This is a genomic window from Vibrio sp. 1F255 (genome assembly GCF_041439145.1).
Lineage (GTDB): Bacteria > Pseudomonadota > Gammaproteobacteria > Enterobacterales > Vibrionaceae > Vibrio > Vibrio crassostreae_C.
On sequence record NZ_JBGONQ010000022.1, the window covers coordinates 1 to 88,884 of the forward strand.

General features: G+C 45.0%; 75 protein-coding genes and 3 tRNA genes. 49 read left to right on the top strand and 29 right to left on the bottom strand.

Annotated features, from left to right (window positions below; genetic code table 11):
• Positions 1-57: 57 nt before the first annotated feature.
• Complete coding sequence (argS, locus tag ACED41_RS13095) at positions 58-1,791, bottom strand: arginine--tRNA ligase (protein ID WP_017070297.1); 1,734 nt, start codon at positions 1,789-1,791, stop codon at positions 58-60.
• 347 nt (positions 1,792-2,138) lie between these two features.
• Between argS and ACED41_RS13100 the strand changes: the two genes are divergently transcribed.
• On the top strand, positions 2,139-2,735 hold the full coding sequence (locus tag ACED41_RS13100; protein WP_017070298.1) for a VOC family protein: 597 nt from the start codon (positions 2,139-2,141) through the stop codon (positions 2,733-2,735).
• A 315-nt stretch (positions 2,736-3,050) separates the two neighbouring features.
• On the opposite strand, the gene purU is transcribed toward ACED41_RS13100, so the two are convergent.
• Positions 3,051-3,884 (bottom strand): formyltetrahydrofolate deformylase, encoded by an 834-nt coding sequence (gene purU, locus ACED41_RS13105; RefSeq protein WP_029235356.1) that lies wholly within the window; start codon positions 3,882-3,884, stop codon positions 3,051-3,053.
• Between the two features lie 301 nt (positions 3,885-4,185).
• On the opposite strand from purU, the gene ACED41_RS13110 reads away from it, so the two are divergent.
• The 8 genes from ACED41_RS13110 to rnd all read left to right on the top strand — a co-directional run bounded on the left by ACED41_RS13110 (position 4,186) and on the right by rnd (position 12,172).
• A complete protein-coding gene (locus tag ACED41_RS13110) occupies positions 4,186-4,386 on the top strand; it encodes a hypothetical protein (RefSeq protein ID WP_017062381.1) in 201 nt (66 codons plus the stop codon).
• A gap of 160 nt (positions 4,387-4,546) precedes the next feature.
• Positions 4,547-6,475 (top strand): ATP-dependent DNA helicase, encoded by a 1,929-nt coding sequence (locus tag ACED41_RS13115; RefSeq protein WP_017063417.1) that lies wholly within the window; start codon positions 4,547-4,549, stop codon positions 6,473-6,475.
• A 59-nt stretch (positions 6,476-6,534) separates the two neighbouring features.
• The gene (gene tsaB, locus ACED41_RS13120; RefSeq protein WP_371725106.1) at positions 6,535-7,236 is read left to right on the top strand and encodes a tRNA (adenosine(37)-N6)-threonylcarbamoyltransferase complex dimerization subunit type 1 TsaB; all 702 of its coding nucleotides are present in this window, start codon (positions 6,535-6,537) and stop codon (positions 7,234-7,236) included.
• A 72-nt stretch (positions 7,237-7,308) separates the two neighbouring features.
• On the top strand, positions 7,309-7,614 hold the full coding sequence (locus tag ACED41_RS13125; RefSeq protein WP_371725107.1) for a chromosome partitioning protein ParA: 306 nt from the start codon (positions 7,309-7,311) through the stop codon (positions 7,612-7,614).
• A gap of 35 nt (positions 7,615-7,649) precedes the next feature.
• Positions 7,650-8,210 (top strand): Slp family lipoprotein, encoded by a 561-nt coding sequence (locus ACED41_RS13130; RefSeq protein ID WP_017067373.1) that lies wholly within the window; start codon positions 7,650-7,652, stop codon positions 8,208-8,210.
• 48 nt (positions 8,211-8,258) lie between these two features.
• Complete coding sequence (locus ACED41_RS13135; RefSeq protein ID WP_371725119.1) at positions 8,259-9,110, top strand: alpha/beta fold hydrolase; 852 nt, start codon at positions 8,259-8,261, stop codon at positions 9,108-9,110.
• A 106-nt stretch (positions 9,111-9,216) separates the two neighbouring features.
• The gene (gene fadD / locus ACED41_RS13140; protein ID WP_017062375.1) at positions 9,217-10,911 is read left to right on the top strand and encodes a long-chain-fatty-acid--CoA ligase FadD; all 1,695 of its coding nucleotides are present in this window, start codon (positions 9,217-9,219) and stop codon (positions 10,909-10,911) included.
• A gap of 142 nt (positions 10,912-11,053) precedes the next feature.
• Positions 11,054-12,172 carry a ribonuclease D gene (rnd, locus tag ACED41_RS13145; protein WP_371725120.1) on the top strand — a complete coding sequence of 373 codons (1,119 nt, stop codon included), beginning with the start codon at positions 11,054-11,056 and terminating at the stop codon, positions 12,170-12,172.
• A 129-nt stretch (positions 12,173-12,301) separates the two neighbouring features.
• On the opposite strand, the gene minE is transcribed toward rnd, so the two are convergent.
• The 3 genes from minE to minC are packed head-to-tail and all read right to left on the bottom strand — an operon-like array spanning position 12,302 to position 14,068.
• Entirely contained in the window at positions 12,302-12,565 is a 264-nt protein-coding gene (minE, locus tag ACED41_RS13150) for a cell division topological specificity factor MinE (RefSeq protein ID WP_010436847.1), read from the bottom strand.
• A gap of 6 nt (positions 12,566-12,571) precedes the next feature.
• The gene (gene minD / locus ACED41_RS13155) at positions 12,572-13,384 is read right to left on the bottom strand and encodes a septum site-determining protein MinD (RefSeq protein WP_009848498.1); all 813 of its coding nucleotides are present in this window, start codon (positions 13,382-13,384) and stop codon (positions 12,572-12,574) included.
• Between the two features lie 21 nt (positions 13,385-13,405).
• Positions 13,406-14,068: a septum site-determining protein MinC gene (minC, locus tag ACED41_RS13160; RefSeq protein ID WP_017063419.1), complete on the bottom strand. Its 663-nt coding sequence runs from the start codon at positions 14,066-14,068 to the stop codon at positions 13,406-13,408.
• Positions 14,069-14,287: 219 nt separating this feature from the next.
• On the opposite strand from minC, the gene ACED41_RS13165 reads away from it, so the two are divergent.
• The 5 genes from ACED41_RS13165 (at position 14,288) to ACED41_RS13185 (ending at position 20,047) form a co-directional block, all read left to right on the top strand.
• Positions 14,288-14,578 carry a YcgL domain-containing protein gene (locus ACED41_RS13165; RefSeq protein ID WP_017062372.1) on the top strand — a complete coding sequence of 97 codons (291 nt, stop codon included), beginning with the start codon at positions 14,288-14,290 and terminating at the stop codon, positions 14,576-14,578.
• A gap of 30 nt (positions 14,579-14,608) precedes the next feature.
• The gene (locus tag ACED41_RS13170; protein ID WP_017062371.1) at positions 14,609-15,607 is read left to right on the top strand and encodes a lytic transglycosylase domain-containing protein; all 999 of its coding nucleotides are present in this window, start codon (positions 14,609-14,611) and stop codon (positions 15,605-15,607) included.
• A 135-nt stretch (positions 15,608-15,742) separates the two neighbouring features.
• Positions 15,743-16,663 (top strand): LysR family transcriptional regulator, encoded by a 921-nt coding sequence (locus tag ACED41_RS13175; protein ID WP_017063421.1) that lies wholly within the window; start codon positions 15,743-15,745, stop codon positions 16,661-16,663.
• Positions 16,664-16,868: 205 nt separating this feature from the next.
• Positions 16,869-18,068 carry a NupC/NupG family nucleoside CNT transporter gene (locus ACED41_RS13180; protein WP_017070302.1) on the top strand — a complete coding sequence of 400 codons (1,200 nt, stop codon included), beginning with the start codon at positions 16,869-16,871 and terminating at the stop codon, positions 18,066-18,068.
• A 164-nt stretch (positions 18,069-18,232) separates the two neighbouring features.
• Positions 18,233-20,047, top strand: a complete 1,815-nt coding sequence (locus tag ACED41_RS13185) for a cation:proton antiporter (RefSeq protein WP_371725108.1) — start codon at positions 18,233-18,235, stop codon at positions 20,045-20,047.
• Between the two features lie 126 nt (positions 20,048-20,173).
• Here ACED41_RS13185 and folD read toward each other — a convergent pair whose 3' ends face one another.
• Positions 20,174-21,031 carry a bifunctional methylenetetrahydrofolate dehydrogenase/methenyltetrahydrofolate cyclohydrolase FolD gene (gene folD / locus ACED41_RS13190; RefSeq protein ID WP_017062367.1) on the bottom strand — a complete coding sequence of 286 codons (858 nt, stop codon included), beginning with the start codon at positions 21,029-21,031 and terminating at the stop codon, positions 20,174-20,176.
• A gap of 211 nt (positions 21,032-21,242) precedes the next feature.
• Here folD and ACED41_RS13195 point away from each other — a divergent pair.
• Both ACED41_RS13195 and aroC read left to right on the top strand, forming a co-directional pair.
• Positions 21,243-21,319: transfer RNA gene (locus tag ACED41_RS13195), tRNA-Arg, on the top strand.
• Positions 21,320-21,588: 269 nt separating this feature from the next.
• Entirely contained in the window at positions 21,589-22,674 is a 1,086-nt protein-coding gene (gene aroC, locus ACED41_RS13200) for a chorismate synthase (protein WP_017062360.1), read from the top strand.
• 150 nt (positions 22,675-22,824) lie between these two features.
• Here the strand turns inward: aroC and ACED41_RS13205 are convergent, their stop codons facing one another.
• Positions 22,825-23,448 (bottom strand): trimeric intracellular cation channel family protein, encoded by a 624-nt coding sequence (locus ACED41_RS13205; RefSeq protein WP_017062358.1) that lies wholly within the window; start codon positions 23,446-23,448, stop codon positions 22,825-22,827.
• A 299-nt stretch (positions 23,449-23,747) separates the two neighbouring features.
• Between ACED41_RS13205 and ACED41_RS13210 the strand changes: the two genes are divergently transcribed.
• From ACED41_RS13210 to ACED41_RS13220, 3 genes are all read left to right on the top strand, one after another.
• On the top strand, positions 23,748-24,278 hold the full coding sequence (locus ACED41_RS13210; RefSeq protein ID WP_017063424.1) for an elongation factor P hydroxylase: 531 nt from the start codon (positions 23,748-23,750) through the stop codon (positions 24,276-24,278).
• A 9-nt stretch (positions 24,279-24,287) separates the two neighbouring features.
• Positions 24,288-24,551, top strand: a complete 264-nt coding sequence (locus tag ACED41_RS13215) for a YfcL family protein (RefSeq protein WP_017063425.1) — start codon at positions 24,288-24,290, stop codon at positions 24,549-24,551.
• A 176-nt stretch (positions 24,552-24,727) separates the two neighbouring features.
• Complete coding sequence (locus ACED41_RS13220) at positions 24,728-25,249, top strand: NADPH-dependent FMN reductase (protein WP_017062355.1); 522 nt, start codon at positions 24,728-24,730, stop codon at positions 25,247-25,249.
• 116 nt (positions 25,250-25,365) lie between these two features.
• Here ACED41_RS13220 and mnmC read toward each other — a convergent pair whose 3' ends face one another.
• On the bottom strand, positions 25,366-27,444 hold the full coding sequence (gene mnmC, locus ACED41_RS13225) for a bifunctional tRNA (5-methylaminomethyl-2-thiouridine)(34)-methyltransferase MnmD/FAD-dependent 5-carboxymethylaminomethyl-2-thiouridine(34) oxidoreductase MnmC (RefSeq protein ID WP_206360671.1): 2,079 nt from the start codon (positions 27,442-27,444) through the stop codon (positions 25,366-25,368).
• A gap of 128 nt (positions 27,445-27,572) precedes the next feature.
• Between mnmC and fabB the strand changes: the two genes are divergently transcribed.
• The 10 genes from fabB to purF all read left to right on the top strand — a co-directional run bounded on the left by fabB (position 27,573) and on the right by purF (position 42,400).
• Positions 27,573-28,784 carry a beta-ketoacyl-ACP synthase I gene (fabB, locus tag ACED41_RS13230; protein ID WP_017062353.1) on the top strand — a complete coding sequence of 404 codons (1,212 nt, stop codon included), beginning with the start codon at positions 27,573-27,575 and terminating at the stop codon, positions 28,782-28,784.
• A gap of 485 nt (positions 28,785-29,269) precedes the next feature.
• A complete protein-coding gene (locus ACED41_RS13235) occupies positions 29,270-30,403 on the top strand; it encodes a 4-phosphoerythronate dehydrogenase (protein WP_017062351.1) in 1,134 nt (377 codons plus the stop codon).
• A gap of 12 nt (positions 30,404-30,415) precedes the next feature.
• Positions 30,416-31,429: an aspartate-semialdehyde dehydrogenase gene (locus ACED41_RS13240; RefSeq protein WP_017062350.1), complete on the top strand. Its 1,014-nt coding sequence runs from the start codon at positions 30,416-30,418 to the stop codon at positions 31,427-31,429.
• Positions 31,430-31,636: 207 nt separating this feature from the next.
• The gene (locus ACED41_RS13245; protein WP_371725109.1) at positions 31,637-36,325 is read left to right on the top strand and encodes a FimV/HubP family polar landmark protein; all 4,689 of its coding nucleotides are present in this window, start codon (positions 31,637-31,639) and stop codon (positions 36,323-36,325) included.
• A 194-nt stretch (positions 36,326-36,519) separates the two neighbouring features.
• Positions 36,520-37,314 carry a tRNA pseudouridine(38-40) synthase TruA gene (gene truA, locus ACED41_RS13250; RefSeq protein WP_004734161.1) on the top strand — a complete coding sequence of 265 codons (795 nt, stop codon included), beginning with the start codon at positions 36,520-36,522 and terminating at the stop codon, positions 37,312-37,314.
• A gap of 176 nt (positions 37,315-37,490) precedes the next feature.
• On the top strand, positions 37,491-38,417 hold the full coding sequence (gene accD, locus ACED41_RS13255) for an acetyl-CoA carboxylase, carboxyltransferase subunit beta (protein ID WP_017062348.1): 927 nt from the start codon (positions 37,491-37,493) through the stop codon (positions 38,415-38,417).
• 42 nt (positions 38,418-38,459) lie between these two features.
• On the top strand, positions 38,460-39,722 hold the full coding sequence (gene folC, locus ACED41_RS13260) for a bifunctional tetrahydrofolate synthase/dihydrofolate synthase (protein ID WP_017062347.1): 1,263 nt from the start codon (positions 38,460-38,462) through the stop codon (positions 39,720-39,722).
• Positions 39,723-40,298 carry an SPOR domain-containing protein gene (locus ACED41_RS13265; protein ID WP_017063432.1) on the top strand — a complete coding sequence of 192 codons (576 nt, stop codon included), beginning with the start codon at positions 39,723-39,725 and terminating at the stop codon, positions 40,296-40,298.
• Between the two features lie 61 nt (positions 40,299-40,359).
• Positions 40,360-40,851 (top strand): CvpA family protein, encoded by a 492-nt coding sequence (locus ACED41_RS13270; RefSeq protein ID WP_009848678.1) that lies wholly within the window; start codon positions 40,360-40,362, stop codon positions 40,849-40,851.
• Positions 40,852-40,885: 34 nt separating this feature from the next.
• On the top strand, positions 40,886-42,400 hold the full coding sequence (gene purF, locus ACED41_RS13275; RefSeq protein WP_017062345.1) for an amidophosphoribosyltransferase: 1,515 nt from the start codon (positions 40,886-40,888) through the stop codon (positions 42,398-42,400).
• A gap of 100 nt (positions 42,401-42,500) precedes the next feature.
• On the opposite strand, the gene ACED41_RS13280 is transcribed toward purF, so the two are convergent.
• Positions 42,501-43,376 carry a LysR family transcriptional regulator gene (locus tag ACED41_RS13280; protein ID WP_371725110.1) on the bottom strand — a complete coding sequence of 292 codons (876 nt, stop codon included), beginning with the start codon at positions 43,374-43,376 and terminating at the stop codon, positions 42,501-42,503.
• Positions 43,377-43,604: 228 nt separating this feature from the next.
• Between ACED41_RS13280 and ACED41_RS13285 the strand changes: the two genes are divergently transcribed.
• From ACED41_RS13285 to recR, 7 genes are all read left to right on the top strand, one after another.
• Positions 43,605-44,708, top strand: coding sequence for a response regulator (locus ACED41_RS13285; RefSeq protein ID WP_102428821.1), 1,104 nt, complete (start codon positions 43,605-43,607; stop codon positions 44,706-44,708).
• 148 nt (positions 44,709-44,856) lie between these two features.
• Positions 44,857-44,994, top strand: a complete 138-nt coding sequence (locus ACED41_RS13290) for a hypothetical protein (RefSeq protein WP_017067606.1) — start codon at positions 44,857-44,859, stop codon at positions 44,992-44,994.
• 74 nt (positions 44,995-45,068) lie between these two features.
• Positions 45,069-45,440 carry a YbaN family protein gene (locus tag ACED41_RS13295; protein ID WP_029223120.1) on the top strand — a complete coding sequence of 124 codons (372 nt, stop codon included), beginning with the start codon at positions 45,069-45,071 and terminating at the stop codon, positions 45,438-45,440.
• Between the two features lie 161 nt (positions 45,441-45,601).
• Positions 45,602-46,147 carry an adenine phosphoribosyltransferase gene (apt, locus tag ACED41_RS13300; RefSeq protein WP_017062340.1) on the top strand — a complete coding sequence of 182 codons (546 nt, stop codon included), beginning with the start codon at positions 45,602-45,604 and terminating at the stop codon, positions 46,145-46,147.
• An 18-nt stretch (positions 46,148-46,165) separates the two neighbouring features.
• Positions 46,166-48,394 (top strand): DNA polymerase III subunit gamma/tau, encoded by a 2,229-nt coding sequence (gene dnaX, locus ACED41_RS13305; protein WP_371725111.1) that lies wholly within the window; start codon positions 46,166-46,168, stop codon positions 48,392-48,394.
• Between the two features lie 152 nt (positions 48,395-48,546).
• The gene (locus ACED41_RS13310; protein WP_017062338.1) at positions 48,547-48,876 is read left to right on the top strand and encodes a YbaB/EbfC family nucleoid-associated protein; all 330 of its coding nucleotides are present in this window, start codon (positions 48,547-48,549) and stop codon (positions 48,874-48,876) included.
• Between the two features lie 78 nt (positions 48,877-48,954).
• Positions 48,955-49,554 (top strand): recombination mediator RecR, encoded by a 600-nt coding sequence (gene recR, locus ACED41_RS13315; RefSeq protein WP_019823189.1) that lies wholly within the window; start codon positions 48,955-48,957, stop codon positions 49,552-49,554.
• 66 nt (positions 49,555-49,620) lie between these two features.
• On the opposite strand, the gene aqpZ is transcribed toward recR, so the two are convergent.
• Both aqpZ and ACED41_RS13325 read right to left on the bottom strand, forming a co-directional pair.
• Positions 49,621-50,310, bottom strand: coding sequence for an aquaporin Z (gene aqpZ, locus ACED41_RS13320; protein ID WP_017099207.1), 690 nt, complete (start codon positions 50,308-50,310; stop codon positions 49,621-49,623).
• 100 nt (positions 50,311-50,410) lie between these two features.
• Positions 50,411-50,659 (bottom strand): YkgJ family cysteine cluster protein, encoded by a 249-nt coding sequence (locus ACED41_RS13325; RefSeq protein WP_017059389.1) that lies wholly within the window; start codon positions 50,657-50,659, stop codon positions 50,411-50,413.
• A gap of 159 nt (positions 50,660-50,818) precedes the next feature.
• On the opposite strand from ACED41_RS13325, the gene ACED41_RS13330 reads away from it, so the two are divergent.
• Entirely contained in the window at positions 50,819-51,256 is a 438-nt protein-coding gene (locus ACED41_RS13330) for a YcgN family cysteine cluster protein (protein ID WP_017059388.1), read from the top strand.
• A gap of 105 nt (positions 51,257-51,361) precedes the next feature.
• On the opposite strand, the gene ACED41_RS13335 is transcribed toward ACED41_RS13330, so the two are convergent.
• From ACED41_RS13335 to gap, 6 genes are all read right to left on the bottom strand, one after another.
• Positions 51,362-53,248 carry a BCCT family transporter gene (locus tag ACED41_RS13335; protein WP_017063436.1) on the bottom strand — a complete coding sequence of 629 codons (1,887 nt, stop codon included), beginning with the start codon at positions 53,246-53,248 and terminating at the stop codon, positions 51,362-51,364.
• 122 nt (positions 53,249-53,370) lie between these two features.
• Positions 53,371-53,724: a hypothetical protein gene (locus tag ACED41_RS13340; RefSeq protein WP_017070749.1), complete on the bottom strand. Its 354-nt coding sequence runs from the start codon at positions 53,722-53,724 to the stop codon at positions 53,371-53,373.
• A 276-nt stretch (positions 53,725-54,000) separates the two neighbouring features.
• Positions 54,001-54,954: a ChaN family lipoprotein gene (locus ACED41_RS13345; protein WP_017059385.1), complete on the bottom strand. Its 954-nt coding sequence runs from the start codon at positions 54,952-54,954 to the stop codon at positions 54,001-54,003.
• Between the two features lie 75 nt (positions 54,955-55,029).
• Positions 55,030-55,845 (bottom strand): 23S rRNA (guanine(745)-N(1))-methyltransferase, encoded by an 816-nt coding sequence (gene rlmA, locus ACED41_RS13350; RefSeq protein WP_017059384.1) that lies wholly within the window; start codon positions 55,843-55,845, stop codon positions 55,030-55,032.
• Between the two features lie 111 nt (positions 55,846-55,956).
• Positions 55,957-56,841: a D-hexose-6-phosphate mutarotase gene (locus ACED41_RS13355; RefSeq protein ID WP_371725112.1), complete on the bottom strand. Its 885-nt coding sequence runs from the start codon at positions 56,839-56,841 to the stop codon at positions 55,957-55,959.
• A 242-nt stretch (positions 56,842-57,083) separates the two neighbouring features.
• On the bottom strand, positions 57,084-58,079 hold the full coding sequence (gene gap / locus ACED41_RS13360; protein WP_017059382.1) for a type I glyceraldehyde-3-phosphate dehydrogenase: 996 nt from the start codon (positions 58,077-58,079) through the stop codon (positions 57,084-57,086).
• Between the two features lie 319 nt (positions 58,080-58,398).
• Between gap and msrB the strand changes: the two genes are divergently transcribed.
• Positions 58,399-58,836 carry a peptide-methionine (R)-S-oxide reductase MsrB gene (gene msrB, locus ACED41_RS13365; protein ID WP_080582205.1) on the top strand — a complete coding sequence of 146 codons (438 nt, stop codon included), beginning with the start codon at positions 58,399-58,401 and terminating at the stop codon, positions 58,834-58,836.
• A gap of 175 nt (positions 58,837-59,011) precedes the next feature.
• Here the strand turns inward: msrB and ACED41_RS13370 are convergent, their stop codons facing one another.
• Complete coding sequence (locus ACED41_RS13370) at positions 59,012-59,818, bottom strand: DUF2989 domain-containing protein (RefSeq protein WP_017059380.1); 807 nt, start codon at positions 59,816-59,818, stop codon at positions 59,012-59,014.
• Between the two features lie 113 nt (positions 59,819-59,931).
• On the opposite strand from ACED41_RS13370, the gene ACED41_RS13375 reads away from it, so the two are divergent.
• Entirely contained in the window at positions 59,932-60,213 is a 282-nt protein-coding gene (locus tag ACED41_RS13375) for a YeaC family protein (RefSeq protein WP_010437067.1), read from the top strand.
• Between the two features lie 143 nt (positions 60,214-60,356).
• Here the strand turns inward: ACED41_RS13375 and ansA are convergent, their stop codons facing one another.
• Together ansA and sppA are read right to left on the bottom strand one after the other, a co-directional pair.
• Positions 60,357-61,373: an asparaginase gene (gene ansA, locus ACED41_RS13380; RefSeq protein ID WP_019823767.1), complete on the bottom strand. Its 1,017-nt coding sequence runs from the start codon at positions 61,371-61,373 to the stop codon at positions 60,357-60,359.
• 118 nt (positions 61,374-61,491) lie between these two features.
• Positions 61,492-63,342, bottom strand: a complete 1,851-nt coding sequence (gene sppA, locus ACED41_RS13385) for a signal peptide peptidase SppA (protein WP_102320043.1) — start codon at positions 63,340-63,342, stop codon at positions 61,492-61,494.
• A 279-nt stretch (positions 63,343-63,621) separates the two neighbouring features.
• On the opposite strand from sppA, the gene ACED41_RS13390 reads away from it, so the two are divergent.
• The 3 genes from ACED41_RS13390 (at position 63,622) to ACED41_RS13400 (ending at position 68,497) form a co-directional block, all read left to right on the top strand.
• Positions 63,622-65,631, top strand: a complete 2,010-nt coding sequence (locus ACED41_RS13390; protein WP_017070327.1) for an NADPH-dependent 2,4-dienoyl-CoA reductase — start codon at positions 63,622-63,624, stop codon at positions 65,629-65,631.
• A gap of 207 nt (positions 65,632-65,838) precedes the next feature.
• Positions 65,839-66,387 carry an NAD(P)H nitroreductase gene (locus tag ACED41_RS13395; protein ID WP_017059376.1) on the top strand — a complete coding sequence of 183 codons (549 nt, stop codon included), beginning with the start codon at positions 65,839-65,841 and terminating at the stop codon, positions 66,385-66,387.
• A 115-nt stretch (positions 66,388-66,502) separates the two neighbouring features.
• Positions 66,503-68,497, top strand: a complete 1,995-nt coding sequence (locus ACED41_RS13400; RefSeq protein WP_371725113.1) for a DNA topoisomerase III — start codon at positions 66,503-66,505, stop codon at positions 68,495-68,497.
• A gap of 18 nt (positions 68,498-68,515) precedes the next feature.
• Here ACED41_RS13400 and ACED41_RS13405 read toward each other — a convergent pair whose 3' ends face one another.
• Both ACED41_RS13405 and ACED41_RS13410 read right to left on the bottom strand, forming a co-directional pair.
• Entirely contained in the window at positions 68,516-69,517 is a 1,002-nt protein-coding gene (locus ACED41_RS13405) for a DUF3080 domain-containing protein (RefSeq protein ID WP_371725114.1), read from the bottom strand.
• 7 nt (positions 69,518-69,524) lie between these two features.
• Positions 69,525-70,211, bottom strand: coding sequence for an SDR family oxidoreductase (locus ACED41_RS13410; protein ID WP_371725115.1), 687 nt, complete (start codon positions 70,209-70,211; stop codon positions 69,525-69,527).
• A gap of 262 nt (positions 70,212-70,473) precedes the next feature.
• On the opposite strand from ACED41_RS13410, the gene ACED41_RS13415 reads away from it, so the two are divergent.
• On the top strand, positions 70,474-71,394 hold the full coding sequence (locus tag ACED41_RS13415) for a histone deacetylase (protein ID WP_136973525.1): 921 nt from the start codon (positions 70,474-70,476) through the stop codon (positions 71,392-71,394).
• Between the two features lie 193 nt (positions 71,395-71,587).
• Positions 71,588-73,714, top strand: a complete 2,127-nt coding sequence (locus ACED41_RS13420) for a methyl-accepting chemotaxis protein (RefSeq protein WP_371725116.1) — start codon at positions 71,588-71,590, stop codon at positions 73,712-73,714.
• A 75-nt stretch (positions 73,715-73,789) separates the two neighbouring features.
• Here ACED41_RS13420 and ACED41_RS13425 read toward each other — a convergent pair.
• From ACED41_RS13425 to ACED41_RS13440, 4 genes are all read right to left on the bottom strand, one after another.
• Positions 73,790-73,880, bottom strand: a tRNA-Ser gene (locus tag ACED41_RS13425).
• A 418-nt stretch (positions 73,881-74,298) separates the two neighbouring features.
• Positions 74,299-74,389: transfer RNA gene (locus ACED41_RS13430), tRNA-Ser, on the bottom strand.
• A gap of 138 nt (positions 74,390-74,527) precedes the next feature.
• Complete coding sequence (locus tag ACED41_RS13435) at positions 74,528-76,336, bottom strand: DUF3413 domain-containing protein (protein WP_017063450.1); 1,809 nt, start codon at positions 76,334-76,336, stop codon at positions 74,528-74,530.
• Between the two features lie 28 nt (positions 76,337-76,364).
• Positions 76,365-76,592, bottom strand: a complete 228-nt coding sequence (locus ACED41_RS13440) for a YejL family protein (protein ID WP_004734063.1) — start codon at positions 76,590-76,592, stop codon at positions 76,365-76,367.
• 84 nt (positions 76,593-76,676) lie between these two features.
• On the opposite strand from ACED41_RS13440, the gene yejK reads away from it, so the two are divergent.
• The 3 genes from yejK (at position 76,677) to ACED41_RS13455 (ending at position 80,445) form a co-directional block, all read left to right on the top strand.
• Positions 76,677-77,681, top strand: a complete 1,005-nt coding sequence (gene yejK / locus ACED41_RS13445; protein WP_017061190.1) for a nucleoid-associated protein YejK — start codon at positions 76,677-76,679, stop codon at positions 77,679-77,681.
• A gap of 105 nt (positions 77,682-77,786) precedes the next feature.
• Positions 77,787-79,190, top strand: coding sequence for an Hpt domain-containing protein (locus ACED41_RS13450; protein WP_371725117.1), 1,404 nt, complete (start codon positions 77,787-77,789; stop codon positions 79,188-79,190).
• A 76-nt stretch (positions 79,191-79,266) separates the two neighbouring features.
• Positions 79,267-80,445, top strand: a complete 1,179-nt coding sequence (locus tag ACED41_RS13455) for a chemotaxis protein (protein WP_371725118.1) — start codon at positions 79,267-79,269, stop codon at positions 80,443-80,445.
• Between the two features lie 104 nt (positions 80,446-80,549).
• Here the strand turns inward: ACED41_RS13455 and nhaC are convergent, their stop codons facing one another.
• A complete protein-coding gene (gene nhaC, locus ACED41_RS13460) occupies positions 80,550-81,986 on the bottom strand; it encodes a Na+/H+ antiporter NhaC (protein ID WP_017063453.1) in 1,437 nt (478 codons plus the stop codon).
• A 500-nt stretch (positions 81,987-82,486) separates the two neighbouring features.
• Between nhaC and asd the strand changes: the two genes are divergently transcribed.
• Complete coding sequence (gene asd / locus ACED41_RS13465; RefSeq protein WP_012603520.1) at positions 82,487-83,605, top strand: aspartate-semialdehyde dehydrogenase; 1,119 nt, start codon at positions 82,487-82,489, stop codon at positions 83,603-83,605.
• A gap of 152 nt (positions 83,606-83,757) precedes the next feature.
• Here asd and ACED41_RS13470 read toward each other — a convergent pair whose 3' ends face one another.
• On the bottom strand, positions 83,758-84,600 hold the full coding sequence (locus ACED41_RS13470; protein WP_029235134.1) for an ion transporter: 843 nt from the start codon (positions 84,598-84,600) through the stop codon (positions 83,758-83,760).
• Positions 84,601-84,749: 149 nt separating this feature from the next.
• A complete protein-coding gene (locus ACED41_RS13475; protein WP_017061184.1) occupies positions 84,750-85,388 on the bottom strand; it encodes a YchE family NAAT transporter in 639 nt (212 codons plus the stop codon).
• Positions 85,389-86,026: 638 nt separating this feature from the next.
• Here ACED41_RS13475 and adhE point away from each other — a divergent pair.
• On the top strand, positions 86,027-88,732 hold the full coding sequence (adhE, locus tag ACED41_RS13480) for a bifunctional acetaldehyde-CoA/alcohol dehydrogenase (protein ID WP_017061183.1): 2,706 nt from the start codon (positions 86,027-86,029) through the stop codon (positions 88,730-88,732).
• Positions 88,733-88,884 lie beyond the last annotated feature (152 nt).

Consider the following 88,884-nt stretch of genomic DNA (forward strand, 5'->3'; position numbering starts at 1 on the left):
CGAATCTCGAATCTCGAATCTCGAATCTCGAATCTCGAATCTCGAATCTCGAATCGCTTACATGCGCTCTAGAGTGTCGATACCTAAAAGCGACAGACCTTGCTTGATCGTCTTCGCTGTTAGTGCAGCAAGCTTCAGACGGCTCTGCTTAACAGCTTTGTCTTCAGCAACTAGGATAGGGCAAGCTTCGTAGAAGCTAGAGAATTGACCAGCTAGTTCGAATAGGTAGCTACACATGATGTGTGGTTGACCTTCACGAGCAACAGACTGTACTGCTTCTTCAAACTGTAGAAGTTTCGCGATAAGCGCTTTCTCTTTCTCTTCAGTGATTTTGATTTCACCTTCAAGCGAGTCCATAGAAATGCCAGCTTTAGCAAATACAGAAGCAACACGAGTGTATGCGTACTGCATGTATGGTGCTGTGTTGCCTTCGAATGCAAGCATGTTGTCCCAATCGAACACGTAGTCAGTAGTACGGTGCTTAGAAAGGTCTGCGTACTTAACCGCTGCCATAGCAACAGTGTTCGCGATCGCTTTCTTCTCGTCTTCTGCTAGTTCTGGGTTCTTAGATTCGATTAGCTGCGCTGCACGAACTTCGGCTTCATCAAGAAGATCAGCAAGACGAACAGTACCGCCTGCACGAGTCTTGAATGGTTTACCGTCTTTACCTAGCATCATGCCGAATGCGTGGTGCTCAAGAGAAACAGATTCTGGGATGTAACCTGCTTTACGAACGATAGTCCAAGCTTGCATTAGGTGCTGGTGTTGACGTGAGTCGATGAAGTAAAGAACGCGGTCTGCGCCTAGTTCTTCAAAACGGTATTTTGCACAAGCAATGTCGGTTGTTGTGTAAAGGAAGCCGCCGTCGCGTTTCTGGATGATAACGCCCATTGGGTCACCATCTTTGTTTTTGTATTCGTCTAGGAATACAACTTGTGCGCCGTCATCTTCTTTAGCAAGACCTTGCTCTTTCAGATCCGCAACAATAGTTGGAAGCATGTGGTTGTACATGCTTTCGCCCATTACGTCATCACGTGTTAGAGACACGTTTAGACGATCGTAGTTGCGTTGGTTTTGAATCATTGTTACGTCAACAAGCTTCTTCCACATCTCTGCGCAGAACTCGTCGCCGCTTTGCAGTTTAACAACGTAGCCACGTGCTTTAACTGCGAACTCTTCGTCTTCATCGTAGAGCTTTTTAGATTCACGGTAGAAGCCTTCAAGGTCAGCAAGTTCCATTGAAACTTCACCAGACTCAGCCTGAACGCGCTCAAGGTTTGCGATAAGCATACCGAATTGAGTACCCCAGTCACCGATGTGGTTAGCGCGGATAACGTTGTGGCCTAGAAATTCTAGAGTACGAACTACTGCATCACCGATGATAGTTGAACGTAGGTGACCAACGTGCATTTCTTTAGCAACGTTTGGCGCAGAGTAATCCGCAACAATAGTTTGCGTTTCAGCAACGGCAACACCAAGGCGAGAGTCAGCCAATGCTGCGTCTGCTTGTTTGGCTAGGAAAGCTTCATCTAGGAAGATGTTTAGGAAACCCGGACCTGCGATTTCAACTTTAGACGCGATACCGTCTAGGTTTAGAACGTCCAATACTTTTTGAGCAAATTCTCGTGGGTTAGTGCCTAGTCGTTTAGCAACGCCCATAACGCCGTTTGCTTGGTAGTCACCAAACTGTGGTTTTGCAGATTGACGAACAGCCGCAGGAGAGCCTGCAGGTGCGCCAGCGGCTTCTAGAGCCTGAGATACTTTGTCATTAATAAGTGCTTGGATATTCACACGCGTTTCCTTCAATTCAAGGATGATAAGAGTGGCCGTTAATTCTTGGTCATTAAATTGGTTAATTATGCTTCTAGTTAACGATTTAATGCCAAAATCAGCAGCAGACTCTGTTTAAGTTCACAGAAATGGCGGTAATCATACCAATTTTGTGCGGTTTCTTATAGGTCGAATTGATAGAAAATTAACATTTCCTGAGTGGTTTTTGACAATCGACTTTTAGCAAGACGCGTTTGCATGTTTAAGGAGCGAAAAGAACATAGTTATTGAGTGTTTTTTGTAAAAGCAACGCTTGTTGCAAAAGGCAAAACTGATAACATGCAGCCATTATTTGGAGAACACAGACAATGATGATGAGCCTGAAGCAAGCTGAACTAGAACCACAACAAATGATCGCCCGCCTTGATACTTTTATGGCAAAAATCGAGAGCCTAGGAAATACATTAGGTTTGGATTTAAGCTTTGCTCAAGCGGATCATATTGCGCTGCGAATCAATGACACTGAGCTAGCGAAATCTGCCCATCAAGCGTGGTCTGAGTACGGCTCTATGATTTCTGAGGCGATGATTAATGGTCGTCCAATTGTGGTGTTGGCTTTCGATGAACCCTTGCAAAGCCTTGGCTGGAAAATTGAATGTTTGGAGCTGCCATATCCAGCAGAAGGTAAGATTTACCCAAGCCAAGATTGGGAACATGTAGAGTTTGTGATTCCTTCTCATGCCCAAACAGCTGATGAGTATCTAGCGGATCTTAAAGAAACTTACCCGCAGTTCGCTGCTAACTTTGAAACGCTGGGTGAGCAAGGCGTTAAGATCAAACTCTCTAGCCCGAAAGGCGAGGGTGAACGCTTGAATAACCCAACAGTGGCTTTTAAACATCAAGGGATTTGCATCAAGCTGCATCCACACTCTTTGAAGAAGATTGTGGAATCAGAACAGGCTTAATTTGAATAGAGAGTTGCTAGGAAAGAGATTCCTGATCTCGCCTTGGCTCGTCGGAATGACGGGGTGTTCGATGAAATTTTCCAGAGTCTATCTTTGGATAGTGACAGACTGAGCGTTCGAGAGCGTATGTTAGAGCCTATAGCTCGAAGGTTCATCACCGAGTTCGTCATTCCCGATAGCGACGAAGGAGCGTAGTCGGGAATCTCTCAAAGCGAGTCTGATCATCAGATACAAAAAACGCGCGATGGGCTTTCCCTATTGCGCGTTTTTTATTGGGTTCTAACTGGAAGTCTTACCGGAAATCGAATATCCGATTTACAGAATTACAGTCTTGTTGCCGTAAACAAACACATGATCATTGATCACCTTGTTTAACGCCTTACTTAATACATTCTTCTCTACGTCACGACCGGCTTGTGCCATGTCTTTCGCGCTGAAGTTGTGATCCACAGGGATAACATCTTGCTTGATGATTGGACCTTCATCCAAATCATTCGTCACAAAGTGTGCCGTTGCGCCAATGATCTTCACGCCGCGCTCATACGCTTGTTGGTATGGCTTCGCGCCAATAAATGCTGGCAAGAAGCTGTGGTGGATATTGATGATCTTGTGGTGGTATTTTTCAACAAAACCTGGTGTCAGCACTCGCATGTACTTAGCCAAAACAAGGTAATCCGCCTCGTACTGGTCAATCACTTCTAGCATCTTCTTCTCATGTTCTTCACGGTTTAGCCCTTCGTGAGAAACATGGTGGTAAGGGATGTCAAAACGCTCGGTTAGGCTTTGTAGAATGTCGTAGTTACCGACAACGGCCGCAATTTCAACGTCTAAGCTGCCATCGAAGTTCTTCATTAGAATGTCGCCAAGGCAGTGTGCTTCCTTGGTCACGAGTATCACAACACGCTTGCGAGACGAATCAACAAGCTTACGTTTCGTATTTGGTGGCAGGGCTTGGTCTAAATCGGCAAGCAAGGTTTCGTCATTGAAATACCCTTCAAGCTCGGTGCGCATAAAGAAGTGGCCACTTGTGTTATCTACGAACTCATTGTTGTGCACAATATTGAGTTGGTGTTTGTAACAAATGTTGGTGATCTTCGAGATGAGGCCTGGGGCATCAGTACAATGTGTTAGTAAAGTTTTTCTTTCCATTTGCATCTTACTTCCATGAAATGTTGCACTTATTATATGAAATCGGGATTCTTCAAATTTAATGCAGGCCGTCGAACGGTGAACTGAGCCGCAATATCACCGTTATAATTAATCTATTATCAAGTTGGTTTCAACAAATTCTGCTGCTCATTTATCGCTTTGATAAATTGTTTGATATAGAAATATCAGTTTTTAGATAGAAAAACAGGCAGAAGCTTCATTTTTAAAAGTTTTGACCGTAGTACGCATTTGAACTTCAACCGAGGCATTTACGCCTTGGCCAAAAATAGAGGTGATACTTATGGATAAAGAGTTACTAGCCAAAAAACTGTACTGCAAGCGAGTGAATTCATTGGCGAGAGGTACCGAATTAGATGGTCATGTTCTAGATGAAATGTGGGAAAGTAAGACCTCACCAACCGATGCAGCGAAAGCCATACAGCCTGGTGATAACCATTTTGAAGGTGCTCCTTGGCTATCACGTTATCTCAGTCGAAAATAAAAACGATTCTCTAATTCCTACTTCTTCAATTCTTACCTTCAAGGTAACTTAAGCCACGTCAAGCCAAACCAAACACCTCCGGTGCGAAGTCATTCTTGATTCGCGCCGGCTCACTAAACCTGCCATAATTCTCCTTCTCTTTTTCTAAACTTCGTACTCTATGATATCTAAAACGTTTTCTGCTGATGGCGCTCTGGGCAAAGCTATCCCTGGGTTTCAACCAAGACAAGCTCAGTTAGACATGGCTGAAGCGGTTTCACAAGCTATTGAAAATCAAAGCCAGTTGGTTGTTGAGGCTGGAACAGGTACTGGTAAGACGTTTGCTTACCTAGTGCCTGCGCTGCTTAGTGGCAAGAAAACCATCATTAGTACGGGGTCTAAAAACCTTCAAGAACAGCTGTTTCACCGAGATTTACCCTTGATGGTCGATGCGCTTGGCTTTTATGGTCAAGTTGCGTTGCTCAAAGGACGTTCAAACTATTTGTGTTTGGACAGACTCAGCCGCCAAATGATCGAGAGTCATGGTGCTCATACCGATCCAACGCTGCTGGCTCAGTTAGTCAAAGTTCGTAGTTGGTCGTCATCCACTCAAACGGGTGATTTAGGCGATTGTGATGATATCGCTGAAGACAGCCCGGTTATTCCAACCATTACCTCGACCAATGATAATTGCTTGGGTAAAGAGTGCCCAAGCTATACCGATTGCTTTGTGCTTAAAGCGCGTAAAAAAGCGATGGATTCCGATGTGGTGGTCGTAAACCACCACCTTTTCCTAGCTGATTTGGCGATCAAAGAAACCGGATTTGGCGAATTGATACCTGAAGCTGACGTGTTTATTTTCGATGAAGCACATCAACTTCCTGACATCGCCAGCCAGTACTTCGGACAATCGGTTTCCAGTCGACAGATCCAAGAGTTAGCCAAAGACATTGAAATTGCTTACCGAACTGAAGCCAAAGACATGCGTCAGCTACAGAAAGTAGGGGATAGGCTCGTTCAATCGTCAGCCGATCTGCGTATTGTGCTTGGTGATACCGGCTTTCGTGGTAACTGGCGCGAAGCTTTGAAATCCGAGTCGATTGCACGCGAGTTAGTTCGTTTGCAAGATGCTCTGCAACTTGCTGTTGATGTATTGAAGTTAGCACTTGGGCGAAGCCAGCTGTTAGATACCGCTTTCGAACGCGCAAATATGATTAAGTCGCGTATCGAACGTGTGTGCGATGTGTCGATCACTGGCTATTCGTATTGGTATGACACTACACCGCGCCACTTTGCTCTGCATATCACACCGCTTTCTGTCGCCGATAAATTCCACGAACAGATTGAGCTGAAGCCGGGCGCATGGGTGTTTACCTCAGCAACCTTGGCGGTGTCGGATGATTTCGAACACTTTACTTCTCGATTAGGGTTAAAACCGTCGGCACAGTTTTCACTGCCGAGCCCGTTTGATTATCCGAATCAAGCGCGCTTGTGTGTGCCTCGTTATCTTCCAGAACCGAATAGCCCCGGTCTCGCGGATAAGCTAGTAAGAATGCTGACTCCTGTGATTGAGCAAAACCAAGGCCGCTGTTTCTTCTTGTGTACTTCACACAGCATGATGAAAGAGTTGGGGGAGCGATTCCGTGAAACCCTCTCGGTTCCCGTTCTATTGCAAGGTGAGACAAGTAAGCAAAAAACCTTAGCCGAATTCATGGAATTAGGTAACGCATTGCTGGTGGCTACAGGTGCTTTCTGGGAGGGGATAGATGTTAGGGGCGACGCATTAAGCTGTGTTATCATCGATAAATTGCCCTTTACAGCCCCTGATGACCCTTTACTTAAGGCTCGAATCGAGGACTGTAAGCTAAAAGGGGGTGATCCTTTTGCACAAGTACAGTTGCCAGACGCTGTGATTACCTTGAAACAAGGTGTCGGCCGATTGATACGTGACAAGCGCGATAATGGTGCTTTGATTATTTGCGATAACCGATTGGTGACTCGCGATTACGGTGGCATATTTTTGGCGAGTTTACCGCCTATCCCTCGTACACGTGACTTAGGGGTCATTAAAGAATTCTTAGCTAAAGACCATTCAACCGCTGCTGAGTAATTGGCATTGTTGAGTTTAGCCATTATTTTTAGATTAGATAACGAATATTTGAGACACAAATGAGCGCGAAAATTCTTGCAGTAGATACCGCAACTGAAAACTGTTCAGTTGCATTAGTAATTGGTGACCAGGTGTTCGCACGTAGCGAAGAGGCTCCTCGAGACCATACGAAGAAAATTCTACCTATGGTGGATGAAGTACTGAAAGAAGCGAATGTCGCTTTAACCGATATCGATGCTATCGCGTTTGGCCAAGGCCCAGGCAGTTTCACGGGTGTGCGTATTGGTATTGGTATTGCTCAGGGCTTGGCTTTTGGTGCGAATTTACCAATGATTGGTGTCTCTACACTGGCAGCGATGGCGCAAGGCAGCTACCGTAAATTTGGTGAAACTCATGTAGCAACAGCGATTGATGCGCGTATGAGCGAAGTGTACTGGGCTCGTTACAGCCGCGAACAAGATGGTCGTTGGACTGCGGTTGATGCCGAATGTGTAACGCCACCAAGTGAACTGGTTGCGCAGTTAGAAGCAGATTCTGAAATATGGGCGAAAGTCGGTACCGGCTGGGAAGCTTATGCCGAGCATATGGATACACTTGCGATCAACACCAAAGCGTGTGAAGTGCTATTCCCAGAAGCTCAAGATATGGCGTTCCTTGCTCAATTTGCTTACGCAGAAGGTAAAGCGGTTGCAGCAGAAGAATCTGAGCCAGTTTATCTTCGTGACAAAGTGACTTGGAAGAAACTGCCAGGTCGCGAATAATTTTTACAAGGTTCTGATGCAAATTAGGTCTAAATGCGTATTATTTAGATTTGAGAGGGCAGATATTTAGTCATGGTATCAATTAACAACTTACCTCCTTCTTCGATAGGCAGCACGTCTAGGCCGAATCGAATTAAAAAGAAGGAGCAGGCAAAAAAATCTGATGCTAGCACTGCGGTTGGGCAACCGACTAAGGTCGCTAATGCTGTTTCTCACTCTATTCGTCAAGTTAAAGAGTCTGAACTACACAAGGCTCAAATCCAGTATGATCTTCCAGAAGGCCGAGGACGTAAGGCTATGGAAGAGTATATGGATGTAATGAATCAGGCGAAGAAAGAAGAACTTGCAAAGCTTATCGGTGTCGATATCTACATCTAGAGCTTCTTATTAATGCCTGTTTAAGGACCAGAACCATGTCAAATTATCTCTCTAAATTACGCTTAATAGCCCTTTCTCTTGGTGTCTTGGTACTTGCCGGGTGTTCATCACTTCCTAGCGAACTTGAAGCAAAATCAGAGCCTGTAATTAGTGATTACCAACAGTGGGTCGACCAACTACCGGAGGCGAAAAGTGTTCGATTGGGTGGCGTTATCTCTAAAGTAACCAACTTGAAAGATAAGACTCGAATCGAAGTTGCTAATATGCCGATTTCGAGTAGCGGTAAGCCAGACCTAGACGCAGAGCCAAGCGGACGTTTTGTTGGTTATATTGAAGGGTATGTTGAGCCTCTAAGTTTTGCAGAAGGCCGTCTGATTACACTGGTTGGTCAGTCAAGCGGAAGTGAAGATGGAAAAATAGGGGAATACCCTTACATCTTCCCTGTGATGAAAGTGGACAACCAACGACTGTGGAACATCACTGAGCGTGTTGTTGTTAACGATTTTGCACCAACCTACTACTCGTGCAGAAGTTTACATTGTCGCAGTTTTCAAACGATGCCAAGACAAGGTCGAGTGATACAGGACGTAGAGTAATTAACTTTTTAGACGTTGATTGCGCAAACAGATGGAACTAAGTGTTTGATGATTGAAAAGTCATACTCCCTTGCGAGCGGGACGCTTGCAACACAACAGATTGGCAACCCACAAACGACCGCAACGACGGTCGTTTTTATTCATGGGTGGTTGGATAATTCGTCCAGCTTTAATCCGGTTATGCAGCAAGTCGCCAAGTTTGCGCCCAATGCTCACCTTGTTGCTATCGATCTCTTCGGACACGGCTTCTCGTCGCACAAATCGGGAAGTTACTACCCATTTCATGATTATATTGATGACTTGCATCAGTTGGTGACTAAATTATCGCCAAACAGACTGGTACTGGTAGGACATTCACTTGGTGCATTGATCGCAAGTTGCTATAGTGCCGCCTTTCCTGAAAAGGTGTCAGGATTAATTCAAATTGAAGGTCGCGGACCTCTTTCTGAAGCTCCCCACGAAACAGTCTCTCGCTTGAGAGATGGGGTACTCAGTCGTCTTCGACAGCGAAGAAAGCCTTCACGTCCTCTGGCAAGCCTTGAGGATGCTATTAAGCTGAGAGCTCACGCCAACCAAATTAATGCTGAATTAATCGCTCCTATTGTTGAGCGAGGTATTGTCGAGTTCGAGAACTCTTGGCAGTGGCGATGTGACCCTAATCTAAAATGTGACTCGTTATATCGAATGTCACAGGCGCACGCTGAAGCGATTATGGCGGCTATTGAATGCCCTCAATTAATAATCCTAGGGAATGATGGATTCCGACATTTGCAGCATAATCGCTACAAATCAGTGCATAGTCCTCTAAATATAGAGACTGTTCCTGGTGGACATCATTGTCATTTAGAGAGCCCAGAGCTAGTTTCAGAGCTAATTCTTGGTGTAGTTAACAAAATTTAAACAAGTGTTTGAGCCTTTTAGTGCTCATGCACTAAAGCTGTGCTGTAATACCGCAATGATAAAAAGCGGCGAAGCAGTCGTCAGCTGATAAACGAGGAGTAACATCGTGGATAAACCTTGGCTTTCACGTTATCCAAGTGACGTACCAGAAACGATCAACCCAGATCAGTACCCATCTCTTGTAGAAATGTTTGAACAGTCGGTACAGAAGTACGCGGACCAACCTGCATTCGAGAACATGGGCTCGATTATGACATTCCGTAAGCTTGAAGAGCGCAGCCGTGCTTTTGCCGCTTACCTGCAGAATGACTTGAAACTGAAGAAGGGCGATCGCGTCGCGCTAATGATGCCAAACCTACTGCAATACCCAATTGCACTGTTTGGTGTATTGCGTGCAGGTATGATTGCAGTGAACGTCAACCCACTGTACACACCTCGTGAGCTTGAACATCAACTGAACGATTCTGGTGCAAAGGCGATTGTTATCGTATCTAACTTTGCGAGCACGCTAGAGAAAGTCGTTGATAACACGCCGGTTAAACACGTTGTTCTAACTAGCCTAGGGCAAATGCTGCCACGCGCGAAAGGGACAATTGTCGACTTTGTAGTGAAATACGTAAAAGGCATGGTGCCTAAGTATGATCTGCCGGGTGCTATCTCATTCAGAAAAGCGCTGCACAAAGGTCGTCGTCTTCAATATGTGAAACCGTTCATGGCGGGTGATGACATCGCGTTCCTACAGTACACTGGTGGTACAACAGGTGTAGCGAAGGGCGCAATCCTAACGCACCGCAATATGATTGCGAACGTACTTCAAGCGAAAGGGGCTTACGGTCCTGTTCTGCAAGAAGGCCGCGAGTTGGTTGTAACGGCATTACCGCTTTACCACGTATTTGCACTGACGGTGAACTGCTTACTGTTTGTTGAGATGGGTGGTCGTAACCTTCTAATTACTAATCCTCGTGACATTCCTGGCTTTATTAAAGAGCTGCAAAAGGTTCCGTTTACCGCAATTACCGGCGTAAACACCTTGTTTAATGCGCTAGTTAATAACGAAGATTTCCACGAGTTGGATTTCAGTAACCTACGCCTATCTGTTGGCGGCGGCATGGCGGTTCAACGCGCTGTTGCTGAGCAATGGAAGAAAGCGACAGGCATTCACCTATTGGAAGGCTATGGCTTAACTGAGTGTTCACCACTGGTAACGGGTAACCCATACGACCTGAAAGACTACACAGGTGCTATCGGCCTACCAGTACCATCGACAGAAGTTCGTATTGTTGATGATGAAGGTAAGGTTATTGCTAATGACCAAGTAGGCGAGCTACAAGTTCGTGGCCCTCAAGTGATGCAAGGTTACTGGCAGCGCCCTGAAGCGACCAAAGAAGTGATCGATCAAGACGGTTGGTTATCGACAGGTGACATCGTTAAGTTTGATGACGAAGGCTTGTTGTACATCGTTGACCGTAAGAAGGACATGATTCTTGTATCAGGCTTCAACGTCTACCCGAACGAGATTGAAGACGTTGTGGCTCTGCATGGTAAAGTGCTTGAAGTAGCAGCTATCGGTCAACCTCATGAAGTGTCTGGTGAATTGGTTAAGATCTACGTTGTGAAGCGTGACCCTAGCCTGACCAAAGAAGACATTATCGCGCACTGTCGTGAGCACTTAACGGGTTACAAAATCCCTAAATTAGTCGAGTTCAGAGATGATCTTCCAAAGACTAACGTAGGTAAGATCTTACGCCGCGTACTGCGTGAAGAAAACGATGCAGAACTTGCGAAACGCGCTAGCGAATAATTAGCCCGTTTGCGCGAAAGTACTGCACCAAAACCATTGAGGCGCTTAATCTAAGCGAGCGCTGAAAAATGGTGTTAGAATGCCGACAGTTAATGTCGGCATTTTTGTATCCGGCGATCAAAGTAAAATCAGTGAGAGTTTTGTGGATTATCAAATCATTACCCAAGTTAAAGACCTTGAGCGAGTTTGCCAACAAGCACGTGAAGCCGATGTTGTTATGCTTGATACAGAGTTCGTTCGTACAAGAACCTATTACCCTCAATTAGGCTTAATTCAGTTATTTGATGGTGAAACGCTGTCACTGATTGATCCTATTGCTCTTGATGAAATGACCCCGTTTGTTGGGCTGTTGAAAGACACGTCAGTACTGAAAGTGTTACATGCGTGTGGCGAAGATCTAGAAGTATTCCAGAACGCATTTGGCTGTACGCCAACACCAATGGTTGATACGCAGATCATGGCAGCCTTCTTAGGTCATGGTCTTTCAACTGGCTTTGCGGCTCTAGTTTCTGAGTTTGTAGGTGTTGACCTAGATAAGAGTGAATCTCGTACTGACTGGCTAGCGCGTCCGCTTTCTCAAAAACAATTGGACTACGCAGCAGCAGACGTGCATTACCTAATGCCAATGTACAACAAGCTTCTAGAAAAAGTGATGGAAGCTGGCTGGTGGGAAGCGGCTCAGCAAGAGTCTGATTTACAAGTTGCCAAGCGCATTCGTAAAGTAAACCCAGATACAGCCTACCTTGATATTAAAGGGGCGTGGCAGCTTAAACCTAAGCAATTAGCGATCTTACGACCTCTAGCAACTTGGCGTCTAAAAGAAGCAATCAAGCGCGATTTAGCGCTGAACTTTGTCTTCAAAGAACAAGACCTATGGGCTGTGGCGCGTTTTGCGATGAAAGATCCCAAGCACATGGAGCAAGAGGGTTTTGATTACCGCTCTGTGCGTCGCCATGGTGCGAAGATCAGCTCAATCGTAAAGTTAGCGGAACATACACCAGAAGAAGAGTACCCAGCACCAGTAGAACGTCTAATGGACTTCCCTGGCTACAAGCAACTCTTCAAAGTGCTGAAAGATGAAGTGAAAACAGCATCACAACACAGTGGTTTGGCGACGGAATTCTTGGCATCGAAGAAGCAACTTAACCAAATGTTAAGCTGGGTGTGGAAGCACGATCGTAACCCAGAAAAGCTGCCTGATGTTATGCAAGGCTGGCGTTTAGATGTGGTTGGCGAAAAGCTGAGTAAAGCGATCAAATAACCGCTTGCTGCTTTAAAGCCTAACTTAGTTACAGTTATAAACTGCACATACAAAAAAGAGAGCCTAGGCTCTCTTTTTTATTCAATCAATACAAGCAAGTGTATTACCTGCCAATCTTGTTCAGAAAGATTATCGATCTTCTTCTGGAAGCTTAACATTCAACTCTAACACTGAGATGTCGTCATCTTTGTGTTCAAAAGTCAGATCAACCATTGATGGATCGACCTCAACGTACTTGGCAATACACTTCAAGATGTCTTCTTTTAGTTGCGGCAGGTAAGACGGCGCTGGGTCGTCATGGCTGCGTCGTTCGGCAACAATGATCTGCAAACGTTCTTTGGCTAGGTTTGCGGTTGTCTTTTTCTGTGGTCTAAAAAACTCTAATAATGACATTGTGCATTAGCCCCCGAACAGTCGTTTGAAGATGCCTTTCTTCTGTTCCGTTAAGAAGCGGAAGTCAACTTGGCTACCCAGTAGTCGCTCTACAGTATCATTGTAAGCCATACCTGCGTCGGTTGCTTCGTCAAAGATAACTGGAACACCCTTGTTCGATGCGTTCAGTACCGCTTGGCTCTCTGGAATTACACCCAGTAGAGAGATGTGCAGGATTTCTTCAACGTCTTCAACACTGAGCATCTCACCTTGAGTTACACGTGCTGGGTTGTAGCGAGTCAATAGAAGGTGTGTTTTCACTGGCTCTAAGCCGTCTTCAGAACGACGAGATTTAGAGTCAAGAATACCTAGAATACGGTCTGAATCGCGTACTGAAGAGACTTCTGGGTTGGTGGTTACAATCGCTTCATCAGCGAAGTACAACGCCATAAGAGCGCCTTGTTCGATACCCGCAGGAGAATCACAGATGATGAAATCAAAGCCCATTTCATCCAGTTCATCAAATACACGACGAACACCATCTTTTGTTAGTGCGTCTTTATCACGAGTTTGAGAAGCAGGAAGAATGAACAGGTTCTCTGTGCGCTTGTCTTTGATCATCGCTTGGTTCAGCGTCGCTTCACCATTGATAACATTAACGAAGTCGTACACAACACGACGCTCACAACCCATGATTAAATCTAGGTTACGCAGACCGATATCAAAGTCGATAACTGCGGTTTTCTTTCCTTTTAAAGCCAGACCCGAGGCAATAGCTGCACTGGAGGTCGTTTTGCCTACCCCGCCTTTACCTGACGTTACAACGATAATGCGTGCCATTCTGTTTTCCTTTTATTTCTCTTATATTGCGAGGACATCAACGTGTAATACATCGTTTGCCATACTGAACATGGTTTTCTTCTGCCAGTACTCGCTTTCAATTTGATCGCTGAGCCAGTAATTTCCTGCAATGGAAACCAGCTCGGCTTGTAAATCATTACAAATTATTTTTGCTTCAGTTTGACCACTTGCACCTGCAATCGCACGGCCGCGTAAAGTGCCATGAATATGGATGCTGCCATCGGCAATCACTTCCGCGCCTGCACTCACATGGCTGAGTATCAATAGATCGCCATCTTTCGCATAAACCTGCTGACCAGAACGAATAGGGGTTCTAATCACTTTGATTGGTGCCATTTTCGCTGGAGCTTGAGATGGCGACTTGCTTGCCGTCATCACTGCAAAACCGGCTTCTTTAGCGAGGTTTTGCATTCGCTTATCAGAACAGCCTGCCACACCAACCGGGATCATGCCCGCTTGAGATATACCATTTTTAAGTTGCACAAAATCGATATCGCCCGCGACTTTACTGATGTTGATAACAACAGGTGCGGCAGCGAAAAACGTAGGTGCTTGGTCTACTTTCTCTTGAAGAAAAGAGACTGCATTTTCGACTTGATCATCGGATAAGTGCAAAACAGATAGCGTAAAGCTGCTACCTTTTAGATCTGGGTTACTAGACATCGAAAAACTACAGGACCTCAATAGCGGATTGGTACAATTTCTTTATCAATAAAATAAAGGGCATTGCCTGAAACTAGGTTTATCATGTTATATTCCCAAACCAAGCACAGCAAGTAATCTTGTTGTCAAATGGACGTTTTGTTCCCAATATTTCCCTAACATAAACTATTGATCTCGCAAGTGAGAGTTTTGTAGTCATAATCAATTAAAAGGTTTGTCATGCTGTGTTCTATATATAAAAGCTCAAAGAAAGAAGGAACATACCTTTATATCCCTAAGAAGGATGATTTTTCACAAGTTCCTGACGCATTGATGCAAATGTTTGGTAAACCTAGTTTTGTAATGGTAATTAAAATGGATGGCCGTAAACTGGCTCAAGTAAACATCGAAAAAGTGAAAGAATCACTGAATACCGATGGTTTCTTTTTACAGGTTCCGCCACCACCAGTTAACGAACTTGAGCTTCATAAAGAGCGTAAAGCTCAACAGAAATCTCAAGACGAAGAGTGATAGCCACCTCAATTCAAGGAGGAGTGATCGTTGAGTAAATTTTCGAAAACCATATTGGCTGTGTCGGCATTACTATTGGGTAATAGCCTGACCATAAGTTCAGTACAAGCTGAAGAACTGAGCTTCGAGCAATATGTAGAAAAACTAAAACAACAAGGCCGTGAAGAAGGCATCTCTGAAGCGATCATTGATGAAGCCTTTGATGGTGTAACGTTTAAGCCAAGAGCGGTAAAAGCCGACAAAAACCAACCTGAGAAAAAACTGACTCTGGATGAATACATTCCACGAGCGGTTCCAGATTGGAAAGTGAAGCAAGCAAGGTCACTCTACAAGGAGCATTACACCGCGTTAAAGCGTATTGGTGATGAATATGGTGTTCAACCAAGATTCATTGTCGCGCTATGGGGCGTTGAGAGTAATTTTGGTAAGTTCACGGGCAATTACAGCGTTATCGACGCCCTAACGACCATGGCTTATGAAGGACGCCGAGAAGCTTTCTTCCGTAGCGAAGCGATGGCGGCATTGAAGATTCTTGATCAAGGCCATATTGCACCAAAAGAGATGAAAGGCTCTTGGGCTGGTGCGATGGGTCAACCTCAGTTTATGCCAAGCTCATTCTTAGCTTACGCCGCTGATGGCAGTGGTGATGGCAAGAAAGACATTTGGGGCACTGAAGAAGACGTATTTGCTTCGGCGGCCAATTATCTCAGCCAATCAGGGTGGGATGACAAATATACTTGGGGTCGTCAGGTTCATGTTCCGTCAACTGTGTCGATCGATTTACAAGGTCGAGACGAAGACAAAGCGAAATACTTAAAAGAGTGGTCTGAACTCGGTATTAAACGCTATGACGATCGCCCACTGCCAACACTTGATGAAGACATTAAAGCTTGGTTAATCATGCCGGATGATGAAACCGGACGTTCGTACCTCATTTATAACAACTACAATGTGTTAATGAAGTGGAATCGTTCTTACTACTTTGCTTTGGCAGTAAGCCACCTAGCCGACAGAATTAAGTTTGATTAACAGACCTAAGTCGCTTTGAATAGCATTTGGCCTATCATAGGCAGAACGAACTAAAGGACTCTTCGGAGTCCTTTTTGATTTTATATTTCAGAGATTTAATAAGGTGATCTTGTGCTAACAGATAGAGCTGCACAGATGGTGATATTCCATGCGCTGATCAAGCACGAAGGCTTTACCAGTGCTGCAAAAAGCTTGAACGTTTCGGTGTCTCATATCAGTAAGCAAGTCGCTTTGCTTGAAGACTCAATCGGCATCAAGTTGGTACAACGAACCACACGAAGCCTCACGCTGACTGAAGCGGGAGACGTATTCTATCAACATTGTGAGCAGCTGTTTAACACGGTGAAAGCAGCTCAGATGGATATGGATAGCCAGCGCGATGATATCTCTGGAATACTACGCGTCGGTTTGTCGCAGTCATTTGGCACACTCCATATCATTCCGGCGATTGATCAACTCAGACAGCTTTATCCTCAGTTGAGAATCGAGGTCCACTTGTTCGACTATAAGGTGGACATGATTGAAGAGCGCTTGGATCTCTGGATCACCAACAATGAAGATTTGCCTGAAGGTTACATTGCGCAGCGATTAGCCGACAGTCAGTTTGTGGTGGCTGCGTCACCGGATTATCTGATTAAGGCTGGGACGCCACATGTACCTTCCGATTTGATTGACCATAACTGTCTTATCTATCGCAGCCGTGAACGAGATTACACATCGTGGGCGTTTGATAATGGCCAAGAGAACCTTAGCGTTAAAGTAGCGGGTGATTACTCGGTGGATCTAGCTGAGGCCGTGCGAGACGCAGCCGTATCAGGGTGGGGTGTGGCTTACTTAGCAACTTACTTAGTAAAAGAAGAGTTTAGAACGGGCAAATTAATCCAAGTTTTGCCGGAATGGAGAGCGAGTCAATTAATGCCATTCTATGCCGTTTACCCGAGCCGAAAGAATATGCCGAAGAAGCTTTCGGCAGTGATTGAGTTCATTAAAGATCATATCGGGTCGCCGACGTATTGGGACAAAAACCTCAAAACTTGCGTTGAACTGCATCGCTAACTGTTTCCTAATCTATAAATATAATTTCCATATGGAAAAAGTACGCTTTTTAATCAAAGTTAATTATTAAAATTCAATAACTTAATTATACTCATAGTTAAATCGTGATTACCCCAACATCACATTAACAACCTCAGCTTGCCGCAAACGATTTCCTCTATAGAATGCGTCGCCTTTCCTACCTACAACTTTTAGGTTGACGCACATGGCTTCCCTACTTGGAATTATCACTATTTTAGTTGCCGCTTGGTTACTATCTACGGACAGAAAAAATATTCCACTAAGAACAGTCTCTTTGGCTTTCTTATTACAAATCTCATTCGCGCTGTTGGTTCTGTATGTACCAATGGGTAAAGAAGCGTTGAATGCAGCCACAGGTGCGGTATCTAGCTTGATCAACTACGGTCAAGAGGGGATTAACTTCCTATTTGGTGGCCTAACGAATAACGGATTTGTTTTCGCGATTAACGTTCTAGGCATCATTATCTTTTTCTCTGCACTGATCTCTGGTTTGTACCACATCGGCTTTATGCCAAAGGTGATCAACCTTATCGGTGGCGCACTACAAAAGTTTTTGGGCACAGGTCGTGCGGAGTCACTGTCTGCGACTGCAAACATTTTCGTTGGCATGATTGAAGCTCCATTGGTGGTTAAGCCTTACTTGAAGCACATGACGGATTCACAACTGTTTGCTGTGATGGTGTGTGGTTTGGCTTCTGTCGCTGGTGGTACGCTAGTGGGTTACGCATCGCTTGGCGTTGATCTAAATTACCTGATCGCAGCTGCATTTATGTCTGCACCTGCTGGCCTATTGATGGCTAAGATCTTAGTACCAGGTAGCGCAGATGACGCTCAAGAAAATATTGAGTCTGACGTTGAAATTCCACGAGCAACAAACGTAGTTGAGGCAATGGCAGATGGGGCTATGTCTGGACTTCGTATTGCCGTTGCGGTGGGTGCAACACTTCTTGCCTTTATCAGTGTGATTGCAATGCTGAATGGCTTGCTAGGTATCGTTGGCGGCTGGTTTGGCGTAAACCTAAGCTTCGAACTTATCCTAGGTTATGTGTTTGCACCCGTTGCATGGCTGATCGGTGTACCGTGGTCTGAGGCTGTGGTTGCGGGCTCATTGATCGGTAACAAGATTGTCGTGAACGAGTTCGTGGCTTTCATCCAACTAATGGATGCTAAAGAGGCACTAAGTGAGCACTCGCAAGCGATCGTAACTTTCGCTCTATGCGGCTTTGCTAACATCTCTACCATGGCGATTCTTATCGGTGGTTTGGGCAGCTTAGTTCCAGAGCGTCGCTCTTTCATCTCACAATATGGCTTCAAAGCAATTTGTGCAGGTGTGTTTGCTAACCTAATGAGTGCTGCTATTGCTGGTGTTGTACTTTCTCTATAGTTAACTGATCATGACTTTACTCCCCCTATAGTAAAGTGACTGATTAATCACAATAATATTCGGTTAGCGTGAAAAAGAGAGCCTATAGTGTAAGAACGTAGGCTTTCTTATTTCATTGAATAGTTTGTACCACAGGGTGTGGTGCAAACCTTTTAGGGGCACAAATGGATTTGTCGATTACTTCTTCTTTGGCGTTAATTGGACTCTTGTCTTTAGCTTGTCAGCAGCTCGGCTGGCGTTTACGTCTTCCCGCCATTCTCCCTCTCCTTATCGTTGGCCTATTGTTAGGTCCCGGCCTGAATATTCTAAATCCCGATGCCATTTTCGGTGATGTGCTGTTTCCTATGATCTCCTTAGGGGTTGCCATCATCTTGTTTGAAGGAGCATTGACCCTAAATTTCAAAGAAATCAGAGGCCATGGCCGGATGGTGACTCACCTCGTGAGTTTCGGCATGTTGATTACATGGGCGTGTATCGTGGTGGGGGCATACTACTTTGTGGACTTCAGTTGGCCGTTAGCCGCACTGTTTGGTGCATTAGTTGTGGTAACTGGCCCTACGGTAATCGTGCCCATGCTTCGCAGTATTCAGCCTAAATCTTCGTTAGGCAGTATCTTGCGATGGGAAGGGATAGTAATTGATCCGATTGGCGCTCTGTTTGCGGTTCTCGTCTACGAGTACATTGTTTCTTCTGCCGACCCTACCGGACACGTTCTGTCAGCTCTGGGCCTGACGTTAGTCATAGGTTTAGGCTTAGGGATCATCGGTGGCCATTTGATTGCCAAGATGCTGCAAGGGCATTGGGTACCGCACTATTTACGTAATGTGGCTGTGCTGACGCTAATGTTGGCGGCGTTCTCGTTGTCTAATGATCTGAGTGAAGAATCGGGTTTATTAACCGTGACCATCATGGGGATCTGGCTTGCCAACGTGAAGGGCTTGGACATCGAAGACATCATCGAATTCAAAGAAACCCTGACCGTGTTACTTATTTCTGCGTTGTTTATTCTGTTAGCCAGTCGACTCGATTCGGGGGCTTTCCTTTCGATAGGTTGGGGCGGTATTGGGTTGCTAGCGGTGGTTATGTTGGTGGCTCGCCCGTTAAGCGTGTGGATCAGCGGGATCGGTACGGATCTTAATTCGGCGGATAAATGGTTTTTGAGTTGGATGGCACCTCGCGGGATCGTAGCAGCCGCGGTTTCTTCTCTGTTTGCGATAAAACTGCAAGAGAAGCAATTGATTGAAGGCGCAGATCTGCTCGTGCCCATGGTGTTCTTAGTCATTATTGGTACGGTTGTGATTCAGAGCTTAACCGCGAGCTGGTGGGCGAGAAGGCTAGGGGTCACTCAAGAGAAAGCGCAAGGGGTTATCTTCTTTGGCGCCACTCACTTTGCAAGACAATTTGCCAAGGTGCTAGCCACACACAACATCAACAGTGTGCTTGCTGATACTAACTGGGAAAGCATTCGCTTAGCTCGTATGGATAACTTGAATGTTTACTTTGGTAACCCAGCTTCAAGCCACGCGGAAAACAATTTGGAACTCGATGGGATAGGGCGTGCGATGATCGTCTCGCCTTATCGTCAAACCAACCCGTTAGTCAGCATGCATTACCAAGACGAGTTTGGTGCCAATAAGGTGTTTGAGCTTGAATCGTCAGAGACTAAGCATGAAAGACATCAAGTGAGCCGCAATGGCAATCGAAGTCTGTTCTCGGAAGGGATTACCTATTCTAAGCTTAACTCACTGATGGCTCAGGGTAGCCAAATTAAAAGTACAGGTTTGACCGAGGCATTTGATTTAAAAGAGTTTAATGCTTTGTATCCTAAAGCCATTCCTCTTGGGGTGATCACTGGCGGTGATTTCCGTTTAATGACACAAGGATCTGAGTTGGAAAAACTCATATCAACGGAGTGTGAGCTTATTAGTTTATTACCGCCTTCTGAACAGACGGAAAAAGTTGAGAGTCCAGATAAGTAGCAACGAGCACTTCATCAAAAGCGAGTCACCCCGTTGTAAAAACGAATAGCTAAGTACCAAAGCATCAAAAAAGCCGCAACGTTCATCACGTTGCGGCTTTCTAATTTTATTTATATGCGCTGCGGACTACTTCGAGTGAAATTGCTCGCAAGCGATCATGGTGTTCTCGATTAGGCTCGCAACCGTCATTGGGCCAACACCACCCGGCACAGGTGTGATGAAGCTTGCGCTTTCTTTCGCTACGTCGTATTCAACGTCGCCCACTAGTTTGCCAGATTCTAAACGGTTGATACCAACATCGACCACAACAGCGCCTTTCTTAATCCAAGCGCCAGGAATGAAGTTAGGCTTACCAACGGCAACTACAACAACGTCTGCTTGACGCACGTGACCTTCAAGGTCTTTGGTGAAGCGGTGACATGTTGTCGTTGTACAACCTGCTAGAAGAAGTTCTAGCGTCATTGGGCGACCTACAATGTTTGATGCGCCAACCACAACCGCGTGTTTACCACGTAAGTCGATGTTGTAACGGTCAAGCAGCGTGATGATGCCTTTTGGCGTACAAGAGCGAAGCTTAGGCATGCGCTGAGCCAAACGGCCGACATTGTATGGGTGGAAGCCGTCAACGTCTTTCTCTGGCGTGATACGCTCAAGAACGTGAGTGCTATCAATGCCAGCTGGTAGAGGTAGTTGAACAAGAATACCGTCGATCTCTGGATCGTCGTTCAGTTGGTCTACCAATGTTAACAATTCGTCTTCTGTCGCAGTGGCTGGCAAGTCGTAAGATTTAGATACGAAGCCAACTTCTTCACACGCTTTACGCTTACTTCCAACGTAAACCTGAGAAGCAGGGTCTTCACCCACTAAAACAACCGCTAGGCCCGGAGCGCGTAATCCAGCTTCAGTACGAGCTTTTACACGTGCAGCAACTTCGGAGCGAACCGTTTGAGAAATTAGCTTTCCATCAATATTTTGAGCAGTCATGAATTTCCTTAGTATTGATATTCAAGTTAGTGGCTGATGTTTTTGGCGCATTATTCCAGAAAATCTTTTTGATTACCATCAAGCAAACGTTTGCTTTGCTCTATTTTCCAACACTTATATGTTTGTTGGCCTTTTTTTACCCACTTAGATCAGAATGTTACATAAAGCCGTTGCTTTACTGATTCGAATTCGTATAATTCGTTCCTGTAGCGCGCCCTTAGCTCAGCTGGATAGAGCACCTCCCTTCTAAGGAGGTGGTCGAAGGTTCGAATCCTTCAGGGCGTGCCATTATTTAAAGAAACCCGATAACTCTCCGAGTTGTCGGGTTTTTTGCATTTTACATATCATAAAACACTTCTTTTCAAGCGCGACTCATTTTCTTCTGTTATTCGTTTCATTCGGCTTATGTAATAGAAAGTTAAAATTGTTCGTTTTTTGGGGTTTACATCATTTGGTAATAAAGCCACTATGAATTCACGAAGAATAGACAAGTAAAGCTATTAGCCAGTCGGTTTAGGAATCAAACCTTCTGATTGATGGCTGATTTAGAGGAAGCAATGGCAGGAAACAGTATCGGACAACACTTTCGAGTGACCACATTCGGAGAGAGTCACGGTATCGCACTAGGATGTATCGTAGATGGGTGCCCACCAGGATTAGAAATTACCGAAGCAGACCTTCAAAGAGATTTGGATCGTCGCCGCCCTGGTACTTCTCGCTATACAACGGCTCGTCGTGAAGCGGATGAAGTGAAAATCTTATCAGGTGTATTTGAAGGCCAAACTACGGGTACTTCTATTGGTCTATTGATTGAAAATACAGACCAACGCTCTAAAGACTATTCCGAAATTAAAGACAAGTTCCGCCCTGGCCACGCTGACTATACGTACCATCAAAAGTACGGTGTGCGTGATTACCGAGGTGGTGGTCGTTCTTCAGCTCGTGAAACTGCAATGCGTGTTGCTGCAGGTGCAATTGCGAAGAAATACCTAAAACAAGAATTTGGTGTTGAAATCCAAGCTTACCTTTCTCAAATGGGTGATATCTCAATTGATAAAGTGGATTGGAACGAGATTGAAAACAACGCTTTCTTCTGTCCAGATGCCGACAAAGTACCAGAATTTGATCAACTGATTCGTGACTTGCTAAAAGAAGGCAACTCGATCGGTGCGAAGATTCAAGTGGTTGCGACTAAAGTGCCAGTAGGCCTTGGTGAGCCAATCTTTGATCGTCTAGATGCTGACATCGCGCACGCTCTAATGAGCATTAACGCTGTGAAAGGTGTTGAGATTGGTGATGGCTTCGATGTTGTTAATCAACGCGGTAGTGAACACCGTGACCCATTAACTCCAGAAGGTTTCAGCAGCAATCATGCTGGCGGTATCTTAGGTGGTATCTCTACTGGTCAAGATATTGTGGCAAGCATTGCGCTTAAACCAACATCAAGCATCACTGTACCTGGTGACACAATCACGAAAGATGGTGAAGCAACGCAGCTAATCACGAAAGGTCGTCACGATCCATGTGTTGGCATCCGTGCGGTACCTATTGCAGAAGCAATGCTGGCTATCGTGCTGCTTGACCACTTGCTACGTCATCGTGGTCAAAACTTTGGTGTGACAACTGAAACACCACAAATCTAATTCTGCTTCTTTTTATTTAGAATAGAATTGGTAGAAACAAAAAAGGGTTGCTTCGTAATGAAGTAACCCTTTTTCACATTAGCAGGATTATTCGTCCGGTTAGCGACTATCGTCATTAAAGACAGCTAGCAGCTTAAGGCTCTTAATCCATTAATGCACTGAACTTTCAGGATCAAGCTGGAACGAAGGCAAACTCCATTTGAATCTTACAGCCGCCATGCGCAGCAAGTAACCAACTACAAGCGTCACAATTGTCGCCGTGACGTCGTTGATGCCAAGCTCAAGCAAACCTAGGTACAAACCTGAAGCGACAAGTGCGACAGAGGCATACAGCTCTTCATGTAACACCAATGGTGTTTGACGACAGATAAGGTCACGTAACAAACCACCAAAGACACCTGTCACTAATGCCGATACCATGCAAATCATCGGGTGCAGACCCATGGTCATCGCTACTTTGGTACCAATGATACTGAATACGATTAGGCCTAAGGCATCCAAGCGAATAAACAAACCTTTTAGCTTGATAACCCATTTCGCCAACCCGGTTGTAATAACACCTGCTATACAGGTGATGGCCAGATACTGAGGGTTTTCAACCCAACCTAAAGGGTAATGGCCAAGTAAGATATCGCGTACTGTACCGCCGCCAATTGCCGTTGCGCTCGCAACTAACATTACACCAAACCAATCCATTTTTTGTTTGCCAGCACTGAGAGCGCCGGTCATGGCTTCTGCCGTGATGCCAATGATATACAAAACACTTAGTAGCATTGCTGTAGCTCTATAATATAGGTCTATAAATTGGAGTCTTATAGGCCATAGGGATATAAAAATGAAGCGCGAGTGTAGTAGTAAAAATGCTGATTGACGAATGAATATTTGTACCGTGAATGGGCGTTTCAGATTAGCTAAACTAATCATTCACCTTAAAGTGGTGTAATCTGGGAATGGCAATCGATTGTCACTGCAAAGTATAATGGCGAACCCGATGTCATTACGCTTGATAGGGCTTTACCGAGCGCTTAAAAAAAAGCAAAATGCCCCAGTTATTTTTACTTAAATTTGATTTTATGACACACCAATACTCAGACATTATCGATATCTTCAATCAGACCTTTTTTGAAAGCTTTAATACCAAACTAGAGCTAGGGGCTGATGAGCCGATCTATTTGCCTGCTGATGATACTATCCCACACCATCGAATCGTGTTCGCACGTGGCTTTTACGCCTCTGCACTCCATGAGATCGCACACTGGTGCGTTGCTGGGCCTGAGCGTCGTTTACTGGAAGATTTTGGCTATTGGTATGAACCTGACGGTCGAACGGAATCGGTTCAAGCTGAGTTTGAAAAAGTAGAAATTCGCCCACAAGCGTATGAATGGATCATTGCGATGAGCGCAGGCTTTCCTTTTAATGTCAGCTGTGACAATCTACACGGCGATTTTGAGCCAGATCGTTTGGCCTTTATGAATAAAGTACATAGCGAAGTTATGGGTATCTTTGAAGTAGGCTTTCCGCCTCGCGTGAAAATGCTCTCTGAAGCATTACGCAGCTTCTACGATGTAGAACCTTTATGTGCTAGCCAATTTATTGTGAAATAAGAGAATATTATGATTATCGAATTTGAAGAAAAACTACTTGAAGTAATTGATGCTCGCATTGAAAACGCATCAGACGATGAACTGTTTGCTGGTGGTTACTTACGTGGTCATATTTCTCTTTCAGTGGCTTCATGTGAAGAAGAAGGCATTGAAGATGTGGCTGAAGTAAAAGCTCGTATTGAACAGAGCCTAGACGACGCTCGCTCTGAACTAACACCAGCAGACCGCACTATCGTTAATGACCTTTGGGTTGAGCTACAAAACCAAGCTTAATCTCGATGTATTAATACTATCCGCTCAGTCCCTTCCTTTCCCATTTTGCTGAGCGAACTGGTTTATTTGAGACTCGTTCGAAATTTTTGAATGAGTCCGTTCATTTCTTGTGATGGTTACATTTTCTTACTACGTTATTCTAATCCCACTTAACGGAATTACAGAAAGGTCACATCATGAAAGTTATCGCATTTGGCGCAAGCACAAGTTCTACCTCAATCAACAAAACACTAGCAACTTACGCAGCAAACTTGATTGAAGGTGCTGAAGTTAAAGTCCTAGACATCAACGATTACAATGTTCCTATGTTCAGTGAAGACACTGAAAAAGAGATTGGCCAAGCGGAAGGCGCTCAAGCATTCTTGCGCGACCTAGCTGAAGCTGATGCGTTTGTTATCTCGTTCGCAGAACACAATGGTCACTACCCAGCTGCGTATAAAAACCTATTTGATTGGGCGACACGCATTGAGCGTTCAGTATTTGGCGAGAAGCCGGCGGTTTACCTAGCGACTTCACCAGGCCCTGGCGGCGCACAAACGGTACTTGGCGCAGCGACAGGTTCTGCACCTTACTTCGGTGGAAACGTGCAAGCGTCAGTTTCAGTACCAAGCTTCTACGATAACTTTGATTTTGAATCTGGTTCTATCAGCAACGAAGAGATCGTTCTACAGATTAAAGACGCGGTTGCTAAGCTGTAAATACAGCTTCGTTTAGAACAACACGAATAACAAAAAGCCCGAGCGACACAATGTCGTTCGGGCTTTTTAGCTTTTAACTTATTAGTTTCAGATATTCAGATTAGCTGAACTAGAAACTACGGCTTTGATTTAGAATGCTTGTCAGCAACCCATCCAGCCGTTAATGCCTTACCTTTACGCAGTCTGCGTACCCACATTCGACTTGGGTGAATCGCCTCAAGCACATCAACAGGCAAGGGCAGCGGATCGCCACAGATCTGTGATGCTAATACTTCAGCCAATAATGGTGCAGAGCTCAAACCACGTGAACCCAGTCCGATAAAGCAATAAAGGTTAGGGAAGCTTGTTACCGTTTCTACATCCTCAACCGAGTCACGCTGCGGGTTGAAGTTGTGGAGATCTTGGTACTGCTCCTTAATGGCTTCAAAGTCACCAACGTTTCCGACAAACGGAAGGTGGTCACGGCTTACGCTTCGGATACCTTGGCGCGCTAAGTTGTCACTGGTATCGACATCTTTTGTCCATGCTTGGTCTGGTAGTGACCCATGTAGGCGCTCGCCATTGTGCTGCTGAACCTCTATATCAAATTCTTGGTCGATATTGGTTTTGTCGTAGTTCGCACCAATACAGTGATGACCATTGTTGGGGTTCTGTGGCGTCAAATAGCCATCAAAGCACAACACGGTTTTTAGCTGGCTGAGATTTTCCGTGGTCGGAATATGGCTCACTTGGCCTTTAACCGGAGTCAGTGGTACTGGCTGAGTTTGTTCAAACTGAGTGAACTTGTGTCCGTTTGCGACAACTACTTGGTCGTGCTTGGTTTGAATCTCACCTTGAGGTGTATCCATCGTCAGTATCCATTGTTGTTCAGCTTCGAGCCACTCAAGTTGCGTTACTTGATGTTGATAGTGCGCGCTTACTTGGTTGTTCTCTTCTAACTTGCTAATCAAGCCTTGAGTCAGTTGCAGAGGGCTTAGCCAACCACCCAGCGGAAAGTAAACACTCTCTTTATCGACGGGTAAGCCAATCTTTTCGTTGGCTTGCTCTGGCGATAAACGCTGAATCAGGTCGGTGTGGAAGTTGCCTTCCAACATGCGGTTGAGCTTTTTAGTGGAGCCTTGATCCCACATCAAGATGTTCACGCCACACCAACTGTGATCAAATTGAATAGACTGAGCCGCTTGATTAATAAATTGACGAGCAAACAGTAATCCCGGGCCAAACACGCGAGACACGTTCGAGGTCGCTTCGCTTAATAGCGGGTAAATCGCACCTTGGTTGTTACCTGAGGCATTGCCCGCAGCTTGTGGATGTTCACAATAAAGGGTGATATTTTTGCCACGACGGCTTAGCGTTTTGGCTAATGCAGCACTGGCGACACCACCACCAATGATCGCAATGTCTTGGGATTCAGTGTGTTGAGCGAGGCCATACCAAGGTTTGATGTTGGTGTGAGCGTGCTTTTCGCCAAGTCGGCCGGCGATCATTTCTCGCTTAGTACCAAAGCCTTTGACCTTTTTCATTTCAAAGCCAGCTTCAATTAAGCCACGGCGAACAAAGCCAGCAGCGGTGAAGGTGGCGCAGCTACAATCTTGCTTAGCGAGCTTAGCCATGCCGTTGAATAGGTTTTGATTCCACATCTCTGGGTTCTTGCTCGGAGCAAAACCGTCTAAGAACCAAGCATCAACCAAACCTTCACGCGGGGTTGGTACGTTGGGCATGCAATCTTTAATATCGCCAAACCACAAATCAAGCGTGATTGCACCGTCGCCCAGCACAATGCGGTGACATTCAGGTAGAGCAATAGGGTAGTGTTCTTGGAGTTGCGTCGCATACTCGGCTAATTCTGGCCACGATTGGTGTGCTTTGATCAGATCCTCTTTATTTAAAGGATATTTTTCAAAACTGATGAAATGTAACTCTTTGGTCATCGCTTGTGGGTTATCTTTAAGAAAAGCATCGAACCATTGCCAAACTGCAAGAAAGTTCAAACCTGTGCCAAAGCCGGTTTCAGCAATCACAAAGCGGCGTTGTTCATGTTCAAGCCAACGCTCTGGAAGGTGGTTTTGCTTTAAAAAGACGTAGCGAGTTTCTTCTAAACCGTTAACATTGGAGAAGTAAACGTCGTCAAATTGGTCTGAAACTGGCGTGCCAGACTCATTCCATTCCAGTTCTGCATTAGTAATTGAAGTCATAAAATCTATCATTTTGTGATTTGAAGCGATATGTTGGTAGGGATTGTACGAATTTCTAGGAAAGCTGACCACTTTTGTTAGGCTTCTTAGTTATCATCTAGCTGAATTTAGAATTATAGGAATGTCACATGAAACGAGTCGTAATCACCGGTATGGGTATTGTTTCAAGTATCGGTAACAACGTCGAAGAAGTTTTAGCATCACTGAAAGAGGGTAAATCTGGTATTACCGCTTCAGAGCAGTTCAAGGAAAATGGCTTGCGCTCTCAAGTATGGGGTAACCTAAAAATGAACCCTGCTGACCATATCGATCGCAAAAAAATGCGCTTTATGGGTGATGCAGCGGCATTCGCTTATCTTTCAATGGAGCAAGCAATTGCTGATTCTGGCTTAACTGAAGATCAAGTATCTAATGACCGCACGGGTATCGTTGCGGGTTCAGGTGGTGCTTCATCTCTAAACCAAGTAAACGCGGTAGACATCATCCGTGAGAAAGGCGTGAAGCGCGTTGGTCCATACATGGTTCCACGTACAATGGCTTCTACGGTTTCTGCTTGTCTAGCAACTCCTTTCAAAATCCGTGGTGTGAACTACTCTATGAGCTCTGCATGTGCGACATCTGCACACTGTATTGGTCACGCAATGGAGCTTATCCAACTTGGTAAGCAAGACGTTGTATTCGCTGGTGGCGGTGAAGAACTGGATTGGTCTCTGACTATGATGTTCGACGCAATGGGCGCACTTTCTACTAAGTACAACGACACGCCAGAGCTGGCTTCTCGTACCTACGATGCAGACCGTGATGGTTTCGTTATCTCTGGTGGCGGCGGCATGTTAGTTATCGAAGAGCTTGAGCACGCTGTTGCTCGTGGCGCAAAAATCTACGGTGAAATCGTAGGCTACGGCGCAACTTCAGATGGCTACGACATGGTTGCTCCTTCTGGTGAAGGTGCGGTTCGTTGTATGAAGATGGCGATGCAAAACGTTGATGGCGTTGATTACGTGAACACTCACGGTACTTCAACTCCAGTTGGCGACGTTAAAGAGCTAGGCGCTATCCAAGAAGTATTTGGTGGCAACAGCCCAGCAATTTCTGCAACTAAAGCGATGACAGGTCACGCTCTAGGTGCTGCTGGCGTACACGAAGCTATTTACTCAACGCTAATGCTAGATAACGGCTTTATCGCTCCAAGCATTAACGTTTCGAACCTAGACGAAGCTGCTGCTGGCCTAGACATCGTAACTGAAGCTCGTGATCAAGAGCTAACTACAGTTATGTCTAACAGTTTTGGTTTCGGCGGTACGAACGCAACGCTAGTAATCAAAAAGTACCAAGCTTAACTTAAGCTTGAGTTACAGAGACAAGGTTAATCGTTAAAGGGTTGCGCTAGTGCCGATTCAACACGCACAGGTCACCCAGTAATAATGACCATCAGAACAAAGTTTTTAGACGCAGGTTGGTAAACGTGTTTTTTGAACATAGTTTTTAAATCTGGGTTTAGAGATTGAAAGGTTTCCAGAGCTTGACCAGTACTGACTTTGGTTAGTACTGGTTGAACAGACGCAAGACTCTGTCTCCTGGAGAGCGAGATAGGATCCTTTTGTTCTGGATGTTTGCCCGATTGTTTATTCAATCGGGCATTTTTCGTTTTAGCCGTTTGATCTTGGGTGTTCACTCTGGTTTCGGTTCTTGTCTGCCAAGGTTAGGTGATTCAGTCCTTTATTTATAATGTATTCCAATTGCTACTCGACACCGTGTGTGGAATTTTGCACAATCATTTCAATTCACATTTAGGTCGATAGACCCCAACAAAAGTACTCGCCAAATGAAAATCTTAATCGACGAAAATATGCCTTACGCTGAAGCGCTTTTTAGCCAGCTAGGGGAAGTGACAATGAAGTCTGGTCGCACATTAACAGCTGACGACCTAGTTGACGTAGACGCATTGATGATTCGCTCTGTTACCAAGGTAAACGAGTCATTGATCAGCAAAGCCAATAAGCTGAAGTTTGTTGGTACTGCGACGGCTGGCATGGATCACGTTGACCAAGAGTTGATGAAAGAGCGTGGTATTTTCTTTACTGCGGCACCTGGTTGTAACAAGGTGGGTGTTGCTGAGTACGCGTTCAGTGCGATGATGGTGCTTGCGCAGCAACAAGGCTTTTCTGTTTTTGATAAAACGGTTGGTATTATCGGCTGTGGTCAAGTGGGCAGTTACTTAGCGAAGTGCCTTGAAGGTATTGGTATCAAAGTTCTGCTGAACGACCCTCTAAAACAGCAAGAGGGTGATACTCGCGAATTTACTGAGTTAGAGACTTTGCTTGAACAATCAGACGTTATTACATTACACACGCCAATCACTAAGACGGGTGAGTATCCAACGCATCACTTGATCAGTGAGCAAGTGCTGAACAACTTACGTGCTGATCAAATCCTGATTAATGCAGCTCGCGGTCCTGTGGTTGATAACCAAGCGCTAAAAGCTCGCCTGCAAAAAGCCGATGGTTTCACTGCAGTGCTTGATGTGTTTGAGTTTGAACCTGAAGTCGACTTTGAGCTTCTTCCGTTACTCGCTTTTGCAACGCCTCACGTAGCGGGCTACGGTTTAGAAGGTAAAGCGCGTGGTACCACGATGATCTTCAACAGTTATTGTGAATTTTTAGGTACTGAACAGCGTGCGTATGCAAGCGACTTATTGCCGACAGCGCCTGTACCTCAAATGAAATTAGATAGAGCTTGGGATGAAGCAACACTGCACAATTTGACTCAGTTGATCTATGATGTGCGCAAAGACGACGCCTTATTCCGTCGCAATATCGTTACGCCGGGTTCTTTTGACAAGATGCGTAAAGAATATTGGGACCGCAGAGAGTACAGTGCAGTCGAGTTAACGGGCGACGAATCTTGTAATTTAACGCCGTTATCTAAACTCGGTTTTATGGTAAAGCCAACTTTATAAAAGAGAGAAACAATGAGCCAAGAATTTAATATTGCTATTTTAGGTGCGACTGGTGCGGTTGGTGAAACCATTCTTGAAGTACTTAAAGAGCGTAAATTCCCTGTCGGTGAAATGCACTTACTAGCAAGTGAACGTAGTGAAGGCAAAACTTCCCGTTTTAACGGCAAAACAATACAAGTACAAAACGTAGAAGACTTCGATTGGTCTCAAGTACATATTGCGTTTTTCTCTGCAGGTAGCGAGCTTTCAGAGCGTTGGGCTCCAATTGCGGCTGATGAAGGTGTGGTTGTCATCGATAACACATCACGCTTCCGTTACGAATACGATGTTCCTCTGGTTGTGCCTGAAGTGAACCCTGAAGCGATTGCTGAGTTCCGTAACCGTAACATCATCGCGAACCCTAACTGCTCGACTATCCAAATGGTAGTAGCGCTAAAACCAATTCACGATGAAGTGGGCCTTGAGCGTATTAACGTTTCAACTTACCAATCTGTGTCTGGTGCAGGTAAGCCAGGTATCGATGAGCTAGCGGGTCAAACGGCTAAGCTTCTTAACGGTATGCCAGCTGAAAACTCAGCGTTCTCACAACAAATCGCTTTCAACTGTATTCCTCAAATCGATGAATTTACAGAGAACGGCTACACGCGTGAAGAGATGAAGATGGTTTGGGAAACTCAAAAAATCTTTGCTGACTCTTCAATCACAGTGAACCCGACTTGTGTCCGCGTACCAGTATTTTACGGTCACGCAGAATCTCTACACATTGAAACTCGCGCACCAATCGGTGCCGAGCAAGTGGTTCAGCTTCTAGAGAACACAGAAGGTGTTGAAGTATTCCAAGCGCTAGACTTCCCAACTCAAGTTCGTGATGCAGGTGGTAAAGACCACGTAATGGTTGGTCGTATTCGTAACGACATCAGCCATCACAGTGGCGTAAACATGTGGGTTGTCGCTGATAACGTTCGTAAAGGCGCAGCAACAAACGCAGTTCAAATCGCTGAAGTTCTGATTCGCGATTACTTCTAAGCTTTATTGCTTTGATAAAAAAGCCTCACTCTTTAGTGGGGCTTTTTTAATCGATTAAAAATATTGTTAGTCAAATTGTGTGAAATTGCTGCGAATATTGTTGCTGCAACACATTTTTTGTTTTCATCTCTATAGTTTTACGTCATTTATCCGATATATTTAATAGATCATCACTTTTCCGAATTTAAGCACCTAGCTGAGCCTTTTATGTTTCAAATTTTCAAGCCGTGGTTAATGCCTTTTGCCTTTATCATTGCGACTCAGATTTCCGTTGTTCGTGCAGATTCCATTCGAGTTGTAGGGCCTAATGGCCAGATACAATCAGCGCCTACGTTTTCAGAACCACTTCAAAGAGCGCAATCAAATAGCGCTGAGCCTTCACGTTTCTATGGTCCAACTCGCGGCTCAGAAACATTGTGGTCTATTGCCTCAAAGTTACGCCCTGATAACTCCGTTTCAGTCCAACAAACTCTGTTGGCTATTTATCGCTTAAACCCACAAGCGTTTGAAAACCAGAATATCCATAGCCTGCTGCCTGCGAGCAATCTACGCGTGCCTTCTTTAGAGCAAGCACGTGCAAGCTCGACGCAGCAAGCTATCAACATCATGAACTCACATCTTGCTAAGCTTGATGCTCCTGCAAGTAAGCCTGTCGCTTCAAAACCCAAAGCGCCGAGTTCTGATGCAAAAAATGTTACTCCTGCTAAGCAAGTAAGCACTACTGAAACTGCTAAAAAGCCATTGTCTCCAACTCAATCATCTCTAGCTCAATCTGCACCAACCCAAGAGATGAACAAGTTAGAGAAGCAGCTAGAGCTTTCAGAAACTGAACTGCTGTCACTTGAAGAGAAAAATCACCAACTTCGTTTGATGTTATCGAATGTTCAATCGGAAGTGGATGAGCTAAAAACAGAGCTCAGTGATGAAGACCGCATTCGTAGCGAAGTGGAAAAGCTGCTTGATGAAGAGCGCAGAAAGAACGCCGAAATTGAAAAGATGGCACCAAGTGTCATGGACGAACTGTTATCGAATGGTTGGTTAGTGGCGGCTCTTGCGATTATTCCAGGTCTGCTCATTGGTTTGATCGTTGTGATGCTGTTAGGCCGTCGTTCTAAAAATGATGAGCAACAGCAGACGACTCAAGAACAACCGCTCCAGCCAGAACCAAGTACCGTTGCACCTATTACATTGGGCGACGAGATGGACGACCTTAACGAGCTGTCTTTAGATGATGACTTGTTTGGTACGGAAGATGACGCCAACAAGCTGTTTGACGATCAAGCGCTAGCCGAAGAGGATGATGTCTTTGCTGGTTTAGATGAATCTGATCTCGATTTCAATCTAGATGGTGAAGACGATGACCCATTTGCTAGCATTGGCGAAAACGGTGATTTAGACACCAACTTCGACGATCTAGATTTAGACAGCAGCAACGGCATTAGTGTTAATGGCGAAGAGAAAGCGCTTGGCCTTGAAGAGATGGAACGTGCGCTAGACAAAACAGCGGAAAGCGCCGTCGATACTGATGATGTCGACTTTGATCTTTCTGATGATAACGCAATGTCTGCTGATGACATTGAAGCTTTACTATCTCAAGAGTCTGAAACTGAAGATCTCGGTTCCAACGAGCTAGACCAATCTTTATTAGATGATCTGTTTGCTCTTGATGACGAAGATGACGACAGCTTCGATATTGATGCTCTAATCTCTGAACAACAGTCCCCTGAGCCAGCTTCACCGACAGCGAATGATGATATTGATGACATCTTTGCCCAAGTTGCTGCTCAGAACGATCAAGCGAATGACCCTTTCAACCTCGATAGCGACGATGAGATTGCCACTAACCTAAACAGTGGTTTGGCGTCTGATGATGATATCGAAAACATTCTGTCTCAGTTCGATAAGCCCATCGTAAATGAAGAACCTCAAGACAGCGTTGATCTGCTTGATGAGCAACTGGCAGGCGATGACGTAGACCTAAGTAACTCGACAGACCTTCTTGATGAGATGCTAGGGGACGATTCGGATGATGAGTCTGAAAGCGAACCTCTTGGCTTTGATTCTCTGTCTGAGCTTGAAGAGCTTTCTGGTTTATCGACCGATGATGACCTCAACATCGCAGAAGACAGCACGGAAACCTTGGATGAATTAATAGGTGACTCTGACGAGGATGATTTCGAACTCGACGCCGAAAGTACCGACTTATTGGATGATTTCCTTGATAGTGAATTGTCAGATGATGAGCTTTTAGCGGATGCATCAAAATCAGAATCTCTAGACCCATTTGATGACTTACTGACAAGTGGCATTGAAGACGAGCTTGAATCTGAAGATAAGACGTTTGATAAAGAGTTAGACGCAGCCTTTGGTTTGGACAACGCCAATGAGGAGCCTGAAAAGGACTCAGACGTTGAGCTTACTCCGTTAACCTCTGAAGGTGAGCCTGAGCAAGATCCGGACATTAGTGAAACACCACAACCTGAAGTCGTTACTGATGAATCGTTAGATTCTGAAATGACTCAAGAAAGTTCTGACATTAAGCCAGAAAATGATGAAGCCTTTAATCGTGATGGTTTTATCGATGATTTGTTCGGTGTCGCACCGGCAACGGATGCTTTGCTTGATGACTCGCTAGAAACAACAGACGAAGCGTTGATTGATGAGTTAATGACTTCTGATGACAATGATTTGTTGCCAGCAATAGAAGAGCCTGTTGAACCATCAATTGACAATACGGTTGAACCAGAGCAAGCGTCTCTTTTAGACAGCGACGAAGTATCAGCGCAAGAAACCGCATCATCGGTTGAAGATGATGAACTGGATATCGACTCGCTGTTATCTGAGAATTCTGATTTTGACAAACCAGATTTTGAAGAGCGAGTTAAAGAAGAAACCGCACAACAAGAACCAGAGCCGAAAGAAGCCGACGTACAAGAGCAAGCTTCGCCATCGTCTTTGAACGATATCTCTGAAGATGAAGAAGAAACGGTTGAAGACTGGTTAGCTGAAGCCATCGACGATGTAGAGTCGCCAGCGAACATTGACTCTGATTTTGACTTTGAACCGAAAATCCAAGGTAGCGATCAGCTTGAAGATGTCGTTGAATCCTTGCCAGAGCCAGAGCCAGAGCCAGAGCCAGAGCCAGAGCCAGAGCCAGAGCCAGTTCGTGCTGCAAACATGCCAGAGATCATTCCAAATGAATTTGGTGTGCCAGAAGACGATGATTGGCTGATTGAAGATGAGGCGTCTGAACCAGAAGCATTAGCGGAAACTGACGTAACACCAGAGCTAGTGACACCTGTCGCTGAACCGAAAGTTGAAGCTACACCACAAGCGGAAGTAGCAGAACAAGCTGAAGTTCTAGGACAAGAAGGCGAAGAAGAATTCTCGTTTGATGACTTCGAATTGCCAGAGTTTAATGAAGAAGATGCACTAGCGGAAGCTGATGCTGAATCAACACCAGAACCAGTAACGCCAGCTATTGATGCTCAACCAAGTGTTGAGCCTCAAACTGAAGCCCAAGTTATAGCTCAGGCGCAAGACGACGAAGAGTTTTCGTTTGATGATTTCGACTTACCAGAGTTTAGTGAAGAAGACGCACTAGCGGAAGCTGATGCTGAATCAACAACAGAGCCAGCAACGCCTGCTATAGACTCTCAATCAAGTGTTGAATCGCAACCTACCGCTGAGCCTCAGTTAGATGCTGCACCACAAGTTGAAACTGCGAAACCAGAAAGCGAAGAAGAATTCTCGCTTGATGACTTCGAACTACCAGAGTTTGGTGAAGACGATGCGTTAGCGGAAGTGGTGAGTGAACCAGATGAAGCACAGTTAGAGCAAGACTTAGCGCCTGACACAGAGAAGTTCGAGTTCGATGACCTTGATCTTCCGGAGTACGATGAAGAAAGCGCAAAAGCAGACTCTGTTTTAGATGATATTGAGCAAAGCAATGCCGAGCCGGTGGCGGAAGCCCAAGGCGTAGAGTTCGATGAGTTTGATTTACCGGAATATGGTGAAGATGAAGCCATCTCTGATGCGTTTGCTGAGAAGCCAACACCACTGACTTCTTTCAGCCCACAAGGCGAAGAGCAAGATGCGTTGCATGATCTGTTCTCAAATCCGCAGAGCTATAGTCAGGCTGATGATTTCTCGAATGCTGAAGACTCTGAACCGGCTGGTTTTGCACAGCCAGAACAATCACTGAGCGCGGCTTCAGAGCCAAACTCAACGCCTGCAGCGGTTCAAGACGAGCCACTAGAAGGCTTTGATGGCTTTGATGAGACAGCATTAGCTGAGTTGCTTTCTGAAGATGTTCAAGACTCTGTCGACAACATGTTCGATAAGCCATTGGACGCAACTTCGATTGATAGCGCAGGGTTAGATATTGACGCCATGCTTGAAGTCGGCGGCGAAGACTGGAAAGGCTTTAACCTAGCGCCAGAACAACAATCGAGCATGCATAATGATGTGCCTGATGACCAACAAGAGATTTGGGCATCGGCTGAACAGCAAGCTGAACCGAAAATCAAAGAAGAGAATTGGGCTGAACAAGACAATCTAACCGAATCAGGCAACAGTCGTGATAAGCAGTACATGACGATTGATGAGCTAATGGCTCAAGTCGAGCAAGAAGGTGAAGAAGTCATTAATCCAGACGATGAAGAGCTTAAACTGGATGTGGGTCTTAACGAATTCCCTGATGTTATCGGTGATATTGGCAATTATGATGTCGACAGCAATGCAGAAGCTGCGGGTAAGCTTGATTTGGCCAAAATCTACATCGAGATGAGTGACTCGCAAGGGGCAATTAAGCTTCTAGAAGAGGCAATCGTTGACGGCAGCGATGATATTCGTCGAGAGGCAAAAAATCTTATCGATACGTTAAACGGTCGATAAATTTACAAATCAGAAAGGGTAGCGTTGGCTACCCTTTATTTTAAGGCGATACAGAGCGCTATCGTTTCATTTGGTTTTTCAACAGCATCGTCTCGGTCGATGCTGATTGTTTATTGAAGTTTTAGCCCCATCCTATTTGGGCTAGCACTGATTTCCGTATATAATTCTCGCCCATTTTCAAAGAGAACAAGAACATGAAAATTGCTTTAGGTATTGAATATAACGGTACCCACTACTTTGGTTGGCAGCGCCAACGAGACGTGAAAAGTGTCCAAGAAGAATTGGAAAAGGCTCTTTCAGTTGTCGCGAATCACCCTGTAGAAGTTATGTGCGCAGGTCGTACAGATGCCGGTGTTCACGGTACGGGACAAGTCGTTCACTTTGAAACTAATGTCGATCGTAAAATGGTGGCATGGACAATGGGCGCGAATGCCAACATGCCAAAAGATATTGCGGTTCGTTGGGCGACAGAAGTGAATGAGGATTTCCATGCTCGTTTCTCGGCTACTGCCCGCCGTTATCGCTACATTATCTTTAACCATGCACTACGCCCAGGCATTTTGAATTCAGGTGTGAGCCATTATCATGGTCATCTTGATGAGAAAAAAATGCATGAAGCGGGTCAGTACTTACTTGGTGAGAATGACTTCACTTCGTTCAGGGCAACACACTGTCAATCTCGTAGCCCATGGAGAAACATGATTCACTTGAACGTGACTCGTCATGGACACTACATTGTGATCGATATTAAAGCGAATGCGTTTGTTCACCACATGGTGAGGAATATTACGGGTAGCCTTATTGCCGTAGGTAAAGGTGAGCAGAAACCAGAGTGGATCCAGTGGCTTTTAGAAGCTAAAGATCGAAAAGTAGCCGGCGCAACTGCAAAAGCGGAAGGTTTGTATCTGGTGGATGTTGATTATCCTGAACATTTTGAGCTACCACGAGAGCCAATTGGTCCTCTATTTTTACCGGATAATTTGAACTAAATGTGAGACTTAGGTTCAAAAATTATTACGGTTTAGTGCGTAAGATAGTCCCAGAAAATAGGTACAACCAGTTTTTTATCTACAGTCGCTGTTTTATGTGCTTTAATTCACACGCATAATTCCCAAATTTATTTCTTTCGCAATCAAGCGGAAGAATCGAAACAAAAAGGTCTTCCATGAGTTGGCTTGAAAAGATTTTAGAAAAAAGCAACATCGTAACATCTCGTAAAGCGTCTATCCCTGAGGGTGTTTGGACGAAATGTACTTCTTGTGAGCAGGTTCTGTACCATGCTGAACTAGAGCGTAACCTAGAAGTATGTCCAAAATGTGACCATCACATGCGCATGAAAGCACGTCGTCGTCTGGATACATTCCTAGACAAAGGTGAGCGTGTTGAACTAGGTGCTGATCTTGAGCCACAAGACAAGCTGAAGTTTAAAGACTCTAAGCGTTACAAAGAACGTATCTCTGCTGCTCAAAAGAACAGTGGTGAAACAGACGCATTAGTTGCAATGAAAGGCGAACTATTGGGTTTACCTATCGTAGCGTGTGCTTTTGAATTCTCATTCATGGGCGGCTCAATGGGTTCTGTTGTTGGTGCTCGTTTCGTGAAAGCGGTAGATGCTGCTATCGAGAACAACTGTGGTTTAGTGTGTTTCTCTGCAAGTGGTGGTGCTCGTATGCAAGAGGCATTGATGTCTCTAATGCAAATGGCGAAAACCAGTGCTGCGCTTGAGCGTTTATCTGCGAAAGGCCTACCGTTTGTTTCAGTTATGACTGATCCAACAATGGGTGGTGTTTCTGCAAGTTTGGCAATGCTTGGCGATATCAATATTGGTGAACCAAAAGCACTGATCGGTTTTGCTGGACGTCGTGTAATCGAACAAACGGTACGTGAAGATCTTCCTGAAGGTTTCCAACGCAGTGAGTTCCTACTAGACCACGGTGCTATCGACATGATTGTTGACCGTCGTGAGATGCGTCAGCGCGTTGCAAGCCTTGTTGCTAAAATGACCAACCAGCCTTCACCATTAGTAGTTTCTGTGAACGATTCACCGAATGAAGCTACTTATGAAGTACCAGAAGCGCCAGAAAAAGGGTAAAGTACCTTCTAACAAACCAACTTAATTATGGTTATGAGTTAGATGAGTCAACAACCTATTCCTCAAGCCACATCCTCTTTGGAGATGTGGCTTGATTATTTATCAAACATCCACACAAGCGCTATTGATCTTGGATTAGACCGAGTTCAGGCCGTCGCCTCTAAGGCAAACCTCACCAAACCTGCTCAACATGTTATTACTGTTGCCGGAACCAATGGCAAAGGCTCAACATGTGCACTGATGGAAGCGATTCTATTGGACGCTGGTTACTCAGTTGGTGTCTACAGCTCTCCTCACTTAATTCGCTATAACGAACGTGTTCGTATCAACGGCCAAGATCTATCTGATGAAAAGATGGTTCAGTCTTTCGATTTCATTGAGAAAGAGCGTGGCGAAATCAGCCTGAGTTTTTTCGAATATGGCACTTTAGCGGCGTTACGTGCATTTCAAACTGAAGCGGTTGATGTTGTGCTTTTAGAAGTGGGTTTAGGCGGGCGTTTAGACGCGACCAATATCGTTGAGCATGATGTTTCTGTGATTACTAGTTTGGCTGTCGACCATGTTGACTGGCTAGGTGATGACATCAATGTGATTGGTTTTGAGAAAGCGGGCATTTATCGTAGCGGTAAACCCGCTATCTGTGGTCAACCCAAGCCACCGGCTACGGTTGCAGCGCACGCTGATGACATTAAGGCTGAGTTCTACCAAGTCGGTATTCAATACACTTATGATGTTGACGGTGATACGTGGAACTGGCGCAGTGGTGCATTCCAACTAGAATCGCTACCTATTCCAAGCCTGCCGTTACCTAACGCTGCAACAGCGTTGATGGCATTGGGCACATCAGAGCTTAGTATTAGCGACGTGAACGTGGTTAACGGCATGAAGAATGCGCAGCTTCCTGGGCGTATGCAGCAAATTAGCGAACAACCGGTGATTGTGCTTGATGTAGCACACAACCCGCATTCTGCTGAGTACTTTGCGCAGCAAGTCGCGAAGAAGTATGCAGGCAAAAATTTACACGTTGTAGTCGCCATGCTTCATGACAAAGATATCCCCGCGACATTGGAAGTATTAGCTCCAATAACAACACATTGGTACCCAGCTTCGCTGAACGGCCCACGAGCCGCAACAGCCGCTGAATTGTGTCAAAGCTTACCTGAAGGTGTAGAGCGGTATTCAAACCCTGTTGTAGCGTTTGAAGCGGCTTTAGCTTCTGTTAAAGGTGACGATGTTGTGTTGGTTGTCGGTTCTTTCCATACAGTGGGTGAAGTGTTGGAGCATTGGCAGAAAAAAGGAAACTAAATGGCAAGTAAATTCCAAAGCCGGTTAGTCGGCACCATCATTTTAGTGGCCATTGGCGTGATTGTATTGCCCGATGTACTAGATGGTAAGAAGCTCCACTACAAAGAAGAGTTTGCAAGCATTCCAATTAAGCCTGAGCTTGATAGTAATGTTGAAGTGTTTGAAGTACTCGATCCCGTTGAAGATCAGATAGCGCTACCGGATTCTCCGGTTGAGCAAGTGGTTGAAAGTGGTCGTACTGATAATTCAAACACGCAAACCGCGTCTTCTTCTAATGATAAAGAAGCAGACAAAGTGGCAGTTGTGGTTAAGCCGGTACCTGAAAAAAATGAATACCAAGACAGTGCTTGGATTATTCAATTGATGGCTTTGAAGAATGCTGACAACGCAAAAAACGTTGTTAAGGATCTGCAAAAGCGCGGTTATCAGGCTCACACCAAGCAAGAAAAAACTTTTACGCGAGTAATTATTGGCCCGGATGTCTCTAAATCCAAACTTGAGCGACAAATTAAGGAATTAGAAAAAATTACGGGTTCAAAAGGCCAGTTGCTCAAATTTAAACCGTTAAATCCATAAGAAAACGTTTGCGTCAGCATTTTTTCTGTTAAAATGCGCGCCAACTTAAGATGAAGAATTCATGAATTGGTTAGATTTTGTCATTTTAGGCGTGATCGGCTTCTCTGCCGTGATCAGTTTAGTTCGTGGTTTCGCTAAAGAAGCCTTGTCACTCGTTATTTGGTTTGGAGCATTTTTTATTGCTAGCCAGTACTACGCTAAATTAGCGATGTACTTCACCAATATCGAAGATGAGATGTTTCGAAACGGAACTGCGATAGCAGCATTGTTTGTTGCAACGTTAGTTGTGGGTGCCTTAGTTAACTATGTCATCGGTCAACTAGTTCAGAAAACAGGCCTGTCAGGTACAGACAGAATCCTCGGTGTCGTCTTTGGTGGCTTACGTGGTGTTTTGATTGTTTCTGCAGTGTTGTTTTTCATGGATGCGTTTACTGCATTCCCAAGTTCTGAGTGGTGGAAGAATTCGCAATTGGTTCCAGAATTTAGTCGAATCATTGCGCCGTTCTTCGAGCATTTACAAGCAACATCTAGTTTCTTATCTGGCGCGCTCTAGCGCCAGTTAATGTCGAAAAATCGAGGATTAGGACATGTGTGGTATTGTTGGAATCGTGGGTTCAACACCTGTAAACCAGTCTATTTATGACGCTTTAACGGTATTGCAGCATCGTGGCCAAGATGCCGCTGGTATTTGTACCATAGAAAGCAATCGTTTCCGTCTGCGTAAGGCGAACGGTTTAGTAAAAGATGTTTTTGAAGCAAAACACATGCAGCGCCTACAAGGTGAAGTTGGTATTGGCCATGTTCGTTATCCTACTGCGGGTAGTTCAAGTGCGTCTGAAGCTCAGCCTTTCTACGTAAACTCTCCTTTTGGCATTACGTTGGCGCACAACGGTAACCTGACGAACGCAAACGAAGTTCGTGAGAAGTTGTTCGAAAAAGACCGTCGTCATGTAAACACAACCTCTGACTCTGAAGTTCTACTGAACGTATTAGCTCATGAGATCGATACTGTTAAAGGTAACGTAACTTCAGATGACGTTTTCCGCGCTGTGGCAAATGTGCATCGTACAATTCGTGGTGCTTACGCCGTAACGGCGATGATCATCGGCCACGGTATGATCGCATTCCGTGACCCACATGGTATTCGTCCATTGTGTCTTGGTAAGCGTGAAGTTCAAGGTAAAACAGAGTACATGGTTGCGTCTGAATCGGTAGCACTCGATGCTGTTGGTTTCGACTTCATGCGCGACGTAGCACCAGGTGAAGCTATCTACGCAACGTTTGACGGTGAGCTTTTCACTAAGCAATGTGCAGACAACCCACAACTAAACCCATGTATCTTTGAGTTTGTATACTTTGCACGCCCAGATTCATTCATCGACAAAATCTCGGTTTACAGCGCACGCGTTGAGATGGGTGAGATGCTTGGTATGCGTATTAAAGAAGAGTACGCAGACTTAGACATTGATGTAGTTATTCCAATCCCTGAAACATCAAACGATATTGCGCTACGAATCGCTCAAGCGATCAATAAGCCATACCGTCAAGGTTTCGTGAAAAACCGCTATGTTGGCCGCACATTCATCATGCCAGGTCAGCAACAACGTAAGAAGTCGGTTCGCCGTAAGCTCAACGCAATTCGCTCTGAGTTTAAAGGTAAGAACGTTCTTCTGGTTGACGATTCTATCGTTCGCGGCACAACATCAGAGCAGATCATTGAGATGGCTCGTGATTCTGGCGCAAATAAGGTCTTCATGGTTTCAGCGGCTCCAGAGGTTCGCTTCCCTAACGTTTACGGCATTGATATGCCGAGCGCGACAGAGTTGATTGCTCATGGTCGTGATAACGAAACGATTTGTAAGCAGATTGGCGCAGACGCCTTGATTTTCCAAACGCTACCAGATCTGATTTCTGCAGTGGGCATGGGCAATCAAGACATCTCTCGTTTTGATACTTCTGTATTTAACGGCGAGTATGTAACGGGCGATATCGACCAAGTGTACCTAGATTTCCTAGACTCTTTGCGTAATGACGACTCAAAGGTTCAGCGTGAGATTCAACAAGATCTTGCTAACTTAGAGTTACATAACGAAGGCGCTTAACTAGCGTTTCGTTAGTCATACAGAGTTTCGCTAGCGATACAGAAAATAAAAAACCAGAGCATCGGCTCTGGTTTTTTGTTTATAGAGAAGGGGATTGACCTTAATGAATGTGGTATGCGATCACAAAATCAATAAACAATCTCACTTTCTCTGGTAGATGGTCTTTGTGGTTATAAAGCATGTAAATATCACGAGGGTTAGCGCTCCAGTCTTCTAAGACTTGCACTAAGCTGCCATCTTCAATGTATTCACGAATCATCACGTCAGGCATCAGGGTGATACCTAGGCCTTCTGAGCACGCTTGTCTTACGACATTAAGCGCATTGGCGTTGAAACGGCCTTTCTCGCTATTCACCACCGTCTCTTCATTCGAATTACTCAGCTGCCACTTAATCAGCGGGTAGCCTTTGAGTAGCGAATGGTTCGCTAGCTCTTCAGCATGGCTTGGAGCTGGGTTCTTCGTTAAGTACTCAGGGCTCGCGATAAGAATATCTTTGACTTCACTGATTTTTCGAGCGATTAGGCTTGAATCACGCTGAGGGCCGACTCGGAAAATTACGTCCCACTCCGTTGGATCCAGCTGATCCGCTTGGTTGTTCATCATCAGCTCAATATTGATATCAGGGTATTGAATCATGAATTCACTGAACATTGGCATCATCATGCGCTTGGTCAGGTTTGAGGGTGCCGTAATACGAATCTTACCGGAAGCGCCTTTGCACACGTCAGTTAACTCTTCTGCAGTAGAAGAGAGACGTTGCAACAGCGGAGAGCATTCATTGAAGAAACGTTCGCCTGCCTCTGTTAAAGAAAGTTTACGCGCGTGTCTATTGAGAAGCCTAAGGTTCAAAGAATCTTCTAAGGCTTGGATGCGTCGTGTGATGGTCGCAACCGGAATCATAGTCTTGCGCGATGTTGCGGTGTAGCTCCCATTTTCAACGACGAGTCGAAAGAGGTTTAAATCATCTAATTTCATAAATCCAGACACATTTGTTTACAATCTCATCTAATTTATACGTAACAGTGAGATCAATGTTTGCGTTACGTCAACTCGTTGCACTATTTACAAGTATTCCAACCCTCGTCACGAATTACCAGTAAAGAGTGCAAATTTGTGTATTTAGCATTTTATTACTAAGTTTTACATTAGTTCTTAGAACAGATAACAATAATAATTCGACTTAGTTTTGTGAGGTTATAGATTATGTACAAAACTCACAGTCAGCCAGTAATGACCTCGGCTCAGGAAGTAATTAACCAAAAATGCGTGATGTTGGTTGATGATGATCCTATTTTTCGCCGTATAACCAGCGCGTACCTAGACAAGGTCGGTTATAAAGTGGTTGAGGCTGAAAATGGACTGGACGCTTTGCAGAAACTTAGAGACTCAACGCCAGATTTAATTGTGTGTGACTTATCAATGCCAATACTTGATGGCATAGAGCTTGTGGAAGAGCTCAGTTTAGAGTACCCGTCACTGCCTATGATCGTTGTGTCTGGCACTGATGATATGTCTGACGTGGCGAAAGCCTTGCGATTTGGTATTAAAGACTTCTTGGCGAAGCCGTTAGAGGATCACCGTCACCTAGGAAGTGCGATTGCGAATACATTGACAGATTCGTTCGATAACATTTCAGACCAACGAGATTTTTCGAGCCAATGGTTCTGTGTGGATGATGGGGGAGAGATCCCTGAAGACCAAGAACTGCATTGGCACCTGAATTACCTTCAAGATAACCCAAGCGCAGCAAAAGACTTACTGCATGCGCTGCTTCCAGAGAAAGATACGCGACAAGGCTCATGGCGTTGCAGTTACCGGTTACTGCAATCAACAGAGATGATGCCACTTGTGTTTGACTATGCGTGGATGATGAACGGGCAGTTTGCTTTTTACCTCGTCGATTCATCGTCGTCTGATAATGGCGGCTCCGCGACAACATTGTTAGTGAGAGCGCTGTTCCACGATTACATAAGAAACAGAAAAGATTTTAATGTTGATCTCAAAGATATTGCTGAAATCTTAGAGAAGGGGATTCGTTGCTCTAAATGCTCCACCCCAGTGAATGCCTTGTTTGGTGTTGCTGACCTTGCCGAGGGAACCATCTCCATTTTGCCTGCGGGTCTAGACGGGCAATGGTCGAATGGTGAATTGAATCAATATATTGCAGCAGGTGAGCGCTTGGGTGAGAACTGCAAGAAGAACTTCATTACGCGGGACCTTCCGATCGAACAGGGCTGCCAACTGTCGTTGAGCCTACTTGGAGCGGCAAGTTTTAGTTTAGACATACACCAAGGGTCTACTGATTAACCCTATATTTCCTCGGTTTTTGTGAATAATTGATTAAGGTATAGTTGCGCAAATGGTGTGGCTATGCCTTTTTTGTTAAATGTCGATTTAGCAAAGCGGGTTTGGTTCGCCGGATACTTACCTTCACTAACAAAAACAAGAAGCAATCATGGCAGATAACAAAGACTTTCAAGACCCGTTTAATGTATTCTACTTTTTAGGATTTTTAGCCGCATTTTTAATGATTCCATTGCTACCAGCAACACTTACGTTGATCCGTGTATTCAATGGTTACGCAACATTCTAGTTAAGCTGTCGTCGCCGATTGGTGATAGCTAACTCAAGGAGGCCACAATTAGCGTTCGAGTTTTAAGCCTCAATATTGCTGGTGGCCTTTGTATATTTCTCGCAGTTCTAGGGATAGCTTTGCCCGTTCTGCCAACCACTCCTTTTCTCCTTCTTGCCAGCGCATGCTTCATGCGAAGCAATCCGAAAGTTCATAAATGGATGCATGAGCACAAAACGCTGGGTCCTTTGCTGAACAATTGGTATCAACACGGTGCCGTCACCAAACAAGTTAAAACGCGTGGCGTATTCTTTATCTTGTTGAGTTTTGCGTTATCCATCTACTTTGCCCCTATCATTTGGGTCAAGGCTTTCCTAATTTGTGTACTTGTTATTCTTCTCACATGGTTTATGCGACTTCCAACCCATGAGTTGGTTGCTGACAGCAAAGAAAATCACTACCATTAAGCCAGTGTGCCTGCTTGTATAGCGGGCGTTTATTATTTCAGCAATCAGAGTTATGACTCTCGTTGCAATGAATACCAATCGTACCTTTCCTTAATTCCGAGCGTTGATGTTTGATTCGTTAACGAGAGTTTGGAAAGCGGCCTAATGAAGTGCATAAGATTATGAACACAGAAAAAATCTCTCTGATCAAAGCAAGCATCAAAAGCATTCCTGATTACCCTAAAGCGGGTATTTTGTTCCGTGACGTAACAAGCTTGATGGAAGATCCAGTAGCTTACAAAGCGACTATCGACCTGCTAGCGGAAACATACAAGGACATGGGCTTTACTAAGATCGTTGGTACTGAAGCTCGTGGTTTCCTATTTGGTGCGCCTTTGGCACTTGAGCTAGGTGTTGGCTTCATTCCTGTTCGTAAGCCGGGCAAGCTGCCTCGTCAAACTGTGGCACAATCTTATGAGCTTGAGTACGGCACCGACACTCTAGAAATCCATACTGATGCTATCGTTGAAGGCGATAAAGTGTTGATGGTTGATGATTTGCTAGCAACGGGCGGTACGATTGAAGCAACAACAAAGTTGATTCGTCAGCTTGGTGGTGTGGTAGAACACGCTGCATTTGTTATTAACCTTCCAGAAATCGGTGGTGACAAGCGCTTACAAGGCTTAGGTCTAGAAGTGTTTAGCATCTGCGAATTCGACGGTCATTAATCCTTTTCGGAATTATTCATGAGCTATCTTGCGTTAGCGCGAAAATGGCGACCAACCAAATTCAAAGAAGTGGTTGGTCAAGCCCATGTTTTAACAGCATTAGAGAATGCCCTTAGCCAGAATAGGTTGCACCACGCATACCTGTTCAGCGGTACACGAGGTGTTGGTAAAACAACCATCGGTCGTTTGTTTGCTAAGGGACTCAACTGTGAAACAGGCATTACCTCAACACCTTGTGGTGAATGTGCAACCTGTAAAGAAATCGATGAAGGTCGCTTTGTTGACCTGCTCGAGATCGATGCGGCATCACGAACTAAGGTAGAAGATACCCGCGAGCTTCTGGACAATGTTCAGTACAAGCCTGCACGTGGTCGCTTCAAGGTTTACCTAATCGATGAAGTCCACATGCTTTCTAGGCACAGCTTTAATGCGCTTCTAAAGACCTTAGAAGAGCCGCCTGAGTATGTGAAATTCTTGCTCGCAACAACGGATCCACAGAAGCTTCCAGTAACGATCTTGTCGCGTTGTTTGCAGTTCCATCTTAAGCCGATCAGCGTTGATAATATTCACGAGCAGCTCGATCATATTCTTGAACAAGAAGATGTGACGTCTGAATCTCGTGCGCTTGGAATGATTGCTCATGCTGCTGATGGCAGTATGCGTGATGCGCTAAGCCTTACAGACCAAGCTATCGCATTGGGTAATGGCAATGTCGTAACAGATACTGTTGCTCACATGCTCGGAACACTGGATACCGACCAAGCTATCCACTTGCTTGAAGCGATTAGCAGTAAGCAGCCACAGCAAGCGATGGCGTGTATCCAAAGCCTTGCTGAGAACGGTGTTGATTGGGATGGTTTGCTGAATCAGCTTGCGGCCCAACTGCATCGTCTTGCGATGTTCCAAGCTTTGCCATCTACATTAGATAAGGCACAGCCTGACGCTGAGAAGCTTGAACTACTGAGCAAAGCGCTTAGCCCACAAGACATTCAACTCTACTACCAGATCGTGTTGAAAGGTCGTGAAGACTTACCATTGTCGCCAACCGCTCGCGTTGGTATTGAGATGGTGGTTTTACGCATGTTGGCATTTAGACCAGCTGAACAAGCGGTTGCTACGGCAATCTCGACTCAGTCGGCAAGCCCAGCGCCAGTTCCAGCAGCTCAAGCTCAGAACGTTGCTCAGTCAGTGAGTCAACCTGCGCCAATGGCAGCTCCGAGACAGCCTCAGATGCAACAACAGGCGCCTCAACAGCCAGCTATGCAGCAGCAACCGGTGCAACAGGCTCCGCAGCAGAATCCAGCACAGTATTCAGATTCGCAAGGTTACGCTGATCATTCAGGTAACCAAGGTTATCCAGAACAGGATTACCCGCATAGCCAGTATGACGCGCCTCCTGCTTATGATGAGCGTCCAAGCTACGGTGCAGATCAGCCTCAGCAGCAACAAACGAATTATCAAAACCAGAGTCCGGTTCAACAGCCAAGCGCTGCACCTTCTGCTCCGCAAGAGCAGCCAGCGCGTGCAACTTCGCCTGTGAGTGGTTTACGCCACCAATTACGTTCTCAACGTAGAGGCAGTTCGGCAACAGAAAACAAAGGCTCGGCGCCAAAAAAGGCTAAAGCGACACCAGCTAAAACTTCAGTTCTTGATCGAGTTGCTCAGCAACACGGTGGTTCTGAGCGGGTGTCGCCAGCTTCTTTATCAGCCTCTTCGACAGAAAATGTGACCAACGATAATGAACCTTATCGCTGGAAACCGTCTAAACCTGTAGTGAAAGAGGTGAGCAAAGAGCTTACACCTACTCAGATCAAACGTGCGTTGGAGCATATTAAGACACCAGAAATGGTCGATAAATTGCTTCAAGAGTCGATTGCTCAAGATGAATGGTCAGCCACGATTCAAAAGCTAGACACAGCCAAGCTTGTTGAACAGTTAGCATTGAACTCAGTGTTTGCTAAAAACGACACATCAATCACTTTAACGTTAAGAGCGAGCCAAGCTCATTTGAATACCGACCGTGCGCAGAGTGAGCTATTGCAGTCTCTCAATACTGTGCTTGGAGAAGAGTGTCATTTGAGTGTTGAAATCGGTGATGGTGGAGAAACGCCGCTAGAATTACGAGAACGACTGTATCAAGGTAAGTTGAAAGACGCGTTTACCGCTTTAGAAAACGATGCCAACGTACAGTTCATTGAAAGACGTTTTGCCGCTGAACTCGACAGAGACAGCGTTCGTCCTATCTAGAACGTTTTCTTGTTTAGTGACCGGCATATCATCCCAGATAAGCAAATCTGAGAACTGAACATCGAGGGGTTGAATCACACTGTTTTAACCCCCATTTAAGCTCATATAGCTTAATTAATTTTAATAAACCAATTAGACCAGAGAGTATTAACATGTTTGGTAAAGGCGGTATGGGCAACATGATGAAGCAAGCCCAGCAAATGCAAGAGCGCATGCAAAAGCTTCAAGAAGAAATCGCAAATATGGAAGTTACAGGTGAGTCAGGTGCTGGCCTTGTAAAAGTAACGATCACTGGTAGCCACAGCGTTCGCCGTGTTGATATCGATGAAAGCCTAATGGAAGACGATAAAGAGATGCTTGAAGATCTTATCGCTGCTGCTTTCAACGATGCGGCTCGTCGCGTTGAAGAAACTCAAAAAGAGAAAATGGCTAGCGTAACTGGCGGAATGCAACTTCCACCAGGTATGAAGATGCCTTTCTAAGTAACTTATTCTTAAAGGTTAATTCAGGTGGTGGTTTGTGTTGAACAGGCTATTACTTGAACATTAGAACGGTTAAATATGCGTACCAGTCATATGCTGGAGCATTTGATGGAGGCCTTACGTTGTCTACCTGGGGTTGGCCCCAAGTCGGCGCAGCGTATGGCCTTTCATTTGTTACAGCGCGATAGAAAAGGCGGCCTACAATTGGCTGAAGCTCTTAGCCAAGCAATGACCGAAATTGGTCACTGTAATGAGTGCCGTACTTTTACTGAAGAAGATACTTGCCACATTTGTACCAATCCTAAACGTCAGGAAAATGGTCAAATCTGTGTAGTAGAAAGCCCTGCAGACATTGCAGCAATAGAAGCGACTGGCCAATATTCAGGCCGTTACTTTGTATTGATGGGCCACCTTTCACCACTTGATGGTATTGGTCCAAGTGACATCGGTCTCGATGTTTTGGACTACCGCCTGCGTCGTGGTGATATCTCTGAAGTAATCCTAGCGACTAACCCAACAGTTGAAGGGGAAGCGACAGCGCACTACATTGCTGAGCTATGTAATGCCCATGAAGTGAACGCTAGCCGTATCGCTCATGGTGTTCCCGTTGGTGGTGAGCTAGAGCTGGTGGATGGCACCACGCTTTCGCACTCCTTACTCGGTCGTCATAAGATCTAAAAAAGCCGCTTGGTGAAGCATCACTAAGCGGCTTTTTCTTTTATTGCTTTAGACGTTTTTCAGCGCTTAATCTGAACCTCTTACCGCTTTGTATATCATCGCGCCAATCACGGCACCAATAATCGGTGCAATCCAGAATAGCCACAATTGCGAAACGGCCCAATCACCGACAAATACAGCCACGCCGGTACTTCGAGCAGGGTTCACAGAGGTGTTGGTTACAGGAATACTGATAAGGTGAATCAAGGTCAAACAGAGACCAATCGCAATGGGTGCAAACCCAGCAGGCGCTTTTGAATCAGTTGCGCCCATGATCACGAATAGGAATACCATGGTCATGACCACTTCACAGACCAGTGCAGCGGTAAGTGAATAGCCGCCCGGTGAGTGTTCACCGTAACCATTTGAAGCAAAGCCAGATGCTGCAGCGTCAAAACCAGCTTGGCCTGAAGCAATCACGAATAACACACCACCCGCGATAATACCGCCAATGACCTGGGCAATAATGTAAGGTGCGACGTCTTTGGCATCAAAGCGGCCACCGCTCCAAAGACCTATTGTAACAGCAGGGTTGAGATGACAGCCGGATATATGGCCAATAGCAAAAGCCATGGTGAGTACGGTTAAACCAAACGCGAGGGAAACCCCGAGTAAGCCGATACCTACATCGGGAAAAGCAGCGGCCAAGACGGCACTACCACAACCCCCTAACACCAACCAAAATGTACCGAACATTTCTGCGATATACCTATTCATAACGATCCTTATTAATCTGTACCAGTATCAACAAGATAGTTTAGATTTCGAAGAATTGTGAAATCTTAGATATATAGGAGGAAGAAAAGGTCAGATAATCTTAGGTAATGGCTTCTAACTCGATCAGGTTATCAAGGGCTTCTTGGTCGGTTTTACCACAAATGACAGGGCAAGCTTTGAATTGGTGACATACCTTCGGGCGTGAAGGTTGACCAAATAATTTGCAGAGATCTTGCTCATTTAATTGGATGCAGCGTACCCCAGCAGGCTTACCATTAGGCATTCCAGGAATAGCAGATGTAATACTTGGAGCGATACAGCATGCTCCACAACCTAGGCGACATTCCATCAAATTAAACTCACTAAATAACAGGGTGCGCGATAGTAGCAAAAAATGATGAGAGTGACAGCTGTTGATTGAATCAAAGAATGAACAATTATTATCCTTGAACTTTTTATGGGCTAGCGGTATAACACGCACCCCAGTAAAAGAGTAAGAAGTAATCCTATGACGAATCCATTTTGGCAAGAAAAGACACTAGAACAGATGACCGAGAATGAGTGGGAATCACTTTGCGACGGTTGTGGTAAGTGCTGCCTACATAAACTAATGGATGAAGATAGCGATGAAGTTTACTACACCAATGTGGCGTGTAGCTGGTTAAACGACAAAACATGTTCGTGTAAAGATTACCCGAACCGCTTCACTTCAGGTGAAGAGTGTTTGAAGCTGACTCGTGACAAGATCGATGAGTTTCACTGGCTACCAGACACTTGTGCTTACCGCCTTTTATCAGAATCTAAGCCGATTCCTGAATGGCACCCGTTGATCACCGGATCAAAAACAGAGATGCATGCAGCAGGTGAAAGCGTTCGTAACAAAGTGGTATACGAAATCGATGTTGTCGATTGGGAAGACCACATCTTGAACCACCCGAACCGCTAGTTAACGAAGACTAGTCAATCACCCGAATAAAAAAAGGCTCACATTTCTGTGAGCCTTTGTCGTATTTAGGAGGGTCCAAATCAATGGACTGTGTCATGGCTAATGTCAAGCAAGCGGTAAGTCTGCAACCACCTGATTGAACGTGATACGAGCATTCTGAGCTTGCTCAGATAACTCGATCTTTTTCGCTTGTGCGGCACTAAGATTACTCTCGGCCTGCTCAAGTGCTTGTTGTAGGTTCTCTGGTAACTCGTGAGTTTCCATTTGTGAACCTTGTTCTAACACATAAGCGCGAATTTCTTTCTTCACTGCGGCAAGTTCTGTGTAAGCAACACGCTCAAGTTCTGCGGCTTCTTGTGCTGCATCTCTTTCTTTCTCAAACTGAGCCAACGCCATACCTTCAGCAGACCAAGGGTCCATGTCTGGCAGTTCTTCGATGTTGATCGTTGGCTCGATATACGCATCTTGATGGCGTAGGTCGAGGTTAGTCGCACGAACCGCTGAAATCATCAGCATCACAGAGATAGCAAGCAGTGGTAAGCCACCAACAATCGCCGCCGTTTGTAGCGTACTTAGACCGCCTAAGAACATTAGAATCGTTGGTAAGAACGACAGAGTAAATGCCCAGAACATACGGTTCCAGCGCATTGGCTCTTCGGTCACGTTATTTTGTACAACAGACGCTAGGATGTATGAGATAGAGTCAAATGTTGTTGCCGTGAAAATGATACACAGCATTGTAAATACAGCGATAACCAGCGTGCTCATTGGCAATTGTGCAAGCATCGAGAAGATAGCTTTGGTTGCGCCTTCCGCATTCAAAATGGCAACGACATCTAGCTCACCAGAAAGCTGCAGTGATAGGCCGTAGTTACCTAAGATCATGAAGAACAGGAAACAACCTAGAGAACCAAAGAAGATCGACCCTGACACCATTTGTTTGATGGTTCTGCCGCGAGAGATACGCGCAACAAACAGACCCATACTCGGTGCAAATACTAGCCACCATGCCCAGTAGAAAATCGTCCAGTCTTGTGGGAAGTGAGTGTTTTCGAATGTACCGTAACCACCAAATGGTTCAGCCCACGTTGCCATCACGAAGAAGTTAGACAGTAGACGACCAATTGAGTCTAAGCCTGTTTCTAACATGAAGATTGTTGGACCCGCGATCAGAACGAAAGCCAGTAGACCCATCGCACCCCAGAAGTTGATGTTACTTAGGATCTTGATGCCTTTTTCCAATCCAGCATAAGATGAGTAAGCAAAAATCGCAGTACACACTAAAAGCACCATCACTTGCGTTAGGTTATTTTTAGGTAGACCAAATAGATGATTTAGACCTTCAGTGATCAGAGGAGCGGCTAAACCTAATGTTGTTGCAGCGCCGCCTAATAGACCGAAAATGAATAGGATATCAACGATCTTTCCTGGTACGCCTTTACTACGGTGTTCACCAAGAACAGGCATTAATGCGCTTGAAATCTTTAGAACAGGTTGTTTACGTACGTAGAAGAAGTAAGCGATAGGAATTGCCGGGATTAGGTAGATAGACCATGCGATTGGTCCCCAGTGGAATAGGCCGTAGGTCGCAGCCCAGCGTACTGCTTCTTCACTGCCAGGTTCTAGTTGGAAAGGCGGTGATTGGTAGTAGTAAGCCCACTCAATACAGCCCCAATACAAGATACTTGCACCGATACCGCCACAAAATAGCATGGCAGCCCATGATGCAGTTTTAAACTCAGGCTCTTCATCAGCTTCGCCCAGTTTAATTTGTCCCATATCACTGAATACTACGTACACCATAAATGCACAGGCTGCGAGACCTAGAGCAAGATACAGGAATCCGAGTTGATCAGTCATGAATGTTTTCGCAACCGCAATCCAGTCTGCGCCCTGTGCAGGGAACAAAATGAGCGGGAAAACTATCGTGAGTAGGAGTGCTATAGCACCAAAAAAGGTTGGCTTATCGATAAGCTCAAAAGTGTTTTTCACGAGTATTATTCCATTAAAATGAGAGCGGAATTATGGAATGAACTCGTTTTTTAGACCTAATCGGGTCTATTGTCGTAACGATAAATCGCTTTTATTCTAGAGAATGCGATAGGTTGGCAAGGCTAAATGAGTGCGAGAAGAATACCGCCTACGGTTGCCGCTGCGGACAGGTATTGCCCCGCTGAATAAGAACCATCATCTTCTTCTTCAATCTTATCTGGGTGATCCATACCCAAGGCACCATGAGCGAATGACTCAACTTTATCGGTAACTGTCGCGTTTTCTGCTTCGACTTTCTTCGCTTCTTTATCAATTTCTTTTAGGGCAGATAAGAGTGCTTTGCCTTCATCAGAAAGCTTAACCGTATTTTGCTCAACCTTAAGCGGTGTAGGCTTTTCAGCTTCGTTAGCTGAACTCTTAGCGTTCATCTGCGAAGGCGAATACAGCTGAGTATTACTCGTTCCTACTGGCGTCATATAGCTCTCCTTACCTATCCTTAAATATAGTATCGGCAGAGGTGTGAAAAACTTGTGCAATTAATCATCGATAGTGATGTTTTTTTATTCGCACATTACATTTTCGTCTGCTTGGTTAAATCGTCTATTTACTAAGCAAGTCTTGTGCCGATAAGAATGTTTGATTTTAGATAGAGTTAGGATGAATGACGGGAACGTGATCAAGTTGTGACGATGGGCTAATTATCTAGGATTAGCCCATCGACTCTTTAGCTTAGAAGAGTGGATCAACAGATCCTACTCACACTCTAGGCTAGCGCTACGTTTTGACAGATGCTTGTATGCCTTCATTCGGTTCTCTTTCTTTACAAAGCGAGCCGGCGGCGAAAGCACTTCAAGCTGATAATCACCGCTATCCGATGAGATCGCTTCAACCGGGCTGATGATGGCGATTTTTAAATCAGGGTTACGACGTAGAATTGATGCCGCCGTCCCTAAACCACCCTCGGTGTGGAACTTGCCAGCCACGTGAATCACTTGTTTATCAGGGTTTGATGCTAGGTAATCCACAATCGACTCAGCCATGGTTTCGTCCCAGGTAACCTGAGCGGCAAACTGCTTTTCTGTTTGCTCTGGCGTACCGTGATGCATAGAAGCCATGAACTTTTCTTTGTAAGGGCTATCGCCAGTATCCACTTCGGCAGCAATCCATTGGCGTTGCTCGGTCGATAATTGGTCTAGGTAAGGCAATCCTTTACGGCCAATACACTGCACGAATGGCTTTGGTGCATTTGCCGCAATAACATCGACGTCGTTGGCTTTTGCGAACTCAACTAACGCGCGGTAATCACTTTCGTAATTTGGCCAAGCTGCCGCTTGAGACATGAGAATTTGTTCGCCAATTTCGCCGTTTAAGTATTGGTCAAGTGTGGCTTGGTGCTCTCGAGTGAACTGTTCCATTGAAAGCGCAATGTTTGATGTTGCGTTGCGGCGCGCTTTTAAGAAGTCGGTTTGGAAGCGGTGAATGGCAGAATGCGTGTGCCATTCGCCAATTAGAACCACATCAGCGTCAATCAGCTGCTCGGGTAATGCATCGAGAGAAAGTGTTTCGCCTTGTGGAGAAGCGAACTGGTAGTCATAGAATGTGGAAACGGATTCCGTTTGAGCCACTTTTTGAGAAGTGTCTTTTGCAGGTTGACTAGCACAAGCCGTGAGAAGAGTAGCTAATCCGATAAGAATAATACGTTGCATGAAATGCCTCCTTGAAGAACACGCATACTAAAGGAGGCAAGATAAGATTTCAATGCAAACGATAATCAATATCAATTAAATTTGTTTGCGGTACACTCGCAGCATAAAGTCAGCTTCACAGTTGAATTGCTCTGCCTCGGTGAGTTGTAGTTTAAACTCTTCACTCGCCTTCCAAGCAAACGGCGTCATCTGTAGCAGGTCGAATGCATCTGACCCCGATAGTTCCATCATATAGTTTAGTTGCTCTTGATGCTCAAGCGTAAAACCTTCGATCACTTCTGGATCTTCGTCGTGCAAGCGAACGCCATCATAAATTGCATCACGCAGTTGATACAGGTGTCGGCTAGCTGGTGTCACGGTGATCACCACACCATTATCTTTGATGGTGCGTTGTAACTCTTCAGCCTTGCAAGGCGCGTAAATGCGTAGAATTCCGTCTAAGCTGTTTTCAGCAAAGGGTAGGCGATGGCTTGATGCAACTGAGAAGTCGACAGCAGGGTAGCGTTTAGCGGCGTATTTGATAGCAATCTTAGAAATGTCTAGGCCAAAAGTAGCCCCTTTCTTTTCTTGAAGATTCACAGCAATTTCGTTGGTGTAATAACCTTCGCCACAACCAATATCCAATAGGCTAGGCGTCTCTTCTGGTAGATAGCGAGAACACAACGTCACCACCGCTTGGCGCATTGGGTCATAGTGGTTACCTTCAAGGAAGCGACGACGTGCCTGCATCATCTCTTTGTTGTCACCTGGATCTTTTGAGCGTTTGTGGTGCGCAGGCATCAAATTGACGTAGCCTTCTTTCGCTAGGTCGAACTGATGGTTCTTTTCACACTTAAACGTACGATCGTTTTGAGATAAAGGTTGGTGACACAAAGGGCATTGGTAAGTCATGGAGACCTCTAAAGGAGAATAGACAGCGCAAGTGTAACGAGCTAAAACCAAAAAGTAAAAGAGCGACATAAAGCCGCTCAAAAATCGTTTTTTATAACTGTATTTATACGGTTATTGGGCACTAATCACAGTGATCAGTTGGTGGTTTTCACCCGGCCGGAGTGTTTTACCGGCTTCTAGGCTTGGCGCGTGCAGTGTTGATTCTACGCACATCATAGTTAGGTAACCATCGTCTTGCATGTCGCCCATACTTGCAGCACCTTCTGCCCACGGGTTCCACAGTACTGCAGAGTTATGACCGTGGTTTTCAACTGTTAGCGTGCGATCCAGCTTCTTGTCAGCAACAAAGATTTGCGCTTCTGGTTGCGTGTAAACGCGGTCAATCGTGTCGGTCAGTACCAGTTCAGATCCACCTTGGCAGTTCTTGCCACCTTGCAGGCTATCAATGTACTCAGCCCCCATACCAGTGGTGGTTGTGTTGTGGATATCGCCAACGTTTAGGTAAGTGTGTAGTGCACCAGAGAAAGTCCATGGCTGAGAATCAGTGTTCTTCACGTCCAGCGTTACTTTTAGTTGTTCGCCGATCTCAACATTCAAGCGAGCATCAAACTGATGAGGCCATACTGCTAGCGTCTCTTCGCTTGGCTTCAGACCGAAGCTAACAATCACGCCAGCTTCGCTTTCACGGTGTTCAACCAATTGCCATTCACTTGAACGGGCAAAACCATGTGCTGGTGCTGCAATGCGACCAAACCAAGGCCAACATACTGGAATACCACCACGCAGAGCCGTTTTACCATCGAACTTAGCTTGTTGGCTCATCCAAATTAGGTCTTCTTGACCTTGCGGTTGGAATGACACCACATGGCCGCCAAACAGTGAAATCGCTGCGTTTGCTTTATCGTGGATAACGCGAACCAGTTTTACACCTTCGTGTTCAACGATAGTGACGTTGTCAGAAAGTACCGCCAGTGCAGGTAGAGTAGATAAATCCATTACATGATCCTTCTAAGGAAATTGAATTCAAATGCTGACTAGAGTGATGCTTGTGTTTTCATGAGTAACAAGCAGAGTCAGTATTAGAATTGAATTTTGCGTTTGGGCTATCTTGATGAGCTTAGACAGACGCGGTTTAAAAGATAGCAGGCATTAAAAAGGCGACACTAAGGTCGCCTTTTTCAAAGTCTGCTCAAAACAGTCTTCGCTAATGCTTATCTAAAGCGATTTCTAAAAAGAAATTACTTAGAGATGTGAGCGATTAGGTCTAGAACTTTGTTTGAGTAACCGATTTCGTTGTCGTACCAAGATACAACTTTAACGAATTTGTCAGTTAGAGCAACACCAGCTTTAGCATCGAATACTGAAGTTTGAACTTCACCGATGAAATCTTGTGATACTACTTGGTCTTCAGTGTAACCAAGAACGCCAGCCATTTCGCCTTCAGAAGCTTCTTTCATTGCAGCACAAATTTCTTCGTAAGATGCAGCTTCTTTTAGGTTAACTGTTAGGTCAACTACAGATACGTTAGCAGTTGGTACACGGAAAGCCATACCAGTTAGAAGGCCGTTTAGTTCTGGAAGAACAACGCCTACAGCTTTAGCAGCACCAGTTGAAGATGGGATGATGTTTTGAGAAGCACCACGGCCACCGCGCCAGTCTTTAGCAGAAGGGCCATCTACAGTTTTTTGAGTTGCTGTAGTAGCGTGAACTGTAGTCATAAGACCAGACTCAATGCCCCACTTATCGTTAAGTACTTTAGCGATAGGTGCAAGACAGTTAGTAGTACAAGAAGCGTTAGAAACGATGTCTTGACCAGCGTAAGATGCTTGGTTAACGCCCATTACGAACATTGGAGTTGCATCTTTAGAAGGACCAGTAAGAACTACTTTCTTAGCGCCAGCAGTGATGTGCTTACGTGCAGTCTCGTCAGTTAGGAAAAGACCAGTTGCTTCAGCAACTACGTCTACGTCGATAGCATCCCACTTAAGGTCTTCTGGGTTACGCTCAGCTGTAACACGTACAGTTTTACCGTTAACGATTAGGTTACCGCCTTCAACTTCAACAGTACCGTTGAAACGGCCGTGAGTTGAGTCGTACTTAAGCATGTATGCCATGTACTCTACGTCGATTAGATCGTTAATACCTACTACTTCGATGTCTGCACGCTCTTGAGCTGCGCGGAATACGAAACGGCCGATACGGCCAAAACCGTTAATACCTACTTTGATAGTCATTGTAGTTGCTCCACAACTTAATTTCTGATTAAAGATAACTGGTAGTAAAATTACAGAATCCAGTATACATCTGCAATAGATAATCCGACTTAACTTGTTTAATGTCAAAAAAAAGCGACGCTTTTCTTAACAATTGGGTGTAAGTGATTGAAAATTGACCATTGCAAGTGGCTCTGTACCCTTCCAGTTGGGTAAAATACCCCTAAATGATGATTCACTTATGAGTGTATATGTACAATGTTTCCTGGTGAGAAAGTATGTGCTACAAAACGACTCATATGCAAGCCTTTATAGAAAAAAGTAAATATAATAACTGAGAATGTGGAGAGATATTAACGTGATTCAAAAGGGAGGAAATATGATAAAGCCTGATGAATACTGGCGTGAGCGCCTAACGGACGACGAATTTTCAGTGTGTCGTGAGCGTGGTACTGAAGCCCCATATAGCGGCAAGTTACTGCACAACCATAAGACTGGCGTCTATAGCTGCACATGCTGTGAAAGCCCTTTGTTTCTGTCGGATAACAAATATGACTCTGGGTGTGGTTGGCCGAGCTTTGATGCCCCAGTGAATGATGAAGCAGTACGCTATATAGAAGATCTAAGTCACGGAATGAAGCGTGTAGAGATCCGTTGTACCGCCTGTGATAGCCATTTAGGTCACGTTTTTCCAGATGGCCCAAAGACCACAGGTGAACGGTTCTGTGTTAATTCAGTGTCGTTAATTTTCAACAAAAATGACGAAAGTACGAAATAACTTGTAACTATTGTCTAATCCTTACAGGTCGCATTTGTCGATTTAGGAATGCTGAAACGCCCAAGATTTCAGATTTAACTCTAGTACAAATAAAAACAGCTTCCAAAAAGGTAGCTGTTTTTATTTGAAAGCAGGTGAATAAGAAGCTTAAGTAAGAACACTATAAATGAAGCGATCAGTAACTCGGGACGATTGAAGGGCTGTAAATTCCATCCTCAATCGCTTCGACGATGTTATCTGCGTCTTTATTTAGCTTCTTATAGGTTGCCTTGTCGAAATGGTACAACACCGTGAGCTCGGCTTCAGAAGCAATCGGCACGTCAAAGTCTTTGGCAACCATTGCCCAAACGTACGCTTTTTCCATATGTCCCAGGCTGTGGTTGATACTGGCCATCGACTTGAAGATTTCAGTGTTGGCTACCGAGCCATTAGAAAGCGTTAGCGCATTATTGAGTAGCTTAAGTGTCTTTATATGATTGCGGGTGGTATAGAAGGTTGCCAAGGCATATTGCATCTCAGCTGTGTTTAACGCTTCAGAGCCTTCTAGTTGTAGGAAACTGCGTCTGGCATTGGTGTCCCCAGTTTGCGACCACAAGAAGTAAAGCGTTTCCGGTGTATCAGATTTCGATAGCTCATCAACAATGCGCTCAGACTCTTCGATACTGTGCATTAAAGAGGTAAAGCGACGCTCTTGCAGCTTAGATTGATCGATCGTTTCGATCTGTGCCGCGAGCTCTAGGCACTTTTTGTAGGCAGTGACTAATTCGAATTCTTTAATTTTGTTGATTTCGGTGGGTTGCTTCTGAACTTCAAATCGATGCCAGATGAGGTCGGTACGTGCGACACGACATTGCCCATCGTTCATGTTCAATTGTTCACACTGAAGACCCGGATTGCTTTGGCACAGTTGATCGGTATTTTTGTTCCCTTCAAGACACCCAACCAGAGTGAAAGGCAATAGGCTAATCGCCAACCATTTCATAATTTTCATATTCCTTCACTTGTGATCAGATGCACTTATTATCGGTCAGGTTCTTGACTCAATTCTGTTACGGGTTATTTTCTGGTGAAAATTGTTAAAACTAAGGCTTTACCATGGATGCAGAACAACTTCTTAGCGCAATGACACCCGAGGTCTACGAACGTTTAACCTACGCAGTTGAAACGGGTAAATGGCCAGAAGGTACGGCGCTCTCAAAAGAACAGCGCGACTCGTGTATGCAAGCGGTTATGTTATACCAATCTAAACATAACTCTGAAGCTCAACATATGACAATTGCAGCTGGTGGTGAGATTAGCTTTAAATCTAAGTCTGAACTAAAGAAACAGTTTAAGTCAGATCAAGAAGACATTGTTAGGGTTAACCCGAATCATTAAGCTTAAATTACAACAAAGGGGTGGCAATGTGCCACCCCTTTTAGTTTAACTCGTTTATTTATAAGCAATAAAACGATTTAGTTCACGTTAAGCCGCCGTTACTTTCATAGAATAACTGGCTTTAACGTGAATCCTTGAACAGGTTATAAGCTCATCTCACCGCGCAATACTTGTTGCATCTGAGCCTTCACTTCTTCGTAGCCTAGGTTTTGGCTTAATAGATAATGCAACTTCGCCAGTGCCGCTTCTGGTGTCATATCGTAACCACTCACCACGCCCGCTTCTGCTAGTGCACAACCTGTCGCGTAACCACCCATGTTGACTTTACCAGCCAAACATTGAGTTAGGTTCACCACAATAACACCGCGCTCTGAGGCATCTTTCAGGTGCTGAAGCAGTTCTGGGTTTTGTGGTGCGTTACCCACACCAAAAGTAAGCAGAATCATCGCGTTAACAGGTTGTAATAGCGTGTTACGGATAACTTCGTGTGAGATGCCTGGGTACATTGTGATTACGCCGATAGGTTGCGGAGTAATGTTATGAACCTTGAAAGCACCTTCAGGTTGTTCGTTTACCTTTACGTTATTGCTAAGTTGGATATTGATACCCGCTTCTAGCAAAGGATTCAGGTTTGGAGACGTAAACGCATTGAAGCCATCTGCGTGTGATTTTGTGCTGCGGTTACCACGCATCAACTTGTTGTTGAAGAACAGTGTCACTTCATTGATAGGGTAGTTTGCAGCAATGTGTAGCGCATTCAGCAGGTTTGCTTGTCCGTCTGAACGAAGCTCTGCTAGTGGGATCTGAGAGCCCGTAACAATCACAGGTTTGCCGAGGTTTTCAAGCATGAAAGACAGTGCAGAGGCAGTGTAAGCCATAGTGTCTGTACCATGCAGGATAACGAAACCATCGTACTTATCGTAGTTCGCGCGAATGTCATCAGCGATAGTCTGCCAATCAAGTGGCGTCATATCTGAAGAGTCCATTAATGGAGAGTATTCGTGAATGGTGTACTCAGGCATCTCTGGGCGATGGAATTCAGGCATGCCAGCTAGCTGCTTATCCATGAAACCTGCGACAGGAACATAGCCGTGGTCAATAGACTTCTGCATGCCAATTGTGCCGCCGGTGTACGCGATATAGATGTGTTTTCTTTCCATGGCGATTAATACTTAGTGTGATGTAGGGAACAGGGGGGCGATTATAGCGAATTATCATGCAATAAAAAGAGGCACCTCACACAGAGGCACCCCTTAGTTATTGAGTTATTGGCTCAACTTATTGAACTTGGCAATTTAAGCAGAAAGCGTATCGGCCTTGTGGGTCGTTAAAGTTGCCTAACAGCTGGCTATCTTGAGCTAACTGCTGAGTAACAGGCTGTAAACTGCTTGGTATCATCGATTGAATATCTAGGCCTATCGACATCTGAACTTGGTTCATAAATTCTTGAATAAATTGTTCAGTGGCCGAAAGTGGCTCTTCTACCCAGTAGATGTTGTAGCTTTCAAGCTCTGCAAGTGAAGCCGCAGCTGCAACCGCATCATCGAAATCACCAATCTCATCGACTAAGCCTTTCTGAATCGCATCTTGACCTGTCCAAACTCGACCTTGAGCAATCTTGTCGACCGCATCGACTTCCAGACCGCGATTTTCTCCAACTAGGCTGATGAATCGGCGGTATCCGTTTTCAATGCCCATTTGGAACGCGTCCTTCGCGCCATCGCTAAGTCCAGTTGTAATACCAAGACCAGAGAAAGGTGAGGTGCCAACGCCATCAGTGTAAACACCAATATCGTTCAACCCTTTTTCGAAGGTGGTGATAACACTGAAGATACCAATTGAACCCGTTAGTGTGGTTGGCTGAGCTAGGATCTTATCCGCACCCATCGAGATCCAGTAACCACCCGAAGCAGCAAGGCTCGACATCGACACAACAACCGGTTTACCCGCTTGCTTGATCGCTTCTATTTCATTACGGATAACTTCAGAAGCAAAGGCACTGCCACCTGGGCTATCGACACGAAGTACAACTGCTTTCACTTTATCGTCGTTACGTGCTTGGCGCAGTAGGGCTGCAGTGGTGTCTCCGCCAACTGTGCCACGCGGTTGCTTGCCATCCATAATTGCGCCGCTCGCTACAATCACGGCAACGTCGTGTGATTCACTAGTCATGTTTGGAAGCATGGTTGTACGGTATTCGTAGTAACCAAACGCGTTGTAGCTGTCTTGGCCGTCACTGCCGAAAACATCGGCAAGCTCTAGTCGAACTTGCTGGCGTGTCGCTAGCTCATCCACTAAGCCAAGTTTCTCGGCCAGTTTTGCAATGTCACCGTCCACAGACTCAAGTTCTTTCAAGAAGGTGTCCATGCTTGGGTTCAGTGTCTTAGCGTCTATTTGACGGTTGTTGCTGACGTCATCAACGTACGCACCCCATAGTTGGCTTAACCAACGAGAAGCGGACTCTTTCGCTGCGTCTGACATGTCATCACGAATGAAAGGCTCAATAGCTGACTTATAAGTGCCCACACGGAACACGTGCGTGTTGACGTCTAGTTTCTCTAACAACGTTTTGTAGTAAAGCGAGTAAGCGCTATAGCCTTTAAGAAGAACCCCACCATCTGGTGATAGGAAGACCTTAGTTGCGTAGCTGGCTAGGTAGTATTGGCTTTGGTTGTAAAAGTCACCCACCGCATAAATCGGTTTGCCTGTTGCTTTGAACTCATTCAATGCTTTAGCAATGTAGCGTAGCTTGGTCAGGTTGGTTTCTGGCAGCTCTTTGAGAGCTAAAACGATACCAGTAACCTTGTCATCGTCTTTTGCGTAGCGAATCGTTTCAACGATATCAAACAGGATGTTCTCTTTTGGAAGGTCTTTGCCAAGTAGTGAACCTGTGACCGAATCCATCGGATTGATATAGCGGCTTTGTTCCACAATAGGGCCAGACAGATTAAGCACTAAAGCCGAATCCTGAGGAACCGTCGGTTGAGCCGTATCTGAATGGAAGTACACAAAGTAGATGATGGCGATACTGAGTAAAAAGACTAGGTTAACCAGCGCAAGACGTACAAACGTAATGAGCTTCCAAATCCCTTTAAAGAACATGCCTATAAATTTGAATATTTTTTTCATTCTGTCTCCGCAGTGAGATTACGTCGCTTTAACAAGCCGTAGTACCATTAATCTCAATAATATGAACTGCTTAGTATCCTACGATAATTCCCAAGCTCAAACTACACCAAGAATTGTTAATCGATATATATTCTCATTAAGTGTAGTCAAATTAAGGGCTTCTGAACGATTAATACGTGCAGCATTATGATCGGTGTTACAAAAATGTAAACGGTTGTTTGAACTTTTGGTAATTGAACTATACTGTGGTCAGACCACAAGGATAAAATAATAGAAGTGATGTCTGCCATGTACCCACATTTACTTGAACCACTCGATCTTGGATTTACCCAGTTACGTAACCGTGTATTGATGGGATCAATGCATACAGGTTTAGAAGAAAATAAAGAAGGTCTCCACAAACTCGCCGCGTTTTATGAAGAGCGAGCAAAAGGAGGCGTTGGCCTTATTGTTACCGGTGGTTTCTCTCCTAATTTACGTGGCAGATTAACCCCATTTAGTGCTGAATTCAGTAAAGTGAAGCATGCAAAAGCTCACCAAGTTGTTACCGAGGCCGTGCACAAGCATGGCGGTAAGATTGCCCTTCAGTTGCTGCATGCTGGCCGCTATGCCATGCACCCATTCGCGCAAAGTGCTTCGGGTATTAAAGCGCCAATCGCTAAGTTCGCACCGAGTGAGATGAGCCCTCGTCAGATCAAAAAGACCATTGGTGCCTTTGCCAACAGTGCCGAACTCGCCCAAGTCGCGGGTTACGACGGCATTGAGATTATGGGATCTGAAGGTTACTTGATTAACCAATTCATCTGTAAACGTACCAATATGCGTTACGACGAATGGGGCGGTTCTTATGAGAAGCGCATGCGTTTCCCGCTGGAGATTGTTAAATCGATTCGCGAAGCAGTGGGTGACGACTTCATTATTATTTTCCGACTGTCGATGCTGGATTTGGTTGAGCAAGGCAGCACCTTTGAAGATGTTGTTCTATTGGCTCAAAAGCTGGAAGAAGCAGGCGTGACTATTATCAATACCGGCATCGGTTGGCATGAAGCGCGTGTTCCGACTATCGCGACACAAGTACCACGTGGTGCATTCTCTTGGGTGACGGAAAAAGTGAAACCATACGTGTCGATCCCAGTGGTGACATGTAACCGAATTAATACGCCAGAAGAGGCCGAACGTATTCTTAGCTCTGGGCAGGCTGATATGGTGTCTATGGCGCGTCCATTCTTGGCAGACCCGGATTTTGTTAATAAAGCAGCTCAAGACCAAGCTCAGTTCATCAATACCTGTATCGGTTGTAACCAAGCTTGCCTTGATAACGTGTTTAAAGGTAAACGTGCGAGCTGTTTGGTGAACCCACGCGCTTGTTACGAGACTGAAATTGTTGTTCAGCCAGCGCAAGCGACTAAGACCATTGCGGTTGTTGGCGCAGGCCCAGCCGGTTTAGCTTGTGCGACGACACTAGCCCAGCGTGGACACAAGGTTGACTTGATTGAGAAAAATGACCGTATCGGCGGCCAGTTTAGATTAGCAATGCAGATACCGGGCAAAGAAGAGTTCAGAGAAACGATTCGTTATTTTGCTAACCAAATCGATGCATCCGGCGTGAATCTGAAACTGGATACGGAAGCAACGTTTGAGATGTTGTTGAAGTACGATGAAGTGGTGATGGCTGCTGGCGTAGAGCCAAGAAAGCTCGATATTGAGGGCATTGACCAAGAAAACGTGGTCGATTACCAAACCTTGATTCGCGAAAAGACACCAGTAGGCGAAAAGGTCGCGATTGTTGGTGCTGGTGGTATTGGTGTCGATGTGGCAACCATGCTGACAGAACCGACTTCACACAGCCTAGACGATTGGCTGCATGAGTGGGGCATCGATAAGAATATGGAACACCCAGGCGGACTTTACCCTTACCCTGATTCATTCAGCGATAAAACGGTGTGGGTGATGCAGCGTAAAGCGGGTCGTGTTGGTAAAGGTCCGGGCAAAACTACAGGCTGGATTCACAAACGCACACTAGAAAAACGCGGTGTTAATCTACTGGGTGGCGTGAGCTACAACAAGATTGATGACCAAGGTCTGCATATCAGCGTTGGTAAGAAAGAGCAGGTGCTGGATGCTGACTCGGTTATCGTATGTGCAGGTCAGGTGTCAGTTCGTCCATTCGAAGACATGTGGCAAGAGTTTGGTGGCAAACTGCATGTGATAGGCGGCGCCGATTACGCGGGTGAATTGGATGCAGTACGCGCAATTCGTCAAGGTGTTGAGCTAGCGATTAAGTTATAGAATCAGCTATCAAACTGTAATCTTATCAGTAGATATTGTTACTTAATTTGCTGAGTTAGATTTTGAACAAGGCTCCTAAGTCATAGATTTAGGAGCCTTTATTGTTTCTAATCTAGCCTAAATGGACAGCCGTTGAGATTTATTATCGTTTGTATTCTGTGCTAAAGTTCAAGTATACAAATAATAAAGAAATAGTAAGGACTTCAAATGGATGCTTTGGATCTATTGCTCAACAGACGCTCAATCGCAAAACTCTCTGATCCGGCACCTGAAGGTGTGGCGTTAGAAAACATCATCAAAGCAGGGCTGCGTGCTCCAGACCACGGTGCACTAACACCATGGCGCTTTGTTATCGCGCAAGGTTCAGGCCTACAAAAGCTTTCAGACATCTTGGTGCGCGCCGCTGAAGCGGATGACAGCGAAGAAGCGGTTATCGAGAAAGTAAAAAAAGCGCCGTTCCGAGCTCCAATGGTGATCACCGTGATTGCAAAAGTCACCGAGCACGAGAAAGTGCCTGCTATCGAACAACATCTGTCTGCGGGTTGTGCTGCACAGGCGATGCAAATGGCCGCAGTCGCACAAGGTTTCCAAGGCTTTTGGCGCTCAGGTAAATGGATGTTCCACCCAGAAGTACACCAAGCATTTGGCCTAGAAGGCGACGATGAAATTGTTGGCTTCCTATACCTAGGCACTCCAGGCTGTACACCAATGAAAGTGCCAGAGCGCGACTTCTCTAAGTTCGTTGAGTTTTTATAAAGAAAGCTGAAGCTTGAATAGTGGAATGCTAACTGTATAAACAACCAGTTTTTCTTGATTTATTAGAGCCACATTAGATAATGTGGCTCTAATTGTTTGTAGCATCTGGAAAAACATGTCTCGCCTTATTATTGCTGAAAAACCAAGCCTCGGCCGCGCGATCGCCGCTGCACTACCTAATCCACAAAAGAAAGACCAAGGGTTTATCAAATGTGGCAATGGGGATGTGGTGACTTGGTGTATTGGACACTTATTGGAGCAGGTTGAGCCGGATGCTTATGACGACCGTTATAAGAAGTGGAATTTAGCCGATCTTCCTATCGTGCCGGAGCAATGGCAGCTAAGACCGCGTAAGACTTCAAGCAAACAGCTCACGGTGATCCGAAAGCTATTGAAGGACGCCACTCAAATTGTTCACGCCGGAGACCCGGATAGAGAAGGGCAGTTGCTGGTTGATGAAGTGATTGATTACTGCAAAGTCTCTAAGGCTAAGAAAGAGTCGATGGACAGGCTACTGATCAGCGACTTGAACTTACCTGCCGTAAAACGTGCACTTTCTCAAATGCGCAGCAACCGTGACTTTATTCCGCTTTCTATTTCCGCATTAGCGCGCTCTAGAGCCGATTGGCTGTATGGCATGAACATGACTCGTGCTTATACCTTACTCGGTCAAAAGGCTGGCTACCAAGGTGTGTTGTCGGTCGGGCGAGTACAAACGCCTGTACTTGGTTTGGTGGTAAGGCGCGATGAAGAGATCGAAAACTTTATTCCGAAAGATTACTTCACTTTGCACGCTTTGATCCCTTATCAAAATCACGGCCAGAGCTTTGATATTCGTGCGCGTTGGAAGCCAAGCGAAGCATGTAAACCATGGCAAGATGAAGAAGGGCGCGTGCTCAATCGAAAGCTGGTTGAGAATGTGGCTAACCGAATTGCGAATCAACCCGCGACGGTGACGGAATCAGAGCAAAAGCAAAGTAAACAAGCTGCGCCACTGCCTTACTCGCTGTCAGCTTTGCAGATTGATGCGTCTAAGCGTTTTGGTATGAGTGCTCAGCAGGTGTTAGACACGTGTCAGTCATTGTACGAGAAACACAAACTCATCACTTACCCACGTTCTGATAGCCGCTATTTGCCTAAAGAGCACTACTCACAGCGAGAGTCGATCGTAGACGCTATCGCTAACAATGCCAAAGAGCTGCAAAGTGGTGCTCAAGGTGCGGATCTTTCTCTTAAATCCAAAGCATGGAACGACAGTAAGGTCGATGCTCACCACGCAATAATTCCAACACCGAAGAAATCATCGGTGAACGGCCTGTCTGCCAACGAGATGAAAATCTATCAGCAAATCGCTCGCCAGTATCTAATGCAGTTCTACCCACCTGCCGTTTTTGCCGATGCTAAGCTGGTCTTTGATATAGCTGGTGGCGTGTTCATTGCGAAAGGACGTCAGCTTATCAACCCCGGCTGGAAGGTGTTGATGGGCAAAACAGACACCGAAGAGAAAGGCGATGGCACGGATACGGTTCCACCGTTGGAGAAAGGAACCGTGTTGACGTGTCGTGAAGGCGTGATTGGTGATAAGAAAACCGAACCACCAAAGCACTTCACGGAAGCGACGTTGCTTCAAGCGATGACAGGTATCGCGCGTTTTGTTGCTAACAAAGACCTCAAAGCCATTTTGAAAGAGACCGATGGCCTTGGTACTGAAGCAACCCGTGCAGGCATTCTAGATACCCTTTTCAAAAGACAACTGCTAACGCGCCAAGGTAAGAGTATTCATAGTAGCCCTGCGGGCAGAGGCTTGATTCATGCTTTACCTGAGGACTCTACCTTCCCAGACATGACGGCACACTGGGAGCACCAGCTGCAAGGCATGGCAGAACGAAATCAAGCTTATCAGCCTTTCATGCAAGCGTTAGAAAGCAAGATTGATGGTTTGATGGGCAAGGTAAAAACCGGCGAAGTTCCTGAGTCTCTACGTCATCTTCCTAAAGTCGAAAGACCAGCTTTTAAACGCCGTAAAGGCGGTGGTGCGAAGAAGTCTTATGCCAAGACAGGTACGTATGCTAAGAAAGGTACTTCCGCTAAGAAGGGCACTAAAAGCTAAGATTTATTGAGGTTAGTATTAACGTCCGACTTTACGGCCACAACGTTTAAACAGCTTCTGCCAATAGTCGACATGGCGACGAGTTGATGCTCGAAAAGCTTGATGTGCATCTTGAATGGGAAAGTAATAACTGTGCAGTTCAGGTTGCGCGTCAAACATTCCTAGTTGCGGGGCTAATTGCTGATAGTAGCCATCCAGCTGCGCCATGTAGGGCTGAACCTTGCCTATGTATTGTTGCTCGAATACATTGTTGAGATAACGAAACTTAGTGGTGTCTCGCTGCTTGCCGCAGATGATGTTGGCATCAAAAGTAGTGAGTTGCTTGGTGATGGTATCAAGCTCAACCGAAGCACGAGCCAGCGAGTAGTATAAATCCCCGAGCGTAGAGCTCTTCTCTAATACTTCTTGTACCTCAGTGGTTTTGCCGGAAACGAGCGGCGCGTTTAACGCTTGGTTGAGATGTTCTAAGGCGCCACTGGTTTGTCGTACCTGATCGCCGATATCAGCGCGTAACCACTGACTACCCCGCATTTGTGACTGCATCGCATCACTGGCATAGATGAGATTCCATTGGTGCAGCGGAAACTGTGTGAGCTTCTGCTGCTCGATTTTATTGAGTAATTCTACGATCTCTGGGTCTAATTCAGTACTGGATAAACACTTGCCTAAGCCTTCAAGTAGCGCGACTTGATAATCGTAGTTACGAAACTCATCTGCGACCTTGCCTAGAACCGAATTTCTTTCTGCTATCAGATTGAACAGTCTACACTGACGAAGCTGATAGCTGTCGATGAGACCGATAGAGAGTGAGGGCACGTCAAGCAGCAGTTCTCGTTTTCTCGGTAGGCTTTCAAACTCCCAATCCTCTTTGAGTTCTTCAGCATCTTGTACTCTAGCGACCTTAGTTTGATAGTCGTCGAATAAGTCGCCGGGGCCATTACTGAAACAGCCAGTTAGCATCACTGTTAGACAAAACAGCGTTGAGTGCTTAACTAGGTTTGAGAGAGAGCCTGCATTCATCTGTGGATTACCAGTCTATTTCGTTACCATCGAAATTGAAGAAGTGACCACTTACTCCGGTATTCGCGGACTCGATGACTTTAATAAGGCCGGAAGCTGAAGTGTTGGTATCGATCAGAGCATTAGGGCCACCCATTTCGGTCTGTACCCAGCCTGGATGCAGTGCTAACACCGTAAAGCCATTATCGGTTAAGTCGTTGCTTAAGCTCTTAACCACGGAGTTTAGAGCGGCTTTAGAGGAGCGATAGATATAACCTCCGCCTGAGGTGTTCTCGGTCATGCTGCCGACTCTAGAGGATAAACAAGCGACCTTTTTGATATGGCTGCCTTCTAGTAGAGGCAATAGCGTTTCGACAAGCTTGAGTGGGGCAATAGTGTTAACTTCGAATACACGACGCCACTCTTCGACATCGGTATTACCTAGCCCATAGCCTTTAGGGCCATAGTAGCCAGCGTTGTTGATCAAGATATCAATCGACTCTATTTGCGAAGGGAGTTGGCTTACTGCTTGGTAATCGGTTATCTCTAATTGAATACAGGTAAGGTTGGTGTTGTGGTCTGTGAGTGAGAGCAGTTCTTTTGCTGAATTGTCATCACGATAAGTCGCGTACACCTTGTGATTACTTTCCAAGTATTGTCGAGTCAGGCTTAAGCCAATGCCGCGGTTCGCTCCAGTAATAAAAATAACGCTCATGGTGATTCCTTTTCAGTTCAATTAGTTAAGTTTGATGGCTTAACACGAGAAAATCAACGCTCCACCAACTGGCCATTAGCATTCCTACAAAAATCATTACTGCTGCCGCTGAGCCGCAGATCACCCCAAAGATGAGTATTACGTTTTTCATTATGGTCTCTACTTTATAATTAATAACAATGATAACCATTATCATTAATTAAGGTTGTCGCCAAGTTTGAGGCTGTTATGATTTTGAGAAAGATACGCAATTAGCCTGATTATGATTCCTTTAATTTACCACCCAATCTATTCACAGTTACCTTTACCAGAAGGTCATCGCTACCCAATCAACAAATATCAGTTGTTGCATAGTGCTGTTGAGGCGCTGATGAATAGCGAACCTCGATGGAAGTGCAAGTTTGAAGTGTGCCAACCAACGCCGGTTTCGGTTGAGCAAGTAAAACAGGTACATGATAGCGAATATGTTGATTTGCTCGTGTCTGGTAAGTTACCTGCAGCAAAGATGAGACGTATCGGTTTCCCGTGGAGCGAGCAACTTATCGAAAGAACACTCTACTCAAGTGGTGGAACCTGCTTGGCCGCTGAAATGGCAATAGAGACTGGTTTAGCGATTCATTTGAGTGGTGGTTATCATCATGCGCATCATGATTTTGGAAGTGGCTTTTGTTTGTTGAACGATTTGGTTTTAGCGGCAAAACACGCGCTGACCTTTGAACATATCGATAAAGTGCTGATCGTTGATAGCGACGTTCATCATGGTGATGGCACAGCAACTCTTTGCCAAGACAACGACGACATCATTACTCTGTCGTTCCACTGCGATAAAAACTTCCCTGCACGAAAGCCGCTATCCGATTTAGATGTGCCATTAAGTCGTGAAACAGAAGATGAAGAGTTCCTACGTTGTTTTGAACAAGTCACTAAGTTAGCGATTGCTCACCATCAACCTGATCTGATTATTTATGATGCGGGGATAGATATTCATCAAGACGATGAACTGGGTTATTTGAATGTCTCGACACAAGGGATATTTGAGCGCGACTGTTTCATGATTGAATTAGCGAAATCAGAGTCTATTCCGATGGCTTGCGTAGTCGGTGGCGGGTACCGCACTAAACACCAAGATCTGGTGCCGATTCACATGCAGCTGTTAAAAGCGGCCTATCATGTTCACGGTTAACCTCTCAAATTAGCGGCTGATAGTTCATTGAAATGATGGTGTGAAATAAGCGCCTTTTGCACCATAAAAGACACGCTTGCACCATTGTGACTCATATAAAGTACTTTTTTATTAATTAGTTACGTATTTGTGTGATTAATTGTGGTCTGTAAATTGCTTTACCCATGTGTCTATAAAAACACAAGGGATAAAAATGAACCTGACGGACAAGGAACGTAGTTGGCTTAATTGGTTTGGCGCAACAGGAAAACTGGCTATGCGCAGAGCTTGTTTCCTCAATCGAAGTAGGACGGAAGAGCTTGAACAAGCTTTTGAAAGTATTGCTCACACGCGAGTTCAACTTCTGCATAACTGGGTCAAGAATCAATGGGATTTTTTAGAAGACTCTGCGGTTTATTTAGCAAGTCGAACGGAAGAACAAGCTCAGGGGACGTTAGCTAGCCTTCTTAAACGCAGTACGGATTTTTCTGAGTTGGCGATCGTCGATGCTAAGGGGATAGCACAAGCATCGAGTTATCATGAGCATGTAGGGGTTAACCTTGGAGACAAGAAGGCTTTAGTTGAAGGGGCTTCAAAGCGTTATCTGCATGGGCCGTATATGGATCAGCGCACGTTGAACGTAGGGGCTTCGAGTTCATCGTTTCATGACCAAGTAACGCTGATGTTTTATGTCCCCTTTTCTCGGGATGAAGGGGCGCCGCAATTCCTATGTGGTCGTGTTCCAAATGATGTTATTGGTGACATTATTCAAAGAGAAGCGGGGCATATTTATAGCGAGTCGGGTGATAACTATATCTTTATGGTCGACTCCATTCATGATCCTCATACTCAGCCGGGTGTTGCGCTCTCTCGTTCTCGCTTTGAAGATAATACCTTTTCACACGGCGAGAACTTAAAGCAAGGGATTCATACTGATTGGGGAACGGTTAAGATCCAGCACCACACCGAATTTGAGATTCGCTTTACGGACCCAGCCACCAACCAGCTTCACCCAGGCGTAAGAGAAACCATTAAAAATGGCAATAACTTGTTTATTGGTTATCCGGGGTATTCTGACTATCGCCACATACCCGTTATTGGCAAAGGTATCACTTTTCAATTGGATGGTTCACCAGATACCTTTGGCATGATGTGTGAGTCCGATTTAGAAGAGGTCTACAGAGACCGAAGTCTAAGTTATACCTTATCTAAGCACTTTATCAGCTGCATGCTACTGCCTCTATTTGTTCCATTACTGTTTGCCAACCTTTATACACTCACACCTTTTATGCAGAGTGGCATTATGTTCGCTTGCGCGTTGCTTTCATTGGGCTTATTCCGTTTAGTTAGCGCCAAACCACTAGCGAAGAAGATTTATGAAATGACCGGGGTAATGCAGACCTTAGCTGAAGGTGATGGCAACTTAAGTCGGAGACTTGATCCCACCACATTCAGTCATAATGAACTTGGCAACTTAGGGCGCTGGACTAACAGTTTTATCGACAATTTAGATAACACGGTGAGTGAGTTGATCCATGCGAGTCACGAAGTTAGAGAGGTTTCGGAATCGATGTTTCGTCGCAGTGTCGTGATGAAGCAAACCAGTGATGATGCATCACAAGCGTTAAGCAATATGCTTCAGTTGAGTCAGTATCAACAGAGCGAAATTACTCATGCGAGTGTCTCAGCAACGCAAATGGACACGGTGATGAAACAAGCCGTCCTGAGCGCGGAGAAGGAATACAATCAGTCCGTCGAAGGCATGGGGATTGTTCGGAATATCGTCGAAAGCTCGGCGCATAGTGTGAATGAGGTGAATAATGAAATGACTAAGGTGTCTGACATTATAGATATCATTACTGACATCACCGCGCAGACTAACCTTTTGGCCTTGAATGCGGCCATCGAGTCGGCAAGAGCAGGTGAACACGGGAGAGGGTTCTCTGTCGTCGCTTCTGAAGTAAGAACACTGGCTGACCGCACCTCACAAGCTGCGAACCATATTAGTGACCTAATGAAAGAGCTGCATAGTAAGTCTCGCAGTGCTGTTGAGTCTATGGAGCGAGGCGTGGAGAATGTGAGTAAGGGAAACTTAACAGTAGACTCAAACACCCGCAGTGAACAAATTCAAGCAGCGGTGAGTGACCTCTTTACCACGATGTCTAATCTAGATGAGAACAGTCAGAAAAACGGACAAACGGCAGATAAAGCCCAACGTTCAATATCTGACTTACAACTGTCTACTAAGCAACTCGCACGTCGAGTTTCTTTGATGGGCAATGCATTGAGCCGCTTAGACCAATTGATTGGACGCTTTGAAGTGAGCCGAAAGGTGGCGTAGTAGAAACTACGTAAGCTCTTTACGTAAACGCCAGATACAAAAAAGCCGCTGATTTCTCAGCGGCTTTCTTTAATGTGGTGGAGGGATAGGGATTTGAACCCTAGAACCGCTATTAACGGTTGCCGGTTTTCAAGACCGGTGCTTTCGACCACTCAGCCATCCCTCCAGTGGCGCGTATAATATAAGGGTGGCTTTCGCTTGTAAATACCCTTATTAACTGACTGCTTTTTTTATGAACGCTTTTTGGTATTTTTGTTCTGAATGATTATTTATTGTTCGGTTTATTAAGAAGCCGACAAAATCTAATATTCAATAAGCCAAGTATTCCCAACTTTTGTTATACGTGAAGTGTTTCTGTGCTATTAAAAAAGAAAGTATCTAATTGGCTTGCAGGTAAAGTTATGAGGGGAGTGGCTTAGGCGCATGAACTTTTAGTTTAGAACGGTGAGATCGGAATTTAAAACTAGGTATAAAGTGAATGGGTTTGAAACTGGGACTGTAGAGAGTTTTGTTAGATGAGCTTTATATTTTAAAAAGCTTCAGATGCAAAAAAGCCGCTGATTTCTCAGCGGCTTTCTTTAAAGTGGTGGAGGGATAGGGATTTGAACCCTAGAACCGCTATTAACGGTTGCCGGTTTTCAAGACCGGTGCTTTCGACCACTCAGCCATCCCTCCAGTGGCGTGAATAATATAAGGGGTGGAGGATCTTGTAAACCCTTAATTTTCATAATTTTGTTTTGTTGCTTGTTTTCTAATCATTCACGGCAATAAAAAAGGGAAGCCATTGGCTTCCCTTTGCTGTTTGCTGATTATTTAGTCATTTTTTGTGTAGAAACGCTGTAGCTCTGTCAGGCCTTGCATCAACACAGGTAAGCGAGGGCTTACGTTTTTCAGGCGCTTGTAATTTTGGTCGTACAATTTGTAGTTACCAAATTTATCCAACACCGTTGTTTGCTGGTCAGTAACAAGAGCAAGTTCACGAGAGTCGCCCGCGAGAATCCACTTTCTGTTACGTTCATTAAACAGGCTGCGACCACTACTGAAATCTGTTGGGTTCGAAGATACACCCAATAGCTCTTGCATCAGTGTTACTGACACGTCTAGATGACTAGAACGGTGGGTGTATTCAGAAGCAGACTTGCCAGGCCAGCTGATAAACAGTGGTACTTGTAACTGATAACGACTGTAGTTGGAGTTTGCACCCCAGCTGTTGGTTTTGGTTTCGTTAAACTCAGTACCGTGGTTAGAGGTAATGATAACCACCGTGTTATCGGCAAGCTCTAAGCGTTCCAGTTCAGCGTAGATAGTTGCTAGCTGAGCATCGGCCGCTGTCGCCGACTTTTGATAGTCTGCTGCAAAACGCTCTGCTGTCGTTAGCGTAGAGTCCGACTCTGAACTTGAATCGTAGCTGGCGAAGTTATCCAGTGTGGTTAATTCAATAAAGTTAAACCAAGGGCGTTTAGCTTGCGGTGATTGAATCCAGTTAGACCAAGCTTTTATGGCACTCTGGTCATCATAAGTTGCTTGCTCTGGCATCACATCACGGCCTCGGAAGATGATATCCGAGTACAGTGCATCACTAAAGTTGTCGCCACTGAAAGCAGCGAACTTGTAATCGTGATTCTCTAAAACATCGAGCAATACTGCGCTTGACCCCTGAGCTTCAATGCTGCTTGCGTAGCTGCTCGGTAGGCCGTAGAACAAGCCAAAAATACCAAACATATCGTTACTTGAACTGTAGTGGTTGGTGAAGTTGATCGACTGTTGTGCGTAGGCATAGCTGTTTGGCATCGCCGTCGCATTAAGTGCGTCAGAGCGAAGGTTGTTCACACTCACCATCAGGATATTAAGATCATCACTGCGGCGGTTGTATTGAATTTTTTCTAGCGGGTAGCTAACTAGGTTTACGTTCTCTTTGTTCGCTTCTAAACGCTCAAGGTACTCTTCACGGTCTAATAGGCCATGTTTTTCCATAAAGCTTTTCGCTGTCATTGGATAAGACAGTGGGAAGTTCGCTTTCTGGCTAGTAATTGGGTTATAGAAGTACGCATCAGCCCACATGTAGGTCAAGTGGCTGCTGATGAAACACAAGAAGAAGACGGCAGTAATCGGACGGCCAATGTGTTTATGAGACAGTTTACGCTGCTTACGCCAAACCCACTCAGACAGACCAAGCTGTAGTAAGAAGATAAATGGCATAACAATGAAGAGGTGCTGCAAATCAGACGTGAATGCAGATTCCTCTCCACTGAATAAAACCTCCCACACGACAGGCGTCAGGTGGAGGTTTATATTTTGATACGTTTGGGTATCAATCAGTAGGACAGTTAAACCTATGGTCGCGAAGATAACGGCAACCAAACGTAATAACTTCCTCGACGGAAGAATAAAAGTGAGCGGGAACAGCACTAATAGATAGAGCGCGAACACTAAAAAGCCAAAATGACCAACCCACGATGCAGCCAAATAGAATTGGCCTAGCAAGGTTTCTGGCCAAGCAGATTGAGTAATATAACGAGTACCAATCAACATCGCAGCAATGATGTTGAAAAATGCAAACCAGTGACCCCAACCAACCAGTCGAGATACACGATCGCTATATGAGTTTGCGCTGTCTACCATTTATAATTCTTTTATCCGTCAATCAAATTTAGTGAGACTTTTTATCTTCAAGAGAAGAAATTAAAGCCTCGGCAAATTTTTCAGCAATTCCTTTGCGTTGTGAAGCAGCAACATTCTGATTTAAGACATTGGTTGCGATATTTCCAGCGATCATCAGTGAAAGTTCTGGCGAAGCTTTGTGCTTAGTTAGTACAGCACCTACTTCAGCTAGGATTTTTTCAACTTGATCATCTGTGTATTTAGATATAATCGGCATAAGGACTCTAATAATGATAGTAAAAGCGGCTTATGATAACCTACTATGCACGACAACTGAAACCTGAACGGTAATATTTTCACTATGAGCCTTCACCTTTCCAACGTAATTTTACACCAGCTGAGCAAGAACGATCAGGATGAGCTGATTGTTAACTATCGTGCTGAATCTCTAGAAAACGATGCTTCATCTGAAAGCCTAGTTGCTGAACTTCACCGTGTTTTTAATTCAAAAGCAGGCAAAGGGTTTGGTTCTTTCAAATCTGACAGCGAATTCCAGCAGTGGTTGCATCAACTTCGTGCTGGTGAGACAAACTTTTACGATTTTTCTCAAAAGAGTGCGCAACGTCTAAAAGACGAACTATCAAAGTACCCATTCGCTGACGAAGGTATCTTGGTAATGGCTGAATATCAGTCACTTGCAACAGATTACCTTTTCATTGGTTTATTGCCTTCAAACCAAAGCCTAAAGGTAACTGAAGGGCTTGATATTAGTGCGACTGACTACCTTGATATCTCAAAAATGGATATCGCGGCTCGTCTAGACCTTTCAACTTATGAGACTGATAAAGAGTCAAACCGTTACTTAACTTACATTAAAGGACGTGTTGGCCGTAAAGTCGCGGATTTCTTCTTAGATTTCTTACAAGCTGAAGTTGGTTTGGATGCGAAACAGCAGAACCAAGTACTGATGCAAGCGGTAGAAGACTTCGTTTCTGACTCTAAATTAGAGAAAGAAGAAGCGATCAGCTACAAAAAGCAGGTTGCGGATTACTGTAACGAGCAGCTTAAAGCGGGCGATGAAGTACAAGTTCGTGAACTTTCTGGTGAGTTGCCAGCAAGCACAGATGGCACAAGCTTCTTTGACTATACTAGTGAGCAAGGCTACGAGTTAGAAGACAGCTTCCCAGCCGATCGCGCAACTATGCGTAAACTAACAAAATTTGTTGGTGCTGGTGGCGGTTTGAATGTTAGTTTTGATAGTCTGCTTCTAGGCGAACGTATCTTTTACGATCCGGAGACAGACACGCTAACGATTAAAGGCACTCCACCGAACTTACGTGACCAACTGACTCGCAATAAGTCATAGTCCGAAGTTAACGGATAAAAGCGGCAGCAGGACGTTGTCGCTTATTTTGTGCTTAATCTTTTAGCTACGGTCATGGCTTCAAGTTAACACGCACAAGGAATATAGATGGAACAATCAGTAGCAAAGCCCAAACGCTTTAAAAAACCAGCCACCTTTTTGGTTGTGCTCTTGGCTCTGTGGTTACTTCCTTCATTGGCTCTTCTTAATCTAAGCCGTTCCTACACCAATTCTCTAGCTCAAATCGAAGAGCTCGGTATTCGAGTCAACGAATTGAGGCAATCGCTTTATTTCTCAGAACCGCTTCGAGTCTCTCGTATCAATGATCTCGCACTCGATGCTCAGTTGGTTTATTCGATCCGACTGCAGATTGAATCTGATTTCCAACACGCCTTGTTTCGTCCTGATGTCAACCAACTGTTGTACGTAGCTGATCAGTTCCTAGAAAAGTTCGATGAGTTCATTCCAATAGAAAGCCAAGTTCAAGACATCGTTGATAACATTAAGATCTTGCGTGCTGATAAAGAGCTTTCCCCTCAGCTAAAACCGCTCCTCAACGAATTCGGTGTTGTGGTATTTGAAGCCATGTATTCTGACAATCAAAGTTCGTCAGCGACTTATCGCGCCTTTGATTCCATTCTAGAAAAATCTTATTCCTTAGAAAACGAAGAACAAGATGCACTCCAACAACTACTGGCTGATGCGTCAGCATTGTTGAGTGATTACGCTCAGCTTAACTATTTGGTTGATAAGATTAAGAAAAACTCAGTAAATGAACAGATCATAAAACTCGAAGCTGAGTTCCATGATCGTCAATTCAACCTATTGTTGGTGATGCTAGGCTTAAGCTTGGTGGCGATGAGCGGGATAGTGTTTTGGGGCGTTAGGTCCACAAAAACGATGAAAGAAGCAGACCAAGAACTCAGCTCTGAACTAGAAATTAATTCAAGTAAGGAAGACGCTTCTTATAGCGATGTTGTTTCCTCAGCAGTGAAACAAGCAGATAGTGACGCTTATGTATCCGAGAACAGGCCAACGCACCAGTCTTCCGACTCTCAACCTCCGCAGAGCGTTAACGTTACAAGCCAACCCGTTGTACCGCAATACTCTATTCAGCAAGTCCCTGAACAGGCGCCAGTAGTAGAGAAACACGTTGCCAGTGTCACAGATTCAAAGCCTGCGATTGATATCGAAGACATGTTAGAAACGCTCGATGGTGATGCTGAGTCTGTCGAACTCTTGCTTGGTGTGTTTGTACAAGACCACGCAGGTGACTACGAGAAGTTTAAGTCTTTGTTGACCAAAGATGAAACCTCCGCGGCTCGCATTGTACATAGCTTAAAAGGCGTGGCTGGCAGTATTAAAGCGTCTCGGTTAGCCATCATTGCCGCAACCATTGAAATGACAATGAAGCAGTCCAGTGCGATCAGTGAACATGATTTAGCTGAACTAGAGCAGGCTATAAAAGCCTCTGTGGATTCTGCTCATGAATATTTAGACAGTCAGCGTTAACTTTTACAGGATTTTTGACAATACTATGACGAAGCGCTCATACAATCAGCGCCCTTAGTCTTTGTCAGAGGTTTATATGTTACGAGTTTCGAGTCGAAGTTGGATGGTGTTGGTGCTTAGCATTGTGCTAAGTGGTTGTTCTCTCTTAGAAGTTAAGTTAGATAGTCAAACGAAGCCTCTCACTCAACAAGAGTTAAATGCTCGGATCATGACGCGTGAATACGCCAAGATGTTCTTTACACGAGTAGAAGACTCGGCTGATTTAATCGCGCAATTTTATCCTGCTGATGACACTTTACATCAATCTTATGTGTTGCTTTGGAAGATCCATGCAGAGCAGGGATTACAACAAGCGGCTTACCAAACTTCCCCAATGTCTGCGTTAATTGACTCGTGGGTTTTCACTGCCCAAATGAATCAGTTTTATAGCCAAGGCGACGGCGCGGATCTGTTCGCGACGGATGATGCAGTAGAGACCGCTCGTTTTCTTGATCAAGAAGCCGAGAAGCTGGCAAAGGGTGTATTGAGCTCGAGTGATTTCAAAAACAGCAAAGCGTTCGTTGCGCAGTTTTCTGCTAGCCACCCATTTAAAGACCTCACATTCAGAAGCACACCTGCTTACCGTGAATGGCTAAATTACCTTGGTAAAGACGAATCGCAAATCGTTCAGAGCTTAGGCACCATGCCAGAAGCAATGAGTGACGCATCTGATCGTTTAAGCCTTATGGCTGACCAGACACCAAAACTGATGTCGTGGAAGGCGGAGTTGGTTGCATTGAATAGCTCACTAACGGGTGAAGACCTATTGATGACGCTGGAAAGCCTTCGTCAAACATCAGCAAGCATGCAAGACTTCATTGAGAACAATCCGGAGTACATGCAAACACTGGCTTCTATTATGTCGACAGAAATGCAACCATTGCTCAACGACCTCAGTGATAAAACCGACCAAAAATTAGCGATGCTGAGTGATGAACGTGTGGCATTAGAAAAAATGGTGACACGTGAGAGAGAAGCTCTAGTAGAGATGATTGCGAAAGAGCGCATCGAGATTGCCGGCATTGTGACTTCAGAAAGAGAACTGTTCACGCAAGACCTTGATCGCGTCTCTCAAGAGGTGGTGGTACTGGCGATTGATAAGCTAATGGAGTTAATCAAAGGTGTGATTATCTACTTCATCCTGTTTATCTTAGTAGTGTTCTTTGCACCGTTAGGCATCGGTTACTGGTTGGGTAAACGAACCGCCAATAAATAGATAAATAAGTAAATCAGCAGATCAAAAAAGAGCGCTCTAGGGCGCTCTTTTTGCATTTATCCATTAACGTTTTGAGTTACGTTCGAAAGCGTTAGCTCCTGAACTTAAGCTTGTTGCTTGCTTAACTCGGTCGCTTCTTCAGCTTCAAACGCTGGTGCTGTTGGTTCACACTTATCAACGAACCAACCCATGTAAGATGTCACGATAGTCACGATGATACAGATGAAGCTTAACCACATGAAGGGTGCGTAAGACAGCGTCGCAACACCAAGAATACTCGCCATGTAGATACCGTTATCACTCCAGGGAACCATACCCGACGTTAGCGTGCCACCAAACTCAGCATTACGAGATAGGTTCTTACGCTTGTAGCCTAAACGGTCGTAGTTTTTCGCACAGATTTTTGGTGTAAGGATTAACGATACGTACATTGCAGAACCGAACACGTTACCCATGAAGGCCGTACCAATTGTGCTCGTCGCTAGTGAGCCTGCGCTGTTTACGCGGCGCTCAAACACCTTAGCGATTGTCTCTAGTACGCCCACTTTATCCAGTAAGCCACCGAAACCTAGACCAAATACGATAACCGCAACTGAACCTAGCATTGAAGACATGCCGCCGCGGTTAAGAATCGAATCAATAAACTCTACGCCAGATGAGATTGAGAACGGTGCCCAAGCAGTGTTGAATGCCGTTAGGAAGTCGATATCTTGGATCATGACTGCCCAGATAATACCCAGCAGAGAACCAAAACTGATGACCGGGAATGAAGGCATACGGAAAGCCAACAGACCAAGCACGATAAGTACCGGAACGAATGAGTAAGGCGTGATGTAGAACTGAACTTCCATCGCTTTGATGACAGAGTCTACTTGGCTCATGTCAACGTTGCCCGCGTAGTGGAAACCAAACGCAGTAAACATGATGCCTGTAATCACGTAGCTGATTAACGCAACTGGAAGCATGCCCTTGATGTGTTCAACCACTTCAACACCAGACATTGAAGAAGCCAGAATCACTGAATCAGAAAGAGGAGACATCTTGTCACCGAAGTAACAGCCTGACAGCACGGCACCTGCAGTAATCGGTGCTGGAACACCTAGGCCTTGGCCGATACCCATCATCGCGATACCTGCTGTACCCGCAGCACCCCAAGAAGTACCGGTCGCCAATGCAGTTAGAGAACAGATGATCATGGTCGCTAAAAGGAAGATAGAAGGGTGGATAGCTTTCAGACCATAGTAAATGATAGTAGGTACGATCCCGCCTGAGATCCAAGTACCAACAAGAGCGCCAACGGCTAAAAGTATTAAAACCGCGCCTAAGCCATTGGATATTCCTTTGAGTGCTGCTTTTTCTAAGTCTTTGTATTGGTGGCCAAGACGAATACCAAGAACCATGATAATGAACCAACCAATATACAAGGCAAGTTGAATTGGAAGGTCAAGCTTTGCTGTAAAGGAAAAAGCAAGGGATAGAAATAGTCCTAACGCGATGAATACCTGTAATAGGTTCGGTAGGCGAGTTTTACTCTGCTTCATAAAAGCCTCTTGTTAATTCGAGCATTTATAGTGCTTCGTTATAGTGTGTGGTGCAAAATGGACACTACAGTAATTAGTTTATTATATCGAAAAAATACGCCCAAGTTGTGATATTTGACTGTTAACTCAATCAATTGTGGTTTCATAATCTGAAATTTTGTTAAATTCATGATTGTTACATGTTGAAGTTTGTCGCACGTTGTTTTCGTTTTGTAAAATATAATTCTAATTAACCTTGGTTTAAAAGAGGGATTTACTGTTTGTGATGGGTGTCGATTCAAGCGGTTTTGGCGATGTAAATGTTTGAATTTGACGATAATGGGTGTTTTAACAATGGTCCAGACATTGAATGTCGATACAGAGATAACTGCACGATTCATTACGTTCACTTAAAAGAAACGAAAAAGTTACACTTTTTGACAAAAAGCGCTTGAGTTCTGTTTCTGAAAAACTTATAGATGGGGGAGAGCAATTTTTAATTTATACATGGAGAGTGAGCGATGAGAGTAGGTCTAGTTGGTTGGCGCGGTATGGTTGGTTCTGTACTAATGCAACGTATGGTTGAAGAGAAAGACTTCGACTTGATTGAGCCTGTTTATTACAGCACATCTCAGATTGGTATTCCTGCCCCTGTTCTAGGTGGTAAAGATGCGGGTCTACTTCAAGACGCCTTTGATATTGATAGCCTAAAACAGCTTGATGCTGTGATTACCTGTCAAGGTGGCGATTACACATCAAAAGTATACCCAGCATTGCGTCAAGCAGGTTGGAAAGGTTACTGGATTGATGCGGCTTCTACCTTACGTATGGACGCTGATTCAATCATCACTCTTGATCCTGTTAACTTGGCTCAAATCCAGCAAGGCATTCACGGCGGTACTAACACTTTCGTTGGTGGTAACTGTACTGTGAGCTTAATGCTTATGGCTTTGGGTGGCCTTTACGAGAAAGGTATGGTCGAGTGGATGAGTGCCATGACTTACCAAGCGGCTTCTGGTGCAGGTGCTAAGAACATGCGTGAACTGATCTCACAAATGGGTGTGATCAACGATAGCGTAAGTTCAGAACTAGCAAACCCTTCAAGTTCCATCCTTGATATTGATAAAAAAGTCGCTGATACCATTCGTTCATCTTCATTCCCAACAGACCAATTTGGTGCTCCGCTGGCGGGCTCACTGATTCCTTGGATCGATGTGAAGCGTGAAAATGGTCAGAGCAAAGAAGAGTGGAAAGCCGGTGTTGAAGCGAACAAGATTCTTGGTCTAGATGGTCAGCCAATCCCAATTGATGGTACTTGTGTACGAATCGGTGCAATGCGTTGTCACGCTCAAGCACTAACGATCAAGCTTAAGCAAGACGTGCCAATGGACGAGATCGAAGAGATCATCGCAACGCACAATGATTGGGTTAAAGTGATTCCTAATGACCGCGACATCACGGCACAGGAGCTAACACCAGCGAAAGTAACAGGCACAATGTCTGTACCTGTCGGTCGTCTGCGTAAGATGTCGATGGGTAACGACTTCCTAAACGCCTTCACGGTTGGTGACCAACTACTTTGGGGTGCTGCAGAACCACTACGTCGTACTCTGCGCATTATCCTTGCTGAGAAAGCGTAATAGGCAAGATTGCTTAAATTCTATTAGCTGATAAACCGAAAGGGTTGACGACAAACGTCAACCCTTTTTAGTTTATTGCTACCTCGTTATTCGGCCCTCGAAACTGCCCTTAAATCTCTTCGCATCTCGCTACTCGAATCTCGTGTCTGCTTTTATTTCTCGTCGGTGACGACACGCTTGTCTGGATCCGCTAATTCGCTAGCACAGTGCTTGCAATACATGGCGTCTGAATCATGACCCGCTCGGTTACAATTCGGGCACTTAACCAACTCTTTGTGCGAGTTCATCTCATTACTGAGTTCTGCAGTAATGATCCCGGTTGGCACTGCTAAGATAGAGTAACCCAATAGCATGGTCAGTGATGCTATGGCTTTACCAAGCGCGGTCTGCGGCACCATGTCACCATAACCTACCGTAGTGATAGTCACGATGGCCCAATAGATACTGTGAGGAATACTGGTGAAGCCATTGTCAGGACCTTCAATAACAAAGATCAAGGCGCCAAAGATAACCACCAAGATGCCGACGGTGCTAAAGAAGATCAGTATCTTTCGTCGTGCCATTAATAGTGAGCGCAACAGAATATTGGAATCTTGCAGGTAGCGAACCAGCTTTAGAATTCGGAAGATACGCATCACACGCAGCAGTCTCACCACACCCATAAATGAAGCGCCTGGGAAGATGATTGCTAGGTAGGTCGGAAGAATCGCCAATAGGTCAACGACACCATAAAAACTGGTGGCGTAAGATTTTGGCTTTGGGGAGCAATAGAGCCTTAACAAATACTCAAGAGTGAAGAGTGCAGTGAAGGTGTATTCGATATAACGCAGCTGTTGTGACCATTCGGTCATCACATTAGGGATGGATTCTAAGATCAGAACCAACAGCGAAGCCAAGATTGCAACGATCAGAGTTATATCAAATGCACGTCCGGCTGGCGTGTGAGTACCAAAGATAATGACGTACAAATGATGCTTGAGTGGCTTGCGTGACATAAGGAGAGGTTCGTCTTCTGTTAAATGCATTAACAGTCATTATACAAGCTTCATAATAACGAGGCGAGTGAAAGCCCAATTGCTTTACTCGCCTCATCTATATTTCAATATTGTTGCCCTTTATAGAGCAACCGAAATGTTGTTAAACGTTATGCCAAGCCTGGGAACAGATTACGTAGGCCATTGGCGATGAACTCGATGCCCAATGCGCCAAGAATCAGACCCATGATACGAGTGATCACGTTGATACCCGTTTGACCTAAAAAGCGAACGATAACCGGCGCTGAACGGAACAAAAGCCAAGAGCACGTTGCGAATGCGATGATGCTAATGCCGATGCCGACCGTATCAATAGCAGCAGGGTAGCGAGAACCATAAACAATGGTCGAGCTGATTGCACCTGGGCCTGCCATTAGCGGCATAGCAAGTGGAACAACGCCGATCTGCTCTTTGCTGATGTATTCAGACTTCTCTTGTTTGTTCTGCTTATCTTCACCGAGCTTACCGCTCATCATCGAAAATGCGATGCTCAATAACAGTAAGCCACCAGCAACGCGGAATGAATCCAACGAGATGCTAAACATATCAAGAAGCATTTGCCCTGCAACAAGTGACATAATCAAGATCACGGCAACAGCAATATTTGCTTGTAAGGCTGTCCTGTTCCTCTCTTCTGGCGGCATATGAGCAGTAAGAGAAACAAAAACAGGCATGATGCCGATTGGGTTTACGGCAGCAACAAGCCCAAGGAAGAATTGCATAAAAATTGCGAGTTCTAAGCCTTGCATGAGAGCGATCTCCAGTTAGCGTACTTAAGGTTGAAGGGTTGATCTGTGAATAGTTTAGGCGCGTAATGTAAGGGACAAACTCAATTTACGCGAATGAAAAAAACTAACTTGAAATGGGTGATTCTTTTTAGAAAAACTAATTGAATCTCACTTTTGTTTTAAGCCTGTTGCAAGCTAGTTGGTAGTGTTTCATTTTGTAATTTATTATTGAGTAACTGTTAACCGACGCACGAAATTAATAAAAATTATGTCAGAATCTAGCCCGTACAACGCTATGGATATACTCTCAGTAGCACGAATATAGCTGTATACATGTAATTTAACGGACTAAAAATGAAACTTTTTTACAGTTTATTACGCTATGTAGAAAAAAGTTGTCTGTTTGCTTGTTTTTTGCGCGAACGAAAAGTGTGAGTTTAATCTATATAAATCATGCTCTTAAGTTCATTTTTGCGATTGCCTTACTACTTTCTGGTTAATTCTTTTTGGGTAACTGATCTGGGTCAATTTTTTTCACACAGTGAAATAATATACTCAGCCCTGAAAGCAATTTACTAAGAACGCTGGTGTTTAAGGTTAACGGCAAGCAGCGAATTTAATAAAAAGTTTTTAATATTTATTATTTTAGGAGATCCACCATGCCTGTAACTAACTTAGCGGAACTTGATGCTCTAGTAGCTCGCGTTAAAGCAGCACAAGAAGAGTTTGCAACATTCTCTCAAGAGAAAGTAGACGCAATCTTCCGCGCAGCTTCTCTTGCTGCTAACCACGCTCGTATTCCACTTGCTCAACAAGCAGTTGCTGAATCTGGAATGGGTATTGTTGAAGATAAGGTTATCAAAAACCACTTTGCATCTGAATTTATCTACAACAAATACAAAGACGAAAAAACATGTGGCATCTTAGAAGAAGATGACAACCTAGGCACAATGACTATCGCTGAGCCTGTAGGTATCATCTGTGGTATCGTTCCAACAACGAACCCAACTTCTACAGCAATCTTCAAATCTCTAATTTCTCTTAAGACACGTAACGGCATCATCTTCTCGCCACACCCACGTGCAAAGAACTCAACTAACGACGCAGCGAAACTAGTTCTAGACGCAGCTGTTGCAGCGGGTGCTCCACGAGACATCATCGGTTGGATCGACCAACCATCTGTAGAGCTTTCTAACGCGCTTATGAAGCACGACGGTATCGCACTTATCCTTGCTACTGGTGGTCCAGGCATGGTTAAAGCAGCATACTCTTCTGGTAAGCCTGCTATCGGTGTTGGTGCTGGTAACGTTCCTGTCGTTATCGATGAAACAGCTGACATCAAACGTGCTGTAGCATCTATCCTTATGTCTAAGACTTTCGATAACGGCGTAGTATGTGCTTCTGAGCAAGCTGCAATCGTAGTTAGCGAAGTATATGACGAAGTTAAAGAGCGTTTCGCTTCTCACAAAGCTCACGTTCTATCTAAAGCTGACGCTGATAAAGTACGTAAAGTTCTGCTTATCGACGGCAACCTAAACGCTAAAATCGTAGGTCAACCTGCTCCAGCAATCGCTGAAATGGCTGGTGTTAAAGTTCCTGCTGATACAAAAGTACTTGTAGGTGAAGGTCTTGGTAAAGTTTCTTACGATGACGAATTCGCTCACGAGAAACTATCTCCAACTCTAGGTCTATTCCGCGCAGATGACTTCGAAGACGCAGTTGCTCAAGCGGTAACTATGGTTGAAATCGGTGGTATCGGTCACACATCTGGTCTTTACACTAACCAAGATACTAACGCAGACCGCATCCGTTACTTCGGTGACAAGATGAAGACTGCTCGTATCCTAATCAACATCCCGACTACTCACGGTGGTATCGGTGACCTGTACAACTTCAACGTTGCACCTTCTCTAACTCTAGGTTGTGGTTCATGGGGTGGTAACTCTATCTCTGAGAACGTAGGTCCTAAGCACCTTATCAACAAGAAAACTGTAGCGAAGCGAGCTGAAAACATGTTGTGGCACAAACTACCTAAGTCTATCTACTTCCGTCGTGGTAGCCTTCCAATCGCAATGAGCGACCTAGAAGGTAAGAAACGCGCATTCCTAGTAACTGACCGTTTCCTATTCAACAACGGTTACGCAGATGACGTAGTTAGCTTGCTTAAAGCACAAGGCATCGAAGTTCAAACTTTCTTCGACGTAGAAGCGGATCCAACGCTATCTGTTGTTGAGAAAGGCGCTGAAGCAATGAAGAGCTTCCAACCTGACGTAATCCTTGCTCTAGGTGGCGGTTCTCCAATGGATGCTGCTAAGATCATGTGGGTTATGTACGAGCACCCAGAAACTCACTTCGAAGAACTAGCAATGCGCTTTATGGACATCCGTAAACGTATCTACAAGTTCCCTAAAATGGGTCAAAAAGCTGAGCTTGTATGTATCACTACAACTTCAGGTACAGGTTCAGAGGTTACTCCATTCGCTGTTGTTACTGACGACAAGACTGGTGCTAAATACCCACTAGCTGATTACGAAATCACGCCAAACATGGCTATCGTTGATGCGAACCTAGTAATGAACATGCCTAAGTCTCTAACAGCGTTCGGTGGTTACGATGCAGTAACTCACGCTCTTGAAGCTTACGTATCTGTTCTAGCGAACGAGTACTCAGACGGTCAAGCTCTTCAAGCTCTTAAGATGCTTAAAGAATACCTACCATCAAGCTACAAAAATGGTGCGGCTGACCCAATAGCTCGTGAGAAAGTACACAACGCAGCAACTATCGCTGGTGTAGCATTTGCGAACGCATTCCTAGGTGTGTGTCACTCAATGGCTCACAAAATTGGTGCTGAGTTCCACCTACCACACGGTCTTGCTAACGCACTACTTATCTCAAACGTTGTACGTTACAACGCGAACGATAACCCAACTAAGCAGACTGCATTCTCTCAGTACGACCGTCCACAAGCACGTCGTCGTTACGCTGAAGTTGCTGACCACCTAGGCCTAAGCCAAGCTGGTGACCGTACAGCTCAGAAGATTGAACGTCTACTGACTTGGTTAGAAGAGCTTAAAGTTGACCTAGACATCCCACTATCTATCCAAGCTGCGGGTGTTAACGAGTCTGACTTCATCGCTAAACTAGACGAGCTAGCTGTTGAAGCGTTCGATGACCAGTGTACAGGTGCTAACCCACGTTACCCTCTAATCACTGAGCTAAAAGAAGTTCTAACAACTTCTTACTTCGGCCAACCATACGTTGAAGGCGAAACTTTCGAAGGTACTACAGTTATCCTTAAGAAAGCAGACCAAAAGCCAGCTGAAGCGAAAGCGCCAAAAGCTAAAAAAGAAAAAGCTAACGCATAATAAGTAAGCATTAGTTTTGAGATAAGTTTTCGCTAGCACGATACTTATCTATCGGGAAAAGATGAAAGCCCCAGTCGAGAGACTGGGGCTTTTTTTAGGTTCATCGCGGATTAGCGGGAACTAAAAACAAAAACGGTAGTAAGTGATATGGT

Coding starts and splice junctions, on each gene's coding strand:
- ACED41_RS13100 (WP_017070298.1), top strand. CDS start 2,139: ATGATGATGAGCCTGAAGCAAGCTGAACTAGAACCACAACAAATGATC.
- purU (WP_029235356.1), bottom strand. CDS start 3,884: ATGGAAAGAAAAACTTTACTAACACATTGTACTGATGCCCCAGGCCTC.
- ACED41_RS13110 (WP_017062381.1), top strand. CDS start 4,186: ATGGATAAAGAGTTACTAGCCAAAAAACTGTACTGCAAGCGAGTGAAT.
- ACED41_RS13115 (WP_017063417.1), top strand. CDS start 4,547: ATGATATCTAAAACGTTTTCTGCTGATGGCGCTCTGGGCAAAGCTATC.
- tsaB (WP_371725106.1), top strand. CDS start 6,535: ATGAGCGCGAAAATTCTTGCAGTAGATACCGCAACTGAAAACTGTTCA.
- ACED41_RS13125 (WP_371725107.1), top strand. CDS start 7,309: ATGGTATCAATTAACAACTTACCTCCTTCTTCGATAGGCAGCACGTCT.
- ACED41_RS13130 (WP_017067373.1), top strand. CDS start 7,650: ATGTCAAATTATCTCTCTAAATTACGCTTAATAGCCCTTTCTCTTGGT.
- ACED41_RS13135 (WP_371725119.1), top strand. CDS start 8,259: ATGATTGAAAAGTCATACTCCCTTGCGAGCGGGACGCTTGCAACACAA.
- minE (WP_010436847.1), bottom strand. CDS start 12,565: ATGTCATTATTAGAGTTTTTTAGACCACAGAAAAAGACAACCGCAAAC.
- minD (WP_009848498.1), bottom strand. CDS start 13,384: ATGGCACGCATTATCGTTGTAACGTCAGGTAAAGGCGGGGTAGGCAAA.
- minC (WP_017063419.1), bottom strand. CDS start 14,068: ATGTCTAGTAACCCAGATCTAAAAGGTAGCAGCTTTACGCTATCTGTT.
- ACED41_RS13165 (WP_017062372.1), top strand. CDS start 14,288: ATGCTGTGTTCTATATATAAAAGCTCAAAGAAAGAAGGAACATACCTT.
- ACED41_RS13175 (WP_017063421.1), top strand. CDS start 15,743: ATGGTGATATTCCATGCGCTGATCAAGCACGAAGGCTTTACCAGTGCT.
- ACED41_RS13180 (WP_017070302.1), top strand. CDS start 16,869: ATGGCTTCCCTACTTGGAATTATCACTATTTTAGTTGCCGCTTGGTTA.
- ACED41_RS13185 (WP_371725108.1), top strand. CDS start 18,233: ATGGATTTGTCGATTACTTCTTCTTTGGCGTTAATTGGACTCTTGTCT.
- folD (WP_017062367.1), bottom strand. CDS start 21,031: ATGACTGCTCAAAATATTGATGGAAAGCTAATTTCTCAAACGGTTCGC.
- aroC (WP_017062360.1), top strand. CDS start 21,589: ATGGCAGGAAACAGTATCGGACAACACTTTCGAGTGACCACATTCGGA.
- ACED41_RS13205 (WP_017062358.1), bottom strand. CDS start 23,448: ATGCTACTAAGTGTTTTGTATATCATTGGCATCACGGCAGAAGCCATG.
- ACED41_RS13210 (WP_017063424.1), top strand. CDS start 23,748: ATGACACACCAATACTCAGACATTATCGATATCTTCAATCAGACCTTT.
- ACED41_RS13215 (WP_017063425.1), top strand. CDS start 24,288: ATGATTATCGAATTTGAAGAAAAACTACTTGAAGTAATTGATGCTCGC.
- ACED41_RS13220 (WP_017062355.1), top strand. CDS start 24,728: ATGAAAGTTATCGCATTTGGCGCAAGCACAAGTTCTACCTCAATCAAC.
- mnmC (WP_206360671.1), bottom strand. CDS start 27,444: ATGACTTCAATTACTAATGCAGAACTGGAATGGAATGAGTCTGGCACG.
- fabB (WP_017062353.1), top strand. CDS start 27,573: ATGAAACGAGTCGTAATCACCGGTATGGGTATTGTTTCAAGTATCGGT.
- ACED41_RS13235 (WP_017062351.1), top strand. CDS start 29,270: ATGAAAATCTTAATCGACGAAAATATGCCTTACGCTGAAGCGCTTTTT.
- ACED41_RS13240 (WP_017062350.1), top strand. CDS start 30,416: ATGAGCCAAGAATTTAATATTGCTATTTTAGGTGCGACTGGTGCGGTT.
- ACED41_RS13245 (WP_371725109.1), top strand. CDS start 31,637: ATGTTTCAAATTTTCAAGCCGTGGTTAATGCCTTTTGCCTTTATCATT.
- truA (WP_004734161.1), top strand. CDS start 36,520: ATGAAAATTGCTTTAGGTATTGAATATAACGGTACCCACTACTTTGGT.
- accD (WP_017062348.1), top strand. CDS start 37,491: ATGAGTTGGCTTGAAAAGATTTTAGAAAAAAGCAACATCGTAACATCT.
- folC (WP_017062347.1), top strand. CDS start 38,460: ATGAGTCAACAACCTATTCCTCAAGCCACATCCTCTTTGGAGATGTGG.
- ACED41_RS13265 (WP_017063432.1), top strand. CDS start 39,723: ATGGCAAGTAAATTCCAAAGCCGGTTAGTCGGCACCATCATTTTAGTG.
- ACED41_RS13270 (WP_009848678.1), top strand. CDS start 40,360: ATGAATTGGTTAGATTTTGTCATTTTAGGCGTGATCGGCTTCTCTGCC.
- purF (WP_017062345.1), top strand. CDS start 40,886: ATGTGTGGTATTGTTGGAATCGTGGGTTCAACACCTGTAAACCAGTCT.
- ACED41_RS13280 (WP_371725110.1), bottom strand. CDS start 43,376: ATGAAATTAGATGATTTAAACCTCTTTCGACTCGTCGTTGAAAATGGG.
- ACED41_RS13285 (WP_102428821.1), top strand. CDS start 43,605: ATGTACAAAACTCACAGTCAGCCAGTAATGACCTCGGCTCAGGAAGTA.
- ACED41_RS13290 (WP_017067606.1), top strand. CDS start 44,857: ATGGCAGATAACAAAGACTTTCAAGACCCGTTTAATGTATTCTACTTT.
- apt (WP_017062340.1), top strand. CDS start 45,602: ATGAACACAGAAAAAATCTCTCTGATCAAAGCAAGCATCAAAAGCATT.
- dnaX (WP_371725111.1), top strand. CDS start 46,166: ATGAGCTATCTTGCGTTAGCGCGAAAATGGCGACCAACCAAATTCAAA.
- ACED41_RS13310 (WP_017062338.1), top strand. CDS start 48,547: ATGTTTGGTAAAGGCGGTATGGGCAACATGATGAAGCAAGCCCAGCAA.
- recR (WP_019823189.1), top strand. CDS start 48,955: ATGCGTACCAGTCATATGCTGGAGCATTTGATGGAGGCCTTACGTTGT.
- aqpZ (WP_017099207.1), bottom strand. CDS start 50,310: ATGAATAGGTATATCGCAGAAATGTTCGGTACATTTTGGTTGGTGTTA.
- ACED41_RS13325 (WP_017059389.1), bottom strand. CDS start 50,659: ATGGAATGTCGCCTAGGTTGTGGAGCATGCTGTATCGCTCCAAGTATT.
- ACED41_RS13330 (WP_017059388.1), top strand. CDS start 50,819: ATGACGAATCCATTTTGGCAAGAAAAGACACTAGAACAGATGACCGAG.
- ACED41_RS13340 (WP_017070749.1), bottom strand. CDS start 53,724: ATGACGCCAGTAGGAACGAGTAATACTCAGCTGTATTCGCCTTCGCAG.
- ACED41_RS13345 (WP_017059385.1), bottom strand. CDS start 54,954: ATGCAACGTATTATTCTTATCGGATTAGCTACTCTTCTCACGGCTTGT.
- rlmA (WP_017059384.1), bottom strand. CDS start 55,845: ATGACTTACCAATGCCCTTTGTGTCACCAACCTTTATCTCAAAACGAT.
- ACED41_RS13355 (WP_371725112.1), bottom strand. CDS start 56,841: ATGGATTTATCTACTCTACCTGCACTGGCGGTACTTTCTGACAACGTC.
- gap (WP_017059382.1), bottom strand. CDS start 58,079: ATGACTATCAAAGTAGGTATTAACGGTTTTGGCCGTATCGGCCGTTTC.
- msrB (WP_080582205.1), top strand. CDS start 58,399: ATGTGGAGAGATATTAACGTGATTCAAAAGGGAGGAAATATGATAAAG.
- ACED41_RS13370 (WP_017059380.1), bottom strand. CDS start 59,818: ATGAAATGGTTGGCGATTAGCCTATTGCCTTTCACTCTGGTTGGGTGT.
- ACED41_RS13375 (WP_010437067.1), top strand. CDS start 59,932: ATGGATGCAGAACAACTTCTTAGCGCAATGACACCCGAGGTCTACGAA.
- ansA (WP_019823767.1), bottom strand. CDS start 61,373: ATGGAAAGAAAACACATCTATATCGCGTACACCGGCGGCACAATTGGC.
- sppA (WP_102320043.1), bottom strand. CDS start 63,342: ATGAAAAAAATATTCAAATTTATAGGCATGTTCTTTAAAGGGATTTGG.
- ACED41_RS13390 (WP_017070327.1), top strand. CDS start 63,622: ATGTCTGCCATGTACCCACATTTACTTGAACCACTCGATCTTGGATTT.
- ACED41_RS13395 (WP_017059376.1), top strand. CDS start 65,839: ATGGATGCTTTGGATCTATTGCTCAACAGACGCTCAATCGCAAAACTC.
- ACED41_RS13400 (WP_371725113.1), top strand. CDS start 66,503: ATGTCTCGCCTTATTATTGCTGAAAAACCAAGCCTCGGCCGCGCGATC.
- ACED41_RS13405 (WP_371725114.1), bottom strand. CDS start 69,517: ATGAATGCAGGCTCTCTCTCAAACCTAGTTAAGCACTCAACGCTGTTT.
- ACED41_RS13410 (WP_371725115.1), bottom strand. CDS start 70,211: ATGAGCGTTATTTTTATTACTGGAGCGAACCGCGGCATTGGCTTAAGC.
- ACED41_RS13415 (WP_136973525.1), top strand. CDS start 70,474: ATGATTCCTTTAATTTACCACCCAATCTATTCACAGTTACCTTTACCA.
- ACED41_RS13420 (WP_371725116.1), top strand. CDS start 71,588: ATGAACCTGACGGACAAGGAACGTAGTTGGCTTAATTGGTTTGGCGCA.
- ACED41_RS13435 (WP_017063450.1), bottom strand. CDS start 76,336: ATGGTAGACAGCGCAAACTCATATAGCGATCGTGTATCTCGACTGGTT.
- ACED41_RS13440 (WP_004734063.1), bottom strand. CDS start 76,592: ATGCCGATTATATCTAAATACACAGATGATCAAGTTGAAAAAATCCTA.
- yejK (WP_017061190.1), top strand. CDS start 76,677: ATGAGCCTTCACCTTTCCAACGTAATTTTACACCAGCTGAGCAAGAAC.
- ACED41_RS13450 (WP_371725117.1), top strand. CDS start 77,787: ATGGAACAATCAGTAGCAAAGCCCAAACGCTTTAAAAAACCAGCCACC.
- ACED41_RS13455 (WP_371725118.1), top strand. CDS start 79,267: ATGTTACGAGTTTCGAGTCGAAGTTGGATGGTGTTGGTGCTTAGCATT.
- nhaC (WP_017063453.1), bottom strand. CDS start 81,986: ATGAAGCAGAGTAAAACTCGCCTACCGAACCTATTACAGGTATTCATC.
- asd (WP_012603520.1), top strand. CDS start 82,487: ATGAGAGTAGGTCTAGTTGGTTGGCGCGGTATGGTTGGTTCTGTACTA.
- ACED41_RS13470 (WP_029235134.1), bottom strand. CDS start 84,600: ATGTCACGCAAGCCACTCAAGCATCATTTGTACGTCATTATCTTTGGT.
- ACED41_RS13475 (WP_017061184.1), bottom strand. CDS start 85,388: ATGCAAGGCTTAGAACTCGCAATTTTTATGCAATTCTTCCTTGGGCTT.
- adhE (WP_017061183.1), top strand. CDS start 86,027: ATGCCTGTAACTAACTTAGCGGAACTTGATGCTCTAGTAGCTCGCGTT.